This is a genomic window from Caldalkalibacillus thermarum (assembly GCF_014644735.1).
GTDB lineage: Bacteria > Bacillota > Bacilli > Caldalkalibacillales > Caldalkalibacillaceae > Caldalkalibacillus > Caldalkalibacillus thermarum.
This window is the reverse complement of the sequence record NZ_BMKZ01000009.1, coordinates 1-82,120: the sequence shown is the minus strand read 5'-3', so window position 1 is coordinate 82,120 and position 82,120 is coordinate 1. Positions and strand designations below refer to the sequence as shown.

The following is an 82,120-nucleotide window of genomic DNA, read 5'->3' as shown; positions in this document are numbered from 1 at the left end:
GGGGTCCAGTTGACCACCAAAAGGCAGGAAGAATTCATGCGGCATGATCAGCTGATCCTGGTTATGGCGATACACAGCAATACATCCAAGTGCAAGGTTTTTGTGGTGTTTTTTGAAAAACTCTTGCACTTAATTTCGCCAAAAATAGGTCTTTTCCTTTCAATATCAACATTTTTGTGTTTTTCAGCAAACCCTACTTAAAAGTTTAATCACTTACTGTAATTCCATTTATCATTTCCATATTTCTCACGGACCAAAATTTTCGCCAGCTCTTTTTCCTCGGGACTTGGTTCTGCTTCTTTCAATTCAACCTGAAAGGCTTCAGCAAACCCAGCCTTAAAGGCTTCCTTTACTTCCTCCATTGTAACGGGAACAGCCCGGAGCTGGTTGATGGCCACAGCTTTGCGCAAGAAATGTTTTTTTAAGCGAGCTTTGATCCGCTCATGGCCAAATTTAAACACGTCAAATAACAGTTCTACATCCACATCCAGCAATATAGAACCGTGCTGCAAGACAACGCCTTTTTGCCTTGTCTGGGCACTGCCAACCACCTTGCGCCCTTCAACAAGCAATTCATACCAAGATGGACTGTCAAAGCAGACACTAGAACGGGGCTGCCGCAGCTCCTCTTTTTCTTTTTCTGTGTGAGGGACGGCAAAATCGGCGTCCAGACCCAGCCGTTTAAAACCTAGCAGCAATCCCGTGCTGATCACCCGGTAAGCCTCAATGACTGACGAGGGAATCAGGGGATGATTTTCTTTAACCACCACGCTATAGGTTAACTCCTGGTCGTGAAGCACCGCACGACCGCCTGTCATTCGCCGCACGAATCCCAAACCATGCCGCCGGACCGCCTCCATGTTGATTTCCTTCTTAACCTTTTGGAAATAACCGATCGACAAGGTGGGGGGCTGCCAGGTATAAAAGCGGATGGTGGGAGGCACTTTGCCTTCCCCGTGCAAAAGCAGCACCGCTTCATCAAGGGCCATATTGGTGGCCGGGTCTAGACTTGGGGTATCCAAGAACCGCCATGTTTCTTTTCCAGACATGCTTGATCCAGCTCCTGTATTTTTCCAGAATTTAGAACGATCTTAGAACGGATGTTGATCTTTAATCCTGTGCAGCAGGATACCAGCGGACAACCGGTTTCCGCGCTGCAGTCACTTCGTCCAACCGGCGGACAACCGTATGATGAGGCGCCTCCTGCACGATCTCAGGTGATTCTTCAGCTTCTTTCGCAATCTGGATCAGCGCATCAATAAATTCATCCAATGTCTCCTTCGACTCAGTTTCCGTTGGCTCGATCATCAAACATTCTTCCACAATGAGCGGGAAGTAGATGGTAGGCGGATGAAAACCGAAGTCAAGCAAACGTTTAGCCATGTCTAAGGTGCGTACCCCTTGTTTCTTCTGCCGCTTGCCGGAGAGGACAAACTCATGTTTACAATGCCGGTCATAAGGCAAGTCAAAATAAGGGGCTAGCTTGCGCATCATGTAATTGGCGTTAAGGACAGCGTACTCCGATACTTTGCGCAAGCCTTCGTCTCCCATTGTACGGATATAAGCATATGCCCGCACATTAATGCCAAAGTTGCCGTAGTAAGCCTTAACACGCCCGATAGAGTGGGGCAAGTCATAATCAAATGTATAACGGTCACCTTCTTTTTTCAAGACTGGAACGGGCAGAAAGGGGATCAGCTCCTTTTTCACCCCAACCGGCCCGGAACCCGGTCCTCCCCCGCCATGGGGTGTGGTAAAGGTTTTGTGCAGGTTGAGATGTACCACGTCAAACCCCATGTCACCCGGCCGTGCTTTGCCCAAAATCGCGTTGGCATTGGCCCCGTCATAATAGAGCAAACCGCCAGCAGCATGCACCAACTCAGCAATCTCCACAATTTCCGTTTCAAACAGCCCCAAGGTGTTGGGATTCGTTAACATTAATGCTGCTGTATCAGGTCCCAGTGCTTGTTGCAAAGCTTCAAGGTCCACCAACCCTTTGTCATTGGACGGGATGGTCACCGTCTCAAACCCGGCCATCTTGGCGCTGGCTGGATTGGTGCCATGGGCTGAGTCGGGGACGAGCACTTTGGTCCGCTGCTTGCCCTCGCCACGGGACTGGTGATAAGCCCGGATCATCATTAATCCGGTCCACTCTCCCTGGGCGCCTGCAGCCGGCTGCAACGTCACAGCATCCATTCCTGTAATTTCCTTCAGGTATTCCTGCAATTCATACATCAGCTGTAAAGCCCCTTGCACACTTTCCTCAGGCTGATAGGGGTGGATGCGGGCAAAACCGGGATAGCGGGCCACATCCTCATGCACTTTGGGATTATACTTCATCGTGCATGAGCCAAGGGGATAAAATCCGGAATCAATTCCGTGGTTGCGGCAGGACAGCTCAGTGTAGTGACGAATCAGTTGCAGTTCCGACACCTCAGGCAGCTCAGCCGGCTTCTCACGCAAGAACTTGGCAGGAATCACTTCGGTGATGTCCACTTCAGGCACATCATTCTCCGGCAAGGAATAGGCCACACGCCCTTCTCGGCTCATTTCAAAAATGAGGGCTTTTTCTCCTGATTTAACCATTAATCATCCCTCCCAGTACCGCAGCAAACTGGTCAATCTCTTCCCGGGTTCTGATTTCTGTCACAGCAACCAGCATGTGGTTCACCAATTCAGGATAATCACGTCCCAAATCATAACCACCAATGATGCCATGTTCCAGCAGTTTGGTATTCACCTCAGCCACCGGACGGGACAGCTTAAGCACAAACTCGTTAAAGAAAGGCTGGTCGAAGGCCGGTTCTACTCCATCCACTTCACTCAGTTTCCGTTTGGCATACTGGGCTTTTTGAATATTTAAGAGGGCCATCTCTTGCACGCCTTTTTTCCCCAGCGCAGACATGGCCACCGCAGCCGCAATGGCATTTAAGGCCTGATTGGAGCAAATGTTAGAAGTCGCTTTTTCACGGCGGATATGTTGTTCCCTGGCCTGCAGGGTTAAGACAAAGCCCCGTCTTCCCTCTTCATCTGTTGTTTGACCGACCAGCCGGCCGGGAATCTTGCGCATTAAAGACTTGGTCACGGCAAAATAGCCACAGTGAGGACCCCCAAAGCTGGACGGGATGCCAAACGGTTGCACATCCCCGACCACTACATCAGCTCCATATTTTCCAGGCGGTTCCAAAATACCCAAAGCCAGCGGATTGGAGCTGACCACCATCATCCCCTTTTTGACACTGTGGGCAATGCTTTCCACCCGTGCCAAATCTTCAAGGTACCCTAGAAAGTTAGGATGCTGCACAATCACAGCAGCCGTGTTTTCATCCACCTGCTTGGCCATTTCATCCAGATCGGTCACTCCATTGACTACGCCGATTTCAACAATTTCCATACCCAGACCTGTGGCATAGGTGTGCAAAATGTGGCGCGACTCGGGGTGCACACCACGGGAGATGACAATTTTGTTGGCCTTGCCTAATCCAAAGGCCATGGCCGCTGCCTCAGCCAGTGCAGTGGGACCGTCATACATGGAAGAGTTGGCTACATCCATGCCGGTCAGTTCACAAATCATGGTCTGAAACTCAAACACAGCTTGCAATTCACCCTGGCTGATCTCTGGCTGGTAAGGGGTGTAGGCCGTGTAAAATTCAGACCGGGAAATTACATGGTTCACGACGGCAGGAATGTAATGCTCATAAGTGCCAGCACCTAAAAAAGAGGTATACTTCAACTGATGGGCATTTTGTTCAGCCAAACGCATCATGTGTTTGGTTAACGCAGTTTCGTCCATGGGCTTGGGGAGATTCATTTTACCCTTGAATCTCACTTGTTCAGGAATGTCCGAGAACAATTCCTCTATGGAGCTAACCCCAATGTCCTTTAACATCTGGCGCTTATCCTCTTCTGTCATTGGCAGATAGCGGAATTTCACCATTAACCCTCCTTCAACTCATTGCTTAAAACCGAAAATGTTCTACGCTGCAAAGCTACCTTTATCATGTAACACAGGGCCTCTTCATTGGATTGGTATTTTATTGTTTGGGCCGCTGGTAAAACGGGGTTTTCACCACTTTGGCCGGGATGCGCTTGTGGCGGATCTCAACCTGCACTTCCTGTCCCAAATCAGCATACGCTCTGTCTATGAGAACCAGCCCTACATTTTTCTTCAAAGTAGGGGATTGGGTCCCAGTAGTGACATGACCAATCTGTGTATCCCCAACGAAGACCGGATAACCATGACGCGGGATGCCCCTTCCGATCATCTCGATCCCAACCAGTTTGCGGGGGGCCCCATTTTCTTTCTGGTCTTTAAGCACCTCTTTGCCGATAAAATCAACCTCTTTATCCACTTTTACGGCAAAGCCGATTCCTGCTTCAATGGGCGTGATGTCCGGGCCCAGTTCGTTGCCGTACAGCGGCAACCGCGCTTCAAAACGCAAGGTGTCCCTTGCGCCCAGCCCACAAGGCAGCACCCCATGATCCTTGCCGGCTTCCATAATCTTTTCCCACAGATCAATAGCATCCCCTGCGTCCAGGTAGATCTCAAAGCCGTCTTCTCCCGTGTAACCAGTGCGGGAGACCAGTGCGCGAGTCCCATCTAAATCCACATCTTCTTTGAAGCGGAAAAAGGTAATCTGGCTCAAATCTTCACTTGTCAGCGTTTGCAGAACAGATTCGGCCAGAGGCCCCTGCAGCGCCAGTTGAGCCATATCAGAGGATATATTTTTGATCTTAATGTCGCCCTCAGCATGCTTTTGGAGCCAGTCTTCATCTTTCTCAATGTTGGCAGCATTGACCACCAGAAGATAATCCCCTTCTCCCCTGCAGTAGATCAGCAAATCATCCACTGTTCCTCCGTCTGGATAACACATGGCCGTATATTGGGCTTGACCTTTAACCAGGCGGGAGACATCATTGGTCATCATCTTTTGCAAAAACGCCAGAGCATCCGGTCCGCTGACCGTGATTTCCCCCATGTGGGAAACATCAAACAATCCTGCTTTGGTGCGTACAGCCTCGTGCTCCTCTTTGATGCTGCTAAATTGAACAGGCAACTCCCAGCCGCCAAAATCAATGGTTTTGGCACCATATTTTTCGTAAATAGGATAAAGCGGCGTCCGTCTCAAACCAGCCACAGCATCCACCTCCTAGGTTTTTCCCATGTTTTAATCTTGCTTTAGCATTTTCCTATTCTTATTATTCATTGCTTCCTTAATAGAAAAACATCACAGAAAAAAGGACAGAACAACCAAGCCCTTAAATGGATTCTAAGGGTAACTTGGTCTCTGTCCTTGCACCTGAGAGTTTGCCCTTTTCAGGGTTTCCCCGTTGGTGGTTCAGCACGGGCCCAATGACGGTCATACGGCTAAAACCTGTGCTGAACGCTCTCCAGAGATGCGTCCTGTAAGGGTCTTTTTGCCTGAGAGATTCACCCAGCCGGGCTTGCTCCTTCGGCGCTACCATACGGTAGTCTCTCCCCTTACATTCATTCGCCAATATGTATTTGTGATAAACGCGTTATTTTCCGTTTATACTAAGGAATACATGTCTATGAAATAGCTATATGTTAATCGTACCACGACACCAGCAAGATTTCCACTCAAAACTGACAAGGGGAGTGGCACTGATGAACATCCCCATTCATTTTAAACATGACTGGCTGCCCACCTTGGAGCAGAAAATCAAGGATGATGGACCCTGGGATAAGCTTGATTTTTTTCAACTGGCCTTACAAGCTGAACAAAGTTTGATGATCTCCGACTTTGATTCTCTGGCATGCCTCGATCACCTGCCCACTTTAACGCCTTACCCGCACCAGGTGGAAGCAGCCAAAAAAGTGATAACCGAGATGCATGGCCGTGCCATTTTGGCTGATGAGGTGGGACTGGGCAAAACCATTGAGGCCGGACTGATTTTAAAAGAGTATATGGTGCGGGGGCTGGTCAAAAAGGCCCTGATTCTCGTTCCCGCCTCCCTGGTCATTCAATGGACCAAGGAACTGACCCAAAAATTGGCCATCCCAGCCGTAGCCCAGAAAAAAGAGTATATGTGGAAAGAGTGCGATATTCTGGTCGCTTCAATTGATACAGCCAAGCGCCCTCCCCACCGCGACCATGTACTGGAGCAGGAGTACGACATGGTGATCGTTGATGAAGCCCACAAGCTTAAAAACCCTAAATCTAAGAATTATGAGTTTATACTGCAGTTAAAGAAAAAATATTGTCTCCTGCTCACCGCCACCCCGGTCCAAAATGAAATAAGCGAGCTGTTCCACCTGGTCTCACTCTTACGTCCAGGGGTGTTGGGTGATGCCCAGGCTTTTCAAAAACATTATGTTAAGGGCAAACGTCAAACCAAGAACAATGACAAACTGCAAGCCCTGCTTTCCAAAGTGATGATCCGTAACATGCGCAAGGACGGAAGCATCCATTTTACCAAGCGGCACGTGCATAATATTTACCTGGATCTCTCTCCTGAAGAAAAAGCATTATATGATGCTGTCACCCGTTTTGTGCAGGAACATTATCAGCAGGAATTTGGCTTGGCCAATATTTTTTCCCTGATTACGCTGCAAAAAGAAGTTTGCTCCAGCAAGGAAGCCACGTTTCTCACCTTGTACAACATGTTTCAAAAATGCGGCGAGCATTCTCCCTTGCGGCCAAAAATTTGGGACCTGCTCAGCTTAATCAAAAAGATTGAACATCATACCAAAGCACTAAAAACAATGGAGCTGATTAAGGACATTGGAGATAAAGTGATTGTTTTTACTGAATACCGGGCCACTCAAGACTACCTGCAACGGATCTTATATGAGCACGGTATTACATCTGTCCCCTTCAGGGGCGGTTTCAGGCGCAACAAAAAGGATTGGATGACAGAGCTGTTCGAAAAGCGCGCTCAAGTCTTGATTGCCACAGAAGCTGGTGGAGAGGGCATCAACCTGCAATTTTGCAACCATATTATTAACTACGACCTACCTTGGAATCCCATGCGTGTTGAACAACGGATCGGACGGGTCCATCGTTTGGGGCAAAAAAGGGACGTATACATCTATAACTTAACCACAAAAGGGACCATCGAAGCGTATATTTTACATTTACTGTACGAAAAAATTAATCTGTTTGAAATGGTGATCGGGGAGCTTGACCAAATTATTGATCATCTGGAGCTGAATCAATCAATAGAGGAAAACTTGACGGATATTGTGCTCAAATCAGGCTCCACACGTGAAATGGAAATTAAACTGGAAAACTTGTCCTATTATATCCAATCGGTTCAAAACAACATCAAAAACCAGGCACAATGGGAAATGAAACAGGAGGAGTCTGTATGACCAGCGAAGAGCTTTACCACTTTGTAGAGCAATATGTACGGGCACAGGGATGCACGATCATTGACAAAGGCCCTTCCCATCTGACCGTGCACTTGTCCGTTCAGGCCGATAAGGACATTATGGGGCGCCCTTATTATTGGATGTTTATGGAACGGACCGGGGCTGAACCGGAACCGATGACCATCACCTTTTGTTTTGATCCTGAACAGATGCCAGAGAACACCGGCACACGCACTGAATTGATTCAATTCGGCTGCTGGCGCCTGCACCAAATCTTTCAGTCCTGCCAAAAGCACGGCCAGTTTATCCGCCTGTATGAAGAAGGAACGCAAGCCTCTTTGACCCGGGCGCTCACCCCGTGGATTTGTTTCAATTATAAAATTTCGTTTATCAGCGACCAAAAAAAGGATCTGTTTTATCCGCTAGGTTTTAACCTGATCAACGGGGAAATTTTGGCCCCCTTTGACCAGGTACTGAATCGGTATCGCTTAACACCGAAAATTCCAGATTACCATTTTACCTTAACCCCTATTTTTTCCCTTAAGTCTGCGTTGAAACGAATTGAAATGTATCTGTATGATTATCTTGACAACATGGACAAAACATGGGCCCAAGAGGCAAACAAACGCCTGGATGAAGAAGCAAAATTGATCTGTGCCTTTTTTCAACACAGTCATCATGAGGAAGAAGTGTTACAGAGGCGGCTGAAAGAAATTGAGGACTACCGGCCCAAAATTGAGGTTGTCCCCATTAACTTGGGCTTGTTTTACCTCAACACCCATCCCCGGGCGAAACTGGCTGCCATTTGAGCAGATACAGCCCCCCACTAGACCAAAAAAAACAGGACAAACTGGGATAGAGCTCCCAGAGGATGTCCTGTACGTGCTTATGCCCTTAACCATTTGTTCAAGGGAGGCATTTTACCCAAAAGATGCACCATCGGACGCAGCATCATGGTTAAAGCGGCAGGAACCAGGCCAAACCAATGGACATGCCACTCACCGCGCTGTATCTTCCGCATTTGCTTCTGTTTCTTTCGTTCAGCCGCAGGGGTGTCCACATACTCCACCAGCGCCCGGGTTAAAAATTTGATCAGCTCCTGCGAAGACATGTTGCCACCCTCCCTTTTACTCACAGCATACCCCGGCAAGGCCCTTGCTATACGTCAGCGGGGGGTTTAAGCACAAGGGCGCCCAACTCTTGAACGATCTCTTCCACAGACTTGCCTTGAACCTCCATCACCACATCAGCCTGGCGATAGGAAGGCAACCGGGCTTCATACTTGCGCCTCATCGCCTCCAGCTGGGAGCCATCCCACAACGGGCGCTGACTGTCGCGCCTGTTCAGCCTTTTGGCAATGGTGTCAAACGGGACGTGCAAATAAATGCTGATGCCTAATTTTTTTAGCCACCGACGGTTTTCTTCCCTGAGGGGCATACCGCCACCTGTCGTTAAAACCAACCATTCAGACGCTTGTGGTTCCGACTGCATCCGGTTCCACAAATTTTCTAGAAACCGGGTCTCCAGCTGTCGAAAATACTCTTCCCCATAGCGCTTAAAAATGTCGGGTATCTTTAGTTGTTCTTGTTTTTCAATCTCTGTATCGCTGTCAAGCCATTTCCAGGCATAGGTTCGGGCCAAAGCCCGGCCGACCGTACTCTTTCCAGCCCCCATAAACCCCCATATGCTGATACATTTCATAACAGATCCCCTTTTGATGTCATCTTCTTACTACCCTCAAGTATATCTATATCAGAACCGAAAATATTAATAAAGACAAAAAAACCGTAGACGATTGCGAGGGATCCCTGTGCTGTCCCAAGAAGATATTAAAACTGCGCGCCAAGTGGTAAGCACCATCGCCCATATGACCCCCCTTGATTTTTCCCACACTTACAGCACACTGATCGGCAGTGACATATATTTAAAATTGGAAAATTTACAAAAAACTGGGTCGTTTAAGATCCGGGGAGCTTACAACAAACTTATGTCTCTGACCCCAACGGAAAGAAAAAGGGGAGTGGTAGCTGCTTCAGCCGGCAATCATGCCCAAGGGGTGGCCTATAGCAGCAGTCAAGCTCAAATTAACTGTACGGTTGTGATGCCGGAAGGGGCACCCTTGGCTAAAGTCGAGGCCACGAAGAACTATGGGGCCAACGTGATTCTGCATGGACACACCTTTGATGAAGCCCTTGCTTTTGCTGAACAGCATCAGCAGCAAACAGGCGCTGTGTTTATTCACGCCTTTGATGATCCCCATGTTATCGCTGGCCAGGGAACCATTGGACTTGAAATTTTAGAGCAGCTTCCTGATGTGGACAGCATCGTCTGCCCCATCGGGGGAGGAGGGCTGATTGCGGGCATTGCCTTGGCGGTTAAACAGACCCATCCACACGTTAAGGTGTATGGTGTTCAGGCTGCCCAGTGTCCCAGCATGCTCTCTTCACTGAAAGCCCAGCAGCCTGTACAGGTCACCACCGAAGGAACGATCGCCGATGGCATCGCGGTCAAGAAACCTGGCAAGCTAACCTTTGACCTCGTGCAACAATATGTGGACGATGTGGTGGCCGTAAGCGAAGATGAAATTTCCAGGACCATGCTCTATTTACTGGAGCGGAGTAAATTATTGGTTGAAGGCTCTGGGGCAGTCGGATTGGCGGCTTTATTAAACGGAAAGCTCAACCTTAAGCGTCAAAAAGTGGCGGTGATCATCAGCGGCGGCAATGTGGATATTACTTTTATCTCCCGCATGATTGAACTGGGGCTGGTGGAAGCGGGGCGTTATCTCAGCATCGTCACGATTGTACCGGACCGGCCCGGAAACCTGAGCCGCTTGCTCACCCTGCTCGCCAAACTGAAGGCCAATGTTATTTCTGTGAATCATTACCGCATCAGTCCCCGTCTCAAACCTGGCCAAACCGAAATTGAGATTGCGATGGAGACCAGAAACCATGAGCATATTAAGGAGATCGAAAACGAGCTTGCAGCCAACGGTTATCACTTTACCAAAAAGGTGTAAAGGGTCGGGTTATTATTTTCATGATCCATTACAAATTTCTCCAAGCCACGATTTCCCCTGTGTCAAGGTTAACCGTCACTCTGACTCTCCTTTTGACATCACTGTCTTTAACCCGTGCTTCAATGGTGAGGACCACAACGTGGCCATTCTCTGACTCTTGCTTCAGTGTGACCGTTCCGTCTTGCAAATCTATCATCCACTCCCTCGTCTTTGCCGGGCTATCCCCATCCCCCTCCTGATCGTTTAGCTCTTGCGCTGTCCACAGTGCCACTGCTGACAAAACCAGATTCTCCGCCCGCACCTGCAGTTCCTTAGCCCGGATCATGTTTGTTTGATTAACATAGGTGCCCAGCAGATGAGCAAGAATAAGAAACAGGAAGAGGGAAATCACCATGACCAAATATAAAGCATAACCTTCTTCCTTTTGCCAACCCACTCTTACCATTGCTTGTTACTCCCTGGTCACCGCCCGCAATCCTATCCAGCGTTCAGTATGAAACAACGCCCCCTCTTTCTCCAATGTTAACTCTGCTTTAAACAGCTGCTGTGTGACTGGCTCAAAGGTGATTTCCCTGACAAATTGACACATCACCACATGTCCTTCATGGTTTAATTGCCGGCGGATCACATCACCATGCTTCTCATAAGTGATCTGATCATGCTGGTCAAAAAAGTGGATGCGTTTATTATTTTCCAGCACATACTGTTGTGACTGTTGGACTTCCCGTTCAAACTGCTGAAAGAAAATTTGGGCCTCCCGTTGTAAACGTACCGTTTTCTGCCATGATTGGGGCACTTCCAAGAAAAAACTCAAAACCGGAAAAACGGTTAAACAAACGCCCCCCAATAATCCCATATACACCATCAGTTCGACCAGGGTTAATCCCTCTTGTTTCGATAAACAACAAACTCCAACTTGCTTTTGTTCCCTGTCCCTCCCATGATATGCCATTCAATCTCTACCTTTCCTTCTTCCAAACTGGTTTGCCTGTCAATTTTCCACTGAACCTGAAATTGATGCTCCTGCAGCACGATGGTACGCTTTGTCTCTCCCCCATCAATCAGACCGGCTCGAAAACGTTCCATTTCATTTTGGGCCAGATCAATCGCTAAACTTTTTTGTTGCTGTTCAAATCTCTTTTCCTGCAAAACTTGCCACGCCGGAAAAACCGTGAAACAGACAAGGGCGAAAACAGACAAGGCAATGATCACTTCCAGCAGGAAAAAACCTTGCTCATGGCCATTGACCAGCCTATTCCACCCTGTAACGTCCCGATGCCAGTTGAAATATATAGGTTCTTGTTTCCGTTCCATTTGGCGTCTCATAGTAAAAAAACAACCGCCCCCCTTGGCTGATATGACCGTGCCGGTTAAAATGAAAACGATTGCGGGGAAAATTGGTGCTCATAGAAACCCCATCAGGAAATCTGCGCAAGAAAATAGTCTCACCATACCGGTAGCGTACAATGTAAAGGCTATTAACAGGGTTAAACTCCACTTCTACATGTTGCAGCTCTGTCAGCGCTGTCTGTTGGGCCAAAAACAAATCGTTCTCCAGCTGTTGAAAAAAATCTTCCATCTCCAGATGCTGATGGGGAACATGATACACTGGAATAACCATGGTCACCACAATTGCGAAAATTGCTAAAACCATCAACATTTCCACCAAGGTAAACCCCGCTTGAAACTGTCCTTTCGCCCTGGCCATCCTCTTGCTTACTCCCTGTTAACCTGTTCATTTTCACTGTCAATCGCTTTCTTTAACTTGTCGTCAGTTTCTCTATTTGTGATACTGACACGTTACTTCTCCATTCTGTTGGTTAATCGTATAGGATGCTTCATCGGTTGGTTGCATCGGACACATGGGAATCTCTTTGAGATAACCTTTACTAACCAACTGAGTTACATCTTTTGGATATTGCCTCTGGTGATCCAAATAATAAGCTTCCACCTGGGCCCCAATCATTTTTTTATTGGCATCACAAGCTTTTTGTTGGGCCTGGACTCCTGAGTCAGTTAAACTGGGCATAATCACGAGCAACAAAACCCCGATAATAAACAAGACGATCAGCATTTCAATTAAGGTGAACCCACCTTCCCGCTCCCTTATATTAATTTTTTTCAACATCACCTTCTCAACACTCCCATTCATATTATCTTTTGCCTCAAAAACAATCCTCGCCTTTCTCCTTACAGGGCCTCTATTAACTGGAAGACAGGCCTAAATAAAGCAAAAAATAAATAGGAGGTTACCAATCCAACCATCAAGAGCAAAACAGGCTCAATCCATTTTAACCGCTCCAGTGAGCGGTCAAGCACTTCCGATTCCAAATATTGTCCATATGTCACTAAATGCTGGGCCAGTTGTCCATTTTTTTCCGCATGATAAACCACTGCACTTAACTCCGGAACAAACACATCATCCTGTTTCAAAGCTTCAGATAAACATTTTCCCTGCATCAATTCTTGCTCAATCCGTTCCAGCGTCTTTTTAAAGTGAACAGAACCCGCCGTATGTAACACTTGTTGTAAAGCATGAAAGAGAGGGACATTGGCTTGCAATAAATAACCGAGCTGGGTACAAAACATGATGGTAAAAAAGGTGCGTGTCCAGCGGTTGATCCAACGACATCGGGCAACAACCTGAGCCACCCTGTCTTGCAGGACCCCTTTTTTCCAGCCGAATAACACAGCAGCAAGCATCAGAAACAGGGTCAAAACCATAGGAATATAGTACTGTTCCAAAATACTGACAAGATAGAGGATGACCGTTGTCGACACCGGCACCTCAATATCATAAACCTCAAACAAATAGGAAAATTGGGGAATGACCACTTGGAACAGAAGATAAGAAATCAGCAGAATGACCACAAATAGGATGAAAGGATACGTCAATGCCTTGCGCAATTCAGCTTTAAACCGAATTTGACGCCGTTTCCACTCACTGGCCTTGCGCAGTGCCTCAGCTAAGTTGCCGTGTGTCTCTGCCTGGGCAATGATTAAGACCACATCAGTTGAAAATGAAGCTTTTTGAAATGCTTCCATCAGAGGGGTGCCCGTTGAAATTAAATACTCCAGCCTTTTCATCATGTCCCGCTCTTTTCCCTGACATGATACAAACATCACATCCAAGGCCTGCATAAAAGAATAGCCCTGACTAAGCAACTGACTGAGACGGGTTAACAACCTTTCCTGCTCTTTCAAGGACAGATGCTCATTGCTTTTGGTGATCATGCTTGCACCTCACATCGGATCCGTGCTATGGAAATACTCATCTGCAACTAAAAAAGTAAAGCATTCTTCTGCTGTTGTTAAACCAATAGCCTGATAGCGGATCAATTGCTGGGCAATAGAAGGAATTTTCAACTCAAGTACAATCTGGCGCAGCCGTTCCTCATCTCCCCCATTGTGGATGACTGTTCTGATCTTCTGTGAAACAGGAAGCATCTCAAAAACACCGCGGCGGCCATAATACCCGGTATAAAAACATCCATAACATCCCTTGCCTTGACAAATTGAACAAAGCAGCCGAAACAAGCGTTGGGAAACAACACCAATTAATGCACTGGCCAAATAATAAGGCTTAACTCCCATTTCCAGCAAGCGGACTATGGCTCCCACTGTGTTATAAGTATGGAGCGTGGACAGGACGAGATGTCCAGTGAGTGCAGCACGAACCGCAATCTCAGCAGTTTCCTCATCTCGAATTTCGCCTACAAAAATCACGTCAGGATCTTGGCGCAACATGGCGCGCAAGCCTTTGGCAAAGGTTAGCCCGCTTTGAGGGTTGACTTGCACTTGTGTTAAAGCTGGCATGCGCATTTCAACGGGATCTTCCAAACTGCAGATATTTTTCCCTTTTTGCTCAGCTAACGCTTCAAGAATTTTATACAAGGTCGTCGTTTTGCCAGAACCCGTAGGGCCGGTAATTAGCAAAAGTCCATGCGGGAGCCGAATCATTCGCTGCAGGAGTTGATACTGTCGAGGTGTAAGTCCCAGGTGAGCTAAGGTGAGGCGTTCTTGCTGCAGAGGGAAAATACGAATCACCAGCTTCTCACCGAACACCGACGGCATGGTTGACAGTCTGAGATGAAGCCGGTCTTGAAAAAAGGTATGATACACAGCGCCATCCTGAGGAATTCTTGTTTCACCAATATCCATGTCGCCGATAAATTTCAATCTGGTGATCATGGCTTTCAACTGTTCAGATGTGGTGCATTTCCAAACGTTCAAGTAACCGTCAATCCGAAACAAAATCTCTGCTTGGTTTTCCTTCGGCTGCAGGTGGATGTCACTCGCCCTGCGCCGTATAGCCTCATCAATCATTCGGTTAACGGCCAGACTGATATCTACTCCATGATGATCCCTCCCCGTATAGTATTTTTAATCCAAGTGAAGTATTCGACACAACATCTCAAATTCCTGCTAATTTTTTAATTTTTTACGCAATATTTTTCGACAAAACCAAGACGTATCCTGTTCAAATTCTCAGCAAGACGATCCCGGTCATGATACCGGTTAGAGCCACCACTTGTATCAGAGACAGACGCTCTTTTAGGAAGAATACTGACAACATGGCCACAACCACACTATTAGCTGCAAACACGGGTGAGACGATGCTGGCCGGTCCAGTCGCTAAAGCATAAACATACAATTGCATCCCGGCAAAAGAAAAAATGCCCGCTACTAAACCACAGCCAAAGCCGAATCTGCCTGGTTTGTTCTCACTGTCGGATCCTCTTTGTTCATACTTTAGTGTCCCCCATGACCACACCACACCGAACAAATAAGCAAAAAAAAGAACCAGTGTGTTGTTTAAGCCCCATTCTTCCGTAATTTTTAACCCACCGTTACGTAAAAAGAAGAGCACAGTGGCCAGTAGAACAAGAACATACCAAACCCTGCTTTTTATGGATAATGACTCCTGAGGATCGAGAGGGAGCAAACTGACCGCCATAACCAGGAGTAAAATGGCGGCCACTTCCATCCAAGACAATACCTCACCGTACACAATAACGGACATCAGTACAACCCAGACAATGTTCAAATTGACCAAGGGGGAGGTTAAACTGGCCGGTCCCACCTCCAGCGCTTTCATAAATAACCAATTCCCCCACGTAGAACCAACACCGACCACCAAACCTGCAAGCATGAGCCAGCTGTTGATGCTGAGTTCTCCTTCAACAACAATGATTACAGCAAATCCTATGCTCCCACTGACATACAATCCAAACAAAAGAGGGTTCAAAGCCCCTTGGCGAGTTGAGCCATATTTCATGGCGAACCCGGCTAATCCAAAGATGAGAGCACTTAACACAGCAGCGGTAAACCACATTTTTGCAATCCCCTTTATTTTAGTCCGCCATGATCCCCTGTTTCAATCTCATTGTCCTCATAGCTAATCCAATCGCTCCAGCTGCCCACATACAGTTTGGGCTGCAAACCAACTTCATGGAGCGCCACGACATTGGCACAGGCTGTCACGCCCGATCCACAATAGACAATCAATTCTTTATCTTTTTGGTCCAGGTAGCGTGAGAAGCGTTGCCGTTGTTCTTCCGGACTTTTCCACGATCCGTCAGCATTCAATCCTTCTTGCCAAAACTCATTGACTGCCCCGGGAATATGGCCGCCTACACGATCAATGGGTTCCTGTTCACCGGTATAGCGTTCCCTGGCCCGGGCATCAATGAGTATCACTTGAGGATCGTGTAACTTTTGTTTCACCTCGTCTATGCTGGCGATCATGTCCGGATTGGGTTTAGGTCTAAATTGAAGAGGGGCAGGGCGGGTCACTTCAGCCGTCACCGGGTAACCCTCGTTTTTCCACGCCGAATAGGGCTTTTCCAGCAAGTAAACTCGATCATGGCCCAAATATTTTAACATCCACCACAAGCGGGCCGCCATCGGCCCCCCTTGATCGTCATAGGCGACCACTGTTTTCGTCTCGTCGATCCCTGCCCGCCCAAGTTTCTCCACAAAAGCGTCCAAGTCAGGTAAAGGGTGGCGGCCCCCATGGGCTTGAACAGGGCCCGACAAGTCTTTTTCCAAGTCAAAATAAACAGCACCGGAAATATGGTCTTTGCGGTAGCCTTCAGCCCCTGCTTCTGGCTGCCCCAAAACAAAGCGGCAATCGGCGATGACCACCTGGGGGTCATCCAGGCGGGATTTTAACCAGTCAAAAGAAACAATGGTTTTGCTGTTCATTTTAAGCCTACCCCCAAAGCCTGTTTAACTTTGGCCAAGGTTTGTTGTGCCTTCTCACGAGCCTTCTGAGCGCCTTCTTCCAGCACCCGGTCCAGTTCTGAGGAGGGATAAATCTCGCGGTATTTCTCCTGGATGGGTCGCAAGCGGTCAATGACCACTTCAGCCAGTTCTTTTTTGAACTGGCCATAACCGCAGCCTTTAAAATGTTGCTCTACCTCTTCCATGGTTTGGCCGGTAAACTGGCCGTAGATGGTCATCAGGTTGCTGATGGCCGCTTTTTCCTCGGGATCAAAGCGGATTTCATGACCTGAATCGGTCACGGCCCGCTTAATTTTCTTTTCAATTACTTTAGGCTCGTCAAGCATGGAAATATAGCTGTTTTCATTGGGATTGCTTTTACTCATCTTGGTGGTGGGATCATCCAAAGACATAATCCGGGCACCAAATGAAGCAATCATCGGTTCAGGGATGACAAACACGTCTCCATAACGGTGATTAAAGCGCTCGGCGAGATCGCGGGTCAGTTCAATATGCTGCTTTTGATCCTCTCCAACCGGTACATGGGTGGCCTGGTACAACAGAATATCTGCTGCTTGCAACGCAGGGTAGGTGAACAGGCCGACGGGAATGCTTTTCAGTTTTTTGGACTTGTCCTTGTACTGGGTCATGCGCTCCAGTTCACCCATGTGGGACTGGCAGATCATAATCCAGCCCAGCTCCGTATGCTCAGGAACATCGGATTGAACAAACAACGTGACCTTTTGGGGATCCAGTCCGACGGCCAGGTATAAGGCGGCCAAGCGGCGGATATTCTCTTTCAGTTCCTGTGGGTCCTGCGGCAAAGTGATGGCATGATAATCCACAATACAGAAGTAGCAATCAGCTTCATCTTGCAGACGGACAAAGTGCTGCATGGCCCCCAAGTAGTTGCCGATGGTTAACAGTCCGCTGGGTTGAATGCCAGACAGAATAGTTTTCGCTTCACGCATGGCTAATCACTCCTTTTTTGTAAGATGTGGATAGATTCTCTCAGATAGTCTTTAGTTTAGATCAAAAGCATGCTAAAAAGGGGTTCATCATCCTTCTGTAAAGGACGAGGAACCCCCGCGGTGCCACCTTTATTAGTCCAGTTTGGCTTTACTCTTGATTGTTCCGAGTAAAACCAAGATCTGAACTCCCTTTTTCTTGCATAGCTCAGAAGTCCAATTCAGTAACACGCCCCGCTGGTTCGCACCATCCACCAGCTCTCTTAAGTGACAAGCCATGTTACCTACTGCGCTTCATCATTGCTTGCCCGTATGATTTTTTTACATATTCTACTAAAGAAGCTGGGAAAAATCAAGTGTTTAGGAAGAGGCTTGGGCAACTTCCTGCACAATAGCTACAAACAGCTCTGCAGCTTTAATTAATTCCTCAATGGGCATCCGTTCCTCTTTGGTATGTATGTTTTGGTACCCTACAGCCAGGTTGACCGTGGGTATGCCGTAACCTGAAATGACATTGGCATCAGAGCCACCCCCGCTTTCGATCAGCTTGGGTGTCCGTCCTACTCTTTGCACCGCTTTTTTGGCCACTTGAACGACAGGATCTGCCTCCGTAAAACGGAAGGCAGGATACATCATTTCAATGTCCACAGCTACGGTAGTGCCGTTGGCCTGTGCTGCCTCCTCGAAACAGCGTTTCATCCTTTGTACTTGTTTATCCAGTTTTTCCGGCTGCCGGCTGCGGGCCTCCGCTAATATATGAACCAGGTCACAAACCACATTACTGGCTTGCCCGCCTTCAAAGCGGCCGATATTGGCTGTTGTTTCATGGTCAATCCGCCCCAAAGGCATCTTGGCAATCGCCTGGCTGGCCACTTGGATGGCACTGATCCCGTCTTCAGGATTAACCCCGGCATGAGCCGACTTACCATACACTGTGACATGCAATTTGGCCTGAGCAGGTGCTGCGACAATGATGTTACCGACTGGACCGTTACTGTCCAGGGCAAAGCCAAAGTCAGCCCGAAGCAAACTGGTGTCCAGGGCCTTGGAACCAACCAGGCCCGATTCCTCGCCCACTGTCAAGACAAATTGGATCTCACCGTGAGGGATATGGTTTTCTTTTAACACCTTTATTCCTTCCAGTAAAACAGCCAGACCTGCTTTGTCGTCACTGCCCAGAATCGTGGTGCCGTCACTGGATACATAACCGTCTTTAATAACCGGCTTAACGCCCTTGCCTGGTGCCACCGTATCCATATGGGCAGTAAAGTAAATGACAGGGAGCGTTGCTCTCGCATTTCTTTTCAACGTGGCCACTAAATTTCCGGCACCATGTCCCGTCACCTGTTGGCTGTTGTCTTCCACTACAGCCAATCCCAGCTCGGCCAATTTCTTTTTCAACACATCACAAATCTGGCGTTCGTGTTTAGTCTCGCTGTCGATCTGCACCAGTTCCAAAAATTCATTCAACAAGCGGGTTTCATTAATCTTAATCATCCTGCTGCACCTCTTTCATCTTCTTGCTGCACCTGTTTGCTCCGTTTCAAACGGCGCTCCTGGTGCTGTTTGCTGCGATTGAGCAAATCTTTTCGCCCTTTTTGTCTCCAGGATGTTTGTTCTTTGGGATTAATCAGAAAAGTCACCTTATATTTATTCAACAATTTAGGGAGCGGAAGTGTAGAGCGCTCCCTCCCAATATGGTAGACCATGAACACTTTTTTTGGCAACTTCGATCACCTGCTTATAAGGGAATATTGCCATGTTTCTTGGCAGGACGGGATTCCCGTTTATTTTTCAGCATCTCCAGGCTTTCGATCAGTTTAAGCCGGGTCTCCCGGGTATCAATCACGTCATCCACCATGCCATAGGCAGCGGCAATATACGGGTTGGCATAGCGTTCCCGGTATTCGGCAATCTTTTGGGCTCTTGTTTCAGCCGGATTGTCACTGTTTTGAATCTCCTTGGCATAGATGATATTGGCCGCCCCTTCCGGTCCCATTACCGCAATCTCAGCATTAGGCCAGGCGTAAACAATATCGGCACCGATCGCCTTGCTGTTTAAGGCAACGTAGGCTCCCCCGTAAGCTTTGCGTAAAATCACCGTAATTTTAGGAACAGTCGCTTCCGAATAAGCATATAAAATTTTAGCTCCGTGACGGATAATGCCCCCATGTTCCTGGTTGACACCTGGAAAGAAACCGGTGACATCCACAAAGGTGATGAGCGGGATGTTAAAGCAGTCGCAGAAGCGGATAAAACGGGATAATTTATCAGAAGAGTTAATGTCCAATCCACCGGCCATCACTTTAGGCTGGTTTGCAATCAGGCCCACAGTCTGACCTTTGATACGGCCGAAGCCGATCACAATGTTTTTGGCGAAATCAGGTTGAACTTCCATAAAATCTTTGTCGTCCACTATTAATTCAATCAGCTGGCGCACATCATACACTTTAGTCCCTTCAAAGGGGACAACATCTTTTAATTCCTCAATCCAGCCCCGGTCATCCTTGCTGTAGATGCGGGGTGGATCTTCCTCATTGTTTTGGGGCAGGTAGCTTAGCAGGCGCCTGACTTGATCCAGCACTTCCGGTTCACTCGGTGCGGTAAAGTGGGCATTCCCGCTTTTAGCCGCGTGCACCTTGGCCCCTCCCAGTTCTTCGGCGCTTATTTTTTCACCTGTTACCGATTCAATCACCTTGGGGCCGGTAATAAACATCTGGCTTGTTTTCTCCACCATAAACACAAAGTCGGTAATAGCCGGAGAATAAACGGCGCCGCCTGCACAAGGACCCATGATAACCGAAATTTGAGGAATGACACCAGAATAGATTGAATTGCGGTAAAAGATATGCCCGTAACCGTCCAGAGAAACAACCCCTTCCTGAATGCGGGCACCTCCAGAGTCATTCAGCCCAATGATCGGAGCACCGTTTTTAGCAGCCAAATCCATGACTCTGGCAATTTTTTGCGCATGCATCTCACCCAGCGCTCCCCCAAATACCGTAAAGTCTTGGGCAAAGACATAAACCAGGCGGCCATGAATTTTGCCGTAACCGGTCACCACCCCTTCCCCCGGCGCTTCCGCTTCCAGCCCCAGATGATGGGCACGGTGCTCCACAAATGCATTCAATTCCACAAAGCTGCCATCGTCCAACAGCAAATTGATACGTTCCCTGGCCGTCAACTTTCCCTTGTCATGCTGGGCTTGGATGCGTTTTTCTCCTCCGCCCAGTTCAATTTTTCTTTTGCGTTCATACATTTCTTCTATTTTAGCGTCCATTGGGGCTAATTGGGTGTAGATATTGCGTTCCCTCATGCCCATGCCTCCTCTGTTTGTTGATCATATTGCCACAGTTCGAGCAAGACGCCTCCCGTCGCTTTGGGGTGTAAAAAGGCGATTTGAGCACCATGTGCCCCTTCTTTAGGCTGCTCATGGATGAGACGTACGCCGTTTTCTTTCAACTGCTTTAAGCGAGCCTCAATATCATCCACCTCCAAAGCGAGATGGTGAATTCCTTCGCCCCTGTGCTTAATAAATGTGGCAATCGGACCGTCTGGAGACAGGGATTCCAGCAGCTCAATGCGGGTCTCACCCACTTTCAAAAAGGCGACTCTAACCTGCTCCGACTCCACTGTTTCAATGCCCTCCAAGGCCAAGCCAAGCTGTTGTTGGTAAAAAGGAAGGGAATCTTCAATCGATTTGACCGCAATGCCAATGTGGGCAATTTTTTTAGGCGGGTCCACCAGCAGTTTCCTCTTTTTCTCCTTAAGGGCCAAGCGGATATAGTCGGCAATATCCTTGGTTGATGCGCCCGGTGTAAACACTTTGGCAATGCCCTGGCTTTCCAGGTAAGGAATATCTTCCGCCGGAATCACTCCTCCGCCGATCACCAGAATGTCATCGGCCCCTTGTTCCTTAAGGAGTCGGACCACTTCGGGAAACAGCTCATTATGGGCTCCAGATAAACAGGACAAGCCAATGCAGTCAACATCCTCTTGGATGGCGCTGGCCACAATCTGTTCCGGCGACTGCCTCAATCCGGTATAGATGACCTCCATCCCTTGATCCCTCAGGGCTTGGGCAATCACCAGTGCTCCCCGGTCATGTCCATCTAATCCTGGTTTGGCAATGAGTACGCGTATTTTGTCCATGGTACTCCTCCTCACATTAAGATTGACACAAATCAGCTTTTATCCCCGGTATTCCCCGAATTCTTCTCGCAACACATTGCAAATTTCACCAATAGTGGCGTAAGCCCGGACCGCATCCAAGATGGGGGGCATCAGGTTTTCTGTCCCCCTTGCTGCTGCTCTTAACCGGGACAAGGCCTGTTCCACTTTGGCTGAGTCACGCCTGGCTCTCAAATGGTTTAACTTTTCTTTTTGTTTTTCTCCCAGCTTAGGATCCACCCGCAAGATTTCCGGCTGGGGCTCATCATCAATTTGGAACTTGTTCAATCCTACAATGATATCTTCTCCTGATTCAATCCTTTGCTGGGCTTCATAGGCTGCCTTGTGAATCTCCCTTTGCATGTAGCCCTGCTCAATGGCTTTGACTGCGCCGCCCAGTTGTTCAATCTTGTCCAAATAGCGGTACACCTCTTGTTCTATCTTATCGGTTAGCGCCTCTACATAGTAGGAACCGCCAAGTGGATCAACCGTGTCACCCACACCGCTTTCATAAGCAATGATTTGCTGGGTTCTTAAAGCAATTCTGGCCGATTCTTCCGTTGGCAAGGCTAAAGCTTCATCCTTGGAGTTGGTATGCAAGCTTTGGGTTCCTCCTAAGACGGCACTCAAGGCTTGAATCGTCACGCGCACAATATTGTTGTCCGGCTGTTGGGCCGTCAAAGTAGAGCCTCCTGTTTGTGTGTGGAAGCGAAGCATCCATGACTTTTCTTTTTTGGCTCCGAAACGTTCTTTCATCAGCTTGGCCCAGATGCGCCGTGCGGCACGGAATTTGGCAATCTCTTCAAAGAAATTGTTGTGGGCATTGAAGAAGAAGGCCAGCCGCGGGGCAAACTGGTCAATTTCCAGTCCCGCTTCTAAAGCCGCTTCCACATAGCTGATCGCATTGGCCATCATGAAGGCCAACTCTTGCACTGCCGTTGCCCCGGCTTCACGGATATGGTAACCGCTGATGCTGATCGTATTCCATTTGGGCACATGCCGGGAGCAGTAGGCAAAAATATCGGTAATCAGACGCATGGAGGGCTGGGGGGGAAAGATATACGTTCCCCGGGCAATATATTCTTTAAGAATATCGTTCTGGATCGTGCCAGACAGTTTTTCAGCAGGAACCCCTTGTTTCTCTGCCACAGCAATATACATGGCTAACAAAATGGCAGCGGGTGCATTGATCGTCATAGAAGTACTGACTTGATCCAATGGAATGCCCTCAAAGAGCGTTTCCATATCCTCTAAAGAATCAATGGCCACGCCGACTTTTCCCACTTCTCCTCTGGCCATGGGATCGTCAGAGTCATAACCGATCTGGGTGGGTAAATCAAAGGCAACACTTAAACCTGTCTGTCCTTGTCGCAAAAGATAGTGAAAGCGTTTGTTCGTCTCCTCAGCAGAGCCAAAACCGGCATATTGGCGCATGGTCCATTGCCTGGCCCGGTACATGGTGGGATGTATCCCTCTGGTAAAGGGATACTGGCCCGGAAACCCGAGGCGCTCCATATACTGGTCATCCAGCTGTTCAGGCAAATACAATCTCTCCACAGGAATACCCGAAGAAGTTACAAATACCTCTTTTCTTTCTGGAAACTTGGCGATCAGTTCTTCCGTTTTACGCCGCCATTGTTCGTATAATTTGCGAAACTCTTCTTCTTTAGACAATTTGATCCACTCCTTTAACCTTGGTTGTTCCCTTTGGTTTCAACACTTGATTCCTATATTTCACTGCTTAAGCATATTGAAAGAGGCTCCGCTTTTTCGTTATCATATATAGAGTGACAAGATATTTTGATTCAGTTATTGAAGGAGGTAACCGCATGCTGCCAAAAAAACTAGTCAAAACAGTTGTCTACATTGTCATTGTGGCACTTGTGCTCTCCACATTATTGATGGGTATCGGCTTATTTGCTTATTAAGCCATGGGATAAAACGCTTACAATAATAGTAGAAAGGAAGATAACCAGATCCGGTGATCTGGGTTATCTTTTTTTATTTTATCTTTAACCGGTTAGCTGCTTCTACCATCAGGTTCAGAATCCTCATGCACCCTGAGCCCATGGGGCTCAAACTGAAACTCTTCCACAAAAATATGTTGATAGACCTGCATCACTTCCGCCAGATCTAACGGGTGATCCAAAAGTTTGGCCATGGATGTCACCCCATATTCACGGATCCCGCAGGGAATAATGTACTCGAACATGGACAGGTCGGTGTTCACATTCAGGGCAAAACCGTGACTGGTGATAAAACTTTTAGATTGGCGGCCCCGGTTAAATTTGACACCGATCGCCGCTATTTTTTCATCTCCTACCCATACCCCTGTATAGGGCGGCTTGCGCCCCGCGTCAATGTCGTAGCGTGCCAAGGTTTTGATAATGGTTTCTTCCAGCATGCGCAGGTACAGGTGGGCATCATTTTTCCAGCGTTTAAGCAGGATCAGAGGATAACCGACCAGCTGACCAGGCCCGTGGTAGGTGATGTCACCCCCGCGGTCAACATTAGCCAGTTCAATCCCCTTCTGTTTACACATCTCTTCAGAAATGAGCAAATGCTCTTGCCGGCCGCCACGGCCAAAGGTATACACATGATCATGTTCCAGAAGGAGAAGAGACGGCAGACGTTCGTGCCGGTCAATTTCAGCCACCCATTCTTTCTGTCTGTCCCACATGGGATCGTAGGGTTGCTTATGTCTAAAAATATGTGTTTCCAGCCAATGTTCGTTCCAGTTCATCCTCTGTTCTCTCCTTACAGAAATAAATAACGGTGTTAATTCTATTATACCTTGTCACAACTAAACCGACCAGTTCGTCTGCCCATCACGAAACATTTTTTAAACTTGTTTCGACTTCAAGAAGAGGCGGGCGTATTGCTTATTTTGGCGCGCTTTATCGGTCAGGACAGCATGCAGAACCAAATCAGCAAACATATCAGCAATCTCCCCAATGGTATAGAGACCGTCTTCCTTATACCATTTATAAGTCCAGTTAATCATGCCAAAAATGGCCATGGATGTGATCGGCACAGGAACATCCGGGCGGAATTCACCGCATTTAATCCCCTCCTCAATCACTTTAAACATCATATCTTTATATCGGTCCCTCTTCTGTTTAATCTTCTTAAAGTATTCAGGAGAAAGGTATAAACTTTCCTGGTAAAAGACAGTCACATGGGCCCGGTATTGCTCAAACATCATGACAAACGACCTGACAATGGCATACAATCTCTCCGTGGGTGTTTGCCACTCTTCGTAAGCTTCTTGGGCTTTGTCCAGAACATAGGAGATAAATGAATCATGAATGATATATAGCAGCTCATCTTTCGATTTAAAGTTGTGGTAAAATCCCCCCTTTGACGTTCCGCTTTCCTGCACAATCTGATCAACGGTCACCCCGTGATAACCACGTGCTTCAAAGAGCTCTAGAGCCGTTTCCAAAATTCGTTCCTTTGTTGACTTCTGTGGCATTGATATTCCTCCACTTTACTTTGCACTCAGTAAAGATGGCATCAGACCGGCTTGGCCAGCCAGATGTACCTGATCACCAGAGAAAATTGTTTGGACCGACTAGTCAGTATTATGTTCAAGAAACGGGCCCCGTGGCCCGTTAATACAAACTCATCCCCTCGCCCATGGCTTCCAGTTTCTGTTTAATGCTTTGCAGAAAACGGCCGCAAATGAGACCGTCCAATATGCGGTGGTCCAGAGAAAGACACAGGTTGACCATGTCCCTTACAGCGATCATGTCGTTTTTGACCACAGGACGTTTGACGATCGCTTCCACACTCAAAATAGCGGCTTGCGGGTAATTAATAATGGGTTGGGACAGGACAGAGCCAAAGGAACCGGTGTTGTTCACGGTAAAGGTGCCACCTTGTATGTCATCCTGTGTCAACTTGCCTTCCCGGGTGCGGCGGGCTAAATCATCGATGGCTCTGGCCAGACCCAGAATGCTTTTTTCATCGGCATTTTTAATGACTGGCACAAACAGGGCATCCTCAGTGGCCACAGCAATGGAGATATTGATCTCCTTCTTCTGGATAATTTTATCCCCTGCCCACTGGGAGTTGATCATGGGGAATTCTTTCAGCGCTTCCACTGTGGCTTTGATAAAGAACGGCAGATAGGTTAAGTTTACGCCTTCTTTTTGCTTAAATTCGTGCTTTACTTTTTCCCTGTACTTAACCAGCTCGGTCACATCCACTTCCACCATGGTCCAGGCGTGGGGTGCTTCATGCTTGCTTTGCACCATCTTGTTGGCAATGGCCCGGCGGACAGCACTGACCGGAATTTCCGTATCCCCGGGTCTGGCTTGGATATGGGCCGGCTGGGCAGCCCGTTGCTCAGCTTGATAGACGGCTGCTGCCGGCTGAGCAGTGGCCTGTTCTTCTTTTGATGTTTGTTCGGTTGGTGCGGCTTTGGCTTCTGCGGCTGCACGTGCTGCTTTGGTGGGGATGTTGCCGCTTTCGATCAGCTTCAGAAGGTCTTTGCGGGTAATGCGTCCCCCGCGACCCGTTCCTTCGACCTGCTCCAGGTCGATGTCATGCTCCTGGGCCAGCTTCAAGACAGCAGGTGAGTATCGCCGCTTCATGCTAGGCTCGTCTTTGTCGTCTTGCGCTTTGTGGGCTTCGGCCTGCTGATCCCCTTTGCCCTGTTCTGCATCAGCCACCTGATCAGCAGCGCCTTCTCCGTCTTCTTCTATGTAGCAGATCAGGCCGCCCACTTCTACGGTTTCCCCTTCCTGGGCCACGATTTTGGCAACCGTTCCGCTGTAGGAAGAGGGCACTTCAGCATTCACTTTATCCGTAATCACTTCACACAGGGGATCATACTTATTGACATGATCCCCTTCTTTAACCAGCCACCTGCCAATTGTTCCTTCGGTCACACTTTCGCCTAATTGAGGCATGGTCACCTTCGTTGCCATGGTATCCCTCCTTCTTGTTCTGCAACGGTTTAAAATTCGGCCAAATCACGAATCGCTTGTTCAATTTTATCTACATTGGGCATAAAGAATTTTTCCATTGTGGGGGCATAGGGCATCGCCGGAACATCTGGACCTGCCAAGCGTTGGACCGGCGCATCCAGGTCAAACAGGGCTTTCTCCGCAATGATGGCTGCCACTTCGCTCATGACACTGCCCTCTTTGTTATCTTCCGTGATTAACAACACTTTGCCTGTTTTTCCCGCAGCTTCAACGATCGATTCTTGATCGAGAGGATACAATGTTCTCAGATCAAGGACATGGGTGCTGATGCCCTCTTTTTCCAGGCGGTCAGCGGCTTGCAAGGCGTAGTGTAACATCAATCCGTAAGAAATCACGGTTACATCGTCCCCTTCCCGCTTCACATCCGCTTTGCCGATGGGCAAGGTGTAATCTTCTTCAGGCACCTCCCCTTTAATTAAGCGGTAGCAGCGTTTATGCTCAAAAAACAGGATGGGGTCATCGGAGCGAATGGCTGCTTTTAACAATCCTTTTACATCGTAAGGCGTGGAAGGCGCTATAATCTTCAATCCAGGGGTGCTGTTAAACATGGCTTCCACACTTTGGGAATGATATAAGGCACCATGTACCCCTCCCCCATATGGCGCGCGAACGACCAGGGGGCAGCTCCAGTCATTGTTGGAGCGGTAACGGAATTTAGCTGCCTCATTCACGATTTGGTTCACCGCAGTCATGATAAAATCAGCAAACTGGATTTCAGCAACAGGCCGCATACCATAGGCCGCGGCGCCGACGGCCACCCCAACGATAGCTGATTCGGCCAAAGGCGTATCGATCACCCGTTCTTCCCCAAACTGCTCATATAATCCCTCGGTTGCACGGAACACGCCCCCGCGCTTGCCTACATCTTCCCCAAGCACAAACACCCTGGGGTCCCGTTCCATCTCTTCTTTTAAGGCTTGTGTCACCGCGTTAATATAGGAAATGACCGCCATACCCTCATACCTCCTATTCTTCGGCATAAACGTACTTCAACGCATATTCTGGATCAGCGTAAGGGGCATTCTCAGCATATTCAGTGGCTTCATCCACTTCTTGCTTAACCCGGGCTTCAATCTCTTCTACCCGTTTTTCCGTCAACGTCCCAGTTTCCAAAAGATAATTTCTGAACTTAGCAATTGGATCTCGTTTTCTGGCTTCTTCTACCTCTTGCGGATCACGGTAAGTCCGGTCATCATCGTCGCTGGAATGGGCTGTTAAGCGGTAAGTGGTCGCTTCAATCAGCGTGGGACCTTCTCCGCGGCGGGCCCGGTCAGCTGCCTCCTTGACCACTTTGTAGACCTCCAGCGGATCATTGCCATCCACTTTAACTCCAGGCATACCATAACCCACAGCCCGGTCCGCCACACTTTCACAGGCGATCTGTTTGGAGACAGGCACAGAAATGGCGTATTTATTATTTTCACAGAAGAAAATCACCGGCAGTTTGTGCACCCCGGCAAAGTTTAGGCCCTCATGGAAGTCACCCTGGTTGCTGGAACCTTCCCCAAAGGAGGTAAAGGCGACAATATCCTTACCTTCCATTTTGCCGGCCAGGGCAATGCCGACTGCATGGGGAACCTGTGTGGTTACAGGTGATGAACCAGTCACGATCCGGTACTTTTTAGAGCTGAAGTGTCCAGGCATCTGTCTGCCGCCGCTGTTGGGATCTTCTGCCTTGGCAAATCCGGACAACATTAAGTCTCTGGCCGTCATGCCAAAGGCGATCACCACACCAACATCCCTGTAATAAGGCAGGACATAATCTTTGGAACGGTCCAGGGCAAAGGCCGCGCCCACCTGGGCCGCTTCCTGACCCTGACAAGATATGACAAACGGAATTTTACCGGCCCTGTTCAACAGCCACATTCTCTCATCAATCTTACGGGCCAAAAGCATGGTATAATACATTTCCTCTACATCTTGCGCCGTTAAGCCCAATGCTTCGTGACGCTTTTCAGTCATACAGATAACCTCCTCGCCAGGATAGTTAGGAGCCTTAGGCATGAATCTCCAATCCTTCAACAGCCATAGCGGCTTCACCAATCGCTTCAGATAGTGTAGGATGCGGATGAATGGTCTGAGAAATCTCCCACGGGGTTGCATCCAGCACTTTAGCCAGACCGGCCTCGGAAATCAAGTCAGTGACATGGGGACCGATCATGTGCACCCCGAGCAAATCTTGGCTTTTGGCATCCATGACCACTTTGACAAAACCGGAAGCATCCCCCAGAATGAGCGCCTTGCCAACCCCTTTGAAAGAAAACTTGCCTGTTTTCACTTCATACCCTTGCGACCTGGCCTCTGCTTCAGTAAGGCCGATACTGGCCACCTCAGGACGGCTGTAAGTACAGCGGGGCACATGGTGAGGATTTACCGGGGCCGGATCAAGCCCGGCAATGTGTTCTACGGCCACAATGCCCTCATGGGAGGCAACATGGGCCAACTGCAAGCCGCCAGTCACATCCCCAATGGCATAAATGTGTGCTTCTGCTGTTTGACCGTATTCATTGACTTTAATAAAACCTTTTTCCAGTTTAATATCCGTATTTTCCAAGCCGATACCTTCGGTGTTGGGCACCCTCCCCACCGATACCAGCATCTTCTCAGCGGTAAAAATCTCCTCCTTATCCCCCCGCTTGGCCGTGATGGTGACTTGATCCCCGTTAATGGTCAAGGTCTGTGGCAGCACCTCGGCACCAGTCACCACTCTGACTTTGCGCCGTTTTAACAGGCGTGCCATTTCTTTGCTGATCTCTTCATCTTCTTGGGGCAAAATGCGCTCGGCATACTCAAGTACCGTCACCTCCACGCCAAAATCGCTTAACAGAGAAGCCCACTCAATGCCAATCACACCGCCGCCCACAATGATCATCGATTGTGGCAGTGCTTCCAGTTCCAGTGCTTCATCACTGGTCAGCACATGGGTGCCGTCAATCTCCAGGCCAGGCAAGGTTCTGGGTCTGGAGCCTGTGGCAATAATGAGATTCTTGGGCACCAGCATTTCATTTTCTTCACCAGTGGTTTTTTCTACTGAGATGGTTCCCGCAGTAGGTGAAAAAATGGAGGGGCCCAAAATGCGGCCATAACCATGATAAACGTTTATTTTGTTCTTTTTCATTAAATACTGAACACCCTGATGTAATTGATCCACAATTTTTTGCTTGCGTTCATTCACTTTTTGAAAATCATAACCCACATCCTGAGCCGTAATCCCCAAGCTTTCCCCATCCTCTTTCAAGGTGGCATACACCTCTGCACTTCTGAGCAAAGCCTTGGAAGGAATGCAGCCTTTATGTAGACACGTGCCGCCTAATTTTTGAGCTTCCACTAAAGCGGTGGAAAGGCCCAGCTGGGCTGCACGGATGGCGGCCACATACCCTCCGGGCCCGCCCCCCAGAATAATCACATCATATTCTTTAGCCACTTGTTGTTACCCCCTTTAATATGTTTTCCACTTCTTGTGCTCCCGTTTGTTCAGTGGGGTAGGTTTTGGCCTCTTCTTCTCCGCGCAACACACGCAATCCCCCTTCGGCCAGCGCCTGCAACTCATTTTCCCCGGCCATCACTTCCACAGGGGCAATCCACTCCACCCGCTTTTTAATCATCTCTACAAATTGTTCTCCATAGGCCAGGCCGCCTGTCAGGATAATAGCATCCACATCCCCTTCCAATACAGCCGCACAGGAGCCAATCTCTTTCGCGACTTGATAAGCCATGGCTTCATAAACCAACTTGGCCTTTTTATCTCCCGCTGCGATCATCTCTTCCACTTTGCGGGCATCATTGGTGCCCAGATAGGCCACCATCCCTCCCCGTCCAACCAGCTTCTTTAAAATTTCACCAGAAAAGTATTGCCCGGAAAAGCTGAGTCCAACCAGGTCACCAGCGGGGACAGTTCCTGCCCGCTCAGGTGAAAAAGGACCGTCTCCATGCAAACCGTTGTTCACATCAACCACCCGGCCGTAGCGATGGGCCCCTACGGTGATGCCGCCTCCCATATGGCTGACGATCAAGCGCATCTCTTCATACTTTTTCCCCTGCTTTTTGGCATACCGCCGGGCTACTGCTTTTTGGTTCAAAGCGTGAAAGATGCTGCGGCGGGGGATTTCAGGCACCCCTGAGATGCGGGCCACCGGATCCAGTTCATCCACCACAACAGGATCGACAATAAAAGCCGGAATATTTAATTGTTGAGCGATTTCATTAGCAATGATGGCTCCCAGATTGGAGGCATGTTCCCCGAAGCGTCCGCTTCTCAAATCCTTCAGCATTTCCTCATTCACCACATAGGTCCCCCCAGGGATGGGCCTTAGGACACCCCCCCGTCCAACAACAGCGTCCAGCTTTTGCAAGTTGATTCCTTCTTGATTAAGGGTCTCCAGGATGATTTCTTTGCGGAAATGATATTGATCCATTACACTGCGGTACTTGTTCAACTCTGACGCATCGTGCCGCAAGGTATCTTCAAAGATGGGCCGTTCATTGTCATAAATGGCAATCTTGGTGGATGTAGAACCTGGGTTAATCACTAATAAGCGGTAGACTTTGTGTTGTTCCATCTTGCTCACTCCTATTCCGCTTTGCCCTGCTTTAACCTTTCATGTTTAAAATGTTTTTCGGATTTTGCAAAAAGGTGCTTCGGGCATTTTTGATCGCCTGAATGCGTTCTTCTGCCATCCGATCTGCCGCCCGGTAAGTGGGGATATTGTCGCGGCGGGAAATCTCAAAAACTTTTTCTATATTATCATAAATGGTTTCTACTTTCTTCATGGCCCTGTCCCGGTTATAGCCTAATAGCTCATCGGCAACATTGATGAGTCCACCGGCATTAATCACGTAGTCGGGTGCATAATAGAAGCCCATCTCATGGAGCAGGTCTCCGTGGCGTTCTTCACGCAACACGTTGTTGGCCGCCCCGGCGATGACCCGTGCTTTAAGCTTGGGGATGGTTTCATCATTAATCACCCCGCCCAGTGCACAAGGGGCGAAAATATCACACTCCACGCTGTATATATCGTCAGGGTCAACAGTTTCAGCCCCAAAGGCTTCGACAGCCCGTCGCACAGCTTCCTTATTAATGTCAGTCACAATCAGCCGGGCTCCTTCTTCATGCAGGTAACGGCACAAATTGTAGGCCACGTTGCCCACACCTTGCACGGCAATGGTTTTTCCTTCCAACGAATCATCTCCCCAAGCTTGTTTGGCTGTTGCTTTCATCCCTTTATAAACGCCGTAAGCCGTTACAGGAGAAGGATTGCCACTTGATCCAAACGCAGGAGAAATGCCAGTGACATAATCGGTTTCTTCATGGATAATATCCATATCTTCCACAGTGGTACCCACGTCTTCTGCAGTAATGTAACGGCCGTTTAGCCCTTGCACAAAGCGGCCGAAGGAGCGGAACAGGGCTTCACTTTTATCTTTGCGGGGGTCGCCGATAATGACTGATTTTCCCCCGCCTAAGTTTAATCCTGCTGCGGCTGCCTTGTAAGTCATCCCCCGGGCCAACCGCAGTGCATCTTCAATGGCCTCTTCCTCTGAGTCATATGTCCACATCCGGCATCCGCCCAGCGCGGGCCCAAGGGTTGTATCGTGGATACAAATGATGGCCTTTAAACCGGATGCTTTGTCTTGACAGAACAGCAGCTCTTCGTAATCATATTTCTCCATATACTCAAACAGTTTCATGTCGGATCCCTCCTGTTAATAGAGAAACTGAATAAATGTAAACCAGTTTAATAAAGCTAAAGACATATCATTAATGATGAATGGTGACGTACCTTTGCGCATATAGGCTAGCCTTGGTTAAGGAGACAAACGGCCAAGGCCATGGAATATAATTTGTCTTCCATACTGTCCGCCCGTGAGGTGAGGATGACCGGCACCTCGGCTCCCACCACTACAGCTGCGACCTTGGCCCTGGCAAAGTACACCAAGGACTTATAGAGCACATTACCCGTTTCAATATTGGGGACAAGCAAAATGTCAGCCTGACCGGCCACGGGAGAGCGAATCCCCTTATGCCGGGCAGCTTCAACCGAGACCGCATTGTCCAAAGCTAAAGGCCCGTCAACTTCACAGTCTGTGATTTGACCCCTTCTGGCCATCAACGTTAAACTGGCAGCATCAAGGGTGCTTTGCATCGCTGGATTAACCACCTCAACCGGTGCCAGAACAGCCACCTTTGGCCGTTCAACACCCGCTGCCCGGGCGACCTGCACGGCGTTTTGAATAATCTCTGCTTTTTGCTTGAGATCTGGAGCAATATTCATAGCCGGATCAGTGATAAAGATCAAACGGTCGTAGCCAGGAACCTCAAATGCAGCCACATGGCTCAACAAACGTTGGCGTTTCAGCCCCTTTTCTTTATCCAGCACAGCTTTTAACAGATCAGCCGTGGGAACCAACCCTTTCATCACCGCGTTAGCCTTACCCTCTCTCACCAGCTGAACCGCCCGCTGGGCAGCCTGACGGGGATTAGGTTCATGTACAACGGAAAGGGATTGTAAGTCAAGTTCCACACTGCGGGCTTTTTCTCTTATTTGGTGTTCATCACCAACCAGGTAAAAATTAGCCAAGCGCTGCCCTAGTCCCTCCCGTACAGCTCTTAAGACTTCTTCATCCGCAGCTTGAGCAACGGCAATCGTTGGTTGGGCATATTGAGTTGCTGTCGTGATCAGACTAGAAAGCTTCATTCTGTTTCACATCCATTCTGCTCGGTACTCTGTCTCTTATCTCAGTATAAGCCTTGTGGGATGAAATTAGCAGTGCAACCCATGATAATACATGCAAAATTTATGCCAACATAAAAAACAACATCAGGAATGGAAATGTAAGCGCTTCATAACAACAATAAAAAATTTTTGGCAGGTTTCCCGCCTCTACAAATTCCCCATTTTCCTTGAAATATATTGCGTAGTGTGAAATTTTTTTCTTGATAAGAATTGCATATCTTCCCCCTTCGTAGGGGTAGCCCTAATGCAGACCGTATTTTTGCAGTTTATAATACAAGTTGCGTACCGAAATCTTTAGTTTTTGGGCAGCTTTAGTCTTGTTTCCATTACATTGGGATAAAACCTGCTGAAGATATTTTTTCTCAAAGTTGCCCACGACTTCGTCAAGCGGCAGAATATTCCCGTTAGAAGGCAAAGCATGATCAGCCAATGAAAGGGGTCTGTCTGCCTCTGGCCGGTCATCAAAATCAAACTGTAAAGGGGGCAAATGACGGAGTTCCAGACGTTCTTCAGTAAAGCGCATCTGAATAATGGCCCGGCTGATCACATTCTCCAACTCTCGCACATTTCCCGGCCAATGGTAAGATTTCAGGCGTTCGATAACCTCATCCGCCACAGAGGAAATATGGCGGCCATATTCCATGTTATATTTGTTAATAAAATGCTCGGTTAATAAGCGGATGTCATCGTCTCTGTAACGGAGCGGAGGAATAATAATGGGCAACACATTTAACCGGTAATAAAGATCTTCCCGAAACTTCTTTTGCAGGATCGCTTCTTCCAGATTGACGTTGGTTGCGGCAATGATACGCACATCAACAGGGATGGTTTTTGTCCCGCCGACACGGACAATCTCTTTTTCTTGCAACACACGGAGCAGCTTGGCTTGAGTGCTCAGTGACATTTCTCCAATTTCATCCAAAAAGATGGTTCCCCCGTTTGCCTCCTCAAACAAACCTTTTTTACCACCCTGCTTGGCACCAGTAAAAGCTCCTTCCTCATAGCCGAACAATTCGCTTTCCAGTAACTGCTCGGATAAAGCGGCACAGTTGACACGCACAAACTGGTTAAATTTGCGTTCACTTGCATTATGGATGGCATGGGCAAACAGCTCCTTACCTGTCCCAGATTCCCCCCTCAGCAAGACGGTGGCTGACGTATAGGCCGCATTTTTGGCCTGTTCGATGGCGGTTCGGACCGGTTCACTTTCTCCGATTATATCTTCAAAGGTGTACTTGGCTTCCAAAGTACGTATAATCCGTCTCGCCCGGTCCAGTTCCTTGGTCAACTTTTTTATTTCGGAGATATCATGAATGATCCCTACGCTGCCCTTCAGCTCGCCATCCACCATAATAGGGGCGACGTTAACCACAACATCCTTGCGGTACTTGCCCACTTTCATGGGAACGCCGCGCACAGGCTTTTTGGTTTTTAGCACCTGCATGTGCATGCTTTCTCCCTCGGAAATATCCACATCCGCCGGCTTGCCGATCACATCTTCTGCCTTTAAGCCAGTCAGCCGCGTATAAGCCGGATTAATCATCAAACCGATGCCGTTCTGGTCAACAACAGAAATAGCATCTTCAGAGGAATTTATGATCGCTTCAAGCAAGCTGCGCGTTTCTTTTAAGTCTAGCACCTCTTCAGCCAAGGTGGTCACGTCGGTAATATCCCTGAAGACAGCCACCGCTCCGATCACTTCTCCGTCTGCAGAGATAACCGGGACGCGGTTGGTGATGATTCGTCTTTCGTTGTTTAACCATTGTTCCTGATGCAACTCAGGCTGCCCTGTTTGAAGGACTATATTTAGCCGGCTGTTTGGAATCCAGTCTTGAGCCGGTTCTCCCAGCACATCCTCCGCTTTTAAGCCCGTGATTCTTTCTGCCGCCCGGTTAAACAGCGTAATAATCCCCTTCTTGTTGACAGCCATCATGCCATCATGGGTGGAGTTTAAAATGATGTCCAACTCATGGTGATGATGGCGCAGCTGTTGAATCAGGTTTTCTTTTTCCTCGATCAGACTCATGATAATCCGGGCGATGCTTCCGGGAATTACCACTGCATGCTTGGGTTTAATCTGGCGCAAATGATGAAAAACGGATTCGTCTCCAGTGGTTTCAATAATCACTTCCACATCATCACTAATCATTCGGGTATAGTCCGTTCCAGTGGGAATACCATACTTGCGGGCCTCCTTCATCCCCGGAGCATTAACGTTCCGGTCCGACACCCCAATCACCTTGAGTGATTCCATATGCTGCAATGTTTTAAGCAGCGCTGTGCCACCGCTTCCTGCACCGACCAGAAAAATTTTTTTCATACCCATCCCCCGCTTGTTCCTCTCTTGAATAAGGTGACCGTGAATAAGGTGAACTGAAAAATATTGCAGACTCTTTTAGTGTAACCCTTTTCAAGTGCAGGTGCAACAAAAGTGTTAGACAAGCTGTTCGATTTTGGTTACAGTAAATGAAGAAGAGCAAGGAAGGGAAAGAAGCAGCATGACCATTCAACGCTTTATTTCTATACTGATCCTAGTGATTCCCGGGGCTCTCGGGGTGTATGGCTGGACATTGATGCGTGAAGCTTTTTTCACCAACTTTACGCCGGAAGGTTTCCAGTGGGACATGTTTCTCCTGGGGTTTTTCCTGTTTGTAGTTGGTGTGGGATTTGTAGGGGGGTTTATCTTTTACCGGGACAAAAAAAGACGCTACGGCCGGCGGTTTAAAGATGACCTGGACGACTAAAAGTCCGCAGTGACTTACAAGCTTTATTATTTTTTTACAAGCCCCCAACCGTCCATCAATTTCAACCAGCGGTGTTGCTCAATCCAGGCGCTGATACTGATGCGTTCAGCGGCAATGGTCAGTATCATGAAAAAGATGACAAACATCGCCACTAATATAAGAGGTGCATGGACAATCAGCTGAAAGCCAAATATTCCTCCCAAAGCCATAGAACCGGTATCCCCCAGCATGGCCATTCGCCGCCGGTCATATCCGAAAAGCAACACTGTGGAACAAAGCACGGGCAATGTCAAAAAAAGCAGCGTAGCCGCAGATACAAAAGGAATCACTGCCAGTGAGAAAAGCCAATAACTTTTTAATGCTCTTCCCGGCCGCACATCAAGCAAATTAAAAATATGCATGCTCAGTACAAGCGCCAGGGAAAACAACATGAATTCTCCATATGACGAACTAAGCTGCCAACAGACAACCAAGGCAACTAGCAAACCAAACACGGCTTTGGCCAATCCTGACGTCATATGCTTTTCCGCAACAAGTTTGCCGAAGTGTCCTTTAAATCCCTTCACCTCAGGATCTCCCCAGCGGTCATCAATCCAGCCCAACGAAGTTAAACTGAACAGCATCATAGCGAACAACGAAATGGTCTCCAAGGTAAACATGGGTAACGGAGCGACCAGGAAATGCAACGTAAGCATGATACCAATAAACAGAGCGTAATGCATGAAAAGATTAAGACCAAAGCCTTGGACGACCACTTCCTGTTTATAGTTTAGCGCCGTCCACCCTAGACGCTGGAAAAGATGATACATCCTGTCGGTTAAGGGCCAAACCAGGCCCATATAGATCATGAAGCCAATGATCCATTCCTTAATCGCTCCATTCCCCCTTACTCATGAACATCCATGTTTTGTTTATGGAGTGCCCTTGACATCTTTTCATTAACAGGGACACCCATGCTTACCGTGGCGCTTCAGCTTGCGCCTTTCTTAATTTGAGTGCCTGTTTGACAGCTAATCCCTGTTTAAAACGGTGCCAAAAACCGTCCAGCGTCTTTCCCCTTTCACGGTGGGTAAAAGGAACCTCCACTTCCTGAATCGTTAAGCCGGCCTGCAAATAGTCAATGGTCAGGCCCACTTCAAAACCGAATCCTTGATCACCTTTATAACTGCTTAAAAACTGTTTTTTCCGGACCGCCCTCTGCCCCGACAACGGGGCTTCCAACCACACGCCTGTTTGCCTGTAAATCCCCCAGCTGGCAAAGTGTTTGACGAGTCCAAGCCCCCCTTTTTTGGTTTTAGGCAAAACAGCGATGGTCATATCAGCACAATGATCTTGAACGGGCTGGGGCAAGTTTTTGGCCAGGCTGGCACTATGTCCCAAATCTGCATCAAGAAAGAGTAAAACCGGGGCTGAAGATTGATAAACGCCGACCATCATCGCTGCTGACTTGCCTTTGTTGCGCGACAGGCGAATCACGTGGGGCGTGTAGATGCGGGCTTGATGAAAAGTGTTATCTTCACTGCCGTCATCGACGACAATAATTTCTCTGAACCAGTCCCCACTGTGTAGTAATGCCGAAAGGGTCTGGCCAATGTATTGCTCTTCGTTATAGGCAGGAATGATGATACTCACTTGATCCACATGTAACCCACCTTTAGGACATGTTTAATCAACCAATAGCAACCCCGCATCTTCTGGTTTAATAACTGGCTTAATAAAGGAGGGCATCCAGATAGGAACGGGCTGAGGAGATTCTGGAATTAAGCTTAGACGGAAAAAGATGATGAATCCCTTTGGCATCCAACAGTTTTCCTCCCAACTTAAAGCGGACCAGCAGGGTGGAGGCCATTCCTTTTCGCCCTTTTTCCAAGAAGTCAAGCATGTGGGTGTGACTGCCCACAGAGACAATTAATCTGGCTCCCGCCTCATAAGCAAGAAGGTGTGCGGCATCTTCACTCGTGCCAAAGCAGGGAAAAAGATGGGCACAGAGTCCCAGTTTTTGCACCACTTCCATTCCAGGTGCCCGGCCGTTTTTATAGGCGTGGACCACGATCTCAGCGCCAGAACAGAGAGCATAGTGTGAAATACTGTCCATATCTCCACAAATCACATCTGGCTTCATTCCACACTCCAAAATAGCATCTGCTCCGCCATCGACCCCAATTAGGACAGGTTGCATTTCCCTGATATAGTTTTGCAGGGCCATTAAATCCGCCATGTAACCGCTTCCCCTCGTGACAACCACCACATGCCGGTTGCGCATATCAGTGGCCAACTTTGGGATGGGAATCGAGGTCAAGATTTCTGGCAGCTCTATGAAGGCATTGCTCAGGGTGTTTTCAACAAACTTTTGCAGCCGGCTGGTCAGGTTGGCTTGAGCCTGTTTTAGTTTGCTAAGGATATTCTGGTAAGTATATGGGGTTAATGAACTCAAAAACATGTGTTGTTCCTCTTCTTTCAGCCACAACTTACTACCTGTAATACCGATGATGTGGCCTTGGTGCAACACTTGTTTCACTTTGTCTGGGTCATCAACATCATAAACAGGTACTCCATGTTCCAAGAGACGGATTGTACCTAAACTGGGATAATCACCTGACATTGAGGGCTCATAGTTTAAAACCCCTTTTATGTTCTTTGAAATGAGGGCCAAGGCCGCCATTTCATCGATATCCTTATGTTCAATCAACGCAAAAGCACCTTCAGGTATCCACTGCACAAGCTGTTTGGTACGATGATGAAAATAAACAGGTCCATAACTTGTGGTGGTCAGCTGGTTATTCATGTCGGTCGCTCCTTGAGAAGTCGTCTCCTCTTTAGTATGGTCAAATCTTGAGCAGAACAACACAAAAAAAAGAAGAGAGTTCGTTATGACTCCCTTCTTTCGTTCAGTTCCTTTCAACCGGCTTTATATTCTAAGCGCAGCTTATCGGCCACCATGGCAATAAATTCTGAATTGGTTGGTTTTGCCTTATGGCTGCTCACCGTATTGCTAAACATCTTATTAATGGAATCCATGTTGCCCCGGTTCCAGGCCACTTCGATGGCATGGCGAATTGCCCGTTCTACCCGGCTTGGTGTGGTGTTATATTTTTTGGCAATTTCTGGATACAAAATTTTGGTGATCGAACCCAATAATTCAAGATTGTTGTAGACCATGGTAATGGCTTCCCGCAAATAGAGATATCCTTTGATATGGGCAGGTACTCCAATTTCGTGAATAATCCCCGTGATCCGTTCATCCAGACTTTTTTGCTCGTACGGTGGTTTGACTGCCACAGAAAGGCTTTTATAAGCTGCCGTGGAAACAGTGGCTGGTTTATGATTAACCATCAGCTGGCGGATCCTTTGGGCAAGGATATCCATTTCAAACGGCTTCAAAATATAGTATGATGCACCCAGTTCAACAGCCCGCTTGGTTACATCCTCTTGTCCGAAAGCGGTCAGCATGATCACTTTGGCTTGCAGTCGGAATTTTTCGCTGCGTAACCTTTCCAAAACAGCTAAACCATCTAAATGGGGCATAATGATATCCAGGATGATGACATCCGGTTCTACTCTCTCCAAAATATCTAAAACCTCAACCCCATTGTAGGCGGTTCCCACCACTTCCATATCTGTTTGTTGGGAAAAATAGTCTTCCATTAATTGGACAAATTCATGGTTATCATCGGCCAGGACAAGTTTGATTGGTTTCACGCACTCTTCTCCTCCTAACGATCAATAATCTGGCAAGAAAAAGGCACTATATTCCTGTTTCGACATGAAACCTTTACCTTCCTGCCAATTCCTTCAGGTTTTCTCAAAAAAAATAATTTCCCTTTTATTTCGATCTTTTCCCAGCTGATTCGACACAAAAAAAGAAACCAAGGCTTAACTTGCCTTTGGTTTCTGTTCAGATTGATCGAGGAGTCCGGCATCATCCAGCATCCATTCGATGAATAAACCGTATCCGCTGGTTGGATCGTTAACAAAGACATGGGTAACCGCCCCAATCAGCTTCCCGTCTTGAATAATGGGACTTCCGCTCATCCCCTGCACAATTCCACCTGTTTTATTTAATAATTCCGGGTCCGTCACCTTGATGATTAACCCCTTGGTGGCTGGAAATTTTTGTTCCATTATTTCCACTATCTCTATGTCAAACATCTCCACTTTTTGTCCCTCAACAACCGTTAAAATCTGAGCAGGTCCCTTTTTCACTTCTTCACTTAATCCAACGGGAATAGGGTTGTCGATAATGCCATTTTTTACCGTTTCTTTCATATGACCAAAAATGCCAAACGGTGTATTCTTCTTAACATCTCCAAGTACTCTGTTTTTGTGGATTTGGCTCAGCTTTTCACCTGGGCCCCCACGCACACCTTTTTCTATGGCACTGACATTCGATTCAAGAATGGCGCCCTCTCCCACCACGATGGGTTTCTGTGTATCCATGTCAGTAATAACGTGACCCAACGCCCCATAAGCACCTGTTTCAGGGTGAATAAAGGTCAATGTTCCTACACCAGCAGCAGAATTGCGGATATAAGCACCTAAGCGGTAAGCTTTTTCCCTTTTGTCATAAATGGGTTTCACATCGACAGTCAGGGTTTCTTTTCCCCTTAGAAGCTCAATGTTTAGCGTTTCGTCATTTTCTCCAGCCTTATTGACGATGTGACTGATCTCCTCCAGCGTTTCAATGGATCGGCCATTTATTTTGACAATCATATCCCCAATGCGGATGTTGGCTTGTTCAGTTGGAGATATTTTCCCTTCTTCGGTGTCAATAAAATGGTATCCGACAATCAGTGGTCCCACTGATTGCAGTTGGACACCGATGGATTGCCCGCCGGGATAAACTTTTAACTCAGGCAGGACGTTAACTTTTACCTTTTTGAGCGGCACATTGCCCACCTTAACTTGCACCTGTGTCGTCCCAGTTCCAATGGCCTGTATCACATTTTCTTCAGTTTTGACCACTTGCAGGTTGTCACTTGCGACCTCTCCACTGACAGGCAGAGAGGAGGGGAAGCTGAAATATTTGCCTTCATAAAGGCGAATTTCATCAGGAATTGATGCAAAGGCTTGGAATGGCGTTGATGTGACAATGAACAGGGTTAAGGCCACTAAACAAAGCCCGATTATTTTTAGTTTTGTCTGGAACAACGATAATCACTCTCCTGCTTCCCTACCTACACCTCCACGTGACTTATCTATAATGTTGCCTTTGGCCTATTCAAATATAACTTGACGCCAGCAAAAAAGCTATCCTTATCTGGATAGCTTCTCCTGCAAGTGGGCTTTAATGTTTTCAGCCTGCTGGATCAATTCCTGTACATGTTCTTTAGTTGTTTCTGTCAAATGATGGCCGCTCATCATGCGGGCGATTTCCAAGTGGCGTCCCTCACGATCTAGGGGAATCACCGTTGTTTCCGTTCCATGGTCACCAGTTCGCTTCATGATGTATAAATGGTGATCGGCCATGGCAGCCATCTGGGGCTGATGGGTGATGCAAATCACTTGACGATCCAAGGAGATCGTGTACAACTTTTCAGCCATGGCTTGTACCACTCTGCCGCTTACACCCGTATCAATTTCATCGAATATTAAGGAGGTAACGGGCTCCAGCTTGGCAAACACGGTTTTCAGTGCCAAAAGCAACCGGGATAACTCTCCGCCTGAGGCAATCTTGGCCAGTGGTTTGGGCGGTTCCCCCGGATTGGGGGCGATCAGCCACTGGATCTGATCCCAGCCTTCCTGACTAATCCACCGTTTTTTACCCCGGTATTCCACTTGATCACTGCCTGCACCTAATGGAGAAAAAGCAATGTCTATTTCCGTTTGGTCCATATACAGCCCTGCTAATTCCTGCTTTATGGCCTGCGTTAAATCTGCGGCAACCTCTTTCCTGATTCGCGTTAACTGTTCAGCTTCAACCGCAAGATCCAGAAGCAGGTTTTCCCTTTGTTTCATAAGTTCAGCCATGCGCTCTTCCCGATGTTCCAGGGTATCCAGTTCTTCTTCAATTTTAGAAGCATAAGCCAAAATTTCGTCAACCGTTTTGCCATATTTTCGTTTTAACTGCTCAATTTTCTCCAGCCTGGACTCAATTTCATGAAGCCGTTCAGGATCAAATTCGATTGATTCAGCATATTTACGGCATTCGTGAACGATATCTTCAACCTGATAATACAGTGATTCCAGCCTTTCAGTGTAAGGCTCAAGGCTTTCATCAATCTCTGCACATGCCCTCAGCTCATTCATAGCTACAGCCAGGGAGTCCATGGCCCGCCCGTCTCCATACAGGGCGTCGACCACCTGTTCCATTCCCTGATACAACTTCTGGGCATTTCCTTTGACCCGCCTTTCTTTTTCCAGCTCTTCATCTTCCCCCGGTACCAGCTCTGCGGCAGCAATCTCTTGATATTGATAGCGGAATAAATCCAGCCGTTGAGCGAGTTGCTGTTCGTTCTCATTCAGCTGTTTGATGGTACGGTTCAATTTCTTTAACTTGTTGAACAAGGAAAGATATTCTTTTTTATGGGAAGCGATCTTTGCTTTGCCATATTCATCAAGCAAAGCAAGATGCCGCTCCTCAGCAAGTAAATGCTGGTGTTCATGCTGACCCTGAATGTCCAGCAAAAGCTGTCCCACTTCCCGCAAAACGGCCAGGGTGACTAACTTGCCGTTTATGCGGCAAATATTTTTACCCTTGATGTTAATATCCCGGCGTAAAATGAGCATGTCATCCTCAAACTCGATGCCCAGCTCAGAGAGCAGGGAACGGGAAGGATGTTGCTCGGGAATACTAAATAAACCTTCAATCTCAGCCTTCTGCTGTCCGTGACGCACATAATCAAGCGATGCCCTTCCTCCTACAAGCAAAGAGATCGCCTCTACTAGCATTGATTTTCCAGCACCCGTTTCCCCGGTCAACACATTAAACCCTGGTTCAAAGGCGATGGTTAATGAAGGAATCAGCGCAAAATTACGCATCGAAAGCTCCACTAACATATGTATCCCTCATTTTCACTTCAAGCTTTCACAACAAGTCTAAAAAGCGTTCAGCTACCCGTGGTGCATCTTCTTTTTTTTTGCAAATGATTAAGATGGTGTCATCACCGCTAATATTACCCATCACTTCAGGCCAGTCAAGATGGTCAATTAAAACACCGATCGTATTTGCATTTCCAGGCAATGTTTTTAAGACGATCAGGTTTTCCGTATGGTCAATGCTGACAAAACAGTCCACCAGGACCCGCTTTAGTTTCTGCAACGGATTGTATCGCTGATCAGCCGGCAGGGAATACTTGTAACGTCCATTGGCTAACGGTACTTTAATCAGACTCAATTCCTTTATATCCCTGGAAACGGTTGCCTGGGTGACTTGAAAACCCTCTTCCCGCAAACGGTCAACCAGTTCATCTTGGGTTTCAATATCATATTTACTAATAATTTCCCGGATGCGTAAATGACGTTGACGTTTGTTCACCATCTGCACCTCCTTCATTTATCCAAGCCTTGGTGAAATTTATCACGGATCACATCAAAAAACGTGCGGTCTTTCCACTTGATCAGTATCGTTGTGTAGGGGGAGCGGCGGATGCGAATTTGATCGAACACTTCGAGCTGATAACCAATTTGACCGTCAACAGAAAGGCCGATCTCCTGATGGGTAGCACTTACTTCAATGGTAATTTCTTCAGTAGGAGACAGGATAATCGGCCGGGCTGTTAAGCTGTGTGGACATACAGGCGTAATCAGCAAAGCCTGCATATTTGGCGCCACGATTGGACCTCCTGCTGACATGGAGTAGGCGGTTGAGCCGGTGGGGGTGGACACAATCAGACCATCTCCATAAAAAGTATTTAACACTTTATTTTGCAAAAATATTTTACAGGTGATCATGCGGCTGTATGACCCTTTGGCAATGCCAATATCATTCAAAGCATGCCAAGTTTCAATCAGCTTGCCGTTGCGGATCAGCTCAGCTTGAAGCATCATGCGGTTTTCTGTCTGATAACGTCCTTCCAGAAGCGCTTCAACAACATCAGGTAAATCTTCTGGTTCAGCCTCAGATAAAAAGCCAAGGTACCCCAGATTAATACCTAATATGGGAATAGCATAGGGGGCAAAATCTCTGGCAATGCCTAAGATCGTACCGTCTCCGCCAAACACAAACAAGATGTCAGCATGCTTATAAAAATCGCGATAGGGAACGGCAAGATCTTTGCGGTCCACATAGTCGGCCACTCTCTGTTCCAGGACAACCCGGATCCCTTTTTTCTCAAGGTATGGGATTAATTCCCGGGCTACAATCAGCGCTTTCGGTTTACCACGGTTAATGGCTAAACCAATGGTAAGTGTTTTCATGACGTCCTCCACTTTCTCCTCTTTTCTTCTCCTATCCAGCTATAATGAATAGTGGGCCTGTTTAACAACCTGGCCAATCACAGGCCGCCAAGCGTCTATCCCCTGCTCTGTTTGCTCCTTCACTCCAGGTTCAGCTTTAGATAACGCTGCCAAAAATTCAATGTTCCCTTCTCCTCCGGTAATGGGCGAATAATCAATGCCTTTAATGAAGAACCCCTCGGCAAGCGCTTGCTGTAATACGTTGGTTATGACCTCTTCATGTACACAAGGATCCTTGACCAATCCCTTCTTGCCCACCTTTTCTTTACCTGCTTCAAACTGAGGCTTGATCAGCACGACAGCCACACCACAGGGTTTAAGAATATCATACAACACGGGCAAAATTAATCCCAATGAAATAAAGGAAACATCGACAGTGGCCACATCAGGCTGTCCATGTTTAAAATCGTCCACCTTGCAATAGCGAAAATTGGTCCGTTCCATGATGATGACCCGCTCATCATTCCTGAGAGACCAGTCCAGTTGCCCGTAGCCCACATCTAGGGCATAAACCAATTTGGCTCCGTGTTTGAGGGCGCAATCGGTAAAGCCGCCGGTGGAAGCACCCACATCCACAACAACTTTATTCTGTAGATCCAGCTTAAACGACCGGATGGCTTTTTCCAGCTTAAGCCCCCCACGGCTCACATAAGGAATGGGCGAGCCTTTCACCGTTAACGGTGTGTCAACAGGAATTTTCATTCCTGGTTTGTCAATTCTTTCCGAGTGAGAAAAAACCAAACCTGCCATGATGGCACGTTTGGCTTTTTCCCGACTGTCAAAATATCCTTTTTGAACCAACAATATATCGACACGTTCCTTTGGTGCATACTGTTTCGGTTTCATCTTAAGCCCTTTGTACTTTCCTTTCCCTCAAATGAAGTTGTTTAACATGATGAACGATATTCTCAACCGTCAGGCCCACTTCCCGACGTTGCTCAGCCACGCTGCCATGTTCCACAAATACATCGGGAATGCCAAGGCGCTTAACCGTAATATGTTCATAGCCTTGTTCATTAAAGAATTCCAAGACAGCGCTGCCAAAGCCGCAGCTAACAGCATGTTCCTCTACTGTAAGAAATTTCAATCCTTGGTCAGCCAGCTCTTTGAGCATCTTTTCATCCAGAGGCTTAATAAAGCGGGCATTGACCACATAGGGCTTTAACCCTTCTTTGGCCAGTTGGTCTCTTGCTTTAAGGGCCAGCTGAACCATGGGGCCGACGGCTAGAATCGCCACATGATGGCCCTTCTCCAGAATTTCCCATGTCCCCACTTCAATCAGCTTAAACTCCCCGATCGGAACGCCTACGCCATTTCCCCGCGGGAAACGGACAGCTGTTGGGCCCTTAAGATGCAAGGCCGTATATAAGAGATTCCGGAATTCATTTTCATCTTTTCCCATCATAATTTTGATGTTGGGCAACATCCGCAAGTAACCAATATCATACACACCCTGGTGCGTTTCGCCATCACCACCCACCAGGCCAGCCCGGTCAATAGCCAGACACACATCTAGATTTTGCCGGACAATATCGTGGATAACCTGATCATAACCCCTTTGCAGGAAGGTGGAGTAAATGGCGCAAACCGGTTTCATCCCTTCAACAGCTAGTCCTCCACTCATGGTCACGGCATGCTGTTCGGCAATACCCACATCGTAAAAACGATCAGGGAACCGTTCCGCAAAAGGGTTGAGTCCAGAACCTGAAGACATTGCCGGTGTGATGGCAACAATGCGCTCGTCACGCTCTGCCAGCTCAATCATCGCTTGTCCAAACACATCTTTATAATTAGGAGGGCCTTCAACCGGTTTGATCAATTCACCAGATTCAATCTTGTACGGGCCAGCTCCGTGCCAGGTATCGGAATCAGCCTCAGCGGGCGCATAGCCTTTTCCTTTCTTCGTGACCACATGCATGAGAACAGGTCCTTTGGTTCGCTTCGCTTGCCGGAAACAGGTCTCTAACTCAGACACGTTGTGCCCATCAATAGGGCCCAAGTAGGTGTAGCCCAGTTCTTCAAAAAAGATTCCCGACACAAGCAAGTACTTCAGGCTGTCCTTCACCCGCTCTGCTGTCCGAGCCAGTGTCCCGCCGATCGCGGGAATTTTTTTGATCAGATATTCAATTTCCTCTTTAGCCCATTTGTAGTGCTTAGCTGTCCGCAATTTGCCCAGATGGTTATGCAAAGCGCCAACATTGGGTGAAATAGACATCTCGTTGTCGTTTAAAACGACGATGATATCCTTTTGCTCATGGCCAATATGGTTAAGGGCTTCCAGGGCCATTCCCCCTGTCATGGCTCCGTCACCGATCACGGCTACAATATAATAATCCAAACCGCGCAAATCACGGGCGATGGCCATGCCCATGGCAGCAGACAGGGAAGTGCTGCTGTGTCCCGTTTCCCAGATATCATGTTCGCTTTCACTGCGCTTGGGAAAGCCACATAAACCTTTGTACTGGCGCAGGGTATCAAATTTGTCCATCCGGCCCGTCAATATTTTATGTATATAGGCCTGATGCCCCACATCCCAAATAATTTTGTCTTTGGGGGAATCAAACAACTTATGTAACACCAAGGTCAGCTCCACGACACCCAGATTGGGTGCCAAATGGCCTCCTGTTTTGGACAATTTCTCAATCAAAAATTGGCGAATCTCTGCGGCCAACTGGTTTAACTGAGCCGGAGAACAGTTTTTTATTTGTTCTGGACTCTTAATATCCTTGAGGCGCATAGGAACCCTCGCTTTCATCGCTCATTTCCATTTCTGCGGGAGCCGCGTAAGTGACCATTTGAGCGGCGCCGCTTTTTCTTCTTATTTTTCCTATCAAAAATGGAAATATGAAATTTTTTATTTATAAAGTAAAATAGCTTGCCTACGGTCAAAATGATCTGTATTGAAAAATGGATGGCAAATGATTTCCCCAGAGCCTTTCCGCCAACAGTCAAGGCAGCTACCAAGCTGGTAAAGACAACACCAACCAGCATGTGTAAGGCAGAGCCTTCGGCATATCCCAACTCAAATGCCAGCTGTAAAATGACAATCGCACTGGCAGTACCGCTGACAATGCCGCTGATATCACCAATCACATCGTTACAAAAGCTGGAGAAACGATCGGCATTGCGGCAAATATAGATGGCTTCTTTAGCACCGGTAATTTTTCTGGAGGCCATCGACCGAAATGGCACCTCATTGGCCGCAGTTGCAGCGATGCCAATGGTATCAAAGACAATGCCGATCAGGACAATGATGATCACCACCAACATGCCGATGGCCAGCGGTGCCCCGCTTAAAATGAAAGAGGACACAATTGAGAAAATTGCCGCTAACACCAAGGTGATAACGGCAATGGCTGTGCTCCAACTCAGGGCATGCTTCCATGAAAATTTCATCGTTTTCCTCTTAATCCATTAAATTCCTTATCCATTAAAACAGCTTATACGTTTTTATATTATACTCTTTATATTATAACGAACGTTAACAACAAGCAAACAAAAAAATTATGTACTCCGCAGAGGGTGGTCACATGGTGGGTAAACATTACGGCTTAGGTCCAGTAGGTTTTCCCAAGCGGACACCGAAGCGTCGCCGCTTCGGCGGTTTCCCTTTAAGCCCGCTTCAACGCTGTCGCCAGACGTTGGACTGGATTGCCACTTAGTCCGTACTCTAATCCCCACCATGCGTCGCCGAAGCGAACAGTCTAGGAGATTTCCTCAACAATCCTGACTTTTTCCTAGCCTCTTTTGCAGTGTAAGTTTCAAATAGCATGAGCTTTAACCTAGTTTGCCAAACTAGGTTAAAACCCTTTAAAGCTATTATCCCCTTACACCACTCAAGGCAGGCTACGCTGCCATCATAGCCGTTCTTAACGGCCTGATTGGCAGGTTTTCCCTAAGCCCCGCTTAGGTGTACAAGTAAGCGAGAACTTAGGTCTCCGCGGTAGCAGGGTCAACGCCCACATGCCTTTGTGGATCGCCCTACTACCTTAACTCCCAGCATCGACCCCCGACTGGGCGTCAGAAGCCGACACCAGGAACTTCATCGATGTGCCCTTCGACGGATTTTTAGGCCCGTCTTCAGAAAAAGCGGATTGACTAGAATACTGCACCACCCTCTGGGCGTGTATAGTGATTATATCATATAACTGTATTACACTCAATGTGAAGGATAGGAAAGCTTAGCATTCCCTGCTGACCATAAAATCTGCCAATTCTAGCAACAAGTCCGGTTTGACCCCCGCTGCCCGCACCGCCTGCTTAGCCAATTCCACATGCTCTTTTAATGCTCGCTCAGCCCCTTGTAGCCCAAGCAGGGAAACATAGGTGCTTTTTTGCTTACCGCGGTCACTGCCCACTTGCTTACCTAATTTTTGTTCATCCCCAATTTCATCTAAGATGTCGTCCTGAATTTGGAAGGCAAGACCAATCTCCCGGGCATAGCGGGTCAGCTGGGCAAGCTGTACCTCGCTAGCGCCTGCAACATAACACCCTAAACGTACGGCACAAACAAGCAGATCCCCTGTTTTGCGGGTATGGATGTCAGCCAGTTGCTCGAAAGTCATGGGAGCCCCCTCTCCCAGAACATCGGCTGTCTGTCCGCCAACCATGCCCGTTGGACCTGCCCGGAGAGCCAACTCTTTAATCATCCTCAGCTGCAGTTCTGGATCAGATGTTTGAGCGGTATCCGATAAAACATAAAAAGCATGGGTTAAGAGGGCATCGCCAGCCAAAATAGCCAGGGCTTCACCAAACACTTTATGATTGGCCAATTTTCCCCGCCGGTAATCATCGTCATCCATGGCGGGCAAGTCATCGTGGATAAGTGAATAGGTATGGATCATTTCCAGAGCACAAGCCGCTGGGATACCTTGATCCGTTTCCCCGCCAAGGGCATCAATGGTGGCCAACAAAAACATGGGACGAATCCGTTTCCCCCCTGCCAACAAGGAATACAGCATGGCTTCTTTCAACCGGGCAGGGGCCTCTAATTGCTGGACATACTTCCTTAAGGCTTCCTCTACGCGCTGCTTGTGATCATCTAAGAAGTGCTTGAGGTGTTGTTTCACTTACTTTCCTCCTCAATATGGAACGCTTTTTCCACCAGTTGCCCATCTTCTTCCAACAATATATTCACCTGCTGCTCCACTTTTTTCAATTTATCATGACAAATGTTGGACAGCTCCATTCCTTTTTGAAATAACTGAATGGCTTGTTCCAACGGAACATCCCCCGATTCCAACTGCTCTACAATCTTTTCCAACTGGCCTATAGCCTCTTCAAATGTTAAACTTATTTCCTCTTTCTCTTGCTGCAGCTGGTTTTCATGTTGCTGAGTATCACGCATCCCGTTGTTCCTCCTTTATCCCCCAGACTTGACAGTCAAGCTGGCCATCATGCATGCGCACCCGAACCGATTCCCCGGGTTGTATCTCTGTGACTGATTTGTAAAGCTTCTTTCCTTCTTGGTCGTAAACAAGGGAGTACCCTTTGGTCATGATTTTTAACGGACTTAAACCATCCAACCTGGAGATCACCAGGTCCAACTTAGCCTGTTTGGCTGTGAGGTATTGTTTCATCATCTTGGAGAGGGCGGATCTTAAACGCCTGTTCTCCATCATATATTGCCAGATGGCTGCTCTGGGGTGAGCCTGACGCAGCCGGTGATGGAGGGCGCCCAAATTGTTTTTCTGCTGATCCATGTAGCGGCGCATATGCTTGTGTAATTGATCAATTGTTTGATCCAGCTCTTGCTCTTTCTGTCTAAGCAGTGTTTTTGGGTATTTAAAAGCATAACTCTGACGCAAGCGGTTCAGACGTTGCCGTTCTTCGGCCACCAACCAGTTGATCTGCTTATACAACCGTCTTGTTAACTGACAGATGTCCTCTTCCAATTCCGTCAGCAACGGAGCAACAAGCTCTGCTGCAGCCGTGGGGGTTGGGGCACGCAGGTCGGCCACAAAATCGGCAATGGTGACATCCGTTTCGTGTCCCACTGCAGAAATGACAGGGATTTTGGCCTGGTAGATTGCCTCCGCAACCACTTCTTCGTTAAAGGCCCACAATTCCTCGATCGATCCCCCTCCCCGTCCAACAATTAACACGTCCAAAGGATAGCGGTGAGCCAGACGAATGGCGCGGGCCACGCTGGATGCTGCTTGTTCTCCCTGAACCTGGACAGGGATAAGCAAAACGTCCGCCACGGGAAAGCGGCGTTTAATGGTGGTTAGAATATCCCGGATGGCTGCTCCAGTGGGTGAAGTGATCACCCCGATTTTCCGGGGGAATTTGGGAATCGGCTTTTTTTTACTGGGATCAAACCAGCCTTTTAGGCGCAAGCGCTCCTTAAGCTCTTCAAAAGCCTGATACAGGGCTCCAATGCCGTCAGGCTGCATCTCTTTGACATAGAGTTGATACTGTCCGTCCCGTTCATAAACGTTAACTTCTCCCCGGGCGATCACCTTCAGTCCGTTCTGGGGCTTAAACTTTAACCAGCGATTATGGCTTTGGAACATAACTGCACGAATCTTCGCAGCTTCATCTTTTAAAGTAAAGTACATATGCCCGCGGCTGTGATGGGTGAAGTTTGAAATTTCTCCCCTGACCCACAGATTACGCCAGGAGTCGTTCTCTTCAAAACAACGCTTAATATCCCGTGTCAGCTCTTGAACGGTGATAATGGTTTGTCCAGTCAAAACAGCTTCCCCCAATAAACCGGCATTCTTAACACTTATGGCTTGCTTCTTGCTGCACAGCTTGCTTGGCAGCTTGCACGGTATTGTACAGGAGCATTGTAATCGTCATAGGCCCCACTCCACCCGGGACAGGGGTCAGATAGGCCGCTTTTTCCTTTACCTCATCAAATCGGACATCTCCTACCAATCGGCCTTCGGGCTTCCGGTTGACCCCCACATCAATGACAATGGCACCTTCTGCAACGTGTTCCCGGCCAATAACCCCTGGACAACCGCAAGCGACAACCAAAATATCCGCTTGCTTAGTGATCTTGGACAAATCCTTTGTCCTAGAATGGCAAATCGTCACTGTTGCATGTTCTCTTAAGAGTAACGTCGCCATCGGTTTACCCACAATATTGCTGCGTCCAATGACCACCGCATGCTTGCCGGCGATCGTTTCACCCGTAGACTGTATCATCTTGATAATGCCATGTGGGGTACAGGGTATAAAGCCTTCCGCGCCGATCATCAACTTGCCTGCATTGACGGGATGAAATCCATCCACATCTTTTTCAGGAACAATGGTATTAATCACAGCTTGCTCAGAAATGTGGGGAGGCAAAGGAAGCTGAACCAAAATACCGTGAATATTGGGATTTTCATTTAAATCGTTAATTTGTTTTAGCAACTCTGCTTCTGTTGTTTCTTCCGCCATCCAAAATATGTCAGAATAAATGCCGATCTCCTGACAAGCCTTAGCTTTTGCCTTCACATAGGTCACCGAGGCAGGATCATGGCCCACGATGATCACAGCCAGTCCAGGCGTCACACCCTTGTCTATCAGCCTGATAATCTCTTCTTTTAGGTCTTGGCGTATATTTTTGGCTAGCATCCTTCCATCAATAATGGTTGCAGTCATCACTGTTCCCCCTCTGTAAACAATCTAAACACAGTGTACCGTTATTAGGGGGAGAAGTAAATACCCGAACATTAATATATTTTATTTTATAAAATGTTCACCTTTTAGAATGGAGATACTGTAAAGTCAAACAAGCTACACCAAAAGCATTATCCGTTGAATATTTTGGCGGGGCAAAATAAAGTTGAGCGCCTACAGCACGATGCTCAAGTTTTTCCTTCAATTTTTTACGCAGATAACTGTTGGCGGCTACTCCCCCCACGATGAGGATATGCCGGCAATCAAACATGGTAATCACATGGCGCAGAGCTTTTTCCAATGTTTTAAACAGTGTATGTTCCACAGCACGGGCGATTTGGCCGGGTTCATAGCGGTTTTCTTCAATCAATCTGAGCGCAGCAGTAGCAGGCCCGGAAAAGCTGAATGCTCCATCCTTAACATACGAAGGAATAACGGGAAAATCACGGTTGTTTGCTCCTGTCCGTTCCCACTCTGAAGCTAGTTTTTCCAGATGCGGACCACTTGGAAAAGGCAAGCCCAGTTTGACACCAACCCTGTCTACAAACTGGCCGGCATGCAGGTCCAATGTCCCCCCGGCACGCTTGATTTTGTAACCTCTTTCCGTTCGTTCACAATGTAAAATCTCGCTTGTCCCGCCAGAAAAATGAACAGCTATGAAGGGGGAGGGAAGCCTCGTGCCGACCGAAAATTCGCCAGCGGCTATGTGTCCTTCCTGGTGGGTGGTTTTAAACAAGGGCACAGACAGGAAATAAGCAATCGTTTCCGCCAGAACTTCCCCTGCCTTAAAAACAGGCATATATGAATCTTCTACTGGTCTGGGTGCAGTGCTTACACCTACAGCCCGGATCTGCCGCTTATCTTCTTGGCTGAGCCCCAATTTGTTTAAAAGGGCTGGCCACTGTTTGAGATGCTCAAAAACTGCCTGGGATTGCTGCAGCCCCAACTTCCCTTCCTTAACCGGAAGGATCGGGTTTTGTTCAGCCACAATCTTGTAGCCGTCATCAACCAGGCATACAGATGTTCGGTAATGACTGGTATCAATACCCAAGACCTTCATTCTTCTGCTCCTTGCTTAACCACTTTACCTAATACGCCATTAATAAATTTGCCGTTCTTCTCTGTCCCAAACGCTTTGCCCAGTTCGACGGCCTCATTGATGACCACGGCAGGCGGAGTTTCTTGCATATAGTGTAACTCATACACGGCCAGGCGCAAAATGGCATGATCAACACGGGAGAGGCGATCAAGACTCCAATGGCTTACAGCTTGTTCGATGCGCCGGTCAATTTCAGCCAGATGCTCCACCGCTCCGGACACAAGCTGCTCCAAAAACGGATCTGTATGCCGGTCACCTACTATGTTGTTCAATGCTTGGCGCCAGTCAGTTTTCGCGATGTCCACCTGATACAAAGTCTGAACAGCGATTTTCCTTGCTTCTCTCCGTTTCATGGTTTAAATGCCACCTTCTGCTCGCTTAATGGTAACAAAAAAGGAAAAAAAGAGCCACCATACACACTGAGTGGTCTCTTGGTCTTTTCTTTTACCAATAGATTGCCCTAATCAACTTCTGCACTTGCCCCTGCTGGGGGAATTTGTACATCTACAATATGAACATTCACTTCCAGGACTTCAAGTCCCGTCATTTCTTCTATTTTACTTTTTACTTGCCGCTGCACCTGTTTAGCAACTTCGGGAATATGCTCTCCGTACTGGACGACGATAGAAACATCTATCACAGCGTGGTGTTCACCTAGGTGCACTTTGACCCCCTTGCTTAAATTTTTCCGCCCCAGCTTTTCCACAAGTTCGCCAACAAATCCTCCATTCATATGGGCAACTCCGTCTACTTTACTGGCAGCAAGACCAGCAATCACCTGGATCACTTCGGGTGCAATCTCCACCACGCCTATCTCAAATGATTGTTGGACATGGGGCAAAGATGTGTCCATTTTCAACACCTCCTTATGGTTTGACAGACGCTTGTCTTGGGGTACAGTTTGAAATTAATTTTCGTTTTTCTTGATCAGGTCATACGTTTCAAGGAACTTGGTGTTAAATTTTCCACTGATGAACGCCTCGTGGCGCATAACCCGCTGATGGAAGGGGATGGTGGTGTCGATCCCTTCAATGACAAATTCATCCAGGGCACGTCTCATGCGGGCAATCGCTTCGTCTCTTGTTTTGCCCCATACAATCAGTTTGGCAATCATGGAATCATAGTGGGGAGGGATAAAGTAACCCGGGTAAGCAGCGCTGTCTACCCTCACCCCCAGTCCGCCTGGTGGGAGATACATCTCTATTTTTCCAGGGGAGGGCATAAAGTTCCGGTCCGGATTTTCAGCATTAATGCGGCATTCAATCGCCCAACCGTTAAAGGTGACATCCTCCTGGGTAAATGATAAAGGTTCACCGGCAGCCACCATCATTTGTTCCTTGATCAGGTCGATGCCGGTAATCAGTTCAGTCACAGGGTGTTCCACTTGAATTCGGGTGTTCATCTCCATAAAATAATAATTTCCATCTTTATCGTAAATAAATTCGATCGTGCCAGCACCGGTGTAATTGACCGCTTTGGCTGCCTTCACTGCCGCTTCTCCCATTTCCTGCCGCTTTTCAGGTGTTAAAGCCGGAGAGGGGGCTTCTTCGATTAATTTTTGTAACCGCCGTTGAATGGTGCAGTCGCGTTCCCCCAAATGCACAACATGGCCATATTTATCTGCCATGACCTGAATTTCCACATGCCTGAAATCTTCAATGTACTTCTCAATATACAAGCCGGGATTACCAAAAGCGGTTGCCGCTTCCTGTTGTGTAATCCGGATGCCTTTGACCAGCTCGTCCCGGTTGCGGGCCACTCTGATCCCTTTGCCTCCCCCGCCTGCCGTGGCTTTGATTATCACAGGATAGCCAATTTCTTCTGCAACCTCAATGCCTTGTTCAACATCTTCAATCAAGCCCCGGGATCCGGGAACGATGGGAACTCCAGCTGCAGCCATGGTGCGGCGTGCCACATCTTTGGCGCCCATTTTTTGAATAGCATCGGGACGGGGGCCAATAAACGTTATGTTACACTCCGCACATAATTCAGCAAAATCAGCGTTTTCGGCTAAAAAACCGTATCCAGGATGAATGGCATCCACTCCTGTCAGCGTGGCCACACTCATCAAATTGGTGAAATTAAGATAGCTGTCTTTGGACGGGGTAGGCCCGATACAGTAAGCTTCATCAGCCAGCTTGACATGCAAACTGTCCCGGTCTGCTTCAGAAAAAACGGCAACAGTACTAATCCCAAGCTCCCGACATGCTCGAATAATCCGTACGGCTATTTCGCCACGGTTGGCAATTAAGACTTTCTTAAACATGGCCTCTTCTCCTTTGATTCGGATTACTCGGGTTTGACCAGGAATAAGGGTTGTCCATATTCAACCAATTGTCCATTCTCAGCGAGAACCTCTACAATTTCTCCCCTTACTTCAGCCTCAATTTCATTCATTAACTTCATCGCTTCCACAATACAAACTACAGTGTTTTCTGTTACTTTATCTCCTTCTTTAACGTAGGGTTCAGCATCGGGCGCTGGAGCGCGGTAGAAGGTTCCGACCATGGGTGATACGATTTTATGTAAGCCACTGGTATCCTTTTCCTCTTCTTGTGCCTTTTTAGGCTGAGCATGCTCTTCCCGCGCCGGTTGAGGGCTGACATCTGGCTTCTCCTTCACCTCTACAGGATCAGCGGGTCTTTGAGCTTCTGGAGGTGCGGGCGTGACATTTTGGGCGGGTTGAACCTCTTGTTGCTCATCTTTTTTGATCGATATTTTTAAGCCTTCAAACTCGTATTCAAACTCTGTGATTTTAGATTGATCAACGAGTTTGATTAGCTCACGGATCTCGTGCATTTTTAACATCATCATCACTCCTTTATCCCTTGTCAAGTAATTTTGGCTCATCTCATTATATCATATCCATACCAAAAATAAATGACCTTGCCTTAAGAGCAGGTCTTAGGCACAAGGTCACATTTTGTCCAAAGCCTGTTTATCTGTAATCAACGGTTACCATATGGCCTGGAACATCCAGATGCTTGCGAACCAGATGGATGATTTTCAGCACTTCTTTTTTGTCAAGTTCTTCATCACTGCGCACGATGACATTAATGCCTTCGTTTTTAGTATAGATCACCAGCGCGTCTTCATAACCTTCCTGTTTAATCAGATTCTCCAATGTGTATTCGGTTTCTTCCTGATCCCATATAGCTTCAATTTTGGCTTGAGCTTCCGCTACCGTCTGAGCGGTCGCCTCCGAAGCGTTCATCATGTTTTGATATTCTTCAAACTTGTCTGCCCGCTGCCGCTCACGCTCGATGCGGTAAGCGATGAAGAAGTCGAGCGGGTTCCCAGCTTCCTCAAGGGTGAAGTCACCATTCATATCACTAATGGTGTCAACCCAGTCAATCTCGTCTAAACTCACTTCTTCCCCTTCGGCTTCTTTGTCCAGCTCATCCAGCGTCACATAGTCGTATTCTGGAGATCCATTGAACAAGTAATAGGCCGACAAGACCACCATTAAGGTTAACATGGTTAAAAGCCAGATGGTTTGTTTTCTGAGCACCATCATAGTCCCTCCTTAATCATTTTTGGGTAAGACAGAGACTTTATTGGCAGGAACATCCAACACGCGCTGAACGGCTTCGGTAATCCAGGCTTTCACTTGCATGTTTTCTGCTCCCGAAGCGACCACTAAAACACCGCGGACCCGGGGTTTTTTGGTTTTAACGACAATCGGTTCCTCATTGTTCCCCTGGCGGATGATGACGACTTGTTCCTCCTTCAGTGTATCTTCAATCTGGCGATTCCCCCCTTCCCGGTCTTGTTCTGTCGTATTTGACTCCTGGGTTTTTATATTTTTCTCGACCACCGTCTCGGCGGTGGAGTCCAGGTTAACCATAACCGAGACATCACGGACACCTTGAATTTTGCTTAAAATGTCTTTTAACTGGCTCTCTAATGCTTCTTCATAATCTTTGATCGTCACCGGTTCTTTTGGCGATGAGCCTAGCGTTTCTGTAACCTCTTCTTGCTGAAGCGAGACCGTGTGGACTGGGACGTTATTCTGGGAAGAGAAATAATTGGGCACGATCATGGCTGTTAGTCCCAATGCAGCCAATATCAAAATCCAATGGGTCAGTTGCCATTCGCCCTTTTTATGTCCCTCTTCCCCGCGTTGGCTTGTTTGGCTTGTCATGCTTGGGTGTTCCGACTGTCCCTCTAACACTTTCCTCGTCAGCTTGCGCCACCACTTTGCCATTGGGATCACCTCCCGAGCCACGATAAGTCAATCTTGTCTACAGATATATTCCACTTCCAATCAAAATATGTTAAAACCTCTTCTTGTATTTTTCGTTCTGCATGGGAAGGCTTCTTGTTCTCCTCAGGTGATTCTTGTTCTTCGCTGACTTGGATGACAACCGGTTCAACAGGCCGTACTGTTGTCCCGTCAAAGTTCTGCTCTTCCTCTTCTCGTGCAGTGACCACGACCACCAGTTTACTCACAATGGCTTCCCCTTCTTCTACCGTTAACGTCAGGTCCAGGTGGTCAACGGACAGTGGAAACTGGCTTTCCAAATCCCTCTCCATCTCTTCCTTCATGAGCCGCTCCACCTCTTTAAAAAGGGCTTCCTGCTGCAGCTGTTCGATTTCTTTCCGCTTATGGTCAATATCAAATTCAGATTCTTGCCCCTTTTCAAACAGAGCTTCCATTTCCCGCAGCATGCGCTCGTGATCAAAAGTAAACAGCTCCAGTACAGGGGACAGAATAGTCATAATGATTAAAAGTCCCACGACAAGTTTGATATAGCGGCGCATCTGGCTGTTAGGCATCAGCAAGTCTAAAAAAGTGGCAATTAAAATAATGAGTACAATCTGTTTAATTAATTCTCCTAAATAGGCGATCACGTCACTCACCTGACCATGACTGACAGATTTCCAGCAGCGATAATGATGGTGAGACCAAGAAAGAACATAAGGCACACTGTAGCCAAAGCAGCAAACACAAACAGCAAGTTTTTGCCGATCACATTCAAGCAGGCAATGACACTAGCGTTGCCCAGCGGTTGCAAGACAGCAGCAGAAAAGTTGAATATTAAGGCAATGGTCAAAATTTTTAAAGCTGGAAAAGCAGTGAGTAAGATTAAAATGATGACTCCGGCCAAACCAATCGTGTTTTTAATCAACAGCGAAGCACCAATCACCGTATCCGTGGCATCGGTAAACATCCGCCCCACAATGGGAACAAAGTTGCTGGTGACAAACTTGGCTGCTTTAACCGTCACGCCGTCCACAACAGCCGAGGTGGCCCCCTGCACCGAAACCACTCCCAAAAACACCGTCAGAAATACCCCGAGCAAGCCAACGCTAAGGTTACGCAAGAGATTGGCCAGCTGACTCACCTTGTACTGTTCAGAAAAGGCACTGACAATACCCAAAATCGAGGAAAACAAAAGAAGCGGAAAGACAATATTATGAATTAAGATCCCGCTGGTATTTATGAGAAAAATAATCAGCGGATGAAACAGGGAGACTGTCGTGATATTGCCCATGGAAGCAATTAAGGCCAAGAGGAGTGGAATGAGGGCCATCATAAAATGAACCATATTGGCGATGGCCTCTTGGGCATATGTCATTGCGACATGAAAACTGTTAATGGCAATGATAAAAATGACCAGGTAGGTGATTGCATAAGCCACTTTACTCACGTTATTGCGCTCAAAGGCCGATTGAATGTTTTCCAAGATCATGCTGAAAACGGTTAACAAGACAATAACCACCAGCAGTTTGCCATTTAACAGCAGCTCGTGAAATACATACAGAATGAATCCTTTTAAAAGATTTAGGGAAAAAATGGACCCTTCAAATTGAAAAAAATCGCTGAGTTCCCGTGGCTGGTTTTCCGGCAGAAAACCGTCATATTCCTCCCTGACCCGTTGCCAAAAAGCCTCCACTTCACTCGTGCCCAGGCGCTTGAGTTGAAACTCGATCAAGCGCTCCTGTTCTTCCAGATCCGGTGGCTCAACTACACTCTGAGCCCTTGCCTCCTGCGGAAGAAAAAGAACGATCAGCAACATCATGAACAGGATATAATCTCTGAGTCTCATAACCGGTTCTCCTTTTCCGGGGCGGTCTAAGCGAAAATCCCGCTTGTCCCTAAGAGGGAATCAGGCTGATCACTGTCTCGATTATCACCGTAATAATGGGAATGGCCATCACCATAATCAGGACCTTACCGGCCAGTTCAATTTTTGAGGCAATGGCACCCTGTCCCGCATCGCGGGTGATTTGGGCAGCAAATTCGGCAATATAAGCGATGCCGATAATCTGCAAGATCGTTTTCAAGTAAATCAGGTTGATGCCGCCTTCAACAGCAAGGCGCTCTAGCACGCGAATGACGTCGTAAATTTTGCCGATAAGAAAGAAAAAGATCAGCACCCCTGTAAAGGTGGACAGTAAAAAGGCAAAAACAGGCTTTTGTTCCTTTAACACGATAGCCAATACGGTAGCAACCAACCCAATGCCTACAATCTGTATAATTTCCACCGGAACTCCCTCCCTCATTGAAAGAGGAAGACGGATTTAATGGTTTGAAACAAATCATGAATCCAGTTGGCGACCATGTACAGCACCACAATAAAACCGATTACGCTGACCCATTGGGCAATATCCTTTTTCCCTGCTGATTCCAAAACAGTTGAGACCATCGCCACAATAATGCCGATGCCTGCAATTTGAAACAACGTGTTAATGTCTGCTCCCAACTTGCCCCACCCCTTTTACCTACAACATTAGAATGACAATCAATACACCTGATAAGACACCCAGAGTCTTGTACATCTTCTCATGTTTGTGTTGTTCAGCTTCAGCTTCCTTCTCCGCTTTGCCAAACTGGGCCAGCATTAAACGCAAATGTTTATGCTGGTCTTCCCGGTCCGAGCCCCCCACCACTTTTCCAAAATGGTACAGCCATTCCTTTTCTACATTTTTCAAGGCCAGCCTGTTTTCTACATCAGCCAGTGCCCTCTGCCAGCAAGCGTAAGTCGTAGCCCCATCCAGGTGTTCCAAATAATAAGCACAGCGCTCAAAAAGCGCAGGAATAACCCCCTCCTCTTGCTGTCCCAGGCGTTTAAAAGCAATGGTCAACGGGGTAGAACCATAATATATTTCAGTCTCCAGCAACTGTAAGCACATCTGCAGCTCACGCAGCTGCTTGGACCGTTCAGTAAGCCGGAAAGCCAGATAAAACCCGGTCAGCGTCGTAGCAGAGATGATCAGGACCGCTCCCAACAATTTAAGCATAGTTCATCCCCCTGAGCGATGAAGGATAAAGCAGCCGTTCTTGGGCATCGGTGATCAATTCTATCGTTCCGGCGCCTTTACGGTGGCTTAACACAACAAACCGTTCAAAAACGGAAGTCTGAAATAAGGGTTTAAGCCCCGGACGCCGTTTTATGTCTGCCAGAGTTGAACCATGAGCTGTCACCACCACTGTCACACCGGCATGGAGGGCCTCCAGGATCGCCAGTGTGTCCTGCTCGCTGCCAATCTCATCACAGGCGACCACCTGCGGACTCATGGAACGGATTAACATCATCATCCCCTCTGCTTTGGGGCAGGCATCCAAAACATCTGCCCTGGGTCCCAGATCATGTTGGGGCAATCCGTCCAGACAACTGGCAATCTCCGAACGTTCATCCACTACACCCACTTTAACCCCTCTTAACCCAAGTTCAGCCTTTCCAGAACTCAATACACGGATAATGTCCCGTAAAAGCGTTGTTTTGCCGCACTGAGGGGGAGATATAATCAACGTGTTGAGCGGACTCCCGTTATCAAGCAAATACGGTACTACGCCTTCTGCTATACCCTTCATCTCCCGGGCCACCCTAAAATTAAAAAAACGGATATGTTTGACGTGTTGCACCCGCCCATTATCCACAACCGCCCGTCCGGCTATGCCCACTCTGTGTCCGCCAAAAATCGTAATAAAACCTCTGCGCAACTCCTCTTCGAGAGCATACACGGAATGCCGGCTAATCAAATTGAGGATCTTCTGTCCGTCTTCCGGGGTAGCCACCAGTCCCTGGTCTGCCGAACGGCACAGCTGGCCTGATTCCGTTAAGAAATAGGATTGATTTTGAACCCTAATCTCGATCGGTTGGTTAATGCGGATGCGAATTTCCTCTATCTTGGCTTGAACATCGCTGGACAGGCAAACCACAGCATGCCTGATCCGTTGTGAAAAGCAGGCTAACAAGCGGCTGTCCATGGGTATTCCCCCATCTTTGTCCACTTTCTTATCTCATTCTTATGCAGGCTTGACCTGGGAATATGCCCCCTTAATTTGGCTAAGCTATAGAAAAACCGATTGAAAGGAGCAAGGCGGATGGGATATCTGATAACAGACAACGGACACATTTATTATGAAGTAGAAGGCAATGGGAGCTACAACAGGGTTTTGCTAGACTTTTTCCAAACCATTTTAGAGCACCGTGACAATTACTTCCTTAAACCCAAGATAATCAATCCCACTCCCGTTCCGATCAACACCAATTTGGAGTAAGGCATTTTACCGGCCAAGTGCACCAGCCCCAAAGTCATACTGGTAATAAAAAACAATGGTCCGACCATGGCCAGAAAGGCATTGACCATCATGGCTTTTTCAACAGAATTCAGCTTGAGAATCAGAAAACCGGCTACCATTTCGATCAGGCCTGAAACCAAACGCAAACTGGCCATGGCCACGATGACTTTATCAATGATATAAATCATATTACCCCCTCCTCCTTCTTCATATTTATAGGAGGGGTGTCCATTTTATGACGAAATAAAAAAAGGAGCATGGCGCTCCTTGACTTTGATCATATTAAGCACGGGAGACATATTCGCCTTTTCTCGTGTCAATAATCAGAGTGTCCCCTTCGTTGACAAAGAAAGGCACTTGCACCACCAGCCCCGTTTCCAATTTAGCCGGTTTAGTGCCGCCTGAAGCAGTGTCTCCTCTGATGCCAGGCTCTGTTTCCACTACTTTTAACTCAACCGTATTGGGCAGCTCAATCCCTAAGGTCTCTCCTTTGTACAAGATCACATTGACGACCATATTTTCCAGCAAAAACTTTAATTCGTGCTCCAGTTGCTTGCGATGAAGCGTAATTTGTTCGTAAGTCTCAGTATCCATAAACGTAAATTCATCCCCGGAATTGTACAAATATTGCATTTTACGTGTTTCCACATGGGCCCGGGCTATCCTTTCAGTGGTGCGAAATGTACGCTCTTGGATGACACCGGTTTTTAAATTTTTTAATTTAGAACGGACAAAAGCAGCCCCTTTTCCCGGCTTAACATGCTGGAATTCAATGATTTGCCATACCTCACCATTCAGCTCAATAGTTAATCCGTTACGAAATTCAGAAGTGGTGATCATCATGTTCTTTTCCTCCCATCTACTCAATAATGACTAATTCCTTCGTCGATTTCGTTAAAATCTCATTACCCTCTTCCGTAATGAGGACATCATCTTCAATGCGCACTCCGCCGATGCCAGACAGATAAATACCCGGCTCCACAGTGACCACCATGCCCGGTTTCAAGGGGAGCTCTCCGCGGACTGAGAGGGTAGGCCCTTCGTGGACTTCCAAACCAATGCCATGACCGGTAGAATGCCCAAAATTGTCCCCGTAACCTTTCCTGGTAATGTAATCCCTGCAAACAGCGTCTGCTTCTTTACCGGTCATTCCCGCCTTGATTGACTCCACTCCTCTGATTTGGGCTTCTAAACAAATATCGTAAATCTCTTTCAGCTTGGGGGCCGGCTCGCCAATGGCCAAGGTGCGGGTCATGTCGGACACATACCCTTGGTAATAAGCCCCAAAATCAAGGGTGACAAAATCTCCCCTTTCAATCACCTTCTCACTGGCGACGCCATGGGGCAGGGCTGAACGCACCCCCGAAGCAACAATGATCTCAAACGAAGAAGAAGAGGCACCCTGCTGGCGCATGAAAAACTCAATTTCATGGGCCACTTCAATCTCTCTCATCCCCGGTTTAATCCAGTTTGAAATGTGGGTATAAGTTTGGTCAGCAATCGCTGCAGCCTGTCTAATCAGTTCAATCTCCTGTTCATCTTTGACCAGGCGCAGCTCCTCTACCAATCCCGACACGGGAACCAATTGGCAGTCGGCATCTTTGAGAACCTTGTTAAAAGCCATGTACTGGCTGTAGGTCAAGTGGTCTTGTTCAAACCCGAGCCGTTCGATGTTCCGCTTCTTTACTTCAGCGGCAATGGTTTCCGCCAGTTTTCCGCTATGATTCACAATATCATACCCAGGGGCTTGATCCCTGGCTTGGTCAACATAACGGAAATCCGTAATCAATAGCGCTTCATGTTTGCTAATCAAGGCCACTCCGGCACTTCCCGTAAAGCCGGTGATGTACCGTCTGTTAACGGGACTCGTAACCAGCAATCCCTCCAGGGCCTCTCTGTCTAACAATGCTCTTAATTTTTGAACTCTTCCCTGCACCTAATCACTCCTGCTTCTTAATGTATTCTAAGAGCGCCTCTAAGGCTAAGCGATAGCCGGCCAGACCTAGTCCGCTGATCTGACCTAAACAAACAGGGGCTAGTACCGACTGATGCCGGAAAGACTCCCTTTTATGTATGTTGGAAATATGAACCTCAATCACAGGAAGATTAATACTGGCAACAGCGTCCCGTAAAGCATAGCTGTAATGGGTAAAAGCACCTGGATTAAAAACAATCCCCTGGTAAACTTCTTCTGCTTGATGAATCCGGTCAATGAGCTCTCCTTCATGATTGGATTGGAAGCAATCGATCCGGACCTGGCGGGCTTTTCCCCAGGCCAACAATTCCTGTTCAAGGTCATCCAGCGTCGCCCGCCCGTAAATGGCCGGTTCTCTTTGGCCAAGGCGGTTCAAATTAGGGCCGTTTAAAACCAGAAACGCACTCATGGCTGTTCCCCTTTGCCTCTAGCTATAGTATCATGATCCCCATGATCATCCTCGTCCCGCAGTGCTGGCTGCCATCAAGTATTTTACCACAATCGGCTGCGTTTGGATAGTTGGCTGCCGCGAAAGGGCTGTTTAAACACGAGTGCCCTCAACCCGAACGTTCATCCATTTCATGCTGTTTGACTTCATAAGAAATAGAGTACCCTGCAAACAGCCCATATAAAATAAAAATACACACCAGCACAATATTGGTTTGCCAACCCAGCTGCTGAACCGATTTCATCCCTGGGATTAAAGGGTGAAACCCTAAAAAAATAAGCATCCACAGGGCGACTCCGAACCAGATGCCTGCCCAAGGTGTCTCCATGTTACGCAACAACAGATAATACAGCCAAGCGGGCAGAATAGAAAACACACCAATGACAAGAATGGCACCTAAATGCCCCCAAGGCCCTCGCAGCCAGTGGACAGTGTGATACCAGGGCCAAAACTGCCAGATCACAGCGGGACCAAATGGGATAAAGTTAAAAAAGTGGCTGATATATGCTGCCAATCCCCCAAGAATTCCGCCTACAAAACCGATGGCATAGATAAATCCTTTTGACTCTCGTCGCTCCTCTTTCTCCATGTCCATCACCTCCTTCTTAGTATGAACCAAGAAAGAGGTAACATTCGAAGCTGGCCGAAAAGGCGTGAACCCAGCATTTGTCCTGCTCATACACTAGGATGACAAAACTTATAAATAAGATAGGAGAGGAGTTTATCCATGCCCCAATATATTGCCAAACTGAAAGAGGATAGTTTCCAACACTGCTCTGCCCTTCTGGATCAAAAAGGTATCGATTATCTGCCTTTGCAGCATATCCATGCTCTCTGTCTCAACGCTTCCAGACAATGGGATCTGTTCGAGTTATTAGGCGCAGAACATGTTCTGCGTATTGACCGGGATGTCATGGTATCCTTGATTAACGACAGCAAAACAAATGTCATTCAACAGACAGTTGACCGTCAGTGGGCTTTACAACGGATCGGTGCCTTCATCAGGCGTATCCCCAAACGGTATGCCCCGCCCAAAGTGGCAGTCATCGACTCAGGCATCAAGGCCCACCCTTATTTGCGTCTGGCCAAAAAGCGCGTGAACTTTTCCGATGAAAAGGGCACAACAGACCGGCACGGACACGGCACCCATCTGGCGGGAATCATCGCCGGCTATTCTCCTGTTCGCCATAATAAGCAGCTTAATCCCTTTCACGGTGTTTTTCCCCGTTTGCCCCTGTGTAATGTTAAAGCGTTCAACAAAACAGGTACATCTACAGTATCCCGTATCATCCGTGCTTTGGGGTGGTGTATCGACGAAAACATCCGCCTGGTCAACATGAGCTTCGACCTGGATCAGCACCATCCCGCCCTTTATGAGGCGATCCAGGCCTGTGCAGATCGGGGCATCCTGATGACAGCTGCCAGCGGTAATGACGGTCGTCCTGGTCTTAAATATCCTGCCCGCTACAGAGAAGTAATTGCCGTCGGTTCCATCAACCAGGAAAATCAGGTTTCTAATTTCAGTCAATTCGGAACAGACCTGGATGTGGTCGCGCCCGGGGAAAACATTTACTCCACCTGGCGTGACGGCCGCTTTAAGATCCTCTCAGGCACATCAATGGCCTGTGCCCATGTGACTGGCACCCTTGCTCTGATGTTAGGCTTAAAGCCGGACCTTACCCTAGCAGAGTGCCGCCAAATCTTCTCTGATACCTGCGAGCGCCTGCCCACTTCCTTGCTGCTGCAAGGCAATGGTCTGATCAACTTGCGCAAGATCGTCCAGCAGATGAGGGAGTAGTCAGCGCCCTTGCTTTCATGTAAAATGGTAATAAACAAATATAAGAGGTGGCATGGACACAGTGAACACAGAAACCAAACCGCAATACGGAGGACAAGCGATCGTAGAAGGTGTCATGTTCGCTGGAAGGAAAGCATATGTTAGCGCCATTCGCCGCAAAGATGGGCGTATAGATTACTTAGAAGTGGAAAGAACTGAAAGAGAATGGATGAAACAGTTAAAAAAAATTCCTCTTATCCGTGGTAATGTGGCTTTGATTGAAGCAGCAGCCAATGGAAGCAAACATTTAAATTTCTCCACCGAACGTTATGATGTAGATCCTGAGGATGATGCTCAACTTGCTAACGTAAAACAATCCAAACTCACGATGATCCTGGGTGTTGCTTTCATTGGCGTGCTTTCTTTTGCCCTGAGCAAAATCATTTTCACCGCATTGCCGGCCATTATGGCCCATTCCCTGTTTAAAGCCTGGTTTCCTGGCCATATTGAGCAAAACCTCATCGAGGGAATGATTAAAACCTTGCTGCTCTTAGGCTACATTTATCTCATCTCATTGACACCGCTGGTGAAGCGCTTATTCCAATATCATGGAGCAGAGCACAAGGTGATCAATTGTTATGAGCAGAACAAACCGTTGACGGTTGAACATGTCCAGGCTTGCTCGCGGCTTCATTACCGTTGCGGAAGCAGTTTTATCCTGTTTACCATCATCATCGGTGTCTTTCTTTATCTGTTTGTCCCTTCAGAACCATTGTGGGAGCGTATACTCTATCGCTTGGCCCTTATCCCTGTTGTCATTGGTGTGTCCTATGAAGTGTTACAGTTAACTAATAAATGCCGGAACATCCCCGTCCTGAAATATTTAGGGTATCCCGGGTTGGCCGTCCAGTTACTTACAACCAAAGACCCCACCGATGATCAAGTTGAGGTGGCCATCGCCTCTTTTAAACGTTTGCTGGAAAGGGAACAGGCCCTCAACCCCATGGCCGCTGACCAGGTTCAAACTGATCAAGCCAGGCCATACGTCTATCAATCATAGCCTGCAGCATAAACCTATAATGGATGGTGGTGATGATGGTGCGTCAAGTCAATCGATCACTTTTACAACTGAGACAACCTTTTTTCGTTTTTTTTGTCAGCCTAGCTGCCTTTGGGCTCATCTACCGCTTGGTGGAAGATCCTGTAGGGCTGGCCAGCAATGCTGTTTTGCTGGTTTTGGTGCTAGCTGCATTTTATGGGATCTATCGTTATATTTACCGCAAAGGCAAGCCCACACATCACCACCATCCACCTGTATCCAGGCCTTCGGTCAAAAACAGACACAATCTTGATATACCCACCCTTTCGGGCAAAAGGGCTGCGATAAACAGAAAGCCGAGACAAAAGCGAAAAGATTACCCGTTCAAAGTGATTGAAGGAAATAAAGGCAAAAAGAAAAGACCCTTTTCTTCCTAGGTCTTTGTGCCAGCTGTTAATTCGTTCCGCTTACTTCCTTAGTCTCCCTTTTGACTTTTGCTTTTAATGTTCACTGGTGCCCGCCTGTAGCGGGAGATATAATTTGAAAAACTCCATTGGTCAAAAAAGCGCTTCGCTTCCTCTCGTCCCAAGCGGACGAGCTTTTGTTTTTGTTCCAGCGTTAAATGAAAGTCAGTAGCCCTTATATTTTCAACGGAAATAAACACTGTGCGAATGGCATCATGGTCTTCAATATGACGACGGTCGTGAGCTTCCATCATGGTGGTAAAGATGGCCTTAAACATGCTGAACGGTCCTGAAATTTTCATTGGCTGATAACGATCAGCCCCCTTTAAGCGGAATCCGAATGTGGGCCAGCGGGGAGTCTGTTTGGAATCAAATATCCAAATGGGGTAATTGCTCAATAGCCCCCCGTCAACCACAACAACTTTTTTTTTGTTTTGATTTATCATGACAGGCTGAAAAAAATAAGGAATCGAACAGCTCATTCTAACCGCTCGAGCAATCGGAAATGGAGCAGGGTCGAGGTCATAAAAAGGGAGATCATCAGGAATAATCATGATCCTTCCATTGGTAATGTCAGAAGCAATAATTTTCAATTTTCCCTCCGGCAGATCACCAAAACTCCAAATGCCTTTTTTGATTAACTTGTCTCTTATCCATTGCTCAAGACCGGCAGTATTGTACATGCCATTGCGGAACAGAATATTCAAGGGCTTGCCTATCCCCGGCAGGCGCCCGATCCAATCCGCTTGCAAAAATGCAGGAAATGATAACTCTTCTAAAAGCCCCTCCATCTCTTTTCCCGAATATCCTGCGGCAAGCAAGGCAGCCATAATGGAGCCAGCTGACGTTCCAGCTACACGTTGAAACTGGTATCCCCTTTCTTCCGTTTCCCGAATGGCCCCAATAAAGGCAATGCCTTTCACCCCGCCACCTGCAAATACCGCATCACACTTGAGCAAGTGGTCCCCCTCCAATCATCACTCTATTTAACCATTATATGCTCAAGCACACATCATGACATCAGGGCCACTCTGAACCAAAAAAAGCATCAAATGTCTGAGACATCTGATGCTTTCTCCTCGTCCTCCTGTTCATTCCTTTGCTTGATCATCAGCAAGTCTTCCAAGCGTTTAGGATCCTCCTGAAAGTATTGAACCAGGTATTCAATGCATGTGATCGAATCCTTGCTCAGATGATGTTCAATACCTTCCACGTCTTTATAGATATTTTCTTCAGGTACACCGATCATTTGCAAAAATTCTTCCAGCAGGGTATGCCGGTCTACCAAACGTTTGCCGATCTTTTTTCCTTTTGGTGTCAAAATGAGCCCTCTGTATTTCTCATAAACAAGATATTTATTCTGATCCAGTTTCTGCACCATTTTTGTCACGGACGAGGGGTGAACATTCAAAGCTTCGGCAATATCAGAGACCCGGGCATATCCTTTTTCTTGAATTAATGAATAGATTTGCTCCAAATAATCTTCCATGCTTGGTGTTGGCACCTTCCGTTCCCCCTCACACAGACACAAAACACTGTTAAAAAATAATGCCATAAATTCCATGCGTGCGCATTACTGATAATACACTTATTCCTGGTGAAAAACAAGCCCTATCACGTAAAATATTCATTTTGGCCTTTTTTCATTAGTGTTCAACGCTCATCAAGTGCCATACATTGCAATCAGCGTAAGATGAGGTAAATGATAGCAAAAACGAGAGCAAGCCCAGCGCGCACTCTCGTTTAACTGTGCCTTTCCTTGTTTTTTGAACCCTTCTTGTTTAGCAGTACTATGCTATGTGGAGTTGACAAAGCTTGTCACAACAGCTGCCCACGCTGCTATTTTTTGGGCGCCAGAAACATGCGAAGCATGGCCTGCATCTCTTCCATATTGGGTTGATGTGTAACCAGAAAATGAACAATTTGGTCTTCTTTCTCTTTTGAGACTGGAATGCCTGCCAAGGCCGCTACTTGAGCAATTAATTCCCGCACCTTTTTTTCATTCTGAAGGTCCTCAGGGTTTACTTTACTCGCTAATGCTTTTAAGTCCTTCTCCGACACGTTTGTTTTCTTTTCCACTTGATCAAAAAAGTTATTAGAGTCTTTTCTTTTCGCCACCACATACCCTCCCTAACGAATGTCTCATCATATCTTATGTAACGGGAGAGAGCATGGTGACCTCCCTCAAGATTAGAAATAACGATTAAAATCATCAAAAAAGCGGGATTCCATTTCATGGGTGCGGCCCCGTCGCATGAGATCATCAACAGCCTGCCGGGGCGATTTCCCTTCAAAGAGCACATGGTACAGCTCCTTGGTGATAGGCATCTCTACCTTCTTGTTTTGAGCAATCTGATAAGCGGCCTTGGTTGTCCGCACACCTTCCACCACCATACCCATTGATTGCAACACCTCATTCAAGGGCTTCCCTTGTCCAATGGCATAGCCACAGCGCCAGTTACGGGAATGACGGCTGGTACAGGTCACGATCAGATCCCCTACACCAGCCAATCCGGCAAAGGTTAAAGGATGGGCTCCCATCTGCACGCCCAATCTGGCGATCTCTGTCAATCCCCTGGTCATCAGAGCTGCTTTGGCATTATCACCGTACCCCAATCCATCTGATAATCCGGCGCCCAAAGCGATGATATTTTTTAAGGCCCCTCCAATCTCAACACCTAACATATCGGTGTTGGTATAGACACGAAAGTGCTGATTGATAAACAGATCCTGAACTTCCTCTGCCTGTTTAAGCTCAGGTGCGGCAACAACCACTGTGGTCGGGGAGCGCCGGCTCACCTCTTCGGCATGGCTGGGGCCAGACAACACAACAATGCCTCTCCGTTTTGACTCTGGTACCTCCTCCGCAATCATTTCAGAAACACGCTTATACGTGTCAGGTTCCAGCCCTTTTGACGAATGAATCAGAAGCGGGCAATGATCCAGCTCTTTAACCATCTCCCTTAGTGCCGTACGGATCGCTGCAGTGGGAAGCGCAATGAGAACATATTGAGCGCCTTCTAACACCTGGCGGTAAGACGGGTAGGCCACAATGTTAGCCGGCAGAGTAATATCCGGCAAATAGCGGTGGTTGGTATGCTGGTGGTTGATTTCATCCACTTGTTCCTGCCGGCGGGCGTAAATGGCTACTTCACAGCCGTTATCAGCTAAAACAATGGAAAGGGCGGTTCCCCAACTCCCTGCCCCAATCACTGCAACTTTACTCATGTCGTTCCCCCTATCTTGTTTTCTTCACCACGGATAAGACGAACAATATTAGACCGGTGACGAATATAGGAGAGGATCATAATGACAAAAACCCCGATAACATATACTGTTGGATAGGACAGTGCAGTCAGACGGTCAAGCAAAACAATCATCAGCGGCAGCAAGGTGACAAAAATTAAAGATCCCAAGGATACATAGCGGAATATGACAATGGCTAAAATAGCCACGATACCTGCCAACAAACCAGGCAAAAAAGTTAAAACAGCGACCACACCAATCGTGGTGGCAACTCCCTTACCCCCTTTAAACCCGAAAAAGACTGGCCAATTATGGCCAACGATGGCCGCCAAACCGGCAAGCACTGGCCACACAGGATCATGGGTCAGGTAGAGTGACAAGAGGACAGCCAGACTGCCCTTTAAAGCATCCAAAACTAAAACGAGAACGGCCGGTCCCACTCCTAGCACCCGCAGCGTATTCGTTGCACCTGCATTCTTGGAGCCGTGTTCCCTAATGTCGATTCCGGCTATTTTGCGGCTGACAATATAACTAAAGCTGATCGAGCCTAAACCATAGCTTAGAACGATCAAAAAAACAGGTAATATGAACGTTGCCATAATCTCCTCTCCTAGTTTTTTCTATTTTTTCCTTAACAAAAGACGGATAGGTGTGCCCTCATACGGAAATGCTTCGCGGATTTTATTGATCAGATAGCGTTCATAAGAAAAATGCATCAGTTCGGGATCGTTGACAAATAAGACAAACGTTGGCGGCTTGACACTGACCTGAGTGCCATATTTAATTTTCAAACGCCGGCCCTTATCTGTTGGCGGAGGATTAAGGGTTATGGCATCCATCAGTAAATCATTAAAAACATGAGTGGGAATCCTTAAGGCATGTTGTTCTGCCACCGCTTTTACTTTGGGCAGGATGGTATGGATGCGCTGCTTTGTTTTGGCCGACACAAACAAAATGGGCGCATAATCGACAAACTGAAAATGATCCCGTATTTGACGGGTAAACAGAGTATGGGTGCGTTCATCTTTCTCGATCGCGTCCCATTTATTGACCACGAAAATCATACCCCGGCCAGCCTCGAGGGCATATCCAGCAATCCGTTTGTCCTGCTCCCGGATACCCTCTTCGGCATTTAAAACCATCAGCACGACGTCACAACGTTCAATCGCCCTTAAGGCCCGCAAGACACTGTATTTTTCCGTCTTTTCATACACCTTGCCCCGTTTGCGCATCCCCGCTGTATCGATCAAGACAAACGTTTGTCCATCCCTTTCCAGCATCGTGTCGATGGCATCACGGGTGGTTCCGGCTACATCGCTGACAATCACCCGCTCTTCTCCCAAGAGGGCATTGACCAGGGATGATTTGCCAACATTCGGTCTGCCGATGACAGCAATGCGAATGACATCGTCATCATAATCCTCTTCTTCCTGCTCTGGAAAAGATTCGGCCACCTTGTCCAGCAGATCACCCAGTCCGGTGCCATGCACCCCTGAAACCGGCACTGGCTCACCAAATCCCAAAGCATAAAAATCATAAACAGCATCCCTTTGTTTAGGGTGATCTACTTTATTGACGGCAACAACCACAGGTTTTTGCGATTTGTACAAGATACGGGCAATCTCTTCATCAGCCGGTGTCAGGCCTGCTTTAGCGTCGACGATAAAAATAATGACATGGGCTTCATCAATAGCCAGTTCAGCCTGTTGTCTCACTTGCTTCAGCAGCTGATCGTCGTCATCCAGTTCAATACCACCAGTATCAATGATGTTAAACTCATGATCCAGCCATTCGGCGGAACTGTACAGCCGGTCCCGGGTGACGCCGGGAGTGTCCTCAACGATGGACACCCGTTTTCCCACAATACGGTTAAAAATCGTTGATTTGCCGACATTTGGCCGGCCCACAATGGCGACAACCGGTTTAGCCATATCAAAACCACAACCTTTCCTATACATCGAGCTCAAGCTTTTACCTTTTTTTATCATAAGCTGACTTGAAGTGACAATCAACTTCTTTTTCTTTCTGTGCTTTCTGACCCTTTTTCCTGGTTCTTAACCTCTTCTTTTGTTTTATGCACCAGCTCAACCAGATGCTGATAACTCTGCATGATGCCTATGGCAGCCAGGGGGCGGCCAATCATCACCAACCCATAGCGCCGGGAAAGTGCGCCCCCCAATTTGGCCAGTTTATTGATGGAGGGGAGGGCTTCAACAAACTTAAAAGAGGATTCAGGACCATTATTGAGCCGGATCATCTCCAGCAGTAAACGCTTAACGGTCTGGTGATGGCGCCCCATTCCTGCCGTATAGATGGCATGGCCCTTCTCATCCCGCCCCTTAAAAAAAATATGGCCCAACGAATCATCTCTGGTGGTATCAAAATCAGGTAAGGCCAGTATCTCTTCCTTGTCTGGAACCCGGTCAGACGGGAGCCGGCCCAGATGAATGGCCGCAGCAATAATAGAGGAGTGGGCACTCCCATAACAGTGATAAATAATGTGCATGCCTGATTGAGTTATTCGCATCTTTCCACCACAATCCAATTGGCCATAGAATCCCCAACCAACGGCCAAAAATCTGCCAAAGCCTGTTTACAAATCGCTTGTGCCTCTCCGACTGCCGCCCAATAAACAAACTGGTTTGATCCATTTAAGCCAATGGGCACCAACGAACCCTGGGGCAGTTTGAGATAAGAGGACAATTGATGATCACTGATGGCTTCACCATGAACTTCCCGCCAGGCTGCCTCCAATTCTTTTACTCCATTTCCTCTACCCAGGTACAGTTTTTTCTTCAATGCCTTGTGCTCAATGGCGGACCACCACATACACTTCCGGATCGATTTGATGCCCCATTCCACCTAAAATGCTTTCAAACATGCGCATCCTTTGCTGAACTTCATCCTCTGTATTAAAAATAAAAATGGGAACACCACCGGCCACTTTTGACGGATTAGTCGTCAGAACCGCCAAAACCTTTTTTTCGATTGTATTTTTTCCCATGTTTATCTACCTCCCTGTTTTAGCACTAGCCTCAGATTCAGTTGGCACATGCACCGCATTTTCGAGAACAGGCACCCGGGATATCACCTCGATGGCCCGTTCCATATTCTTAATCTGGGGCAGAAAAAACACCGCCACCCGCCCGTCAGCCAAATCCCGGCGGGTCAAGGGAACCAGTGAAGGCTTGTCATCATCCCTGTAGACTCCCAATCCGACAGACAAATCATACAAAATCGCCTGCCTTTGGCCAAGATTGGCCAGGGTCACCACACTGTCAATTGTCTTGGGTTTTAAAATCACACCCAGCGCCTGTTTCATGATCAGCTCCCGGCTGTCGGCAAGACCCACGTTCATAATATGAATATCATTCACAAACACTTCAGGACCTTCCAGACGTACTTCAGCTGGTTCAATATGGGCGATGCTGCTCAGGAACTTGCCACTCCTAAACCATAGACAAAGAACAACCCCTGTCAAACCGACCAAGACACCCAGCCACCACTCAACAAGTATGGTGGCCAGTGTGGTGATAGAGGCAACGAGAATAGCCATATAATTCCGACCTTCAAAAGTTAAGGCAATTCCTTCTATGTAAGTTTTTCCTCTTGAGACCAGTTCCATTTCATCCATTTTAGTAAGTGTTTCCCGCTCCATGTTGCGCACTTCACGAAAGTGCTGGGCAGCCAACGCCAGAAAGGTGATGGCCGCATACTCTTGCTCCAATAGGGCAGGGATCGCAATGCTTCCTAAACCGGCGGCGATGAAACCCAAAGTGAGATGAACGATCATCCCGTGTGGCTGAGTGGGGTATTGCCGGTAATCATTTTTTAATAGCAACAGGCGTCCGCCAAATCCAAAGAGAACCCCTAGCAGGACGGGAATGGTATATTGCTCCACATCTTAACCCTCCTCTTTCCACTGAGAGTGGAATTTATGATACAAATACTGATATACCTTTATCCCCAAGCGGGCGGTTAAGGTGACCGCCGTAACCAAGCACAATCCTATCACCAGCTGATCCCGGAACGCAGCATCACCCACTACAACATAATCCACATACCGTAATAAAAACCATTTATGTACAATCTCGCCCAAAATCATCCCGCTGGTCATCATCAGCCATTGTTGGGGCAAATGCAGGGTAGCCAGCAGCAAAAATAAGGTGAAGAAGACAGGGAACATATACATAGTCGGCATCACCATCAAAACAGGATCCCAAAGGAACAGCTGATGGCTCACCGCATAAAACACGCCTAAAAACAGAATGACAGCCATCATTTGCCTCAGAAATCCCGACCGATCCCGCCACAGGAAAAAACCGCAAATGAGGGCGGGTATGAATATACTGCTGACATTAATAGCGTACTGACTGCCAAGTGGCAAATACCATTCCTGGGTCAAAAGTTTCATGGCCAAAACAATAATGACGCCTTTTCGTATCAAGGCCTTATGGGGATGATGAGCCCAGAAAAAATCCAGCCAGCGTGTCACAGCCAAAATAAACAGAATCCAGATTCCGATCATAAAAATATATCCGTCATTCATTTCACATTCCTCCGCTGACATTCCTCCTCGTCTTCAGTATGGCTCTTTTTAGCGCTTTTTATAGCATAAAGAAAACCCATTGCTCATCAATACAGCAATGGGTATGATCATGTTGGCTGCAACCGTTTATTGTTTCAACTTTTTCAATTGATCCCCGATCAATTCACCCAGTGTCACACCAGAAGACTGAACTTGTTTCTCAGTATAAGCTTGCACTTCTTCACTTCGCTTGTCTTCCTGCAAGGCCCTGATGCTTAAGCTGATCCGTTCCTCTTGCGGATCAACATCCAGCACTTTGGCTTCTATTTGCTGACCTTCTTTCAGCACTTCACTTGGAGAACCGATGCGGCGGTTGGCAATTTGGGAGATATGCACCAGTCCTTCAACACCGGGCATCACTTCTACAAAGGCACCGAAAGACACCAAACGTTTAACCACACCTTTAACTGTATCACCTGCTTTAATCTCATCAGCCGCTTTTTGCCATGGGCTAGGTTGGGTTGCTTTAATACTGAGGCTCACTTTTTGCTGCTCTGGATCAACTTTTAAGACTTTTACCTTAACTTTATCCCCTTCCTTAATGACTTCCTCCGGTGTTTCCACCCGGTGCCAAGCCAGTTCGGAGATGTGCACTAAACCTTCTATGCCGCCAATGTCAACAAATGCGCCAAACGACGTCAACCGGGATACGGTTCCTTCCAATTCTTCACCGATTTCTAACTCCCGCAAACGGGATTCTTTCGCCTTAGCCTCCTCTTCTTCCAGGACAGCACGATGAGATAAAATAACCTTGTTCTTCTCCCGGTCAAGCTCCACCACTTTTACACGCAAGGTTTTGCCCACATAATCGCTAAAATCCTCAACAAAATGGCGTTCTACCTGAGAAGCAGGAATAAAGCCGCGCAGGCCGACATCAACGACCAATCCACCCTTGACAATCTCAGCCACGGTAACCTCAAATACCTCTCCTGACCGGAATTTCTCTTCCAATTCGGCCCAGGCCTTGTCGTTTTCCACACGCCGTTTGGAAACGACGACCTCATCTTCAGTCAGTTTGGTAATCACAACTTCGAGTTCATCCCCTTCTTTCAACGCATCTCCCACTTTGTCAATATGTACGTTGGAGATTTCACCAATGGGCAAAATGGCATCTATCTTATAGCCGATGTCAATCAGCGCATATTTCTCTTTGACTTTAGTTACCGTGCCTTTGACCCGATCTCCTGTCTCATACTGTTGAACCTCCACATTGTTTTGAATTTCTTCCACCATAATCAAAATCCTCCTTCTACTGTCGAGCTTCCATCATAATAACTATACACTATTTCCAAAACTTCTGCCATTATGTTCAGAGGTTTTGGATTGTTGGTTTTCCAAAAGCTGCCGGATGCTGTTCATAATCCTTTCTGTGGCCAGTACGGCTTCTTGCTTGGTGATTTTCTCAACACGCAGGTCGTCCAGGTTTACAGGAGAACCGTAAATGATTTTTACTGGGCGGAATAATCTGTAAGGACCGATAATGGCCACTGGAATAACAGTACAGGGCTGTTTCAAGGCTAAAAACCCGGACCCGCTATACGCTTTTTGCAATCGTCCGCTCTTAGATCTTGTTCCTTCAGGAAAAATCACAACGACCTTCCCCTCTTGCAAACGGGACAGCGCCGTACGGATGGCCTTTTTATCCGTCGCTTCCCGCTTGACAGGAAAAGCTCCTAAATAACGTAATACTTGGGATAAAAGCGGAATTTTAAACAACTCTTGTTTGGCCATAAAGTTAACACGCCGCATGACAGGGAGACCCACCAGGGGCGGATCCCAGTTACTGATATGATTGGCACACAATAAAACAGCGCCTTGTTCCGGTATGTGCTCAGTACCGTAAGCTTTATACCGAAACAACAGGCGGTAAACGGTGTGCAGAATAATACGGCAGATTTCATAGAACATAAGTGCTGTTCCCCTTGTTCATGTTTTTTGATGAACAATGTTTAAGATACAATTGACGACCTCGGTAATGGAAAGTCCGGTCGTGTCCACGGTTAAAGCATCGGCTGCTTTTTGAAGAGGAGCGGTATCACGCTTACTGTCCTTGTCATCTCTTTCGAGAATCTCTTGCTTAATCTCCTCAAAGGAAACTTCGTGCCCCTTGGCTCGCAGCTCTTCATAACGGCGCCGGGCGCGTTCTTCCAGGGAAGCTGTGAGGTAAATCTTAACATCTGCATCAGGGATTACATAGGTGCCAATATCCCGTCCATCCATAACCACATTTCCTTTGGTTGCCATTTCCCTTTGCAGTTCGACCATCGCTTCCCGCACCTGGGGATGGCTGGCCACTTCAGAGACATGATTGCTCACCTCACGTGTCCTGATCGCCTCCGTAATATCCCGTCCATTCAGAACCACCCTCTGACTCGCCGAGTCCGATTGAAGTTCAAGGCGACATTGGTTAAGCAGGCGGACCAGCGCCTCCCCAGAGCTGATATCCACATTGTCATGCAGCGCTTTCCAAGTCAATGCCCGGTACATTGCTCCCGTATCTACATACAGATACCCCAGTTTATCCGCTACCATTTTGGCCACTGTACTTTTGCCAGCTCCGGCAGGACCGTCTATGGCGATCTTCATGGTTATTCAATCCTTCCCCCTCTTTATCCAAAACAAAAAGCAGGAGAACCCTGCTAGTTTAAACATTAAAATCATACCATACCGCTACCGGCGTTGCAATGTTGCCCTGATTTCAACTTGATCATCATGAAAGACGCCTTCATAGCGCACAGATTTGTTCACCAGCTCCTGATGCTCCTCTTTACTCAGGATAAAGATTTGGCTTATGAAAAGTCCAATCAACAAAAAGATCAAGATCATGAACAGCAGCCGTTCCGTCTGCTCGGATAAGGGGATAAAATAGCCATGAATGCGCTGCCGCAAGGGGTCAGAAGCGTATGACCGATTGGTATGGCGCCCATGAGACCGGGGGTATACGTCCTTCATGTTTGGCCACCTTCTTTAGAGCAATTCGCATCTTGAAGCAACTCACATTCTATTGTTTAGTTTTGACCGCTTCCCTGTTTTCATACCCACCGAAAAAACAAATTTAAGACATATCCAACCCCTTTTTGCGCATTTCTAACTGGCGGCGGAGACAATAACGGATAATCTGTTGCCGGTCCTGTTCTCTGATTTCGGTAAAAGCGACGGAGTATTTATAAGGCATTCCTTTTTCGGCAGGCGGCGTCACTCTTTTTACCACCCCCCGACCGGAAATCGGAGTGGAAGATTCATGAACCGGCGGGAGTGAAAACTCCCACTTCACCTCATCGCCTGGCTGTAGCTGTTCTTTACCAGCCAATGTAAAAGCCATTCCCCCTCCGCTTAAATCTACCGCTTGAGCGATTAAGGGGTCTTTAGGGGCTTGGTGATCATTTTGGACATAAAGAAAGATCTTTTCATCACAGGGAACCCGTAAATATTGGCGCCTCTGTTTGCGTTCGATGGTATCAGGATGCGGATGGGTCAGCAATGTAACAGGTATACGCTCCTTTCTTCTGCCTGCCACCTGGCTGACAAACTGGTAAGGCACCTTGTCTTTGCCAGTAAACCACACCTCAAGTTCTGTCCCCTCAGGAAAAAAAGCCAGACGACTGCTTTGCTCATGCATAGGCAACTCAATATAGATGTACTGCTCGTTTAAATCGACAATCCGTGCTTTATATGTATCTGATCCAGCTTCTGAACAAGGTTTCATAAATAACTTGTCCCCAACTTTATACAGATAATCCAATCTTCCTCCCCCCTTTCTTAATTATACCAAAATAAGCACAAAAGCCTACTACAAACGTAGCAGGCTATCTTTAAAAAGCTTTTAGACAATAGGTTCAGCTTGTTTCATTTTCTCCACTTTTTCTTCCCGTCCGTTTTCGGCATTGATAAACAGCCGGTAAGTTTCGTTCTCGATCGTACCCAGCAATTCATAACAGAGTTGATATTTTCCAGCATCCAGTTCAACCACGCTGAGGTGCTCTTCCATCACGTTCAGATTGCCGTTTACATTTTTCTTAGCCTCTTCAAGCGTAATTTTGGGCTCCGGGATGTTGAGAGCAGCATTATGGTTTAATACATAGCCTTGTGCTTCATAGCCGATAATATCCCCGTTGTCCAAAGCCACCTTGACCCGGATGAGATCTGGGTAAATCCTGACCTCATCCACCACACGGACAAAATCAAAGACACCGACATTGTCGTATTGGTCCGCTTCGACGGCCACCATCGAGGTAATATCCCTTTCCTTCAAAAACTCCAGAGCCTTTTGCTGGGCATCATACAGTCCGATTTCCGTTTTGTTAATGTTCCTGCTGTCCAAAAACCACAACACATGGCCGCCCTTTTTAGAAACATCGACCGACACCGAACTGTCTCGCTCTGGATGATCAAAGCGAACCTTGAACGTCTCAAATTCTTCGCCTCCAGCCTCTTCCACCTTGGCATTGAGATCTCCTTTAAGACCGAGGAATGTTTTGGCCTTCTTTACGGCCTCTTCTTTGGTAATTTCCTTGCCAGGGATTTTTTTGGCTTTCTGAGACTGCAGTTCAGTATACTTTGATTCCTCGGCTCCCCACTCTGTTTCGATATAACCTTCCACATGTTTGTTCAATGTTTCAATGCCATCCAAAATTTCCTTGCTCTGTTCTATATTTTCCGAGGCGACTGCCAGCTCTACATCCATCCACCGCAAATTTTGGTCAATAATTTTACTTTGCAGGTTTTTTAATTCCCTTTGCACATCTTGGGCTTGGGCATGGAGGTTTTTCAACCTCTTCCATTCCTTATCTGTTAAGGGTTCATTCGCTAAATCCCTCATCCCTATGTCATAGGTAAAATCCGCTATCTTGGCCAAAAATTGGTCTGTTTTATGAAAGGGGGTTAATGTTAACGGAAGTTGTCCAAGGTTGGATTGGGCCGAATAAGCCAAACGCCAAATGTTAGCCATACAAGGGGCCAAGAGATCTCTGGAGTTCATCGCCAGGGCCTTGCCCAGTTCATCTTCCAGATTGGACAGATTGTTATTTAAGTCATGAAAGGCCCGTTGATAATTGTTTTCCGCTTTGATCAAGATTGAGTTTTTATCCTGATGTTCCTGATAGCCCCAATAGGCTGTCCCTGCCAGGGCAACCGTTAAGAATAATGCGAAGGCAATTTTTAAGAGTCGTGCAACCACCACAGTGTTCACTCCTTTCTAGTTAAAGAATATGTGATTTCCGATTTGTAATGCTTGATCCTTTTGTTCGCCATAACGCTCCCACATCCATGGTGCGGTGGCCTTAGCAGGATTAAAGTAATACACGACCCCACCGGTCGGGTCCCAGCCGTTGATGGCATCCATCACTGCTCTTCTAGCCGTTTCATTGGGCGTTAGCCAGATTTGTCCGTCCATCACAGCCGTAAAGGCCAGCGGTTCAAAAATAACACCGGATACCGTGTTGGGAAATTCCGGGCTGCGGACACGGTTCAAAATGACCGCTGCAACGGCAACCTGGCCTTCGTACGGTTCACCCCGTGCTTCACCATAAACGGCATTGGCCATCAGTCTGATATCATTTTCGCTGAACCCTTGTGGGATATTCACGGCTTGTTGCAGCTGGCCCACTTGAGCTTCTGCCGGAGTCCTTTCAGGCTGAGCAGGAGGGGCCGGCCGTTCTTCAGCTGGGCGTGGAGCCCGTTCAGGTGCAGGTGCCCGTTCTTCTCTAGCAGGGGCCTCGGGTCTGGCAGGGGCCTCGGGTCTGGCAGGGGCCTCGGGTCTGGCAGGGGCCTCGGGCCGGGGAGGTTCTTTCCCATGCGTACCAGGGGGAACCCATTTGACCTTGTCCAAATTACCGGGATCACGCTGTCCTGGAGGCGCCAATCCCTCAGGCCCTTTGTGCGGCCCAAAATGGCGGGGAGTTTCACCTTGTGCCAGCTTGCCATACACATAATCCTTGTCAAATTCAGTGACAGCCAAAAGTTTTTCTTTCATTTCATCACCGACAAGACCATCAATATCAATTCCAAAATCGTGCTGGAAATTACGCACAGCCCAGTAAGTTTCCCAGCCGAAAACACCATTAATAGGTCCTTTATAGTAACCGATATACTGCAATCTCGCTTGTAATTCGATCACATCATCACCTGTGGCTCCCCGTTGAATCACTTGGGGGCTAAAAGCAGAAGCGGTTGTATGCGGAATGAAAAAGCTAAGTAGCAGAGCAGCAATTACCAGGCACAACGTACCAGCTTTCAAGCTATGCTCCATTCGTCTGTGCATACCATGCTGTACCTCCCTCATGTCATTGAACGTTGTAGTGGTATTTTTCTACTTTCCCGAGGGATTTATGCAAAAAAAGAGGAAAGAATCCGCGGCCAGATTCTTTCCTCTTCGCTTCCCCTTTCCAATTATTGATCATCAACTGGACGCACTGAAAAACGATGCTCATTGTCACAAAGGCAGCGTTTAAAACCGGTACCATAATAACGGTCCATTCTATCTGTTCTTCCCCGCAGGGTAAATTGTTCACCACATACTTCACAGGTAATGCGCACTCTTATTTTGTCCTTACCCATACGTACCTCCTGTTCTAGGATTAGCATTGCCACTTCCCGGCGGCCTATTTTTAGTCTTTCCTAGCCGGTTCTTTTCATACGGCTGGTCAGAGTATGAGTAAAATTTCAGAGGGCAAACACACATTCGCCAATCCCTCTTCATGCCGTTAATAGCTCGTCTGTTAACGGCATGAAGAGGCCCCTAAAAAGCAAAAGACA

Annotated in this window: 92 protein-coding genes, 2 riboswitches and 1 other annotated feature; of the genes, 9 read left to right on the top strand and 83 right to left on the bottom strand. The window is 47.6% G+C overall.

The features are described 5' to 3' along the window. Positions 1-209 precede the first annotated feature (209 nt). The 4 genes from lipM to gcvT all read right to left on the bottom strand — a co-directional run bounded on the left by lipM (position 210) and on the right by gcvT (position 5,138). On the bottom strand, positions 210-1,049 hold the full coding sequence (gene lipM, locus IEW48_RS05370; RefSeq protein WP_188622902.1) for an octanoyltransferase LipM: 840 nt from the start codon (positions 1,047-1,049) through the stop codon (positions 210-212). Between the two features lie 61 nt (positions 1,050-1,110). After that, complete coding sequence (gene gcvPB / locus IEW48_RS05365; protein WP_188622901.1) at positions 1,111-2,586, bottom strand: aminomethyl-transferring glycine dehydrogenase subunit GcvPB; 1,476 nt, start codon at positions 2,584-2,586, stop codon at positions 1,111-1,113. Continuing rightward, positions 2,579-3,934, bottom strand: a complete 1,356-nt coding sequence (gene gcvPA / locus IEW48_RS05360) for an aminomethyl-transferring glycine dehydrogenase subunit GcvPA (RefSeq protein ID WP_188622900.1) — start codon at positions 3,932-3,934, stop codon at positions 2,579-2,581. The genes gcvPB and gcvPA overlap by 8 nt, the downstream gene beginning before the upstream one ends. Before the next feature lie 100 nt (positions 3,935-4,034). Further along, complete coding sequence (gene gcvT / locus IEW48_RS05355; RefSeq protein WP_188622899.1) at positions 4,035-5,138, bottom strand: glycine cleavage system aminomethyltransferase GcvT; 1,104 nt, start codon at positions 5,136-5,138, stop codon at positions 4,035-4,037. Positions 5,139-5,285: 147 nt separating this feature from the next. Continuing rightward, positions 5,286-5,398, bottom strand: a riboswitch (glycine riboswitch). Between the two features lie 2 nt (positions 5,399-5,400). Next, positions 5,401-5,492, bottom strand: a riboswitch (glycine riboswitch). A gap of 134 nt (positions 5,493-5,626) precedes the next feature. Between gcvT and IEW48_RS05350 the strand changes: the two genes are divergently transcribed. Next, positions 5,627-7,336, top strand: a complete 1,710-nt coding sequence (locus tag IEW48_RS05350) for a DEAD/DEAH box helicase (protein ID WP_188622908.1) — start codon at positions 5,627-5,629, stop codon at positions 7,334-7,336. Beyond that, positions 7,333-8,145 (top strand): YqhG family protein, encoded by an 813-nt coding sequence (locus IEW48_RS05345; protein WP_188622898.1) that lies wholly within the window; start codon positions 7,333-7,335, stop codon positions 8,143-8,145. The genes IEW48_RS05350 and IEW48_RS05345 overlap by 4 nt, the downstream gene beginning before the upstream one ends. A gap of 77 nt (positions 8,146-8,222) precedes the next feature. Here the strand turns inward: IEW48_RS05345 and IEW48_RS05340 are convergent, their stop codons facing one another. Both IEW48_RS05340 and IEW48_RS05335 read right to left on the bottom strand, forming a co-directional pair. Next, positions 8,223-8,447, bottom strand: coding sequence for a YqzE family protein (locus IEW48_RS05340; protein WP_188622897.1), 225 nt, complete (start codon positions 8,445-8,447; stop codon positions 8,223-8,225). A gap of 47 nt (positions 8,448-8,494) precedes the next feature. Further along, complete coding sequence (locus IEW48_RS05335) at positions 8,495-9,037, bottom strand: shikimate kinase (RefSeq protein ID WP_188622896.1); 543 nt, start codon at positions 9,035-9,037, stop codon at positions 8,495-8,497. Between the two features lie 109 nt (positions 9,038-9,146). On the opposite strand from IEW48_RS05335, the gene ilvA reads away from it, so the two are divergent. Next, on the top strand, positions 9,147-10,355 hold the full coding sequence (ilvA, locus tag IEW48_RS05330; protein WP_188622895.1) for a threonine ammonia-lyase: 1,209 nt from the start codon (positions 9,147-9,149) through the stop codon (positions 10,353-10,355). Between the two features lie 28 nt (positions 10,356-10,383). On the opposite strand, the gene comGG is transcribed toward ilvA, so the two are convergent. The 15 genes from comGG to IEW48_RS05255 form a co-directional block, all read right to left on the bottom strand. Further along, the gene (gene comGG / locus IEW48_RS05325) at positions 10,384-10,800 is read right to left on the bottom strand and encodes a competence type IV pilus minor pilin ComGG (RefSeq protein WP_188622894.1); all 417 of its coding nucleotides are present in this window, start codon (positions 10,798-10,800) and stop codon (positions 10,384-10,386) included. Positions 10,801-10,806: 6 nt separating this feature from the next. After that, positions 10,807-11,307: a competence type IV pilus minor pilin ComGF gene (locus IEW48_RS05320; protein ID WP_188622893.1), complete on the bottom strand. Its 501-nt coding sequence runs from the start codon at positions 11,305-11,307 to the stop codon at positions 10,807-10,809. Beyond that, on the bottom strand, positions 11,235-11,669 hold the full coding sequence (locus IEW48_RS05315) for a type II secretion system protein (protein ID WP_188622892.1): 435 nt from the start codon (positions 11,667-11,669) through the stop codon (positions 11,235-11,237). Before IEW48_RS05315 ends, IEW48_RS05320 begins: the two co-directional genes overlap by 73 nt. Further along, positions 11,608-12,063 (bottom strand): competence type IV pilus minor pilin ComGD, encoded by a 456-nt coding sequence (gene comGD, locus IEW48_RS05310; RefSeq protein ID WP_188622891.1) that lies wholly within the window; start codon positions 12,061-12,063, stop codon positions 11,608-11,610. Before comGD ends, IEW48_RS05315 begins: the two co-directional genes overlap by 62 nt. A gap of 72 nt (positions 12,064-12,135) precedes the next feature. Beyond that, complete coding sequence (gene comGC, locus IEW48_RS05305; RefSeq protein ID WP_042684790.1) at positions 12,136-12,483, bottom strand: competence type IV pilus major pilin ComGC; 348 nt, start codon at positions 12,481-12,483, stop codon at positions 12,136-12,138. 62 nt (positions 12,484-12,545) lie between these two features. Then, positions 12,546-13,589 (bottom strand): type II secretion system F family protein, encoded by a 1,044-nt coding sequence (locus IEW48_RS05300; RefSeq protein ID WP_188622890.1) that lies wholly within the window; start codon positions 13,587-13,589, stop codon positions 12,546-12,548. Between the two features lie 9 nt (positions 13,590-13,598). Continuing rightward, positions 13,599-14,681: a competence type IV pilus ATPase ComGA gene (comGA, locus tag IEW48_RS05295; protein ID WP_188622889.1), complete on the bottom strand. Its 1,083-nt coding sequence runs from the start codon at positions 14,679-14,681 to the stop codon at positions 13,599-13,601. Positions 14,682-14,835: 154 nt separating this feature from the next. Further along, positions 14,836-15,690, bottom strand: a complete 855-nt coding sequence (locus tag IEW48_RS05290) for a DMT family transporter (protein ID WP_188622888.1) — start codon at positions 15,688-15,690, stop codon at positions 14,836-14,838. 14 nt (positions 15,691-15,704) lie between these two features. Next, entirely contained in the window at positions 15,705-16,562 is an 858-nt protein-coding gene (locus IEW48_RS05285; RefSeq protein WP_188622887.1) for a sulfurtransferase, read from the bottom strand. After that, positions 16,559-17,551 (bottom strand): tryptophan--tRNA ligase, encoded by a 993-nt coding sequence (gene trpS / locus IEW48_RS05280; protein WP_188622886.1) that lies wholly within the window; start codon positions 17,549-17,551, stop codon positions 16,559-16,561. Before trpS ends, IEW48_RS05285 begins: the two co-directional genes overlap by 4 nt. A 97-nt stretch (positions 17,552-17,648) precedes the next feature. Then, positions 17,649-17,858: a binding site (T-box leader), on the bottom strand. Between the two features lie 50 nt (positions 17,859-17,908). Next, positions 17,909-19,045, bottom strand: a complete 1,137-nt coding sequence (locus IEW48_RS05275; RefSeq protein ID WP_188622885.1) for a M20/M25/M40 family metallo-hydrolase — start codon at positions 19,043-19,045, stop codon at positions 17,909-17,911. Beyond that, positions 19,042-19,275: a hypothetical protein gene (locus tag IEW48_RS05270; protein WP_188622884.1), complete on the bottom strand. Its 234-nt coding sequence runs from the start codon at positions 19,273-19,275 to the stop codon at positions 19,042-19,044. The genes IEW48_RS05275 and IEW48_RS05270 overlap by 4 nt, the downstream gene beginning before the upstream one ends. Positions 19,276-19,289: 14 nt before the next feature. Further along, the gene (locus tag IEW48_RS05265; protein WP_188622907.1) at positions 19,290-20,828 is read right to left on the bottom strand and encodes an acyl-CoA carboxylase subunit beta; all 1,539 of its coding nucleotides are present in this window, start codon (positions 20,826-20,828) and stop codon (positions 19,290-19,292) included. A 32-nt stretch (positions 20,829-20,860) separates the two neighbouring features. Then, a complete protein-coding gene (mce, locus tag IEW48_RS05260) occupies positions 20,861-21,700 on the bottom strand; it encodes a methylmalonyl-CoA epimerase (protein WP_188622883.1) in 840 nt (279 codons plus the stop codon). 39 nt (positions 21,701-21,739) lie between these two features. Then, positions 21,740-23,392, bottom strand: a complete 1,653-nt coding sequence (locus tag IEW48_RS05255; protein WP_188622882.1) for an acyl-CoA mutase large subunit family protein — start codon at positions 23,390-23,392, stop codon at positions 21,740-21,742. 155 nt (positions 23,393-23,547) lie between these two features. Between IEW48_RS05255 and prli42 the strand changes: the two genes are divergently transcribed. Then, positions 23,548-23,646 (top strand): stressosome-associated protein Prli42, encoded by a 99-nt coding sequence (prli42, locus tag IEW48_RS05250; RefSeq protein WP_007503762.1) that lies wholly within the window; start codon positions 23,548-23,550, stop codon positions 23,644-23,646. A gap of 92 nt (positions 23,647-23,738) precedes the next feature. Here the strand turns inward: prli42 and lipB are convergent, their stop codons facing one another. The 10 genes from lipB to IEW48_RS05200 all read right to left on the bottom strand — a co-directional run bounded on the left by lipB (position 23,739) and on the right by IEW48_RS05200 (position 35,766). Then, positions 23,739-24,461, bottom strand: a complete 723-nt coding sequence (gene lipB, locus IEW48_RS05245; RefSeq protein WP_188622881.1) for a lipoyl(octanoyl) transferase LipB — start codon at positions 24,459-24,461, stop codon at positions 23,739-23,741. Positions 24,462-24,560: 99 nt separating this feature from the next. Then, on the bottom strand, positions 24,561-25,193 hold the full coding sequence (locus IEW48_RS05240; protein WP_188622880.1) for a TetR/AcrR family transcriptional regulator: 633 nt from the start codon (positions 25,191-25,193) through the stop codon (positions 24,561-24,563). Between the two features lie 139 nt (positions 25,194-25,332). Then, the gene (locus IEW48_RS05235) at positions 25,333-26,652 is read right to left on the bottom strand and encodes a dihydrolipoamide acetyltransferase family protein (protein WP_188622879.1); all 1,320 of its coding nucleotides are present in this window, start codon (positions 26,650-26,652) and stop codon (positions 25,333-25,335) included. Between the two features lie 29 nt (positions 26,653-26,681). Continuing rightward, the gene (locus IEW48_RS05230) at positions 26,682-27,665 is read right to left on the bottom strand and encodes an alpha-ketoacid dehydrogenase subunit beta (protein ID WP_007503766.1); all 984 of its coding nucleotides are present in this window, start codon (positions 27,663-27,665) and stop codon (positions 26,682-26,684) included. A 13-nt stretch (positions 27,666-27,678) separates the two neighbouring features. Beyond that, positions 27,679-28,674 (bottom strand): thiamine pyrophosphate-dependent dehydrogenase E1 component subunit alpha, encoded by a 996-nt coding sequence (locus tag IEW48_RS05225; protein WP_188622878.1) that lies wholly within the window; start codon positions 28,672-28,674, stop codon positions 27,679-27,681. A gap of 34 nt (positions 28,675-28,708) precedes the next feature. Continuing rightward, a complete protein-coding gene (gene lpdA, locus IEW48_RS05220; RefSeq protein ID WP_188622877.1) occupies positions 28,709-30,136 on the bottom strand; it encodes a dihydrolipoyl dehydrogenase in 1,428 nt (475 codons plus the stop codon). Then, complete coding sequence (buk, locus tag IEW48_RS05215; RefSeq protein WP_188622876.1) at positions 30,129-31,271, bottom strand: butyrate kinase; 1,143 nt, start codon at positions 31,269-31,271, stop codon at positions 30,129-30,131. The genes lpdA and buk overlap by 8 nt, the downstream gene beginning before the upstream one ends. Positions 31,272-31,302: 31 nt before the next feature. After that, the gene (locus tag IEW48_RS05210; protein ID WP_188622875.1) at positions 31,303-32,400 is read right to left on the bottom strand and encodes a Leu/Phe/Val dehydrogenase; all 1,098 of its coding nucleotides are present in this window, start codon (positions 32,398-32,400) and stop codon (positions 31,303-31,305) included. A 107-nt stretch (positions 32,401-32,507) separates the two neighbouring features. Beyond that, positions 32,508-33,407 (bottom strand): phosphate butyryltransferase, encoded by a 900-nt coding sequence (gene yqiS / locus IEW48_RS05205; protein ID WP_188622874.1) that lies wholly within the window; start codon positions 33,405-33,407, stop codon positions 32,508-32,510. 280 nt (positions 33,408-33,687) lie between these two features. Continuing rightward, the gene (locus IEW48_RS05200; protein WP_188622873.1) at positions 33,688-35,766 is read right to left on the bottom strand and encodes a sigma-54 interaction domain-containing protein; all 2,079 of its coding nucleotides are present in this window, start codon (positions 35,764-35,766) and stop codon (positions 33,688-33,690) included. A 178-nt stretch (positions 35,767-35,944) separates the two neighbouring features. Between IEW48_RS05200 and IEW48_RS05195 the strand changes: the two genes are divergently transcribed. Continuing rightward, complete coding sequence (locus IEW48_RS05195; RefSeq protein WP_188622872.1) at positions 35,945-36,190, top strand: DUF2627 family protein; 246 nt, start codon at positions 35,945-35,947, stop codon at positions 36,188-36,190. Between the two features lie 26 nt (positions 36,191-36,216). Here the strand turns inward: IEW48_RS05195 and IEW48_RS05190 are convergent, their stop codons facing one another. The 11 genes from IEW48_RS05190 to IEW48_RS05140 all read right to left on the bottom strand — a co-directional run bounded on the left by IEW48_RS05190 (position 36,217) and on the right by IEW48_RS05140 (position 47,980). Beyond that, complete coding sequence (locus IEW48_RS05190; protein WP_188622871.1) at positions 36,217-37,038, bottom strand: UDP-N-acetylmuramyl pentapeptide phosphotransferase; 822 nt, start codon at positions 37,036-37,038, stop codon at positions 36,217-36,219. A gap of 109 nt (positions 37,039-37,147) precedes the next feature. Beyond that, positions 37,148-37,831, bottom strand: a complete 684-nt coding sequence (locus IEW48_RS05185) for a glycosyltransferase family 2 protein (RefSeq protein WP_007502487.1) — start codon at positions 37,829-37,831, stop codon at positions 37,148-37,150. A 70-nt stretch (positions 37,832-37,901) separates the two neighbouring features. Then, on the bottom strand, positions 37,902-38,975 hold the full coding sequence (steA, locus tag IEW48_RS05180) for a putative cytokinetic ring protein SteA (RefSeq protein ID WP_007502485.1): 1,074 nt from the start codon (positions 38,973-38,975) through the stop codon (positions 37,902-37,904). A 113-nt stretch (positions 38,976-39,088) separates the two neighbouring features. Further along, positions 39,089-39,835, bottom strand: a complete 747-nt coding sequence (gene spo0A, locus IEW48_RS05175) for a sporulation transcription factor Spo0A (RefSeq protein WP_371874826.1) — start codon at positions 39,833-39,835, stop codon at positions 39,089-39,091. Positions 39,836-40,063: 228 nt separating this feature from the next. Next, positions 40,064-41,338, bottom strand: a complete 1,275-nt coding sequence (gene spoIVB, locus IEW48_RS05170; RefSeq protein WP_188622869.1) for a SpoIVB peptidase — start codon at positions 41,336-41,338, stop codon at positions 40,064-40,066. A 105-nt stretch (positions 41,339-41,443) separates the two neighbouring features. After that, positions 41,444-43,186: a DNA repair protein RecN gene (gene recN / locus IEW48_RS05165; protein ID WP_188622868.1), complete on the bottom strand. Its 1,743-nt coding sequence runs from the start codon at positions 43,184-43,186 to the stop codon at positions 41,444-41,446. A gap of 28 nt (positions 43,187-43,214) precedes the next feature. Then, entirely contained in the window at positions 43,215-43,664 is a 450-nt protein-coding gene (ahrC, locus tag IEW48_RS05160; RefSeq protein WP_188622867.1) for a transcriptional regulator AhrC/ArgR, read from the bottom strand. A gap of 14 nt (positions 43,665-43,678) precedes the next feature. Then, entirely contained in the window at positions 43,679-44,545 is an 867-nt protein-coding gene (locus IEW48_RS05155) for an NAD(+)/NADH kinase (protein WP_188622866.1), read from the bottom strand. Positions 44,546-44,584: 39 nt separating this feature from the next. Further along, the gene (locus IEW48_RS05150) at positions 44,585-45,430 is read right to left on the bottom strand and encodes a TlyA family RNA methyltransferase (RefSeq protein ID WP_188622865.1); all 846 of its coding nucleotides are present in this window, start codon (positions 45,428-45,430) and stop codon (positions 44,585-44,587) included. A 1-nt stretch (position 45,431) separates the two neighbouring features. After that, complete coding sequence (gene dxs, locus IEW48_RS05145; protein ID WP_188622864.1) at positions 45,432-47,321, bottom strand: 1-deoxy-D-xylulose-5-phosphate synthase; 1,890 nt, start codon at positions 47,319-47,321, stop codon at positions 45,432-45,434. A 14-nt stretch (positions 47,322-47,335) separates the two neighbouring features. Continuing rightward, entirely contained in the window at positions 47,336-47,980 is a 645-nt protein-coding gene (locus IEW48_RS05140) for a hypothetical protein (RefSeq protein WP_188622863.1), read from the bottom strand. A gap of 137 nt (positions 47,981-48,117) precedes the next feature. On the opposite strand from IEW48_RS05140, the gene IEW48_RS17395 reads away from it, so the two are divergent. Further along, positions 48,118-48,246 (top strand): hypothetical protein, encoded by a 129-nt coding sequence (locus tag IEW48_RS17395; RefSeq protein ID WP_268236538.1) that lies wholly within the window; start codon positions 48,118-48,120, stop codon positions 48,244-48,246. A gap of 519 nt (positions 48,247-48,765) precedes the next feature. On the opposite strand, the gene IEW48_RS05135 is transcribed toward IEW48_RS17395, so the two are convergent. The 22 genes from IEW48_RS05135 to IEW48_RS05030 form a co-directional block, all read right to left on the bottom strand. After that, complete coding sequence (locus IEW48_RS05135; protein WP_229703952.1) at positions 48,766-49,653, bottom strand: polyprenyl synthetase family protein; 888 nt, start codon at positions 49,651-49,653, stop codon at positions 48,766-48,768. Next, entirely contained in the window at positions 49,650-49,931 is a 282-nt protein-coding gene (xseB, locus tag IEW48_RS05130; protein ID WP_188622862.1) for an exodeoxyribonuclease VII small subunit, read from the bottom strand. Before xseB ends, IEW48_RS05135 begins: the two co-directional genes overlap by 4 nt. Next, entirely contained in the window at positions 49,924-51,279 is a 1,356-nt protein-coding gene (gene xseA / locus IEW48_RS05125) for an exodeoxyribonuclease VII large subunit (protein WP_188622861.1), read from the bottom strand. The genes xseB and xseA overlap by 8 nt, the downstream gene beginning before the upstream one ends. A 28-nt stretch (positions 51,280-51,307) precedes the next feature. After that, positions 51,308-52,180, bottom strand: coding sequence for a bifunctional methylenetetrahydrofolate dehydrogenase/methenyltetrahydrofolate cyclohydrolase FolD (gene folD, locus IEW48_RS05120; protein WP_188622860.1), 873 nt, complete (start codon positions 52,178-52,180; stop codon positions 51,308-51,310). Positions 52,181-52,277: 97 nt separating this feature from the next. Then, complete coding sequence (locus IEW48_RS05115) at positions 52,278-53,258, bottom strand: tRNA (adenosine(37)-N6)-threonylcarbamoyltransferase complex transferase subunit TsaD (RefSeq protein WP_188622859.1); 981 nt, start codon at positions 53,256-53,258, stop codon at positions 52,278-52,280. Continuing rightward, complete coding sequence (gene nusB / locus IEW48_RS05110) at positions 53,255-53,650, bottom strand: transcription antitermination factor NusB (protein ID WP_188622858.1); 396 nt, start codon at positions 53,648-53,650, stop codon at positions 53,255-53,257. The genes IEW48_RS05115 and nusB overlap by 4 nt, the downstream gene beginning before the upstream one ends. A 107-nt stretch (positions 53,651-53,757) precedes the next feature. Continuing rightward, positions 53,758-54,150, bottom strand: a complete 393-nt coding sequence (locus IEW48_RS05105) for an Asp23/Gls24 family envelope stress response protein (RefSeq protein ID WP_188622857.1) — start codon at positions 54,148-54,150, stop codon at positions 53,758-53,760. Between the two features lie 54 nt (positions 54,151-54,204). Further along, complete coding sequence (accC, locus tag IEW48_RS05100) at positions 54,205-55,563, bottom strand: acetyl-CoA carboxylase biotin carboxylase subunit (protein ID WP_188622856.1); 1,359 nt, start codon at positions 55,561-55,563, stop codon at positions 54,205-54,207. A gap of 23 nt (positions 55,564-55,586) precedes the next feature. Then, positions 55,587-56,105: an acetyl-CoA carboxylase biotin carboxyl carrier protein gene (gene accB / locus IEW48_RS05095; RefSeq protein WP_188622905.1), complete on the bottom strand. Its 519-nt coding sequence runs from the start codon at positions 56,103-56,105 to the stop codon at positions 55,587-55,589. A 130-nt stretch (positions 56,106-56,235) separates the two neighbouring features. Next, entirely contained in the window at positions 56,236-56,811 is a 576-nt protein-coding gene (locus IEW48_RS05090) for a SpoIIIAH-like family protein (protein WP_188622855.1), read from the bottom strand. A 12-nt stretch (positions 56,812-56,823) separates the two neighbouring features. Further along, positions 56,824-57,504 carry a stage III sporulation protein AG gene (gene spoIIIAG / locus IEW48_RS05085; protein ID WP_229703951.1) on the bottom strand — a complete coding sequence of 227 codons (681 nt, stop codon included), beginning with the start codon at positions 57,502-57,504 and terminating at the stop codon, positions 56,824-56,826. A 5-nt stretch (positions 57,505-57,509) separates the two neighbouring features. After that, on the bottom strand, positions 57,510-58,151 hold the full coding sequence (gene spoIIIAF, locus IEW48_RS05080) for a stage III sporulation protein AF (RefSeq protein WP_188622854.1): 642 nt from the start codon (positions 58,149-58,151) through the stop codon (positions 57,510-57,512). A gap of 5 nt (positions 58,152-58,156) precedes the next feature. Continuing rightward, positions 58,157-59,350 (bottom strand): stage III sporulation protein AE, encoded by a 1,194-nt coding sequence (spoIIIAE, locus tag IEW48_RS05075; RefSeq protein WP_188622853.1) that lies wholly within the window; start codon positions 59,348-59,350, stop codon positions 58,157-58,159. Between the two features lie 49 nt (positions 59,351-59,399). Beyond that, positions 59,400-59,789 carry a stage III sporulation protein AD gene (gene spoIIIAD, locus IEW48_RS05070; RefSeq protein ID WP_188622852.1) on the bottom strand — a complete coding sequence of 130 codons (390 nt, stop codon included), beginning with the start codon at positions 59,787-59,789 and terminating at the stop codon, positions 59,400-59,402. A 14-nt stretch (positions 59,790-59,803) separates the two neighbouring features. Then, positions 59,804-60,007, bottom strand: a complete 204-nt coding sequence (spoIIIAC, locus tag IEW48_RS05065; protein WP_188622851.1) for a stage III sporulation protein AC — start codon at positions 60,005-60,007, stop codon at positions 59,804-59,806. Positions 60,008-60,026: 19 nt separating this feature from the next. Next, the gene (spoIIIAB, locus tag IEW48_RS05060; protein ID WP_188622850.1) at positions 60,027-60,545 is read right to left on the bottom strand and encodes a stage III sporulation protein SpoIIIAB; all 519 of its coding nucleotides are present in this window, start codon (positions 60,543-60,545) and stop codon (positions 60,027-60,029) included. Continuing rightward, a complete protein-coding gene (gene spoIIIAA / locus IEW48_RS05055; protein WP_188622849.1) occupies positions 60,538-61,515 on the bottom strand; it encodes a stage III sporulation protein AA in 978 nt (325 codons plus the stop codon). Before spoIIIAA ends, spoIIIAB begins: the two co-directional genes overlap by 8 nt. 230 nt (positions 61,516-61,745) lie before the next feature. Beyond that, the gene (locus tag IEW48_RS05050; RefSeq protein WP_188622848.1) at positions 61,746-62,018 is read right to left on the bottom strand and encodes a YqhV family protein; all 273 of its coding nucleotides are present in this window, start codon (positions 62,016-62,018) and stop codon (positions 61,746-61,748) included. 94 nt (positions 62,019-62,112) lie between these two features. Continuing rightward, complete coding sequence (gene efp / locus IEW48_RS05045; RefSeq protein ID WP_188622903.1) at positions 62,113-62,670, bottom strand: elongation factor P; 558 nt, start codon at positions 62,668-62,670, stop codon at positions 62,113-62,115. Between the two features lie 19 nt (positions 62,671-62,689). After that, a complete protein-coding gene (locus IEW48_RS05040; RefSeq protein WP_188622847.1) occupies positions 62,690-63,766 on the bottom strand; it encodes a M24 family metallopeptidase in 1,077 nt (358 codons plus the stop codon). 4 nt (positions 63,767-63,770) lie between these two features. Further along, the gene (gene aroQ / locus IEW48_RS05035; protein WP_188622846.1) at positions 63,771-64,214 is read right to left on the bottom strand and encodes a type II 3-dehydroquinate dehydratase; all 444 of its coding nucleotides are present in this window, start codon (positions 64,212-64,214) and stop codon (positions 63,771-63,773) included. Between the two features lie 148 nt (positions 64,215-64,362). Beyond that, a complete protein-coding gene (locus tag IEW48_RS05030; RefSeq protein ID WP_503826748.1) occupies positions 64,363-64,848 on the bottom strand; it encodes a YqhR family membrane protein in 486 nt (161 codons plus the stop codon). A gap of 132 nt (positions 64,849-64,980) precedes the next feature. Here IEW48_RS05030 and IEW48_RS05025 point away from each other — a divergent pair, with 132 nt between their 5' ends. From IEW48_RS05025 to IEW48_RS05015, 3 genes are all read left to right on the top strand, one after another. Beyond that, on the top strand, positions 64,981-66,051 hold the full coding sequence (locus tag IEW48_RS05025; RefSeq protein ID WP_188622844.1) for a S8 family peptidase: 1,071 nt from the start codon (positions 64,981-64,983) through the stop codon (positions 66,049-66,051). A 61-nt stretch (positions 66,052-66,112) separates the two neighbouring features. Then, positions 66,113-67,090, top strand: a complete 978-nt coding sequence (locus IEW48_RS05020) for a DUF1385 domain-containing protein (protein WP_188622843.1) — start codon at positions 66,113-66,115, stop codon at positions 67,088-67,090. Between the two features lie 32 nt (positions 67,091-67,122). Next, positions 67,123-67,506: an SA1362 family protein gene (locus IEW48_RS05015; protein ID WP_188622842.1), complete on the top strand. Its 384-nt coding sequence runs from the start codon at positions 67,123-67,125 to the stop codon at positions 67,504-67,506. Positions 67,507-67,544: 38 nt separating this feature from the next. Here the strand turns inward: IEW48_RS05015 and IEW48_RS05010 are convergent, their stop codons facing one another. From IEW48_RS05010 to IEW48_RS04920, 19 genes are all read right to left on the bottom strand, one after another. Beyond that, complete coding sequence (locus IEW48_RS05010; protein ID WP_188622841.1) at positions 67,545-68,492, bottom strand: patatin-like phospholipase family protein; 948 nt, start codon at positions 68,490-68,492, stop codon at positions 67,545-67,547. Positions 68,493-68,581: 89 nt separating this feature from the next. After that, positions 68,582-69,037: a transcriptional regulator MntR gene (mntR, locus tag IEW48_RS05005; protein WP_188622840.1), complete on the bottom strand. Its 456-nt coding sequence runs from the start codon at positions 69,035-69,037 to the stop codon at positions 68,582-68,584. 335 nt (positions 69,038-69,372) lie between these two features. Then, entirely contained in the window at positions 69,373-69,651 is a 279-nt protein-coding gene (locus IEW48_RS05000; protein ID WP_188622839.1) for a stage VI sporulation protein F, read from the bottom strand. Between the two features lie 72 nt (positions 69,652-69,723). Continuing rightward, positions 69,724-70,761: an NAD(P)H-dependent glycerol-3-phosphate dehydrogenase gene (locus IEW48_RS04995; RefSeq protein WP_188622838.1), complete on the bottom strand. Its 1,038-nt coding sequence runs from the start codon at positions 70,759-70,761 to the stop codon at positions 69,724-69,726. Beyond that, positions 70,758-71,378, bottom strand: a complete 621-nt coding sequence (plsY, locus tag IEW48_RS04990; protein WP_188622837.1) for a glycerol-3-phosphate 1-O-acyltransferase PlsY — start codon at positions 71,376-71,378, stop codon at positions 70,758-70,760. Before plsY ends, IEW48_RS04995 begins: the two co-directional genes overlap by 4 nt. Positions 71,379-71,399: 21 nt before the next feature. Beyond that, positions 71,400-72,710, bottom strand: a complete 1,311-nt coding sequence (der, locus tag IEW48_RS04985) for a ribosome biogenesis GTPase Der (protein WP_188622836.1) — start codon at positions 72,708-72,710, stop codon at positions 71,400-71,402. Between the two features lie 77 nt (positions 72,711-72,787). Beyond that, positions 72,788-73,306 carry a DUF3189 family protein gene (locus IEW48_RS04980; protein WP_188622835.1) on the bottom strand — a complete coding sequence of 173 codons (519 nt, stop codon included), beginning with the start codon at positions 73,304-73,306 and terminating at the stop codon, positions 72,788-72,790. Next, on the bottom strand, positions 73,297-73,578 hold the full coding sequence (locus tag IEW48_RS04975) for a hypothetical protein (RefSeq protein ID WP_188622834.1): 282 nt from the start codon (positions 73,576-73,578) through the stop codon (positions 73,297-73,299). The genes IEW48_RS04980 and IEW48_RS04975 overlap by 10 nt, the downstream gene beginning before the upstream one ends. A 10-nt stretch (positions 73,579-73,588) precedes the next feature. Continuing rightward, complete coding sequence (locus tag IEW48_RS04970; RefSeq protein WP_188622833.1) at positions 73,589-73,783, bottom strand: capping complex subunit for YIEGIA; 195 nt, start codon at positions 73,781-73,783, stop codon at positions 73,589-73,591. Between the two features lie 6 nt (positions 73,784-73,789). Beyond that, entirely contained in the window at positions 73,790-74,680 is an 891-nt protein-coding gene (locus IEW48_RS04965; RefSeq protein ID WP_188622832.1) for a YIEGIA family protein, read from the bottom strand. A gap of 3 nt (positions 74,681-74,683) precedes the next feature. Beyond that, entirely contained in the window at positions 74,684-75,328 is a 645-nt protein-coding gene (locus tag IEW48_RS04960) for a YphA family membrane protein (protein WP_188622831.1), read from the bottom strand. Positions 75,329-75,454: 126 nt separating this feature from the next. Further along, positions 75,455-76,600 carry a 30S ribosomal protein S1 gene (rpsA, locus tag IEW48_RS04955; protein WP_188622830.1) on the bottom strand — a complete coding sequence of 382 codons (1,146 nt, stop codon included), beginning with the start codon at positions 76,598-76,600 and terminating at the stop codon, positions 75,455-75,457. A 42-nt stretch (positions 76,601-76,642) separates the two neighbouring features. Further along, positions 76,643-77,275 (bottom strand): lysophospholipid acyltransferase family protein, encoded by a 633-nt coding sequence (locus tag IEW48_RS04950; RefSeq protein ID WP_188622829.1) that lies wholly within the window; start codon positions 77,273-77,275, stop codon positions 76,643-76,645. 18 nt (positions 77,276-77,293) lie between these two features. Then, on the bottom strand, positions 77,294-77,953 hold the full coding sequence (gene cmk, locus IEW48_RS04945) for a (d)CMP kinase (RefSeq protein ID WP_188622828.1): 660 nt from the start codon (positions 77,951-77,953) through the stop codon (positions 77,294-77,296). 84 nt (positions 77,954-78,037) lie between these two features. After that, entirely contained in the window at positions 78,038-78,319 is a 282-nt protein-coding gene (locus tag IEW48_RS04940; protein ID WP_188622827.1) for a DUF5359 family protein, read from the bottom strand. Positions 78,320-78,422: 103 nt separating this feature from the next. Further along, positions 78,423-79,109, bottom strand: coding sequence for a flagellar brake protein (locus tag IEW48_RS04935; RefSeq protein ID WP_188622826.1), 687 nt, complete (start codon positions 79,107-79,109; stop codon positions 78,423-78,425). Positions 79,110-79,190: 81 nt separating this feature from the next. Next, positions 79,191-80,546: a germination protein YpeB gene (gene ypeB, locus IEW48_RS04930; protein WP_229703950.1), complete on the bottom strand. Its 1,356-nt coding sequence runs from the start codon at positions 80,544-80,546 to the stop codon at positions 79,191-79,193. 15 nt (positions 80,547-80,561) lie between these two features. Further along, positions 80,562-81,626: a spore cortex-lytic enzyme gene (gene sleB / locus IEW48_RS04925; RefSeq protein WP_188622824.1), complete on the bottom strand. Its 1,065-nt coding sequence runs from the start codon at positions 81,624-81,626 to the stop codon at positions 80,562-80,564. A 128-nt stretch (positions 81,627-81,754) separates the two neighbouring features. Beyond that, the gene (locus tag IEW48_RS04920; protein ID WP_188622823.1) at positions 81,755-81,922 is read right to left on the bottom strand and encodes a hypothetical protein; all 168 of its coding nucleotides are present in this window, start codon (positions 81,920-81,922) and stop codon (positions 81,755-81,757) included. Positions 81,923-82,120 lie beyond the last annotated feature (198 nt).

What these genes read in the sequence shown, in the direction of transcription:
- lipM (WP_188622902.1), bottom strand. Translation starts at nt 1,049, where the DNA reads ATGTCTGGAAAAGAAACATGGCGGTTCTTGGATACCCCAAGTCTAGAC.
- gcvPB (WP_188622901.1), bottom strand. Translation starts at nt 2,586, where the DNA reads ATGGTTAAATCAGGAGAAAAAGCCCTCATTTTTGAAATGAGCCGAGAA.
- IEW48_RS05345 (WP_188622898.1), top strand. Translation starts at nt 7,333, where the DNA reads ATGACCAGCGAAGAGCTTTACCACTTTGTAGAGCAATATGTACGGGCA.
- IEW48_RS05340 (WP_188622897.1), bottom strand. Translation starts at nt 8,447, where the DNA reads ATGTCTTCGCAGGAGCTGATCAAATTTTTAACCCGGGCGCTGGTGGAG.
- IEW48_RS05335 (WP_188622896.1), bottom strand. Translation starts at nt 9,037, where the DNA reads ATGAAATGTATCAGCATATGGGGGTTTATGGGGGCTGGAAAGAGTACG.
- comGG (WP_188622894.1), bottom strand. Translation starts at nt 10,800, where the DNA reads ATGGTAAGAGTGGGTTGGCAAAAGGAAGAAGGTTATGCTTTATATTTG.
- IEW48_RS05320 (WP_188622893.1), bottom strand. Translation starts at nt 11,307, where the DNA reads ATGGCATATCATGGGAGGGACAGGGAACAAAAGCAAGTTGGAGTTTGT.
- IEW48_RS05315 (WP_188622892.1), bottom strand. Translation starts at nt 11,669, where the DNA reads ATGGAACGGAAACAAGAACCTATATATTTCAACTGGCATCGGGACGTT.
- comGD (WP_188622891.1), bottom strand. Translation starts at nt 12,063, where the DNA reads ATGGCCAGGGCGAAAGGACAGTTTCAAGCGGGGTTTACCTTGGTGGAA.
- comGC (WP_042684790.1), bottom strand. Translation starts at nt 12,483, where the DNA reads ATGTTGAAAAAAATTAATATAAGGGAGCGGGAAGGTGGGTTCACCTTA.
- IEW48_RS05300 (WP_188622890.1), bottom strand. Translation starts at nt 13,589, where the DNA reads ATGATCACCAAAAGCAATGAGCATCTGTCCTTGAAAGAGCAGGAAAGG.
- comGA (WP_188622889.1), bottom strand. Translation starts at nt 14,681, where the DNA reads ATGATTGATGAGGCTATACGGCGCAGGGCGAGTGACATCCACCTGCAG.
- IEW48_RS05290 (WP_188622888.1), bottom strand. Translation starts at nt 15,690, where the DNA reads ATGTGGTTTACCGCTGCTGTGTTAAGTGCTCTCATCTTTGGATTAGCC.
- IEW48_RS05285 (WP_188622887.1), bottom strand. Translation starts at nt 16,562, where the DNA reads ATGAACAGCAAAACCATTGTTTCTTTTGACTGGTTAAAATCCCGCCTG.
- trpS (WP_188622886.1), bottom strand. Translation starts at nt 17,551, where the DNA reads ATGCGTGAAGCGAAAACTATTCTGTCTGGCATTCAACCCAGCGGACTG.
- IEW48_RS05275 (WP_188622885.1), bottom strand. Translation starts at nt 19,045, where the DNA reads ATGATTAAGATTAATGAAACCCGCTTGTTGAATGAATTTTTGGAACTG.
- IEW48_RS05265 (WP_188622907.1), bottom strand. Translation starts at nt 20,828, where the DNA reads ATGGACGCTAAAATAGAAGAAATGTATGAACGCAAAAGAAAAATTGAA.
- mce (WP_188622883.1), bottom strand. Translation starts at nt 21,700, where the DNA reads ATGGACAAAATACGCGTACTCATTGCCAAACCAGGATTAGATGGACAT.
- prli42 (WP_007503762.1), top strand. Translation starts at nt 23,548, where the DNA reads ATGCTGCCAAAAAAACTAGTCAAAACAGTTGTCTACATTGTCATTGTG.
- lipB (WP_188622881.1), bottom strand. Translation starts at nt 24,461, where the DNA reads ATGAACTGGAACGAACATTGGCTGGAAACACATATTTTTAGACATAAG.
- IEW48_RS05240 (WP_188622880.1), bottom strand. Translation starts at nt 25,193, where the DNA reads ATGCCACAGAAGTCAACAAAGGAACGAATTTTGGAAACGGCTCTAGAG.
- IEW48_RS05235 (WP_188622879.1), bottom strand. Translation starts at nt 26,652, where the DNA reads ATGGCAACGAAGGTGACCATGCCTCAATTAGGCGAAAGTGTGACCGAA.
- IEW48_RS05230 (WP_007503766.1), bottom strand. Translation starts at nt 27,665, where the DNA reads ATGGCGGTCATTTCCTATATTAACGCGGTGACACAAGCCTTAAAAGAA.
- IEW48_RS05225 (WP_188622878.1), bottom strand. Translation starts at nt 28,674, where the DNA reads ATGACTGAAAAGCGTCACGAAGCATTGGGCTTAACGGCGCAAGATGTA.
- buk (WP_188622876.1), bottom strand. Translation starts at nt 31,271, where the DNA reads ATGGAACAACACAAAGTCTACCGCTTATTAGTGATTAACCCAGGTTCT.
- IEW48_RS05210 (WP_188622875.1), bottom strand. Translation starts at nt 32,400, where the DNA reads ATGAAACTGTTTGAGTATATGGAGAAATATGATTACGAAGAGCTGCTG.
- yqiS (WP_188622874.1), bottom strand. Translation starts at nt 33,407, where the DNA reads ATGAAGCTTTCTAGTCTGATCACGACAGCAACTCAATATGCCCAACCA.
- IEW48_RS05200 (WP_188622873.1), bottom strand. Translation starts at nt 35,766, where the DNA reads ATGAAAAAAATTTTTCTGGTCGGTGCAGGAAGCGGTGGCACAGCGCTG.
- IEW48_RS05195 (WP_188622872.1), top strand. Translation starts at nt 35,945, where the DNA reads ATGACCATTCAACGCTTTATTTCTATACTGATCCTAGTGATTCCCGGG.
- IEW48_RS05190 (WP_188622871.1), bottom strand. Translation starts at nt 37,038, where the DNA reads ATGATCTATATGGGCCTGGTTTGGCCCTTAACCGACAGGATGTATCAT.
- steA (WP_007502485.1), bottom strand. Translation starts at nt 38,975, where the DNA reads ATGAATAACCAGCTGACCACCACAAGTTATGGACCTGTTTATTTTCAT.
- spo0A (WP_371874826.1), bottom strand. Translation starts at nt 39,835, where the DNA reads ATGGAAGACTATTTTTCCCAACAAACAGATATGGAAGTGGTGGGAACC.
- recN (WP_188622868.1), bottom strand. Translation starts at nt 43,186, where the DNA reads ATGTTAGTGGAGCTTTCGATGCGTAATTTTGCGCTGATTCCTTCATTA.
- IEW48_RS05155 (WP_188622866.1), bottom strand. Translation starts at nt 44,545, where the DNA reads ATGAAAACACTTACCATTGGTTTAGCCATTAACCGTGGTAAACCGAAA.
- IEW48_RS05150 (WP_188622865.1), bottom strand. Translation starts at nt 45,430, where the DNA reads ATGAAACCGAAACAGTATGCACCAAAGGAACGTGTCGATATATTGTTG.
- dxs (WP_188622864.1), bottom strand. Translation starts at nt 47,321, where the DNA reads ATGCGCCTCAAGGATATTAAGAGTCCAGAACAAATAAAAAACTGTTCT.
- IEW48_RS05140 (WP_188622863.1), bottom strand. Translation starts at nt 47,980, where the DNA reads ATGAAATTTTCATGGAAGCATGCCCTGAGTTGGAGCACAGCCATTGCC.
- xseB (WP_188622862.1), bottom strand. Translation starts at nt 49,931, where the DNA reads ATGCGTGATACTCAGCAACATGAAAACCAGCTGCAGCAAGAGAAAGAG.
- folD (WP_188622860.1), bottom strand. Translation starts at nt 52,180, where the DNA reads ATGACTGCAACCATTATTGATGGAAGGATGCTAGCCAAAAATATACGC.
- IEW48_RS05115 (WP_188622859.1), bottom strand. Translation starts at nt 53,258, where the DNA reads ATGAAGGTCTTGGGTATTGATACCAGTCATTACCGAACATCTGTATGC.
- nusB (WP_188622858.1), bottom strand. Translation starts at nt 53,650, where the DNA reads ATGAAACGGAGAGAAGCAAGGAAAATCGCTGTTCAGACTTTGTATCAG.
- IEW48_RS05105 (WP_188622857.1), bottom strand. Translation starts at nt 54,150, where the DNA reads ATGGACACATCTTTGCCCCATGTCCAACAATCATTTGAGATAGGCGTG.
- accC (WP_188622856.1), bottom strand. Translation starts at nt 55,563, where the DNA reads ATGTTTAAGAAAGTCTTAATTGCCAACCGTGGCGAAATAGCCGTACGG.
- accB (WP_188622905.1), bottom strand. Translation starts at nt 56,105, where the DNA reads ATGTTAAAAATGCACGAGATCCGTGAGCTAATCAAACTCGTTGATCAA.
- IEW48_RS05090 (WP_188622855.1), bottom strand. Translation starts at nt 56,811, where the DNA reads ATGGTGCTCAGAAAACAAACCATCTGGCTTTTAACCATGTTAACCTTA.
- spoIIIAG (WP_229703951.1), bottom strand. Translation starts at nt 57,504, where the DNA reads ATGGCAAAGTGGTGGCGCAAGCTGACGAGGAAAGTGTTAGAGGGACAG.
- spoIIIAE (WP_188622853.1), bottom strand. Translation starts at nt 59,350, where the DNA reads ATGAGACTCAGAGATTATATCCTGTTCATGATGTTGCTGATCGTTCTT.
- spoIIIAB (WP_188622850.1), bottom strand. Translation starts at nt 60,545, where the DNA reads ATGCTTAAATTGTTGGGAGCGGTCCTGATCATCTCTGCTACGACGCTG.
- spoIIIAA (WP_188622849.1), bottom strand. Translation starts at nt 61,515, where the DNA reads ATGGACAGCCGCTTGTTAGCCTGCTTTTCACAACGGATCAGGCATGCT.
- IEW48_RS05050 (WP_188622848.1), bottom strand. Translation starts at nt 62,018, where the DNA reads ATGATTTATATCATTGATAAAGTCATCGTGGCCATGGCCAGTTTGCGT.
- efp (WP_188622903.1), bottom strand. Translation starts at nt 62,670, where the DNA reads ATGATCACCACTTCTGAATTTCGTAACGGATTAACTATTGAGCTGAAT.
- aroQ (WP_188622846.1), bottom strand. Translation starts at nt 64,214, where the DNA reads ATGAGTGCGTTTCTGGTTTTAAACGGCCCTAATTTGAACCGCCTTGGC.
- IEW48_RS05030 (WP_503826748.1), bottom strand. Translation starts at nt 64,848, where the DNA reads ATGGACATGGAGAAAGAGGAGCGACGAGAGTCAAAAGGATTTATCTAT.
- IEW48_RS05025 (WP_188622844.1), top strand. Translation starts at nt 64,981, where the DNA reads ATGCCCCAATATATTGCCAAACTGAAAGAGGATAGTTTCCAACACTGC.
- IEW48_RS05015 (WP_188622842.1), top strand. Translation starts at nt 67,123, where the DNA reads ATGATGGTGCGTCAAGTCAATCGATCACTTTTACAACTGAGACAACCT.
- IEW48_RS04995 (WP_188622838.1), bottom strand. Translation starts at nt 70,761, where the DNA reads ATGAGTAAAGTTGCAGTGATTGGGGCAGGGAGTTGGGGAACCGCCCTT.
- plsY (WP_188622837.1), bottom strand. Translation starts at nt 71,378, where the DNA reads ATGGCAACGTTCATATTACCTGTTTTTTTGATCGTTCTAAGCTATGGT.
- der (WP_188622836.1), bottom strand. Translation starts at nt 72,710, where the DNA reads ATGGCTAAACCGGTTGTCGCCATTGTGGGCCGGCCAAATGTCGGCAAA.
- IEW48_RS04980 (WP_188622835.1), bottom strand. Translation starts at nt 73,306, where the DNA reads ATGCGAATAACTCAATCAGGCATGCACATTATTTATCACTGTTATGGG.
- IEW48_RS04970 (WP_188622833.1), bottom strand. Translation starts at nt 73,783, where the DNA reads ATGGGAAAAAATACAATCGAAAAAAAGGTTTTGGCGGTTCTGACGACT.
- IEW48_RS04960 (WP_188622831.1), bottom strand. Translation starts at nt 75,328, where the DNA reads ATGAATGACGGATATATTTTTATGATCGGAATCTGGATTCTGTTTATT.
- rpsA (WP_188622830.1), bottom strand. Translation starts at nt 76,600, where the DNA reads ATGGTGGAAGAAATTCAAAACAATGTGGAGGTTCAACAGTATGAGACA.
- IEW48_RS04950 (WP_188622829.1), bottom strand. Translation starts at nt 77,275, where the DNA reads ATGTTCTATGAAATCTGCCGTATTATTCTGCACACCGTTTACCGCCTG.
- cmk (WP_188622828.1), bottom strand. Translation starts at nt 77,953, where the DNA reads ATGAAGATCGCCATAGACGGTCCTGCCGGAGCTGGCAAAAGTACAGTG.
- IEW48_RS04940 (WP_188622827.1), bottom strand. Translation starts at nt 78,319, where the DNA reads ATGAAGGACGTATACCCCCGGTCTCATGGGCGCCATACCAATCGGTCA.
- sleB (WP_188622824.1), bottom strand. Translation starts at nt 81,626, where the DNA reads ATGCACAGACGAATGGAGCATAGCTTGAAAGCTGGTACGTTGTGCCTG.
- IEW48_RS04920 (WP_188622823.1), bottom strand. Translation starts at nt 81,922, where the DNA reads ATGGGTAAGGACAAAATAAGAGTGCGCATTACCTGTGAAGTATGTGGT.